A 115,343-nucleotide genomic window follows, 5' to 3' on the forward strand; every position below is an offset into this window, starting at 1 on the left:
TGCCATTAGTGATGATGAAGAGAAAGCCTGTACGTCTATATTTTCAAATGCTGATGAGGTGATAAATAACAAGATAGCAGCCACGAAGCTGGGTAATGCGTTGTAGGTAATGACTTGAATATCTTTACAGTGCTTCTGCACCATCACATACATTACAGCGTGAATAGCAACTGCGAGTCCCAATGCCCCAGAGCCAATCAGTAAATTATCACCTCCGATCCCTAACTCGTTCGATAGAATAATGAAGAGGCTGATCACCGCAATAAAAAGTCCAATAAATTGATGAATGGCAAGACGCAAACCCAAAAATAGGGTTGATGTGATCATCACTGCAATGGGCATGTTAGCGAAAATAATCGAGGCTAATCCTGATGAAATGTACATTTCACCCGCAATCATTAAGGTGAAAGGAATCGCGAAATAGAACACAGCCACAATGGCGATCCATTTATTTTTACCTTTCGGAAAAAGCAGTGGTTGATTAAAGATCTTCGACAGCAAAACTAAAATGGGTGACGCAATCAGAAAGCGTAAACCCGTTGCAAAAATGGGTGGAATAGTATCGACAGCGATCTCCATAGCTAACCACGTGGTTCCCCAAATAAAGCATACAGAGCAAAATAATAGCAGTGGAAGGTGTTTCTTATTCATAGTTAATATCCGTTTTAATTCTCAGCTACGCTGACGTATAGCCTTGTTTTTATAGTGGTTTAATATTGTGGCTTGCAGTAAACATGTGGGTAATATACGTGCTTCACTGGGGAATAACTTACTAAGATGCAGGCTTATAAGAATGTATTTAGAAAAATATTCCACCTTTAAGTAAAATATAGAAATATTTTCTATATTTATGATAAATAGATAATATTATGCGTACGTGGCGTATTTTTAAAGTGAGTTTATTTCCTTCTGGTCATACAGATAGTTCTTTATTTGGCGCTGTTTTCTTGCAATCTCGTTATGGTTCGGCATGAGGTATATAGTTATTACTGATAGCAAAAAGGCTTCTGCATAACAGTGAGGTTAAATATGGCTGACAACAACAACATTAATAGCAGATTCGTTAAGAACCAGTTCAATCATAATAAGTTCATTATTCGAACCATGACAGCAGATGACGTCGAGCTTGCGGTTAATTGGGCAGGAAAAGAAGGGTGGAATCCAGGGATAAATGATGCTTCGACCTTTTATCATGCTGATCCCAATGGTTTTTTTGTTGGTGAGCTTGATGATCAAATCATCGCGGTAGGCAGTGCGGTTATTTATGATGATCAATTTGCTTTCTGTGGGTTATATATTGTCTCCCCAGAGTATCGCGGCAAGGGTTATGGATTAGCGTTAACAAAACATCGCCTAGCATATTGTGGTGACCGCAATATCGGTATAGATGGTGTATTAGAAAACGTGAAGATTTATCAGCGCATAGGTTATGTTCCCTTTTATGAAAATCGCCGTTATCAATTTACGGCATCGGCAAAATTATTTAATCCTATCTATACCAAACCTATTACGAATGATGATTTACAGCAGGTTTTCGTTTATGACCGTCAGTGCTTTCCTGCACCAAGAAACAACTTTTTAACGCATTGGATTACACAACCTCAGGCAAAATCATTGTTCTACACTGCAGATGGTAAAATTAAGGGATATGTTGTCAGGCGTTGTTGCCTTGAAGGGTACAAAATTGGTCCTTTATTTGCTGATAATGCCGAGATAGCCCAACAGTTATTAAACGCGGTTCAGGTCGATATCGAAGGGGAAACAGTATTACTCGATGTACCTGAAATTAATCAAGAAGCGGTCAAAATAGCTGAGCAAGAAAAGATGAGTGTTGTATTCGCCACCATGAGAATGTATCAAAAAGGGTTACCCAATATTGATAATAATAAAATCTTTGGTATTACGACGTTTGAGTTGGGGTAGCAATCTATACCGTTTTGTTTAGACATTGAGATATGTGTTGTTATATGAATTTAATACACGCGATAGTCATGTAGCGGATGTGCTTATCCGCTCGTTTTTTGTGTTTTATTTATTGTTATTTGCCCACTGGAAAACCAAAGCAATAGGAAAAGGGGAAATTAGTACTAAGCCTAAACCAATCAAACTACTGATCACGACCATACCTGTTACATTCTGCCCAATATCTGTCATGAAAAGACTTATCGTGCCAGCAATAAATAGAACTAATCCAATGATGTGCAGTATTTTGAAAACTTTGATTATTGGGTGTTGTGCTTGAGTCATGGGTTTTAGCCTTTTAAAATATCAGCGTGAAATATGCAATCAGTAAAAAATAAAGTGCAAGCTATTATGACTTCATTCTACAATGGAAGGAGTGAAAATGCCTCAAATAGACAAATTATCCATCATACATTCCCGCGTAATTTCTTCACATTTCCCACTGTTTTTATTCAATATTCATGATTGTCTCTTTAAACATTATTGAATTTTTCTTGTTGGTTTACTCGCGTAATCTACTTCTATAGATAGTAACAATAGTAAGGCTCAGCATGTCGTTTAAAGTGACGTATATTATTTGGTTTTCAATGGCAACGGTATTATGGATTGGTTTTCCATTTCTGATTTTAGCGTAAGCTTTAGTATTGATGACATAGTTTATGTTTGCGCGTTGATAGCAACTAGCTATCAACTGTGCTTACTGAAGTAAATGTTAATTATGTAAAGCTAGATATTACTGGCACTATCAATACAAATCATCACGGCATCGTGCCGCCAATGCTCGCATTCACAATCAATAATCTTCCAATCTATATCTGTACCTAAGCTACCCATAATGTATCTGTGAATATGAGTCCCCGTCATCTAAACGTCATATTTTCTTTTCATAACTGTCATCAGTGTGAATCAGCACTGTCATAAATGCCCTCTAATATCCACCTCAACAAAACTGACCTAGTCCAGAGGATGGAAACCAATGAAACAACTTATTGCTGGCCTTACTTTTGCTGCTCTTACAGTAAGCACGGCTGCACAAGCTCAACCCAATGTTGAACAATTAATTAAAGCGGCTCAAAAAGAAGGGCAAGTTTATAGTGTCGGTATGCCTGATGGCTGGGCAAACTGGAAAGATACTTGGGCTGATATGGCATCAACCTATGGTTTGAAACACCAAGATACAGACATGAGCTCGGCACAAGAAATTGCGAAGTTCGCTGCTGAGAGAAAAAATGCGACCGCAGATATTGGCGATGTGGGCTTTGCCTTCGGTCGAGTAGCTGTGAAGAAAGGGGTAACTCAACCTTATAAACCGACTACTTGGGCAGACATTCCAGATTGGGCGAAAGATAAAGATGGCCATTGGATGCTTGCATATACAGGCACAATCGCTTTCATTATCAATAATAACCTCGTTAAAGATGCCCCTAAAAGCTGGGATGATTTAGTGAAAGGGCAATATCGCGTCACCGTGGGTGACGTAGGTGTTGCAGCGCAAGCAAACAATGCAGTATTAGCGGCAGCCTTTGCGAAAGGTGGTAATGAGCAAGACATTAAACCCGCACTACAGCTATTTGGTGAGCTGGCAAAGCAAGGCCGTTTATCACTGAATGACCCAAGTATCGCTAACCTTGAAAAAGGTGAAGTTGAAGTGGGTATAATGTGGGATTTCAATGCCTTGAACTACCGTGACCAAATCGACCGTTCTCGCTTTACGGTTGTTATTCCTTCTGATGGCTCCGTTATCTCGGGCTACACCACGATCATCAATAAGTTTGCGAAAAACCCTAATGCTGCCAAGTTGGCACGTGAATATATTCTGAGTGATGAAGGACAGATTAACTTAGCACGTGGCTATGCGCGTCCTATCCGTTCATCAATCACTTTGCCTGATGATGTGAAAGCCAAGTTATTGCCTAACGAACAATATGCTAATGCAAAGCCAATTTCAGACTTTGAGCGTTGGGAAAAAACAGCCCGCAAATTGCCGCGCCAATGGCAAGAAAACGTTCTAATTCACATGCAGTAAGAGGTTGATATGCGCAATAAGGTGATTCTTGTTGTGCTTGATGGACTGAACTATCAGGTAGCTCATGATTGCATGGGCTACCTAAACGGTTTAATCGAAACCCATCAAGCCACGTTGTATAAAGTACAGGCACAGCTACCATCTATGTCACGCCCGTTATATGAGTGTATTTTAACGGGTAAGCGTCCTGTTGAAAGCGGTATTGTGAATAACGAAGTCGTGCGTTTATCTCATCATAGTAGTGTATTTAGCTTAGCGAAAGACGCTGGATTAATTACAGCGGCAGCGGCTTATCACTGGATGAGTGAACTGTATAACCGAGCACCGTATGATGCTATTCGTGACCGCGTAACAAATGATGAAACGTTTAATATTCAGCATGGCTGTTTTTACCATTCAGATCATTACCCCGACGAGCATTTGTTTTTGGACGCCGAGTATTTGCGCCGTCAGTACAATCCTAATTTTCTCTTGATTCATCCGATGAACATTGATGATACCGGGCATAAGTTTGGTTTGGATTCATCGCAATATCGTAATTCAGCGCGTTATGCAGACATTTATTTGTCGCGTTTTGTTCCGCAATGGATAGATCAAGGTTATCAAATTATTGTAACCAGCGATCATGGTATGAATAACGACCGTAGCCATGGTGGTGTATTAGCAGAAGAGCGTGAAGTACCGATGTTTGTAATAGGAAGCCAGTTTGCACACCGTAATGTTGTCGAAAATATTGAGCCTCCGAAACAGACTGAAATTTGTGGTTTAGTGTGTGATTTATTGGGTATAGAACATCACGATAAAGCCAGCTGTAAGATGTTATTAGCAGGGTCAAAATGAGTGAATTAATCTCAACGGCTTCTTCTGCCAAGAAGCCAAGCAATGGTGCAACCGTTAGTACTGTTCAGGTGGCATCACGCTTTAAGCCACTGTTTAAACCGCGGTATAAATCGCACTATAAGCACTGGCGTCCGGCGTTATTATTGCTGCCATTCAGTGTGGTATTTTTCTTCTTCCAACTTGCGCCAATGATATGGGTATTCGTTAACAGTTTTATTTACGATGAATCGTGGTCGGTTGAACACTACCATGAAATTTTTGAGTCTGATTTTTTATTGCAGTCTTTTGGTAACAGCATGTCGATTGCGATGTGGTCGAGCGTGGTGGGCCTAGCCATTGCGACGATTGGTGTTGCATCGTTACGACGGGTGGATTGTAAAATACGAGATTGGGTAGTGGCCTTTACGAATATGGCGAGCAACTTCAGCGGGGTGCCGCTGGCATTTGCTTTCGTGATTATTCTTGGTTTTAACGGCGCCATTACCTTGCTGTTAAAGCAATGGGGTTGGATTGACGATTTCAATTTGTACTCTAAAACGGGCTTAACGTTTATTTATATTTATTTCCAAATTCCTCTAGCCATGCTGTTGCTGTACCCCGCCTTTGATGCCCTGCGTAATGATTGGGAAGAAGCGGCGGCGTTATTGGGCGCGAATAAATGGCGCTATTGGTTACACATCGCTTTACCTGTGTTATCGCCAGCATTACTGGGTACGTTGATTATTCTAATTGCTAACGCGATGGGGGCGTATGCCAGCGCTTATGCGTTAACAACGGGTAATTACAACTTAGTGACAATTCGTATCGCGAGTTTAGTATCGGGTGATTTGTTCCTTGAACCTAACTTAGCCGCGGCATTATCGGTGTTACTGATGATCATTCTGGGCTTCGTAACAGCGATAAATCAATGGTTGCTGAAAAGGAGCTACCATGCAAAACGTTAATTTAAAAATGAGTGCGACGACCTATCATAAAACAGTGGTATATGGCTTAGTTTCGCTACTTGCCATTCCTGTTATTGCGACGTTAGTGTATTCACTAGCCCAACGATGGGGTGCAACCATTACTCCTGATGGCTTTACGTTTGATTGGTATCTACAACTGTGGCAAGACCCTCGATTTCTAGCAGCGTTTGGTCGCTCATTATTGCTCTGCTTTATTTCGTTAGCGGTGAGTTGCGCATTAATTATTCCGACTATTTTTGTGGTGTTTTATTATTTCCCACGATTAGATAGTTGGATGAATTTACTGATATTACTGCCATTTGCCGTACCACCGGTTGTATCTTCGGTGGGGTTATTACAGCTCTATGCTGATGGTCCAATTCCGATCGTGGGTACACCATGGGTGTTAATTGGTACGTATTTCACCATTGCATTACCGTTTATGTATCGCGCCCTAGCAAACAGCCTGCAAGGGATCAATTTGCGTGATTTGATGGATGCAGCTCATTTACTGGGGGCAAGCACACCCCGTGCCTTTGTCTCGATTGTATTGCCCAATATTCGTAAAGGGTTGTTAGCGTCGTTGTTTTTATCGTTCTCTTTTCTACTTGGGGAATTTGTTTTCGCCAATATATTGGTCGGAACGCGCTTTGAAACCTTACAGGTTTATCTCTACAACATGCGCCAAACCAGTGGTCACTTTACCTCTGCGTTGGTGATGTCTTATTTCTTTTTCACGTTATTTCTAACGTGGTTAGCAACGCGCTTTAGCCGTTAGAACACAGGGAAAATTGAACCATGAATTACGTTGAAGTTTCAAATTTAAGTAAACGCTTTGGTCAAAATACTGTGTTTGAAGGTATTAACTTGACGATTAAACAGGGTGAGTTTGTTACTTTGCTTGGCCCGAGTGGTTGCGGTAAATCGACACTATTACGTTGTATTGCTGGCCTGAATGATGTTGATAACGGTAATATCATTGTTAAAGGTGAAGATATTACCCATGCAGCGCCGCAAACGCGTGGCATTGGTATGGTGTTTCAGAGCTATGCGTTATTTCCCAATATGACCGTATGGGACAATATTGCATTTGGCTTGAAAATGCAGAAAGTGTCAGCGGCTGATTTAAAACAGCAAGTAGACAAAGTGATTGAGTTGGTTGAGCTAAATGGGCGTGAGCAATATTATCCTCATCAATTGTCTGGTGGGCAACGCCAGCGTGTTGCTTTAGCGCGCGCATTGGTGGTTAAACCCAGAATTCTACTATTGGATGAGCCTTTATCAGCATTGGATGCACGTATTCGTAAGCACTTACGTGAGCAAATCCGAACCATTCAAAAAGAGATGAACCTAACCACTATTTTTGTTACCCACGATCAAGAAGAAGCCTTAACGATGTCAGATCGTATCTTCTTGATGAATAAAGGTGAGATTGTACAAAGCGGCACAGCGGAAGAAATATATACCCAGCCCGCGAGTGAATTTGTAGCCAGTTTTATGGGAAATTACAATTTACTGGGTGCAAAACAAGTGCACGATATTTTCGGTATGTCGATTAATGGAAAACTCGCAATTAGACCAGAATCTATCTATGTACGTGAAGCGGGTCGTCAGTATGGTGAGCATATTTCAGCCCCGGTATTAGCGAATGTGGTTAGCCATCAATTATTAGGCAATGTGATTCGTTATCAGGTTGTGCTTTCTCAAGATGAAACACAACAACCAAACGTTGCACCAACGCCAAGCATTATTGTTGATATGCTGAACCGTTCATCAGAGCGTTTATTCGAACAAGGCACCAAACTTGAGTTGATGTTTAATAAAAACGAGATGCAAGAAGTGGCGTAATTAGCGTGGGTGCCTCTGCTTTAATCATGCTGTCTTAATGTGAGATTTTACAGTTCTGTTTAGTATTGAAAACGCCAACGTAATTGTTGGCGTTTTCACATCATCTGTTTGAAAAATAGAGATAATTAGTGGGGTTGGCATTCTTCTTTACTGATCAAGCTGGTTTTTGTCTCCCAGCTTCGAGAAACAAAATAAAGAGGATCGTTATAATCGGCATGTGACCGACAAGCTCTTCTAATCCCGAAAGTAAAAAGGTTGTCATAAATATAGCCAGCAACAGACCGTATATGATCCGGTTGGCAAGGTTGACTATAAGTATTAGTCCAAGAATGACTTCGCTGATACCGACAAAAACAACAAAATGCAGATTACTAATTTGTGGGAGGCTAAGCAGCGGGAAGAAATTGTAATAGTCGTTTTGGTTGATGAAAGCCAATGCCATACCTGGAAGCATTAACTTATTGTGGATACCTAATTCTAGTAATTGGAGCCCTAGCCCTATACGGACTAGATGGACTGCGATTCTGCGCCATTGTTCTTTGTCTTGATTCCAATACTTGCATAGGCGGTAGTCATTATTGTTTAAGCTGGGGCCAATGAAGATAAGCGACAGACCAACAAATAAGAATTCAAAGAGGTAATCAAACGCGATAAAAAAAGGAAAGAAAATGAATAGAGCGAGTGATGTTAGTGCAATCGCGACGCCTGTTAGGCTGACCGATACAGCCATTAGCACGATTGCCGACGCCTGAATGATAACGCCATACAACGCAAGTTGAGGTGATAAGTAGAGGTTTGGAGCAAGAAACTCCCCCAGTAACAGGTTAACTGCAAGATAACAATTAATGACGAGTACCAAGAAGTACCATATCCAAGGGTGTGGTGTGACAATAGGTTGAGTTAGCCCTGCTTTTAGTTTGTTAGGCAGTATGGGAGCGTATGTGATCATCGTTGCAAACAAAAAAAGGCTGAGTGTTGTGATAACAATAGCAAAAGAGATGGTATCGAAAGGGAGGCTTGTCTCTGGATTGGTGCCATCTGCAATAAACCACCTTACGTGAGCATGGCTAAATTGACTAAAACAAAGCGCAGGAAAAGAAGCTACGATGCAGAGCCATTGTTTAGCGCGTATTCGTTGTATTCTGTTCATTATCTGTTCTTCCAAAGGGCTAACCTGTGATTATCTTGTTGGCTCGTCGATGTTTTCTTCTGACAACGTTAAAAGAAATACTTCGAGCTGGTTGAGTTGGTAAGGTAATAATTTCAACGGTGCTAAATCTGAATGTGTCCCGAATGGCGTGGCTGCCCGATTGTAATAGTGGAGTACTTCTGTGAGTGTGCTGAATTGTCCTGCATGCATATAAGGGGCGGTATCGGCAATGTTCCTCAAACTCGGTACTTTTATAGCGCCCTTTAGTTCGTCACTGGCTCTTTTGATAAAAATCAGCTCTTTACATTGTGCTGATTCGCTATCGCTATAGTAACCAAGGCAATTAAATGGGTCTTTGAGAGCATGCTCGACTCCCGTAAATCGTCCTTTCTGGGCGGAAAGGTGAGGCGTCGGAACCGTTGTCGCGTGAAAGTCACCATTCGAGAAGAGTGCGCCGTTATGGCAACGAATACATTGCCCTTGTTCGCTGATAAACAGTTTAAGCCCTGCAATTTCGTTTTCGCTTAATAACGGCTTTCCGCCGATATCGGGCGATCTGGATGGTTCGGTGACTTGATCGATATAGCGATCGAACCGAGTATCTCTTGGCCATAGGGTTGCTTGATAAGCGGCTAATGATTTCCCTATATTTGCGTAAACACGGTTGATTTCCGTTTGTATTTGAATGCCTAGCCACTGCCAGTTCTTTTGTTCTTCTACGTATTGGCTGGTCGGAGAGGCCTGCTCTGGTAAAATGGTATTCATAAGCAGGGCAGGGAGGCTACCGAAAACAGTCTGGTAAAGTTGTGGATATCGATTTAACACGTATTGCACATATTGCGTACGAGTGCCGCCATGTTCAATATGATTTTCTAGTGGTTTTAATGCTTGTGCCCATAGGCTATCAGCACTGCCATCCAGCATAAACCAGTTGAAGCTAGCAATACCCAGCAATGTTGGTACTTGTTTATCTAACGAGATATCGCTATTGGCCGCTAGGGTGAAATAGTGCTCTGGCTGGTGGCAGCTCGCACAGGCGATTTGTTGATAGCGGCTCAGTTGAGTATCAGAAAAGAGTAACTTACCAAGTAATGCAGCCTGCGGATTGAGTAAATAGTTATTAGACGGATCATTTATTTCCCATTTACTTGGAAGGCGCAAGCTGCGAAGTATGGCTAATTCCTCATCAGTCCAAATTGTTATTACAGGCGCTGGGTTATAGGTTATTAAATAAATTAATAACACTGTTATAGCTGAGCCTACAATCACCATTGCTTTATTTAGCATTAGTATGATCCAGATCAAATTCTATTTTTTGATGGAATTTTGAATTGGGGTTTAAATCAATTAATTCGATTATCCACGCCCCATACATATTAAACTTTATGCCATCAACAATGTATTCTCCGGGCTTCGGTTCATTAATTAGCAGAGGTTGCGTCGGTAAGCCATGCTGATGGGCGGGCATCCCTCCCTTTATTTGAAACTCTAACCCTTGAACAGGTTGCCCTGTTGTGTCATCGATATGAATAATCCAAGAGTGAATTTTATTTAAAACAATAGGAAATTCAGTGGGTTCTGCGGTGATGCTGTATTTAGGTGTTTGTACAATAACGGGCAGCGTTGATGAGGCCATCGATGGGCTGTTCATCAATACGAGTAATGTAATAATTATATATTTATACAACACAGCAACCTAGCTTATTAATTATTATATTTATTGTTTGAAGTATTGTATTGATAGCGTTATTGATCAAGCTCAGCATTAAGATTAATTATAACAATCTAGCCTTATATAAATATCAAGGTTGAAGTTTGGTATTAATAACTAGTTATATTCCTATTTACAAAGTGGTATTTTTTTTACCTCTTTATTGGTAATTATTTGCGGGTGTTTGTCGGTGTTTAAATTATAGTTAATCGTGTTGTGGTATATGTACTTTATAGGTCATGACGCCAACGTAGAAGCTCTGGTTTTATCGCGTGAACTACACTAAAACGACTTGTCGCCCATAAGTGAAAGGATAATGAGATGAAGAAGCTGCTAGTAACATTATTGTTTTTATCAACATTGTTTGTATCAACGTCTGTGCTTGCTTCACAAGGAGAATCCGTAAGCTATCAAGTCAATGGCGAAGAATATGAAGGCTTTTATATGGCCCCAAGAAAAGGTGCGCCTTTAATCTTAATGGTTCATGACTGGGATGGACTTACCGCCTATGAAAAAAAGCGCGTAGGTATGCTAACTGATGAAGGCTATGCGGTGTTTGCAGCTGATCTCTTTGGTAAAGATGTACGCCCCACAGAAACAGAAGAAAAGAAAAAGCTAACAGGCGCTTTATATCAAGATAAAGAAAAAATGTTGGGCTTGCTTGATGGTGCATTAGAGAAAGCCGCATCATTGGGTGCAAAAGCCGATAATACCGTTGCAATGGGCTATTGTTTTGGCGGGGCAGCAGTACTTGAAATGGCTCGCAGTGGTGCAGGTATGAAAGCATATGTCACCTTCCATGGCGGATTAAAAACACCAGAAGGGGCTGACTACGCGAAAACAAAAGGAAAGGTACTTGTGTTTCATGGTGGTGGTGATACCTCTGTAACCATGGCTGATTTTGCAGATCTTTCTACAGCCCTTGAAGCCAGTAATGTCGACAGCGAAATGATTGTATACAGTGGTGCACCACACGGCTTTACTGTTGAAGGTTCCGATCGTTATCAAGCAGCAGCCGATCAAAAATCTTGGGCACGTTTTGTTGAATTTTTAGCAGAAATTAAATAACTGTCTCTGCTAGTCAAATTTAATAGCCATTTTCTGATGTCGAGCCAAAAGGGTTGCGTTAAACGTAATCCTTTTAATATAAGGGAAAATCATAGTGTAATTATTGATTCGATTGTGAGTAAACAATTTTGCGAGCATACTGGTTTATGCTATGGCAATGCCCCTAAGAATGATGAAAGAGTGAGGAGCCCATTTGAATATCATAGAAACAGAACGATTAACGATTCGCTGGTTAACAGAAGATGATGCTGAGTTTATTTATAGGCTTTATAACACCGATTCATTCTTACAGTTTGTGGGTGATAAGAATTTACAAACAATAGACGATGCTCGTAAATACTTACTGACGGGTGCATTAAATATGTATGAGCGCATTGGTATGGGCTTGTATATGGTTGAACTAAAATCGGACAAGACGGCATTAGGTATTAGTGGCTTAATAAAGCGTGACTCTCTTAATGACATCGATATTGGCTACGGTTTTTTACCTGAATTTGAAGGTAAAGGGTATGCGTATGAAGCGGGTGTCGCGCTAAAATCCTATGCTAAAAATATCCTGAAGATTGAACGGTTAGTTGCGATTACTACCGCTGATAATAAGCGCTCTATAGCGCTGTTAGAAAAGTTGGGGCTCGACTTTGAAAGTACAGTTGAAGAACCAGATAATCAGCCAGCTTTATGCTTGTATGCAATGCCCCTGTAAACATTCGAATAACAAAAAAGGAAATCATTATGTTATGTGTTACAACGTCAGACATTATTGGACGAGAAATTACAGAAACATTGGGTGTTGTTACGGGTAATGTTGTGCAATCTAAGCACGTAGGTCGAGACATTATGGCAGGTTTTAAAACTATCTTTGGTGGTGAAATTCGCGGCTATACTGAAATGCTCACAGAAGCTCGTGAAGAAGCCTTAAACCGTGCAATTGCCGATGCACAATCGCAAGGCGCTGATGCAATCGTAAATCTTAGGTTTACAACAAGTGCAATCATGCAAGGTGCTTCAGAAATTCTTGCCTACGGTACAGCGGTTAAACTACGTTAATTCATTAGGCTTATTTTGATGTTTGCTAAATAACTTAGCATAAATTGCAAAGAATTTAGCAAATTTGCAGTACGTAAATACCGTTGGAATAATTTTATATATATACGAACGCCGGCACATGATTTTTGTGCAGGCGTTTTTCTTATGACTAAATGTTTAATCAGCGTTTATATATGGACGTAACTCTTTTGGGCTGTATTACATCTTATCTGTAAAAGTGCGAGTTATAACGTCTTGCTGCTGTTCTTTGGTTAACGAGTTAAAACGAACTGCATAACCAGATACTCGAATAGTCAGTTGAGGATATTTCTCTGGATGCTCAACCGCATCAAGCAACATCTCACGATTCATCACGTTTACGTTCAGGTGTTGACCACCTTCCACATCAACTCCATTTTTACCGCCTTCGTGGTGGAAATAACCATCCATTAAGGCTGCCAGATTTTGTTTTTGGGTATCCATATCTTTACCCAGTGCATTTGGCACGATGGAGAAAGTGTACGAGATCCCGTCTTTCGCGAAAGCAAACGGTAGTTTCGAAACCGATGTTAATGACGCGACAGCCCCGTTTTGGTCACGACCATGAACTGGATTTGCTCCTGGGCCGAAAGGCATACCGGCACGACGACCATCTGGCGTATTACCCGTTTTCTTACCATAAACAACGTTAGAAGTGATAGTCAGGATCGATTGGGTTGGAACCGCTTCGCGATACATGCTCATCTTCTGAATCTTCTTCATGAAGCGTTCAACAAGATCGCAGGCAATGTCATCCACACGTTCGTCGTTGTTACCGAATTTCGGATAGTCACCTTCAATGTTGAAATCGATAGCAATACCATCTTCGTCACGAATTGGAGTGACTTTAGCAAACTTGATAGCTGCCAATGAATCGGCCACAACAGAAAGCCCCGCGATTCCACACGCCATGGTACGACGGACGTCACGATCCATCAGCGCCATTAGCGACGCTTCATAGCTATAACGGTCGTGAGAGTAGTGAATGATGTTCAGAGCGGTCACATATTGTGTTGCTAACCAATCAAGCATTTCATCAAATCGTGGTATTAGACTATCGAAATTAAGTACGTCATCTGAAATTGCAGGTATTTGAGGGCCAACCTGTACTTTTGATTTTTCATCAATACCACCGTTGATGGTATAAAGCAGCGCTTTTGCCAAGTTTGCACGCGCCCCGAAGAACTGCATGTCTTTGCCGACGATCTGTGGGCTGACACAACACGCAATCGCATAGTCATCGTTATTGAAATCAGCACGCATCAAATCATCATTTTCGTACTGGACTGACGATGTCTCAATAGAGATTTTTGCTGCATATTTCTTAAAGGTGATAGGCAGTTGCTCAGACCAAAGAATGGTCATGTTAGGCTCTGGTGCTGGGCCCATGGTATGTAACGTATGCAAGTAACGGTACGTGGTTTTACTTACCAATGTGCGGCCGTCAACCCCCATTCCTGCCATCGCTTCTGTTGCCCAGATTGGGTCGCCAGAGAACAGCGAGTCGTAATCAGGCGTGCGAAGGAAGCGCACCATACGTAGCTTCATGATGAAGTGGTCGATCATCTCTTGCGCTTGCTGCTCGGTGATCAAACCGTTATTTAGGTCACGCTCAATGTATACATCAAGGAACGTTGAGGTACGCCCCAGAGACATTGCTGCACCGTTTTGTGACTTCACCGCCGCAAGGTAACCAAAGTACGTATATTGAATTGCTTCTTGAGCTGATCGAGCAGGGGCTGACATATCAATGTCGTATTTAAGGCCCATCGTACGAATGTCTTCTAATGCTAGCATTTGGTCGGCCAGCTCTTCACGCAGGCGCAATATTTTTTCTAGATCTTGACCGTGCTCTAGGAACGTCTGAGTTGATTTGTACTGTTCTTGTTTGTCTACTTTTAGAAAGTCGATACCGTAAAGTGCAATACGACGATAGTCGCCGATAATACGTCCACGGCCATAAGCGTCGGGTAAACCAGTAATAATGCCTGAACTACGGCAGGCTATGATGTCTTTGGTATATAAATCAAAACACGCTTTGTTATGCGTTTTGCGATAATCCGTAAACGTTTTTTCAACGGCTGGATCCAACTCACGACCATATACTTCACATGAGTTTTTAACCATTCGAATACCGCCGTTGGCGATGATAGCGCGTTTTAATGGTTTGTCAGTTTGTAGGCCTACGATGGTCTCAAGCTCTTTGCTGATATAGCCAGCATCATGGGAAGTAATGGTTGAAGGCAAATCAGTATCAAAGTCAACTGGAGCATGTGTACGGCTCTCTTCTTTGATACCGTTTAATATGCTATTCCAAAGGGTGTTGGTTGCTTCAGTAGCATCGGCAAGAAAAGTTTCATCACCTTCATAAGGTGTATAGTTGCTCTGAATGAAGTCACGAGTATTTACCTCGGTTTGCCAATCACCGACAGTGAAGCCTCTCCATGCTTGAAGCATTTCAGAAGTTGGAATTGTCATATTTATACCTCGTAATAAGAGTTATATAGATTTTGTGTATTGAATAAGTAGAAATCAGATAACATAAAATTTTCCACCACTGTGATGTGATGATTTCTAGCCGTATTCTGAGCGAGAAAATTGATACGGTGTGTTATGTTATTGATTGATTAATATCGCTACTTTTCGTTGACGGCATACTATGCCCAGCACGGCTATGAGTAAAATGAATGCTTATCATATTTTGAATGCGCTGTGTGCATAGATTGATTTGATGTGAGGTTCTATTTCTATATAACTGCTTTATACTCAATGGATAAGTATGACGTTTGTGGTGGTAGCAAGTTACCTTCGGTATACGTATTTTGCTAGCCATAATTGTTTAGAACACAAGAGGTATTGTCTATGATCTATGGTATCTGTTTATCACATTTTCTATGGTCATTATTCCAAACATAATTTTCCTGACAAATGACTCGGAAGTGCCAACGAAGTAGAAGTGAGGATGCCTAGACCAAATCTTCTGCAGTTTTTCATCTAATTGAACTGCTTGTTCAGAAGACTCGTTTCTTACCGGATTGTTACTGCTGATATCATGTCCGGTGGCTGCTGCAGATTCAAAAAAAATTACGGCATCATAGCGAGCGATTTCATGGTCAAAGGTTGAATTTACATCTTTAAAAAAGTCGCTTTCCGTACCAGGCCAGTAAGCTAGGCCGTCAAGTGACCCGCGATCGCAAACCAGCAACCTATCCGGAAATTGTTTTTTATGGATTTCCTCCAGATTTTTCTGCAGCTGAAAAATAGTTTTCTGAATCATTCTGAGTGTTTGATCATTATCTGAGCGCGTTATTCCTCCGGAAAAGAGCAAGGTTGCAGCCTCGGGTACAACGGCAATTTTATGACCTAGCTCTCTACGGAATAGATCCAGTGCTGTGGTTTTGCCTCCACCGGGACCACCCGTTACGACAACTTGCAACTGCTTTTTCATTACGGCCTCTAACTAGCGAGTTGTTATCTAAGAAGCTTAGTCAAAAGTTGAAAATAATTAGCTATTTCTAAAGTTGTTATTGACCTGTCTATAACTTCATAGTTTAAAGTGCTCTTATTCAAACAATGGAATCGAATTAAATGGTGTATCGAATTTCTGAACTCGCTGTTGAAGTGGGGCTGTCACGCGCCGCTCTACTTTACTATGAAAAACAAAGCCTTATAAAAGGTCGGAGATTAAGTAACGGCTATCGAGTATACAGCGAGAGTGATCTTCAGCGCATCCGTTTAATTCGGCAACTTCAGGCTGGAGGATTAACCCTCAAAGAGTGTAAAGCGTGCTTAGAGGCAAAAGTAGATCGTAAACTTTTACAAAGTCGATTACATAAATTGGATGATGAAATTGCCCAAAAACAACAGTCGCGACAGCTTCTCGCGGCGATGCTTGGTGAGGGAAACCTCAAAGAGTGGCATGAAAATACAAATAAATTAGCGCCTGATGCGCATTTAGATTGGTTAATGAAGCAGGGATTCAGTGAAAAAGAAGCTCTGCGATTAAAATGGTTATCAAAAGACATGAACGAACACGAACAGTATATGGCCGAATTTATGACGGTCTTTGAAGCACTTGACCGATGGGCGCCAGGAAGTGAAAGTGAAACACTCAAAGCGTTGTCGCTTTTACCTGAGCAACCGAAAGTCATTCTTGAAATTGGCTGCGGTAAAGGGCTGGCCACGACGGTACTGGCAAAGAATACGACCGCATCTATTACAGCAGTGGATAACGAGCAATCGGCATTAACAAGACTTAGTGACCGTTTTGAAGCGGATGGTTTAGCATCTCGACTCACAACAGTTTGTGCCAGTATGACGACGCTGCCTTTTAGTGAGGCGAGTTTCGATCTTTTATGGGCAGAAGGAAGCGCTTACATTATGGGTGTGACCAAGGCTTTATCTCAATGGAAGCCTCTGCTTGATGACGGCGGTATTTTAATGCTAAGCGACTTAGTCTGGTTGACTGATACGCCGAATGAGGAAGCTATCGAATTCTGGAAGCATGAATATCCTGATATTCAAACGGTTACTACACGTATCAAACAGATGGAAATTGCTGGTTATGACGTTATTAATAGCTTTACGCTCAGTCGCCAAGCATGGCAGAACTACTATGAACCATTGAAGTTGCGCATTGAAGAAGTACAATCAGAAATGCAAGGCTCTCAGGTACTGAAAGAAATTAGTAAAGAAGTCGACATTTACAGCAACTATCTTGGTCAGTTCGGCTATCAGATGTTTATCCTAAGAAAGTGCCGTTAAAGTAGCGGTTATCTCTTTTTTTTTAAGTATGTTTTAAAGAGGCACTATCGTGAAAACCACCTCCAATGGAGGTGGTTTTTGTTGAAACACTAGACGCAGTATTGTGGGCGGGTTATTTGCCCACAGTTTTGAGTCGTAAACAGATCTGAAGGTTCTTGGGTCGCATGGTAATGGCATACTCTTCCACTACTGGCGGGCTCTTCGGCTGAGATATGTCAAATTGCTGGCATAGCATGGCGATGACCATTTTTGTTTCCATAAAAGCCAGAGTTTCACCGGGGCAGTGACGTGCACCACCGCCAAAGGGAAAGTGGCTGGTTGCTTTGTGCGGACAAGCTTCTGCTGCCACGGCTTCTTCCTGCCAGCGCTCAGGCCTGAATTGCTCTGCGTCCTTAAAGTGCTCTGGGTTAAGTCCGCCTAGCCGCGTCATCAAAAAGAGACCGGTACCAGCTGGTAACTCTGTGCCATCCAGTAGTGTCACCTGATCAACGGTTTCAGCTGATATCATGGGAGCTGTGGACTTTAGGCGTAAGGTTTCACGGGCGACGGCCTCCAGATAAGTCAGCTCATCCAGCCCCTGCACGTTGATCTGACCCTTATGCTTCAATCGGATCTGTTCCGCCTCTTCATTTATTTTGCACTGAATATCCGGCCTCTGGCTGATAAAATACAGCATCCAGGCGATCAGGTTAGAGGTTGTGTCTTCACCTGCCAGCAGTAATGTCAGGATATTGGCAAACAGTTCTTCGTTGGTCAGGCGGTTATTATCATCAGAAGCCGCGACCATCGCCTGTAGTATGGTTTCGGGAGCATCTGCCAGCTGCGGGTTGAATTGCAGTTCATCCCGAGTTTGTTCTACTATCTTTAGCGCATATTTCTCAACTTCAATCAGTGCCTGATCTAATTTGCGATCCTTTTTAAATTTGATGTATTTCCAGTAGGGAAAAGGCATCCTGGTGCGGCTGTTTAACTGCGGGAAGATCACTTCTAGATGTTTCTGCAGACCATCTCCGTCATGTTCCAGTAATCTGGTGTCATGTCCGAACACCAGAGAGGTGGTGATATCAACGGTAAAACGGCGAAGATCATCATGGATAGAGAGAGTATCTTGCCCTTTTTTCTTAACGAGACGAAGGCGAAGTCGTTCAGTGGTTTGTTCCAGCAGAGGAAAAAATGAAGCTAGGCTCTTTTTACTGAATGCGGGCATGATTAGCCTGCGCTGTCGCTTCCAGCTTTCGCCATTGGATGAAAGTACACCGTGGATCCCGAGTTCTTTGAATACCCGCTCGAGACTAGCGGTACGATTGAAAGACTTTGGGCGCCGCCGCAGGATATCTTTGACCACCACAGGGTCTGCTATCACCACAAACAACAGGCCAGCAATATCGATTTTATATGTATTACCATATTCCAAACACCATTGCTCCAGCACCTGATGCAGTTTTTTAGACTGTAGCTGCAGGAAATTGCCCAACAATGGCCAGCCTTTAGGTTGGGGTAGGTCATCCAATGTTCGTTTTATCAGTTGATTTTCCCGTACCACTGACTCCGTCATGCTTGTATCCTCCTTTTATGATAACCAACTACTGTGGGGTGACAGAAATGGGTTATAAACACACCAACAGATCGTACCAGTTGATAAGTATAGTGGCTTTGTTGATATTTTCCGCTGATTAGTAAAGATGATTATTAGGAAGGGCCTGGGCTCTGTTCAGTAACTTCGTTGGGAGCCCTCATTTTTGGTCTCACTTCCCTAAGTCTAGATTGGCAAAAGAGGGAGTGGATTCTATATATCAAGTTATGGTTACAGAATATCTAGGCGCCCCCCGAATCAAAAAATTTCACCATCTAACGTTCTTGTTCATACCTGCAACTACTCAGAACACGGCAAGTTGGCGTAATTGGTATAAACATTGGCTGCAATTGCACTGTGTCTAATTCTGTTCTTCTTTAATCTAACCCTACAAACGACAGCGAGGAGATAGGCTGGACCTAATTTAATTGGTTTTGATACATGGATAGTGACTTACCTAGATTGAGGATAGAAGCTATGACGATCAATAAACTCAAAAGAAGAGACTTCTTCAAGGTTGTGGGGAAAGGGGCAGTATCAGCAGTTGCCATATCACAACCTGCTTTAGCTAATGCAACGACACCTTCGAACGTAAACCTTCCATCAGATTATAAAACGGTTGACTCTCCCCTTGATGCAACTGAAATGGCGAACCTTGTCAGGAATAAAAAAGTCACACCTAAAGAGCTTGTTCAAGAGGCCATATATAAAATCCGACAAACGAACGGCGAGGTTAATGCTGTCGTCTCCGAGTGCTTTGATATTGCTCTAGAGCGCGCAAATTCATTTAATCCTAATTCTCCATTTGCGGGTGTCCCATTTCTAGCCAAAGACTGTGTTGATGTCGTTGGTCTCGAGTGCTCGATGGGTTCTAAGTTAAATAAGGGACGAAGACCGAAATCAACATCTTGGTTTATTCGCGCGGCGCAAAACGCAGGGTTAAACACCATCGGTATAACAAATATCCCAGAGATGATGACGCTAGGTTGTACACAAAACCCCCTTCATGGTGCAACGCGAAACCCATGGGACCTGCGTAAAGGTGTACATTCATCCACTGGAGGTGGTGCTGCTGCAGTTGGTGCCGGATATGTGCCACTTGTCCACGCAACTGATGGTGGTGGCTCTTCACGTATGCCCGCATCAGCGACGGGGATCTTTGGTTACAAGCCAAGTCGAGAGTCCCTTATTACGGGGCTAGCCAATGGCTCAACCAATGAAGACTTTACTCATCAGTCATTTATGTCGAGAACAGTCCGTGACACAGCATTAGCCTTGTCTGTTACTGAAGATCATACAAAAAACCGTTTTGAGCATGCTTTTCCACGTACAGCAATCGGTATGGTAAATACCCCACTTAATCGTCAAATAAAAATCGGTGTAACCATGAAGGATATACATGGGAGACTACCTGATGAAGATACAACTGCTGCCATTCGTTCTACTGTTGAATTATTGGAAGGGTTAGGGCATATCGTTGTGGAGGTTGCTCAACCTGTAAAAGATGGTGAAGCGTTTATGTATAACTATATGGGAGTCTTTGGAAACAAGATGGCTAGCTTAGCCGAACAGTTCGATAGTAAAGGGATCCCCCTAGAGTCCATGTCGGATCAAGTGAGCAAAAATGTCACTTATTTAGCGCGCACAATGCAAGCTCGTTTGAAGTCTCATCCAAATCTTTACATCGATTCGAAAGCAAATTGTCACCATTTTGCTGTTGCACATAATTTGGATTTTTTTAACACAATCGATGTATGGCTGACTCCTTGCTCAAATCATATCCCACAGGAGATTGGTTATTTTGATCAACAAGCACATTCAGGTGAAGAAATTTGGACGCGTTCTGAAAAGTTAATGTCTTACACCCCTATAGAAAATGTGGCAGGGAATCCTGCAATGTCAGTGCCTCTGTATTGGAACAAGGACAGCCTACCAGTGGGCAGTCATTTCTCTGCAGCAAGAGGTAATGACCGTCTCTTGCTTGAGTTGGCTTATCAATTAGAAAACGCCAATCCGTGGGCTGGTAGAAAAGCCCCGATAGCCCTTTAAGTCCATCCGTTCAAATAAGAAGCAGTAGATGAAAACAATAATTTATTTGGTTATGTCGAGCATGATGTTCGCCCCTTTCGCATACGCAGCGTTAGCACCTAATGAGGGAATCAGTGGAAATGTCACATTCTTAATCGGTATGACGGCAAACTCGAGCAACTTGGATGTGGGGCAAAGCGCCGAGCAAACTCAAACAGACTTGTTTTCTTCAGGTACAACTGAAGCGAGTGGCATGGCTGCCGTGTTAGGTTCGCTACAGTACACATTTGGAGAGTTGAAAGACAAACAGTTTTTCTTGGGGACATCTAGAGACGATATCATTACAGGTACACTGGCATTTGAAATCGGCTACAGACAGCAACTTAAAAGTGGAATGATTGTTGATTTTTCCATCTTACCCACTTTAATCTCTGGAGAAGTATGGGATGACCCATATGCTCTAGATGCGAAAAGAAAAGAGACAGATCTAACTGGCAACGTTATTCGAATGCAGCTTTCCAGAATTATGGGGTCAAATTTTCATCTAGATATGGCAGTGGGTGAATCAGATGTAAAACATGAAAAAACGGGGCTTAAAGGACTTAATCTGACTGACGAAGAACGTGCTTTAATGACTCGTGAGCGAAATTATTTCTATCTTAAAACAGGTTATCAATATTTATTGAAGAATCGGGCTGGGCTCTTAACTCCATCGGCAAATGTCTTTTCATCGAACTCTGAGGGCGATGCATTGTCTTTTATCAGTTTTGGTGCCGAGATTAGTTTAGCCAACAAGATTGAGAATCACGGTTTTGCTTTAACCGTCAGCACAGCCAAAAGAGATTACGATGAGAAAAACCCAATATTCAACGAAGTGCGTGAGGACAAAGACTACGGAGTATTTGTAGCCTACGAGTATACGGATATTTTGGGCTATCAGAATTGGTCCTTGGTTTCCTTACTAGGGGCGAAAACGGTCAAGTCAAACATTGACTATTATGACTCTTCTCAATATCTCATTTCACTAGGTTTGAACTACAAATTCTAGAGATATGGTTGAGCTGAACGCTTCTTGTAACTTGTAATAAAATCCTTTAGTTTGGAGCTAAATATAGGGATGAGTTAACTACCAGGGAATAAGAACAACAGGGAGTTATGTTGGAAAATTATAGTACTCAGTTACCAATCTTCTGGTTTAAGACTTTAGATTCTGCTATTCAAGTACGAGTTGGAGACAGCAGTGATATTTGGGGGGGGCCTGATACTTATAAAGCCCTTTTATCAGCTGATTCCATCTCTGCTTATCAACTTCAAACAGGGATCTCCAATATTTATCAACAGTTTAACTATGAACTCATCGATATATTTAATGAATCTGCAAAATATTTTGATGAATTGGAGTTAGGGGCTCCCGCTCTAGCTATTCTGACTGCCCCAACCTTGACAAGCTTTTGTGAACTTCTTAGCCGATATTCCATTCATATCCATCCATTACTAAAGATATTTAGTCGTGAGACAGAGTGTGGTGAGTTAGAGCTTTGGACTGTTACACCTGAATATATTGATGAGTCAACTTTGATGACACATATCAGTTTAGGGCTCTATTTGAGTATTGTCCTTAAGTTAGTCAGGCGCTATCTCAATACTCCGAATCAACATTTAGCCATACATATCAACAAAAATACGATAGGCCATGAGTTCTCCCCTATTTTTGAGCGAGTCTTCAATGTTGAAATGAAGCATGGTTATCCAGCTCGTTATCTTCTTTTTACTCAAGATATTGTTAAGTCTAAGAGTCGTCAGTTCTTACCAGACTTTCACGCAGCCTTAATAAGGCTTGCTGACCAGCAGATGGAAAAAAAACTGGAGACAAGCCTGCTGCTTAAAGTCAATGAGGCGTTTAAGACGGTATCAGTAAAAGATATAAACCAAGACAGTATTGCTAGTACTCTTCATATGAGCTCAAGAACGTTGAATCGTAAACTACAGCAAGAGGGCATTAGTTTTCGTCGGTTGTTCGATAAGTATCGCCTTGAGTTGAGTCTGACAATGCTCAATAGAACGGATTTTAGTATCACCTATGTTGCCCATGAGCTAGGGTTTTCTGATTCTAGTGCTTTTAGCCGAGCGTTTAAAAAGTGGACAGGGCACCCACCAACGAAGCTTAAAATTTAATTGTAAATGTTTTATGTCTATAAGTGCGTTTGTGTATCGACAGACGTCATTGTGAACATCAACCGATTTTGTCAGTTTGCCAATTACCAAGGGAAATTGACGGTTCTATTTGAACAGCGATTTTCTGAATACTTCAATTGGGCTATTCAGAGGTTGCGAAGGATGACTGTGATGGATTCGAAAGATCAACTCACCGTTGATGTGGTCGCTAAGATCACTTAAGGGAAAATGAGTATTAGTAATGCCACCCCCCTGCAAGCTAATACACGATTAAATCGATTAGCTCTACAGAGAGGTGTTTATGATTACAAATCAATCTTCAAATGGTTTCCATTCAAAAATTAGATTTTTGTTAGGCTTGTCTTTTATTCTGGTTAAAAATTTCTCAACCAGACATCTTCATTCACTGATGCTTTATTTTTGCGTTTTTTCTTACCGCTGCCTTCAGGTTTTGCCATCGGCTTATTTGCAGTTAAAAACGCTTCATTAACCTCATCAGCTTCAAAGCCTGCTACTTGCTCACGTTCAAGTCGAACCTTGTTCTTCTTTTCGATGATTTTGAAATGATGATAATCGTCATGATCGATAAGCGATAACGCTAAGCCCACTTCACCAGCACGGCCACTTCGGCCAATACGGTGCATGTAGTCTGATGGGCTTCTTGGTAAGTCAAAATTGATCACAACCGGCAGTTTTTCAATGTCTAGACCACGGGCGGCAATATCAGTAGCAATTAATACCTCAATCTCACCGGCTTTAAACGCTTCAAGTACACGAGTACGAGCGCCTTGGCCTTTATCGCCATGAAACACTTCTGCGGTAATACCACGTTTAGAGAGTTTGTCAGCTAAGTGCTCACAGCTGTTTTTAGCATTAACGAAAATAAGCGCTTGTCGCCATTCATATTGCTTGATCAAATGTGCTAATAAGGCTGTTTTTTCGCCCTTATTAACGGTAAAAACGCGCTGTACTAAGGTGCTAGCATCTGCACTTTGCAATTGAATTTCAACAGGATCGTTAAGTAATTCTTGGGTTAACGTCTGTACTTGTTCAGGAAAGGTCGCTGAAAATAATAACGTTTGCTTATTTTTTGGCAATAAATCCAACAATGCAGATAGCTCGTCAGTAAAGCCTAGACTTAACATTCGATCGGCTTCATCAAGCACTAAGGTTTTAACCCTATCGAGCTTAATGGCATTACTTGAAATTAAATCGAGTAATCGACCAGGTGTTGCAACCAAAATATCAGTGCCGCCACGTAATGCGAGCATTTGAGTATTCGCAGATACACCACCAAAAACAGCAACCGTTTTAATCGCTCCGTTAAAATGCACCGCATGAGATTTAATGCTGTCAGCAACTTGCTTGGCCAGCTCACGGGTAGGAACCAAAATCAATCCAGTAACATAGTTACCTTTACTGTTTTTGCTACTCAAGTGCTGTTGCAGAAAAAGGTGCTGCAATATAGGCAGTGCAAAAGCGGCAGTTTTACCAGAACCAGTATTTGCCCCTGCAATTAAGTCACGTCCTGCTAATACACTTGGGATCACTTGCGCTTGAATAGGCGTTGGCTGTTGATATTCCAGCTCAGTTAATCTAGCTAATAGAGGTGAAATAAGGCCAAGTTCTGTAAAGTTGGCTGGCGTTGTGGCAGTAGTCATTAATATAAAGGGCTCAGAGCTAAGATAATAGCGCGCTATTTTAGCGTATTTATGCCCCGTTAAGTTAGTGATATCGATCAAACCCTGCCGTAATGTCATTCCCCCCTCCAATAGACCGAGTTTTATACGAAACTAAGTTCCAAGCGTTAAGTAGAGCAATGATAGGAATAATATAAGAAGCACAACCGTTCTTTTTGTTGTCCCAGATGTGGGTTAACTATAACTTGTATTATATATGCATGTTATATAGGATGTTGCGCAATAGGGAAGCGGCTAACATCTCAATACTTACTGATAATCAAGGACAAGCATACAAGCTTAGCAATAGATAAAAGTCAGTAGAGATGCCGAATTACCCAGCAAAAACATCAATTACAATGGGACAGTATATGCGTTCACTTTTTATTCGAATGAGGTTCATTCACTGGTTAGGTGCGATTGCACTTTTGGTTAATGCTACATTTTTTACTGATGTGTTATTTTCACAAATCATTCAATATGTTGTTGTTGTTTCTTTGATTATCCATGACATAGATGAAAAATTTTGGGGCGTCGATTCTCTGGAAAATGTCACAAATTATATGAAGAATTTTGAGAGAAAAGATCTTTCTGTACCTTGCGAAATAAACAGTAAGTACAACAAAGAAATGGGTAATGTGCTCAATGTCATTAATACCTTCAGAGAAAATGTGAAATGTGCGCTGGTAGATATACAACAACAGGCCAATACCTCTGATGAAATTTCCGATTTACTTAAGCTTAAAACTCAAAACATTTCAGTAAGGATTCAGGAACAAGACAATCGAGTCCACTTTATAACAAATCAAGTTGAGACTTTGGATCAGACATCGATAACTCTTCAATCCAAAGCAGAAGAAACGCGCTCAAAAGTCGAACAGACCCGAGATGATTTACTTACCTCAAACAGTACAATGGGAGTGATGGTAAAAGAGATAGGTACTTACATCCAAAACAATGACTCACTTCAGAACAAATTTCACCAACTATCTAAGCAAACACAATCTATTGAAAAAGTAGTATCGGTCATCAATAATCTGGCTGATCAAACGAACCTTTTGGCTTTAAACGCCGCGATAGAAGCTGCCAGAGCGGGAGAATATGGAAGAGGTTTTGCTGTAGTGGCGGATGAAGTGAGAAACTTAGCGAAATCTACTCAGGAAAGTTTAGATGATATCAACCAGATAATAACGGGGATATCTGAAGCGGTTCTTGACGCTGGTGAACAGATGAAAACTCAGTCTGTAGCGATAACATCATTATCTCACTACACGACAACCAGCCAATCAGGGCTCGAAGCGGCCTGCGAAAATATTAATGAAATCCTCCCCCTTATTGGTCAAGACAGTGAAAGTGGTAGTGTTGATATTCTTTATGTTCACAAGCTGGTTAGAGATATCAGTAAAGAGATTGAAGCATTGAAAACGCTTTCTAGCTCAAATGCTAATGATTGCGCTGAACTTGAACAACAAGGGTACTACCTTAGTGAAGTTACAGACAACATCGTAGGACAACTGGGGTTATTTAAAACAAGTTAAAATTCTTAGACGCGATAATCGTGTGTATTTCTAAGCAAAGAATTCATAGTACAATATAACACTCTCCCCAAATACTCAAAGAGGGGGGAGTGGAGTGAGTTTCAATAATCAAGTCAAAAAAAATCCTACTTTTGCGGGTAAATAATTATGTTCAGGGTAGATGGCATATAGTTTTTTACATGGCATTTTATAGCTCTGAAATAAAGCTATTAGCTTACCTTTTTGAATCGCCAGCATAAAATCAATGAAACCCAGAATTGAAGATATTATATTTCAGGCTTCAGATAAGTCTGGCACGACCTAGGTCAGCTGTTATGGCACTGTGGATTATGTACGGCTAGATGGCAGTGCTCACTCTGCCGTCTTCTCTACAAGTTAATTCACTAAAACATCGGACAGTATTATCCACGATTTATATTGGCCGAGACGTTGCAAAAGACGGTAGGTATACCATAACGATATATGTTTACGTTTACGTGTTAGCTCATTTATCAGAGCTAACAGTTAGCATCGAGGATCTACTATCTTAGATAGAGTGAAACTATTCATGCAGTTTAGACAAAATTTCTTCAAACAGAACCTGCATAAGTTTCTGGCCGTGTTCACTACTCCAGTCCTGAGCGAGTTCCGCTATCAACTGATTGGTAGTGGTGAGCGTGACACCATGGGATTCCATGCGGCGCAGTGCTGTTTCATCCGCTATTTGGCTTGGTGAACCAGAGCCGTCAACAACGACTTGTACATTATACCCTTCCAACACTGACGTGATGGCTGGATAAACAACACAGACGTCAGTTGTAATACCAGCAATGATCAGATTTTTACGTCCAGTCTCTTTAACTGCGGCCGCAAAATCAGGATCTTTCATCGCATCGACAACACCCGCACGCTGCACGCGTTTTTCAAATGCTTCTGGTACTGCTTGCTGAAGTTCCTCGAACAACGGACCTTGGGCTTGATCCTCCATACTCGAAGTGAGAATCAAGGGCATGCCCGTTTCATTCGCTGCACGTGCTAACGCAATCGTATGTCTCTTAATCTCTTCCAAGTCAGCAGACTTAACCCAACCCATGGTACCAACTTGATGATCAATCAATAACATCGCTGAATTTTCTGGCGTAAACATAGTGTGATTCATTTTATATCTCTCTTTTGGTTGAGCCATTACTGGCAGTTAATGAGTTAATTGCTTTTGTAGTTTGTTAATTTGACGCGAACCGAATATTGCATTGTCTCGACTCGAATGTACCGATGGTCCTGTACTGATAATCGGCTGTGCTAATGGTTTTCCCGTGACCAACAAGAACTCAGCGGCATTATTCGTGGTGCTAACCTGGATCTCGTCGTCACTGGCGTTAAATATTCCCATTTCACCTGCGGACAAATGAGTTGTACCAATTGCCAACTGGCCAGAACGCAGGTAAACAAATGCTGTTATCTGCCCTTTGGCAACCTGATGTTGCCACTTAGATCCCGATTTCAGGTTCACATGGAGATAGGTCATGGACACAGAATGTTGTACAGGGCTGCTCACCCCTTGATGCTCACCGACAAGTACTTTAGTTCGACTTTTGAGGTTTCTCACCTCAGGTAAAGCATCACTCTGAGCGGTAGAATAGGTGACGGGGCCCATTTCATTTTCAGCCGCTGGTAATAAGGTCCACAGTTGAAATGCCTCCGCTTTACCTGCATCGGGATAAACAGTTTCTTTATGTAAGACGCCACCACCTGCTGACATTACCTGTATGCCTCCTGCAAGTAGATGGCCGGTATGCCCTCCCGTGTCTTCATGTTTTATACTCGAAATCAGTGGGTAGCTGATGGTCGCCACGCCTGAATGACCATGAAAGCCAAAGCCTGCAGTGTTATCTGCGTCGGAAATAGCGAAGTGATCCCACAGTACAAAGGGATTCAACACAGTTAGATTGCTTCTAGAGACAAAACTGGTGACGGGTTCATGATTTGAACCAGTACGAATTTCTTGAATAAATCGGCTCATTATCTGCTCTCTGATTCGTTGGAATAAGTATATTCTAGATAACTATCCATTCATTGAGTAGGTAGTATAATTGGGTTTATCTATCCCATTGTTAGAGGTAATAAATGGTAGATTTCAATGAAATCAATATATTCATTAAGGTTGTTGAAGCCGGTAGTTTTGTTGGAGGCGGAAAGCTGCTCGGCGTACCGTCCACCACGGTCAGTCGCAAAGTTCAGCAGCTAGAAGATAGTTTAGGGGTGAGGTTATTGCATAGAAGCACAAGAAAGCTGTCCCTGACTGATCAAGGATTGCTCTATTTCCAACAATGCCAGCAGCATCTTATGGGAATTGAAGAGGCCAACCTTGTTGTAACCCAGTCACAAAAGCAACCGAAAGGGACCCTGCGGATTACTTCTCCATTAGATTTCGCCACTTTATACGCTCAACCTTGGATCAACGAATTTCTTGCTAAGTATCCAGAGGTGAAAATTGAGCTGAAAGTAACAGATCATCAGGTCGATCTGATAGAAGAGAGAATTGATATCGCTTTTCGATCTGGTGTGCTGAAGGATTCCAACTTGGTTGCTCGTCGGCTTGGACCCAAGCAAAGTGTTTGCTGTGCTAGTCCCGACTATCTTGCTCAGTATGGTGAACCAATACACCCCAGAGAATTGACTCAATATCTTTGTATTTTATGGGGGAATACTCTTCAAAATCAGAATTGGCAATTTAAAGATATCGACCAGGTATTAGATATTCCTGTAAATGGTCGGTATGCCACTGATGCTAATAATCTATTAATCAAGGCAGCGGTGGCCGGATTGGGCATTGCCAGAGTTCCTTTGCCTTTGGTTAAGCCTTATCTGGAAAGTAAATCGCTTAACTTGATACTGACAGACTACGAAATTCCTGCTGGTAATATGTACATTATCTATCAGTCTCATAAATATTTAACTCAGAATATTCGCTTATTTGTGGATCATGTGATCGACCAAATTACATGATCCACAATGTCAGCAAATTGGTAGTCTAAAGAGCAGGTAACATCATCTGTCAACTAGGCTGTATCATTTCTGTCAAGGCCTGTTGCAGGCCTTTAAGTTGGGGCAGTTCAGCCCTAATCGTTGGGATATCCGCCTGGAAGCCTTCTTTCTTGAACCAGAAAAACATGGTCGACATCTCCTTGCTCATTGGTGCAAATAGCCAGCTTGGCAGTGTTAGGTAGCGCGGCTTTTTTCCCATCACCTGGGTGTAAATAGCTTTGATTTCGGCAAAGCTTTTTTCATCACCAGCCAGTTCCACAGCTTGAGCCAGGTAGCGTTTCGGCTGGGAAAACACCAAGGCGGCAAATGCTCCAATATCATCAACGGCGGCCATTTGTAGCTTTCGATTTTTTTTCAATGCCCAAGACAACAGGCTCCAGTTAACAAAAGCAAAACTGCCAGTTGCTAAAAAATTTTCGATAAAATAAGCAGGGCGGATAAAAGTATAAGGCAATCCGATCTTAATAATATGGCGCTCAATTTCCCCTTTGCTGTCAAAGTGGGGAATCCCCGTTTGACGCTCGGCTCCGCCCACAGAAGAATAAACAAAGTGCTGCACCTTAGCCGCTTTGGCTGCATCCGCCAGGGCTTTACCCTGAGCAATTTCGACCTTTATGCTACTGGTCCAGTTATTTTGCACCGAATAGACGCCATAGGCACCCTTCAATATCGGTGTAAGCGTTTCCGGCTTGTCCAGATCGCCATAGATCACTTCAACACCTTGTTGGCGTAACCTATCCGCCGCTTTGCTTTGCAGGTTGCGGGTTACCGCTTTAATAGTAAAGCCACTGTTCATCAGGTGTTTTACTACCGCGCCACCTTGATTGCCTGTTGCTCCTGTCACGACTAAAACTTTATTCTCGACCATGATCTTATCCAACTTAATGTTTGCTTAACGACGGGGTAAATCCTAACAAGGGTTAGATTGGTCAACTAGATGGCAAAAATAAATTACACTATCCCAAATATGGGGTAATTGAGTTGGTCATGTTCGACTTAAGTGAGGACTGGTTAAGGATATTGGCAATTCCAGCAGCGCTATTATTGGTAGTGCATACTGTGCCATCAGGTCTGGGAGCATTTATTTCTTCATGGCAGAGTTGAAAATTAAACATTCATTCAATTTGTGCATAGCACAGGGATTAAATTTGCCGCCTCATCTAAGCACAATACAGGTTCGCCAAAGGGAAAACACACAATATCGAAATAAATGTTCTACCGCTCCTAAGCGACTCATTTTGCCCATAAGTGACTTAGGATGATCACTTAAATCAGATTTGTCCTATAGTTGATTAGAGCTAATACTCATAGCCAATTAGTACACTTTATTTTTGAAGTGTTTCTTATTCAAAAAGTATAATGTGACCTTATATAAGGTCGCATTATATGGGCTAGAGTTGCATTAAATTTAAGGGATATTTTACAGGAAGTAGCATCATCATGAATAACCTCACACTCTCAAGCGTTGCAGCAAGTCATCTACTGACTAATATCAAAGATAATGTGCTTACCATTACCATGAATCGCCCCAAGAAACTAAATGGGTGGACGATGGAAATGATGGACGCTCTAGCCGAAGTGTTTTCAATAGCAAATACCACCGATGCAGTTAAAGCGATCATTTTATCGGGTACCGGTAGATACTACTCTGCGGGTGTCAATTTAGGTGGCTCACTTAAAGTTATGCCTCCAAAAAAATTGCATAATTTGATCGTAAAAAATAACCTGAGACTATTCGATATTTTTCTTAACTGTAACAAGCCTTTACTTATTGCCGTTAATGGCCCTGCAATAGGTGCTAGTGTTACATCTGCCACTTTAGCAAATAGCATTATTGCATCTGATAATGCGACTTTTTCAACTCCCTTTTCGGCTCTAGGTATAACCCCTGAGGGGTGCTCTAGTTTTCATTTTCCTCGATTATTGGGTGAAAAGAATGCACAGCGTATGTTAGGCAGTGAAGGTTGGAAGCCCAACGCCAAAGAAGCATTAGGCGTTGGGTTAGTTCAAAAAGTTGTCCCTCAGCATCAGCTTATGGAAGAAGCAGAGCGCATTGCTCAAGATTGGGTTGCAAATAATGAACCGCGTCAATTTTTAGCAGGAAGCCCTTTAGAAGAGCTCAAAGTGACTAATTCACGTGAATCTGAACAGCTTGCAGATTCATTTTTAGGCGCTGATTTTTTAAAAGAACAGTCGCGTTTTTTTTGGCGCAAAAAGAAATATGCTCCGTCTGCTCTGTTCTTTACGTTATGGTCATTAAGACCACTATGGGCACGTTTACTTTAAATAGCCCCTCGATACAGGAGCGGCAGAGGTCGCTCGTTTATCGGGTTGGTTACTAATACCAAATATGAATAGTGGGCTCTGCCTTCTCACTATTTTCTATAATGGGTCTGAATGGGGATCGCTGTGTATGTTCTAGCCAGTAATAAAGAGATGATTAAAGCCACTGCAGATTGAAGGTAAATTGAAACAATTTTACGCGCTATTAGCCTAATTATATTTGAAAATCAGTACGTTTATACTTCTTCATAACTTTGCGATTAAACCTTTGCGAGAGATATCACGGTATTTTTCATGTCTCCAATGACCATTAAACCAGTCGAACATCACAAAACACAAAAATATAAGAAATTCATCAACACAAACAGCATGTAACTTTGTATGCAAGAAGATCGTTTATGTTTTCACAAGCTATCTGTTTTTAGCTTACTTCAGCAAATAATTATTGTGACTAATTTATTGTATAAATAGATAAAAATAGCCATGTGCCGTCATACTGTCAAAAATATCATTTTTTCACAATATTCTACTGCCATTTCAACCTGATAGAGTATGGGTAATCTCCGCTATCTACAGTGTATCGATTTAAGACTAAAATCGTCATCCGTCCAATAAATCATACATTTATTATGGTAGTAACTAAGAAGGCAGATATGGAATATCTCTCATTTCGACGTGTTGGTTTTAAGCAACGCATTATATTTACTGTTGCTCTACTGGTATCTGCGGCACTGTTGGTTACCAACTGGCTGTCTTATAATAATTTTAAAAACGACAAAATTGCATCGATTGAAAAACAATCGCAATTAATTGTAAAAAGTGCAAAACGTGAAGTCGAATTATCGATGCAGACAAAAGTTGACGCACTCAGCTCAAGCAAAGCTTTTTTCCGAACCAATCACTCAAACAGCGAATATGTTGAGGTTGCAAAGTTGGTTACCGAAGCGGGTGGATATTCCAGCTTTACCGTTGGCTACAGTGATGGCCGTGCTTTCGGTGATTCCGGTGGCAACAATGGCGTCTTTGATGTTCGTGATTATGATCCGCGTACCCGTGATTGGTACCAGCAAGCATTGGGAAAAAATAAAACCATACTGACAGATATCTATACCGATGATACGACCGGAGATTTGATGGTGAGCATCGCGACCCCAGTTAACAGCGAGGGGGTCGTGGTCGGTGATATATCATTGAAAAGTCTTAATGACGTTATTAACAATGTTGACTTCCCCGGTGCGGTGATTTTAATCCTAAGTGAACAATTTTCTCAGCTGGCATCTTCAGATCCTAGTGATGAACTGGGGAGCTATTTTGGTATTCCAAAATTGGAACAGCAGATGGCAGCCCAAGGCTCTGGTGCGGCTGATTATCAGTGGACTGGAGCTGATAAGCGTGCTTATTTTTCCGAAATTCCATTGGTTGATGGTAGTCGATGGTATCTCTACGTTGGCGTTGATAAATCGGTGGTTTATGCCGATGTTGAAGCCGCATTAATCAAAGCATTATCAACATCTGCTGTTATTCTGATCATTGCACTCCTAATTGTCATTGTTGTGTTAAATCAGCTATACCGTCCAATACTCACTCTTAAAGATGTGGTACTTGATCTATCAAAAGGAAACGGTGATCTCACTCGACGATTGCCGGTTACTAGTCGTGATGATCTGGGCCAAATTTCAGAAGGGGTTAATACATTTATCGAGAATCTGCAATCTTTGATGCTAGAAGTCTCGCAGTCTTCTGACCACATTTCTCGAAGCGTTGACCAGCTTAAAAACCAAGCAGATGCTAACAACAACGTATTGACTGCTCATGCAACCGAGACGGATCAAATCGTTACTGCTATTGAGGAGATGAGCGCCACTGCTAATGATGTCGCGAGTAATGCAGCTGAAGCCTCTCAATTCACTCATAGAACCAATTCGCAAGTTACAGAGTCTAAAAATGTTGTAATTAGTGCTACAACCACGGTGTCTCAACTTGTGCAGAACGTCGAAGATACATCTATCAGTATTGCCGAAATTGAAAAAGATACCTTGGAGATCACCAATGTGCTGAATGTGATAGGTGAAATAGCAGATCAAACAAACTTGCTTGCGTTAAATGCTGCCATAGAAGCAGCCCGAGCCGGAGAGCAAGGCAGAGGATTTGCCGTTGTCGCTGATGAAGTAAGGGCATTGGCAGCTAGAACGCAGACGAGTACAGCTGAAATTGAACAAAAGTTAAATAAATTACGTAACGGTTCAAGCTCTGCAATTTCTGCAATGAAAGCGACTAAATCAACATGCGAGAAAACAGCAGAAAGTACATCTTTGGTAGAAAATGACCTTGATACTATCGCTAACTCAGTTACCCACATCAATGATCTCAATACCCACATTGCTACCGCAGCCGAAGAGCAAAGCTCTGTTGCGGGTGAAATCACTCGTAACATGGCAGCTATTCGTGAAATCGTAGGGGAGTTATCTTCTAATGGAGAAATGACAACTAATGAGACCATCAATCTGGCTGCTGCAAACAGTCAGTTAAAATCTGTTGTTGATAAATTCAAATTACAGTAAACCGCTTTTCGACAAACAAGTGATCAGCGAGTTAATTGTTGATCATGCAGGGAGCTCGCTGTAGCTCCCATGTTTGATCTGAATTTTTTGCAACAATCCTATCTATAGAGTAAAAAAATATGTACAGCGACGCTGTGAGTTTACAGATATCCCAGTTTTAATGTGGATAAAACATTGACTACGAAACAATAAGATATCAAGATTCTCTTCTAATCATTGTCTGTTATTTAAACTATGCCCAAACCTTGTATACCCAAAGCGTTATTTGTTTACTCAAAATTTTGGGTATCTTCTCTGTTACTTGTCTTGTCATTGAATGTGCAGGCCGAAGAACTGCCACTTATTCCCCCTTTTATTGCCAATAAGTTAACGACGCAAGATAGTTCTTTATTTTCAATCTATCAATTAGCGGAGAGTGAGCCTGAAGTCGCGCGTAAGAAACTGTCTACATTTTCATTAGAGCATCTCGAAAAAACAGATGATCTTCGACAGGCTCTTTATTATTTGACTATCTTTCGTTTAGAAGGAGCGCTTGGCTCAACTGAAATATGGGCGAATCATAAATATGCAGAGGACTACATCGCAAAATTAACGTCTTTAGGTGAACGTTTAGATCAAAATTGGATGATGGGCGAAGCGGTATTAGAGCAAGCAATTGAATTTGTTGAGGTTGGTGATCATGAACTGGCTTTTCAGCATATTGCATTAGTTATTGAAATCGCCAAGCAAGAAAAGTATCAGCATCTATTGGCTCGGGCGATGAAATGGCGCGCCAATATTTATGTGGATGCATCTGATTATCCAAAAGCTATGGATGATTATCGCTTTGCATTAGAAACCTTTACCAAACAAAAAGATCAGATTCAACAAGCAAGAGTATTATCTAATATCTCAACAGTCTACTTTCGTTTAGAAGAATGGCAGAAGGCCGATAAATATAGCCGTCGTGCATTCAAGTTAATTGATAAAGTTAATTTTGATAATCCGGGCGTAAAAGCAATGCTGCACATTAATGCGGGAATCATTGCTAAAAATTTGAATAAACCTGAATTAGAATCAGAACACCTTCGCGCCGCAGTCAAATTATCGACTGAAAAAGGCTCTCGTTATGCTCAGATATATGCGCTTTCCAATCTTGTTACCTTATTGCTTCAAGAAGGTGAAATAGAGAGCGCGATAGCAAGCTCTCAACGCTGCTTGGCACTTGCAACTGAAATATCAGACAAGGCCGGCATGGTGTACTGCAATGAAGCTGTTGCTGAAACTTATTTGAAACAGCTGCGATACGATGAAGCATTAGCATTGGCTGAAAAGGTCTTAGCGCAATTTGAAGTCATGAATAATAGGAAAAAAGCCATTTTATTGAAAGAGCTTATTTCAACGATTCATGAAGAAAGTGGAGACTATAAACAGGCTCTCGCTTTTTATAAGCAATATGCAGATGAAGGGAAAGATTACTTATTTGATGAACGTCGTAAGCAGTTATTTGCCCTTCAAGAAAGCTATGAGGCTAAAAATAAAGAGACTGAAATTGAATTACTGAAATATGAAAATGATTTGAAGACAGCCCGTTTATCAGAGCAGCGAACCTTAGATCAATTATGGATGCTGGCTGCCCTTATATTTTGTTTAGTTATTTATCTTCTTTATCGTCGCTATACGTCTGTTGCTAAAACTAACTTTAGCCTTCGTCGCTCAAATGCCACGTTAGCGTCACAATCTTTAGAAGACCCTTTAACTGGGCTTCACAACCGACGGTATTTAGAACAGTGGTTAGAGACCGCAGAACACAACCGCCAATTAGATGCCTACGATTTGGTTGTACTTGTTGTCGATGTGGATCATTTTAAAAAAGTGAATGATAACTATGGTCATGATATTGGCGACAATGTGCTCACTGAGATTGCGCACCGTTTAAAAGATAACGCACGTAGCCATAATGATTTAGTTATTCGCTGGGGAGGGGAAGAGTTTGTACTCGTTTTAGCACTAGCCCCCGACTCGAATATAGAATTAGTACTAAATCGCTTACGTGAATCTATCTCGTCGACTCCGATAATGAGTGCCAACCATGAATTGACTGTTACTGTCTCGATTGGTGCCATTGGTGGAATTAAGAGCGATGTGATTTATGAACAATGGAATACGCTGTTAACGCAGGCAGATAAAGCGTTATATAAAGCCAAATCGTCAGGGCGAGATTGCGTTAAGTTAGTGGGTACATACTAGCGGGATACTGTGTATTGGTGCGGCTGTTTTACTTTTGTGGTGTATTCAATATGCGGTTTAAATCACGGTAAATGAAGGTTCATTTACCGTGTTGGTATTATGATTCGACCTTTTATTTGATAGAGCTATTCGTTAGGCTGATTTAAATCGTGACGTGCTAACCACCATTTCTCAGCCAATGCTAATGCTGCTTCTTGTGTCTCGCATAGGCCCATTAATTTTAGTGTAATGGCTAATGTAGAGATAACCGCATGGCTACCGTAGTTATTATCCTCTTCACCTAGCCACACTTTCTGCAGGTACTCACCGCTTATTTCTCCGTGTTTACCAGAGGCACCTTCAAGGAATGTTGGCCATTCTTCGTCAAAACGCTCACCGTTAATGACGCCCGCTAACCGGCATGCAATGCGTGGGCTACGTTCGCTTTCACCCCCTTCACCTTTAAAAGCCACCATATTGTCATCACCGACCAGTGCGGCAGCATCGGCATGCAGTTTTTCATAACCTTGGTGGAATATACCGTGAATAGAAAAAGGGGCGGCTGTTGGGTTTAGTGCCCGTGCGACAGTATTTAGTGGTGTACGTAACCCTACTTGACTGCGCAGTGCTAATAAATCCACTAATGGATCGCAATAGGATGAAAGCGGCACATAACAGATATTATCAAGCGCTAAAATGGCTTCAGCTTCTTCGACTGTGTTTGCTTGGCGAATATTTAAAGCCGGGCAGGCTGTCTCTATTTGGTATTTCACCATATCAATGGCGGCATGACCGTGAAGGAAAACGCGCTTGCCATTTTGGGCCAATATCTTTGCGGCTAATAATAGCCATGGCGGTTGGCGTCGTTTACCAGCGAAGCATGGCCAATCAAGATCGATATCAATGGATTGCCATTGCGGCGAAATACGAGAGCGTAACGCTTCTATATATCCAGCAGCCTCCTCATCCGTTTCACAACGAACACGTTGCAGCATAAGCAATACAGCAAGCTGAAGCAGCTCTGCTTTACCATCGAGGTACATATTTAACGCTTCGCGCGCTTCTTCTTGTGTCAGTGAGCGACGGCCTTTTTCACCGCGCCCCACATGTTTAATAAATTCTGAAAAGGCTGTCATGCTTTATTCCTGCAATGAACGTATACCCTATTTGTGCAGTTTTATGACTGAAAATCAATGTTTAATACCAAATCCATTAATTATATGCTCAGTTCAGCGAGAGTTAAAATGCTTTTAGGCAAGGAGATAAATTGAGGATCTAGTTGCTCTAAATTGAAATTTATTAACGCAGTATAAAAGTATTTTAAACTCGCCCAAAGGGAACATCACTGGAAGCCAACTTCTGTGTCTAGCGATTTCAAAAGAGAACCACTCTTCTATCAAACACTATCCTTGAACTCGACTCCCAGTGGTATTCTGAATGGTCAGATAATTAATGAAATTGGTATAACTAGAAGCCACCTATAAATTTGTACACTGAGCTCGACGCATTTTAGCAAAGTCGAGGATCATATATGTACAACATTAATATCAACAATTCCCATTTTGAAAAAAAATTTAAACGCGATATCAAAAAGCTACGTACAAGTTACCCTACAGAACAAGATAAACACCTATTCTTAGATCTAGTTAATACATACATGCTCACAAGTAACCATTTTAACTTGTTTGAAAAAATCATTTCATATCGCTTCGATGAAATCACCGCGATGCTCCCTATAACAACAAGGAAAGGAAATTTATACACGACATTTACATGTATAGCAGCACAGTCTATTAACGGTACAACGCCTCTTCCAACGCTTCCTTCATTGTTTTTTCTTATAGAAAAAACCGCAATTCTTCTCTTTGATGACATTCTCTGTTGCTGGGCGGAATTTAGAGTTTATCAACTTACTGATAAGGCAGAACGTGATTTTCTTGCCCACGATACTGGACACTCCGATACATATGAATATAGTGAAGAAAGCGATGACTACGGATATGAGGTAGTTGATAATATCAAAGATGATCACCGTTTATTCAGTACCTGCTATTCGAATATACCAATGAGACTTCCATTGGCAAATGTGCTGATAAATCTTGAAACGTTTGTAAAACAACAGCATTGGTACGAGATGCTTTATTATCTTGATGTGTCCGCTAACGGTGAGCACTTCATCATGTATCAAAAACAAGGCGACTATTCCCCCCTTTTACTTTCGTCTGCACTTATCCAGCGTTGGGGCCAACATAACAACTGGCTCACGTTTGAACACTTTTTTCAAACAGAAAATTGGACACTGACGTTATCAAATGAGAAAATCCAAACAATTGAAAAATCTGGTGTTTTCTCCAACGTTCTGACATCAAAAATAAATACGACATCAATTGAGAGATTTGATTACTCCCTGTTAAAAACAATAAAACAGAAAAATGCAGTTTGCGAAATTATTAGAATGGCAATCAGTGGGCCCCAGATAAAACTGAACTATATTCTTTACTTAACGCTTAAATATCTGACAGTTAAGCTTGCAGACATAGGTTTAGAGGTGGCATATACCATTGTTGAACAGCCTTCCATTTTGAATTTTTACTGCTCGGTTAATGATGACAGTATAAAAACACTACCATATGTATCTTTATGCGAACAAAAAGTTGAAGGGACAGATCTTACAACGTACCAAGGACTCGTTTTTACTAGGCCAATGAGTCAAATCTTCAAGCTATGCAGCTTTAGAGATTACAACAAGAGAATCATTAGGATGCGAAAACAAAAGAAAACATCTACCCGTGCATGATTTTATACAAGCAACATTAGCAAATATGGTCGCGATCTTTCTGGTCGCGATTGCTCTTGTTGTTGTAATTTGGGCAACGTACTTTGCTCGAATACTGGCAAAACACCTGCCGGGGAGTTCCCGGCAGGTGTATTTTCCTTACACGCTTTACAGTGTGTTTATTTCTGCATGGATATTATCTAACGCTTATTTCCAGTCTGATTTGTTAGTTTATTTTGGTGCTGATACCGCTATCATAATGGCTCTTCTGGCCAATATTTTTTCAGGGTTAGCTTTTGCGTATGCATTTCTATTTTCATGTCGATTGGTATCTGAACGTACATATTTTCAGTTAAAAACATGGCAATGGATACTGTTTAGTCTCACTTGCATCATTATCTTAGTCACAAACTGTGTACCCGGCCTGAATGTTAAGTCAGTTGATATCGAAGGTATCGGGAGCTTTGTCATCCATTTTGGTCCCACCGTGGGTGTTTTTTTTGGTAATCTCTTATTGCTTCTTATACTGACTCTTGGCAATTTTATTCTATCCAGCAGAAGTCAATTAAAGCTCAAACAGATCAAAGCTAATTACATGATCTTCGGCATGATGGCTTTTATCATCTCAACATTTTTTGCGCACTTTTTGATACCGATTTTTTTAAATGACTTCTCAAAAGCATGGTTACCGCCTGCGCTATCGATTATTGAAGTTATAATTGTCGGTTACGCCCTTTTACATCATAGGTTCTATAGCATCCGTTATATCGGACTTATTACCCTCAGCTTCGTTATTAATGCTGCAATTTATATCATTCCTATTGCTAGCGTTGGCTTTGTGGGTACACAAGATAGTACTTTATTGTTAGTTATATGGACGCTGATAACGGGTATTTGTTGGTATAAGTCACTTGCCATTATTCGTCGTTCAGTTAACAGACTCCTTTACAAGGAAAAAGGGGATCCGGTAGAGAATATCTGTAACTTGATTGGTGAATTTAGCTACTCAACCGATCAGGCTATTATAAAACTAAATCAGGTTCTGAATGCTAAATCAGGCCGAATTCAGAAAGTTAGCGGCAATACAGAAAACAATATTTTTGTCTCCTATTTTCATGGTAATCGTTCCGTGCTTATCAAAGAAGAGATCGAATATCAGCTCAAGCACGAAAAACTAGAAAGCACCAAGGAACTGAGCAACGTCACTCGGGAAATGGTCAATATGGGGGTGTCTTTAGTTTTACCAATAACCAATGAGAAAAACGAAGTTACCCAGTTATACATGGTGTCCAAAGAGAAGGAGAATGTGCTTTTTTCTAGCGAAGAGATAATGGGGCTGCAGCTGTTATTTGACAAAGCAAACTGCTTTATTGTCACTGAAGATAAAATACGCAAGTCACAAGTGCTTGTCGGGACCATTGCTCACGAAATTAGAAATCCGTTAACAAAAATAAAATACCATTTTGAACGTATTGATGCTGATATGTTCGGAATAGAAAATACGTCTTTAAGCCCATTTGCTTCAAAAGAAATGAAAAAAATCTATCAGGAACTTTCTGAGGGTCAAAAAGCAGTACAATTAGGATCGCGATTTATCGATGCTATTCTTGATGAACTCCGTGGCGAGAGTATTGGCACCACTCTGTTTGATAACTACTCCGTTGCAAAACTGACACATCAGGCCCTGAACGACTTCTGCTTCAATAGTGAAGAGCATAAGCTCCGCATTAATATCGACACTCAAAGCGATTTCTTCTTCCATGGCAGCGATACGCTTTATAGTTTCGTTCTGTTCAACCTTATTAAGAATGCCGTTTATTACTTCGATACCTACCCAAATAGTCAGATACGAATCTATTTTCAGAAAGAACTCAATTATAATAAGGTACATGTTGTCGATACTGGTCCCGGAATTTCCCCTGACCACCAGAAGCACATACTAGAAGAGTTCTATACCAATGGAAAAGTACAAGGAAATGGTTTAGGCCTCTCATACTGTAAAAGGGTGATTGAATCATTTGGTGGAACCATCACCTGCCAGTCCGAACTTGGAGAGTACACTGAGTTTATACTCTCATTTCCTTCAATTGATGAGAAGATTCACAGTGAAATGTCCAAAGAGAAAATAAAGAGCTACTTGACTGGAATGTCCGGCCTTGTACTTGGTAGCGTAGAAGCTGGCAACTGGCTTTCTTCTGAATTTAAATCACTTGGCGTCGAGCTCTGCACGGCACCAGATGTAAAAACAGGACTCCATCATTTAAGCCAACAAGCCGTTGATTTTATCATAATGGATCACATGTTGCTGAACCGTGAAATGGGATCAATTAAAATGCTACGTGCTGGCACTCATGGCCACCAAGCTCAAACCACTCCGATGTTTCTTTATGGATATACTGAGAATAGCGAACATTCGAACAGCATAGAGTTTTCCCCCTTTTTTCAAGGACAGATTGACGGTATCTATGATCACCAAGCATTCCAGCATTCTCTAGAATCTTTGATTGATAATGACCTTTTCGCAAAACGCGGAAGTTTAATTGGAAAAACCGTTTTGGTTGTTGATGATATGCAGGTCAATCGGATGTTAGTTCAAGCATATCTCGCCAGCGAAGGCATTACCGTTGTTCAAGCTTCATCAGGAGATGAAGCCATCGAGAAGGTAAAAAAAGAACCTTTCAATCTGGTCTTAATGGATATCCAAATGCCAGGGATGAGTGGTATTGAAGCGACCCATCAAATAAGACACTTGTTTGACGCCATTCCCATTGTGGCACTTTCCGGTGAATACAATGAAGAAATAACACACGCTATCAGTGAAACAATGAATGACCACCTTGTTAAACCTATCAATAAACAGCAATTACTCCAAACACTCACGAAATGGATGACATAAGATATTGCACACGATAGAGCATAACCGCCCGATCAACCCCGTATTAACTACATTTTATGATGCTTACGGAGAGGGGAGTAATTAGGGTATGTACTGCGATGTACTGTCACTTCCGAATCTGGCTAGCTTAATTTGGTATAGTCTTTAGACTTAGTTTTAAGGAATGAATAATTATATTGAGTTGGTTGTATGAACACGGAATTGGTAGCAGATAGCATCCCATTAATTAAGCTAGCCTTGTCTGATGAGCAATGCCGTGAAGCGCGGTTATCCCGTGATGTTCGTTATGATGGGCTGTTCTTTATTGCGGTAAAAACGACGGGTATTTACTGCCGTTCTATTTGCCCAGCACGCGCGCCATTAGAAAAGAATGTTGAATACTTTCAGTCGGCAGTGATTGCAGCGAATGCAGGATATCGCCCTTGTTTGCGTTGTCGACCTGATAGCGCGCCAGGTTCACCAGCGTGGCAAGGTAAGAATACGACGTTGCACCGCGCCATACATTTGATTGATGATGGCGCATTACAGCAACAATCATTAGCTGAGTTGGCTGAACGATTAGGTATTAGCGATCGTTATTTACGGATGTTGTTTCAACAAGAACTTGGTTTGTCACCGACTGCTTATTCCCATTATCAACAGTGTTTATTTGCTAAAAAATTATTGCATGATACGCAATTGAATATCACCAGTATTGCGCTTGCCAGTGGTTTTAATAGTGTTCGTCGATTTAACGATTGTTTTAAAAAACTGTTTTCACTTACGCCTACTCAAGTACGAAAGAATGCCATAGAAAATAAACACGCTCAGGCTGAAGACATCGTCATAACATTATCGTACCGACCGCCCTATAATTGGCGGTATCTCCAGCAGTTTTATGCAGCACGTATTATAGAAGGGCTAGAGTGGTGTGATGAAAATAGCTACGGGCGTACTTTTAGCTATGACTCTGTAGATGGCTTTCATTCGGCACAAGGTACAGGGGAAAGGATTAGCCATAGTGAAACTCCCTTCGATTGTATTGGTGAATTTACCGCGTTTCATATACCTGAAGAATCGGTATTCTCGGTACGAATCCAACTGTCTGATTTACGCTATCTTAATCGTGTTATTCGCAATATTCGACGATGTTTAGATTTAGATGCAGATATAGAACATATTGAATCGCGGCTAAAGCGGGCATTAAATACCGAGGTTCTGGCGATTTCTGGTTTGCGTTTACCGGGTGTGTGGAGCCCTTTTGAAGCAGGAATTAGAGCGATACTGGGTCAGCAAGTTTCTGTACAAGCAGCAAGAAATTTAGTTACTAAAGTGGTGGGCAATAACCCTATTAATACTAATGAACGGTGTTATTTTCCTTTGCCGCAACAGCTTATCGGCGATGAATTCTCTTATTTGAAAATGCCAGGAAAACGCAAAGAAACAATCCGATTATTTGCGGATTACGCATGTGATAAACCATTAGATGATAGCAAAGCGTTATTAGCCATTGCTGGTATTGGACCGTGGACGGTGCATTATTTACGAATGAGAGGGTTAAGCGATCCAAATATTTTTTTGATTGGTGATCTAGGCATTAAGAAAGCGTTGGTCAAGATGAATGAGGCGTTTTCACCCGATGCAGCAGCGCCATGGCGCAGTTATTTAACCCTTTATTTGTGGAGTGCTGATCTTGATTCAGCCACAGTGCCGATTGTGAATAACAGCGTTATAACGGAGAACGGTCATGTTTAATCAGTTAATACATACCCCAATAGGCTGGCTTAATATTAAAGCGAGCGACAAAGGTGTGGTTGCCATTGAATTTAATGCCGACCAAGCAGCATCGCAAAAAATGAATACTGTGACTCAACAATGTTTTGAGCAATTGAGTGAGTATTTTACCAGTGTTCGTAAAGTCTTTTCAGTATCACTCGATATGCAAGGAACGGATTTTCAGCAGCAAGTGTGGCGGGCGCTAGAACAGGTCGAGTTTGGGCAAACTTGTTCATATACCGACATTGCGGTTGGTGTGGGCAGCCCGAAAGCAGTGCGCGCGGTTGGTGCGGCAAATGGTCGCAACCCTGTGCCTATCATAGTGCCTTGCCACCGTGTGATTGGACGAAGTGGAAAGCTAACGGGTTACGCTGGTGGAATCGATACCAAAGCATGGTTACTTACACATGAAGGTGCTAATTTTCTCTCAAAATAAATCTTTCATCTGCCGCTAGAGGTCAGTGTTAGCCATCAGTTAGAGGTATTAGAACAAGCTGGAGTGGTAATTATATACAGCCTGTCTAGGCTTAATGGTACTGCAGAAGAGGTAATATCATCAAGTTTAGAAGGCTATTTAACTCTTCTTACCTACAAACATGTTGACCAAGAGGAATGCAAAATGAAGAAACTATTATTGTTACTGAGTTTGGTGGTAATTATTGGTCTTGGTGGGCTTTTATTTAATTCTGTTGAAACGCAGTCAAAGATCGACATCTGTTTGGATAATGGCGGTAGCTTTAATTATCAAGCGTGTGAGTGTGACTATGAAAATAGCCATCCGTATGAAAGTGACAATCAGTGTGATGGGTAGCGATAGTCATGATGGTCAAATTCACCGTACCGTTGTAAGTAGAGAGTTTAAATGTTTGCTAAAAAAGCCTATTTTCGACAGAGCCTAACCGTTTTTAGGAAAACTGAGTATGAACGTACAGCACTTCTTTCATCGTGCAACAGGGACACTGACGTATCTCGTATCGGACAGGGGAGAGGCCGTGATCATCGACCCAGTCCTTGATTATAATAAAGGCAAGGTAGCTACGACGTCACTGCAACAAGTAATTAACGCTGTCAAAGAGCAGGGGTTAGCCCTTAAATATATTCTTGAGACACACATTCATGCAGACCATTTATCAGCTGCACTGGCAGTCAAGAATGCACTTAGTGGTAAAACAGCCATTAGCCGAAAGATCACGGATGTGTATGATACTTGGTCGTCTAAATTAAATTGCCAGCCGTTAGCACAATTTGATCTGCTACTGGATGAAGGCGATGAGCTCAGTTTAGGTGGGGAAACGGTGTCAGTTTTGTCAACGCCGGGTCATACCCCAGCGGATCTGACTTATCATATCGGCGATAGTATCTTTGTTGGCGATACGTTATTTGCTCCCAAACGCGGGACTGCAAGGGCGGATTTTCCCGGTGGAAGCGCTGAAGACTTGTATCGGTCTATTTCACGCCTCTTTGAGCTGCCTGAAGACACGCATGTGTATTTGTGTCATGACTACCCCTCTGAAAATGAAGAGCCTGAACTTTGTTCATCGCTCTCGACACAGAAGAGTGACAACGTAATGATTAATACGTCGGTGACAGAAAAGCAGTATATCGAAATACGATCAAACAGGGATAGTAATCTGGCAACACCAAAACTGTTGGATGTGGCTATTCCGTTTAATCTCACGTATCAGTTGCCAAGTATTACCTAGCCTAATTGTGCTGATACGTGAATTCTCCTTGCGTCAGATATGATTGCTATAGGCAAGGTTCAACGTCGAGGCGATAAGATGATTCCGCCGATGTCGGACTACGGTATATTAGATAACAGTTGTTATTAATTAATATTGGTGGTTTTGTTGAATAATCAAGGTTCTTTACTGAGGTGATTGTGATATCGCCATTATTATCTTGGCGAGTAATACCCCAATCTTCAGTTGTCTCGTAATGCTTGTTGATGCCGTCTACCAAGGTGGTCATGGTGTAAAAATCTGATTCTGGGTAGCCAAAGCGAAAAGAACATGAATCGTGATTATTCGCTTCACAGCCTGAAATGGGAATAGCGCCGATCTTATCGGCATAATCACTGTCTGTTGTATGGCTAATTATGTGCGGTACGCTTTCCACCCCAGCAATCGCCATTTTCCCGTAACCAATCCCCAAACCTGATTCTATCGAGCCTTTTAAGCCTTCTAGTGCAGCATTTCGTGCATCGCTTTGCAGGTTTAAAAAACGGGGAGCGGCAGTCACGGCCAAGATACCCAGAAGCACAATAACGACAACTAACTCTATAAGGGTAAAGCCATTTCTTCTCATTATTGTTCTCATTTTTGAGTTGTTACTCTATTTGCGTGTCAATTTAATGGCGTTTATGCCTATAGTCAATAACTTATACCCTGTATTGTACTGAACTGTGATTAATATTTATTGTTAGAGTGAATAGTTGTGGTTCATTTGCTTTGATTTTTGTATGTAATTTGTAAGCAGCTAATGTATTTTTACAGGCGTATCTTTCTATATACAGTTTGAAGAGTTTTTTATCGTCATTATTCGCCGCGATAAACTGGGCGTTTATGTGCTTACCTGCGACATGAATAAAAAAGGCTTTTCACTTCACTTATCGTACTGATTTTACATGTTAATAATGAGCATGGTGATTGGGGCTGAGGTGTGAGAGCAGAGCCGCTTTCATGTTAAGATATTGTGCTTGTCATGTTCTAGAGATAGTTAGCTAGCAGTAAAAGCATCACATAGATTGTTTAGGTTGGCATAAACTGGTAGTGTCGCTGCCCTTGTACCATTCCATCGCATTAAATAAACTTTGCTGCCTGTCGGTTACGATAGTCATTCAGCATTATAAATAGGATTATCACCTTGAGCCAAACAGCTTTTTCTACCCTAAACTTGCACGCGGATTTGCTAAAAAATCTGACTTCTCTTGGTTACGAGTCAATGACTCCTATTCAAGCGCAGAGCTTACCGCATATCTTGGCGGGCGAAGATGTTATCGCTCAAGGTAAAACGGGCTCAGGCAAAACAGCAGCCTTTGGTCTTGGTCTATTAGAGAAACTGAACGTGAAGCGTTTTCGTGTTCAGTCTTTAGTACTTTGTCCTACGCGTGAACTTGCTGATCAAGTCGCAAAAGAAATCCGTAAACTTGCACGTACTATTCATAACATCAAAGTATTGACGTTATGTGGTGGTATGCCGTTTGGTCCACAAATTGGTTCGCTAGAGCATGGCGCACACATTATTGTGGGTACACCGGGTCGTATTGAAGAGCACGTACGTAAAGGCACGTTGAACCTTGATGATCTAGAAATACTTATTCTAGATGAAGCTGACCGTATGTTAGAGATGGGTTTCCAAGATTCATTAGATGAAATCATTGATGCAGCCCCTCAGCGTCGTCAAACATTACTATTCAGTGCGACATACCCGCCTCAGATTAAATCTATTGCTGACCGCATTATGTTTAAGCCTGTGATGGCGAAAGTTGAATCAACGCACGACGATAGCAGCATTCAGCAGCACTTCTACAAAGTCGATGGTAACGAGCAGCGTCTAACGGCATTACGCTTATTGCTGTTAAAGCACCGTCCAGAATCGACTGTTGTATTCTGTAACACTAAACGTGAAGCGCAAGAAGTATCAGACGATTTAGTGGATTATGGTTTCAGCTCAATTGCCCTACACGGCGATTTGGAGCAACGTGAACGTGACCAAGCATTGGTTCGTTTTGCTAACAAAAGTACATCAGTATTAGTTGCAACAGATGTTGCGGCTCGTGGTCTAGACATTGATTCACTTGATGCCGTGATTAACTACCACCTTGCACGTGATACAGAAGTACACGTTCACCGTATTGGTCGTACAGGCCGTGCGGGTAGTAAAGGTATTGCATGTTCTTTAATTAGTGATAAAGAACACTACAAAGTAGCCATGCTTGAAGATTACCTTGATAAGCCAATCAGTGGCGAGCCATTACCTTCAATGGACCTGCTTGATCAGCCAACATTCCGCCCTGCAATGACAACACTGCAAATTGATGGCGGTAAGCGTCAGAAGATTCGCCCTGGTGATATTCTTGGTGCTCTAACAGGTGAAAGCGGTATTGCTGGTGCCCAAGTTGGTAAAATTCAAATTTTTGATAACTTTGCATATGTTGCTGTGAAAAGTGAATCAGTACGTGCGGCAATGAAGAAATTAGAAGACGGTAAGCTGAAAGGTCGTTCTTTCCGCGTTCGTCAAATTCGCGGTTAATCACGGCATAATGAATAGATAGAATGGAGATTATTGTAAACCTCTGACTATTTGTTTATGTGCGGTGATGAATACAAAATTATAAAAGCCGATTCAGCTTTAGGCTGAATCGGCTTTTTTATTCGTTGTTGAATCATAAAAGCCCCTTAGTTCTGTAATCAGTATGTTTATTCGAGATACATATCGTTAGATGAGAACATTTGGCTTATACCATTTCCGTATGGCGATAAGCCGCCCTAGGTTCATTAGCTCTTTTTGTTCAGTGCCTCGATACGTAATTGCGTGGCATAACGGGTAGACACTTTTTCATCGTGATCAATGACGGTATAAGACACTACATCACGCGTTACGGGTGTGAGTGCCTTTTTACGTAACGATTCAGCGTATAAGGTGCCAGTGTTTTCATCACGGTCGGCATAAGCAATAGAAGGCGCAGATCTTGGCGAAGCATCTAATGCGCTGATTCGTAGCTGTTCAGCATGCATGCTTGATAGGCTTTCATCGTGATCATTCTGAGCCGCAGTGGCAGATAATGCTGGAAGTAGTAGGGCTAAGCTGAGTAGGGCAGTTGAAGTTTTCATGTTGATTTCCTTTAGAAATAAATTGTTAGGTTTTAATGCGTATTTTTAATACATCTAGTTCGATTAGCTTTTCTTATTCAGCGCATCGATACGTAATTGCGTGGCGTAACGAGTAGACACTTTTTCATCGTGATCAATCACGGTATAAGAGACTACATTGCGCGTTACGGGTGTGAGTGCTTTTTGACGTAACGATTCAGCGTATAAGGTGCCAGTGTTTTCATCACGGTCGGCATAAGCAATAGAAGGTGCAGAACTTGGCGAAGCATCTAATGCGCTAATTCGCAGTTGTTCAGCATGTATGCTTGATAGGCTTTCATCGTGATCATTCTGAGCTGCAGTGGCAGATAATGCTGGGAGCAGTAGGGCTAAGCTAAGTAGGGCCGTTGATGTTTTCATAATGTTCTTCCTTTTGTTCTGATATTTAGTTACCTGAGTTTTTTAAACTGAACTGTTTAGTTCATTTTTAGAATAGACCTGAGTTCACAGGTCTGTCAATCTTTTTTGAACTAAACAGTTTAGTTTGTTAAGATCATTGTATTGAACCGTGGTGAGGAATAGCGAATGAGTCGATGTGAAGAGAAAAAACAAAACGCTATAAATAAGACTGTCGAGTTGTGCTCTCAGTATGGCTTCCATGGTACGAGTATGGATAAAATCACTGCTGCAACTGGCTTGTCAAAAGCAACGATTTATAAATATTTTCAGTCTAAAGAAAACCTTATTGCTCAGGCTCTTGATGCTTACAGGAAGAGTGCGATTGAGCACTTAACCAAGGTGATGAATGATGATTCATTGTCTTTAGAAGAAAAGCTAAGTGAACGCTTTGAAACCTTGCGTCAATCTCTAGCTATTAACGCTTTTAATGGTTGTTATTTCCAGCTTGCCCATAGTGAATTTTGTAATGCAGAAGAAAACATTACTGATATATGTACAATCTATAAACAACAACGTGTCAGTATGGTTTGTAATCTTCTTGAAACGCATAACGTAGAAAATGCACATGAAAAAGCGGTGAGAGCAGAGCTTATTTTTAATGGTTTAATTGCAACATTGCAGATTTCAAAAGATCCTACTCTTATCGATATTGCACGTGATATGTATATGGATGTGATAAACAGCTAACGTTGTTAAGAGTGATCTATCAGCTTTGCTCGTTAATAAAATACCGAGAGTCATTGATGATTCATTCACTCATTACGCTCTCGGTGTTTAATTATGTCGTTATCTTTATACAGTAAACGACATAATTGACGTTTACTGCTTGGTTTATGTGCATGGGTGATAAACGAATGCAGCTTAGTTACGGCCCACCATCACTCCGCCATCAGTATCCCAAATAGCTCCCGTTACCCAGCTTGTTTCGTCCGATAATAAGAAGGTGATGGTATTGGCGATATCTTGGGCTGTACCAACTCGTCCAATAGGGTGGAAAGCATTGAATCCATCTAATGCTTCATCAACCTCTTTGGGGTCAATAAATGATTCATAAATGGGCGTTTTCACTACTGCTGGTGACACGGCGTTTACTCTAATTCCGCTGTCTGCAAGTTCCATTGCCATATGTTGGGTTAATGCATGTAATCCCGCTTTTGCCATTGAATAAGCGGATGATGGCGTAGCTTTAATCGCTTGTTTTCCCCACATTGAACCGATGTTCACAATGTTCCCGCCACCGTTTTTAATCATATTGGTAGCAACCGCTTGCGAGAGAGTAAAGGTCGCTTTGTTTAAATCCATATAGATGTCGTAATCACTGGCAGTATGCTCCACAAAGGCTTTCGGGTTAAAATAACCAGCAGCATTGACCAAATAGCTGATTTGGTTTGAAGGTTGATGAATAAAATCGACGATTTTCTGAATATCATCAGGCTTGTAAAGGTTAGCTTGCAAGCCAGATACTTGAGCAGAACCAGATGCTACCGCTTGTACCTCACTAACTGCACGGTTTAACTTTTCTGCATTGTTTCCGACGATAACTACATCAAGGTTATTCATTGCTAATTGCTTTGCTGTCGCTAAGCCCATGCCGCTAGAGCCACCTACGATCAATGCTATACCAGTGTGTTTGAAGTTCATTTTTATACTCTCTTGTGTATTGGCGATGTGCTAATGTTAGTGCCATTACTAACCATCTGAATAGTAAGTACAAATCGGTAAGGTAAGTACTTATTGGTACATCTTTATGAAAAATCAGGAAAAAATGTTTTCGAGAAAATCAGCGCCAGAACGGTCTGCACGTATGGTCGAAACCATTTATGGCTGTAAATGGTCACTTACTGTTTATCAATTGCTTGCGCATGATATAAATCGACCGGGTGAAATGGTGCGAAATGTAGAAGGGCTTTCAACGAAAGTGTTGAACGAATGTTTACGTAAAAATGTGCAGTTTGGTATTTTAAATCGAGTCACATTTAATGAAATACCACCAAGAGTTGAATATGAAGTGACGCCTTTTGGCGATAAATTTATTCGTATTCTTGATCAGCTCGAAGTACTGCAAAATGAAATTTCAGAGGCAGATGAATAAGTAATTGTATAAATGCCTAAAAGCTTATCTTTAAATTGTAAGGTATAACATCTGTACTGACGCTTATTTTATTCACTTCTACCTTGAATAAATTAGATAAAACATGATAACTAGCTGTCGCAAAAGGGGTTATAGTGGCATTCATTGACGGTAGGCATTCCATAGCGGCTTGTTGAATTCCGCTATGGAACATTACGTTTAATGCATCAGAAAAATGTTTGATGTATTAAAATTGTTTCAGTCTTATTAATTGTTAACGGCTTTAACCAGAGCCGCGAGTCCTTTCCAATCAGCGTTATTGATCAAGTTATTTGGTACCATCCAAGTACCGCCACATGCTACAACCGATTCTAGTGCAAGGTAGTCGGCCACGTTGGCTGGGCTTACACCGCCTGTTGGCATGAATGAAACGGGGTATACCGCTGATAATGCTTTAAGCATCGGAATACCGCCTGATGGCTCCGCAGGAAAGAACTTTAATGTTTTAAGTCCCATCGCCATTGCTTGCTCGACCAAGCTTGGGTTGTTTACACCAGGAATGATCGCAATGTTTTTTTCTTGGCAGTATTGCACAGTGGTCGGGTTTAAACCTGGGCTCACAATAAAATCAACACCTGCTGCAATCGCTTCATCTACCTGTTGATTATTCAGTATTGTACCTGCGCCGATAAGCATATCTGGGTACGCTTCGCGCATTAGCCGAATAGATTCTGCAGCTGCTGGTGTCCTGAATGTTACCTCTGCGCAAGGTAGTCCATTCTCAACCAAAACTTTTGCTAATGAAGCCGCTTTATTTTCGTCATTGATAGCAATCACAGGGACGACTTTGATTTCTTTTAAACGCTGTTCGATGCTAAGCATAATTTTTAAAACCTTAAATAATAAAACTACCAATCGCGACAATAATGAAAGCGATGGTGCCAAGAAGTGTTTCCATAACAGTCCATGTTTTGAGCGTTGTTTTTTCGTCCATTTCCATTAAACGCCCGACAAGCCAGAAGCCTGAATCGTTAAAGTGAGAAAGCACTGTTGCACCACTGGCAATTGCAATAACAATGAAGCATAAGTCGAGTTCTGTTAAACCCGCTGTAGCTGCCACTGTTGGGGCAATCAACGCAGCAGTTGTTGTTAAGGCAACGGTGGCTGAACCTTGTGCAACACGCAGGCAGGTTGCAATTACAAAGGCTGCAACAATTACTGGCATCCCCGTATCAGATAAGACACCTGCTAGTGCTTCACCAATGCCACTTGCTCGTAATACGCCACCAAACATACCACCTGCGCCTGTAACCAGAATAACAGCACAGATAGGAGCCAGTGAATCACCACAAAGCTTTTCAAGGTGTTTCAAACCGTAATCTTTGGCAAAGACAGATAAACATACGAGTAAAGTAATAAGTAGGGCTATCGGTGTTTTACCTAGCATTCGTAGGAATTCAACTGTTGGGGAAGACCCTTCGATTACACCTGCCACAGACAAGGTATTGAGACCTGTGTCCATAAAAATAAGGAAAACGGGCAATAACAAAATAGCCATAACGGTTGAGAACTTTGGTGACTTAGTGTCGTCTATGATGTTATCGGCATTAAAAAATGCTTTTGATAGTGGAATATCAAATTTCTTACCAGCATATTGACCGAATAAATATGCGCCCAAATACCATGTTGGAAGCGCAACAATCATACCGACAAAAAGCAACAGCCCAATATTGGCTCCGAGTAATTCTGCGGCAGCAACAGGACCTGGGTGTGGTGGAACAAATGCATGCATTACGGCAAACGCACCTGCAGATGGTAATGCGTATTTCAGTGGTGAGCCACCAAAGCGTTTGGCTACACTAAAGATGATAGGCATCATTACGATCAGACCTGCATCAAAGAAAATCGGGAAGCCGAAAAGTAAAGAGGCGATGCCTAACGCGAGCGGGGCTTTTTCTTCACCAAAACGGCCCACCAGTGTATCTGCCAGTACTTTTGCACCGCCAGTGACTTCTAAAATTTTACCAATCATTGCCCCTAAACCAACAAGTAGTGCAACAGAAGCCAATGTGCCTCCGAATCCACCCATCATGGTTGGGACAACTTGCTCACTGCTAATACCTGTCGCAATAGCAGTACCTAAGCTCACTAACGTCAAAGACGCAAAGGCATGAACTTTCAGTTTAATAATTAAAATGAGTAGAGCCGTAATTGCTAATGCGGCAATCATTAGCAGATATGCAGGGCCTGCAGCTTGGGTAATCTGTTCCATAGTACCTATCCTAGTATCACGATTAATAGTGTTTGTGTTTTAGTTCACAAATCTCTAAGTTACGGGTAACATGTTACCCGTAATATCTCTAAGATAAACCCATATTTTCAAGTGATATTAAAAAATGAGATCTAGCTCAGAATAATAAGTAGGGAGCTTATATGACAGGTAAAAGCATTGTTGTCATGGGTGTCTGTGCGTGCGGTAAGAGTACCGTAGGTCAGCAATTGGCAAGTGCAATTGGTGCAAAGTTCATTGATGGCGATGACTTGCACCCAAAAGCAAATATTCTGAAAATGTCTCGTGGTGAACCGTTGAACGATAAAGATCGTGAACCGTGGTTAGAACGTATTCGTGATGCAGCATTCAGTCTTGAAAGTAAAAATGAAACGGGTGTCTTGGTGTGTTCTGCGTTGAAGAAAAGCTACCGAGATCAGATCCGAGATGGTAACAGTAATGTGACATTCTTGTTTTTAGATGGGAGTTTCGAACTGATTCTAAAACGTATGCGTTCACGCACAGGCCACTTTATGAAAGAGAATATGGTGAAAAGCCAGTTTGATACGTTGGAACGGCCAACGGATGAATCACAAGTGGTGACTGTAGATATTGATGCGCCGATGGATGAAGTGTTAGTCAGATCTATCGAAGGTTTAGAATTTTTAGCGCAACAACAAGCATCGCCAGTTAATAATACTCAAGAGGTTTAATCATGACGCATTCTGTTCTTCTCGACGTTACCCAACGCATTATTGAACGAAGCCAAGTAACACGCACGGCTTTTCTTGCCAAAATTGATGAGCAAGCCGCTGAAGGTAAAGGGCGAGCGCAGTTATCATGCGGTAACTTAGCCCACGCAGTGGCGGCTTCATGTAACAGTGAAAAAACAGCAATTCTGAATTTTACTCATGCCAATGTCGGTATTGTAACTGCGTACAACGATATGTTGAGTGCGCATCAAACCTATAAAGATTACCCAGATCAAATCAAAGCGGTCTTAAATGTTCAAGGCCATACTGCGCAAGTTGCGGGTGGTGTACCTGCGATGTGCGATGGTGTTACGCAAGGGCAAGCTGGCATGGATATGTCACTGTTCTCTCGTGATCTTATTGCCCAATCGACAGCTTTTTCTCTTAGTCATAATGTGTTTGATGCCACGTTGTTACTCGGTATTTGTGACAAAATTGCACCGGGGCAGTTAATGGGTGCGCTTACTTATGCACATTTACCAACAGCCTTTATTCCTGCAGGGCCGATGTCTACGGGTATTACGAATGAAGAGAAAGTGGATGTTCGCCAAAAATTTGTAGCAGGCAAAGTCGGTAAAGATGCACTGCAAAAAATGGAGTGTAATGCCTATCACTCATCTGGTACGTGTACCTTCTATGGCACCGCAAATACGAATCAGTTGGTGTTTGAAGCTATGGGGCTAATGCTCCCTGGTTCTGCTTTTGTACATCCATTATCACCATTGCGTACTGCATTAACGGATTATGCCGCAACACGTATTGCAGCGATGACGGCAGATACACCCTCTTACCGTCCACTACGCGATGTGTTCACTGAGAAAAGTTTAGTCAACGGGCTGGTGGCATTATTAGCATCAGGTGGCAGTACTAATCACAGTATTCATATGATCGCCATTGCACGTGCTGCAGGTATTATTCTGACGTGGGAAGATCTCAGTGACTTGTCTGATGTGGTGCCATTATTGGTGAAGGTATACCCGAACGGGCCTGCCGACATTAATGCATTTGAAGCTGCTGGTGGTGTGCCTGCATTGATGAAGCGTTTGCATGAGAGTGGTTTGTTACATACTGATGTCACCCCAGCCTTTGGATCGTTTGAGCTGCAATTGATGTCTCCAAGCCTCGAGGGTGAAGACGTTATCTGGCAAGCGCGCGGTGAAACGACAAACCCTGAAGTTGTTGCTGTTAGTGGCGAAGTCTTCCAAAATACGGGCGGCACGAAAGTTTTAAACGGTAATTTAGGGCGTGCAGTGATCAAGGTGTCAGCGGTTGCAGAAGAATACCGTGTGGTTGAAGCGCCAGCAAAAGTGTTTACTTCGCAACATGATGTAGAAACGGCGTATAAATCTGGTGAGCTGAATCAAGATGGTATTATTGTTGTGACGCATAATGGCCCTGCGGCGAACGGAATGCCGGAATTGCACAAATTGATGCCAATCCTTGGCAATATTCAAAAAGCTGGCTTCAAAGTGGCATTAGTGACTGATGGTCGACTATCCGGTGCTTCGGGCAAAATTCCAGCAGCGATCCATGTCTCACCAGAAGCACTGCGTGGTGGTGTCATTGGATTGATTCAAGACGGCGATATAGTGCGACTAGATTGCGTAACGGGTCAATTGGATGTTTTAGCTGATATGCAGCATCGAACTGTAGATAACATCGATACTGAATCTCGCCAAATGACGTGGGGACGTGACATCTTCAAAATAATGCGTGAAAACGTATCGAGCGCTGAACAAGGTGCATCATTTCTTTATTAAGTGGTTGTTTAACAATCGTAGTTAATTCCAGGCGATCTACTTCTCGATAATGGTCGTGTTGTTATGAAGAGGCTTTTTAATAAAAGCCTTTTCTAAAATTCAATTTTCCAATCTGGGTATTATTTTTTTTTGATCTAACACGCTAAGATAACCGCTGAATTGAATAAGTAATTATGTTTCTTATGCCACCTCGCCAAGCATTGACCAAAGAGATTTGGAACGCTTTTGTATCCCAGTCGTCTGCAGAAGCCGAACTTCCTAATATTGACCCGCATTTACAGCAAGTCTGGGCCAGATGTCGTCGACAGCAGCGTCACGATCATTGGTCGATGCCTCATCGGGCTAAAGGGGTAACCTATGCCTCGATACAGAAAAGTAAAGCTCCGTTTTTAAATATTGCCATACCAGCTATTGAAGATACTTATGAATATCTAGAAAGCGAAAGCTGTGCTTTTGTTATTAGCGATGAAGTTGGTTGTACTCTGTATTTATGCGCAGACAGTGAGATGAAAGTAAAACTTGATACGCTTGGGATTCAAGAGGGGGTTTACTGGCGAGAAGGCATTATGGGTAATAATGCAATTTCAAGTGCTATGCATTTAGCGAAAGCGACCCAAACTGCTGGTTTTGAGCATTTCAAGGAAGCACTACATGGTTTCGCGGTATATGCCGCACCAGTATTTGGTGATACAGGAACCGCGCTAGGCTGCGTTGCGTTGGTTCTGCCTGTCGAAAAAGCCAGTGTTTCTGCATTGGGCTTAATTCATTCTGCTTCCCGTGATATAGCTAGCCAGATGCAGGCTGAGAGTATGCTTACCGAATCCAATCAGCATCTATCTGAGGTACATGTTTTACTTGAAGGTGTTGAGGAAGGTGTACTTGCATGGTATCCCAATGGAAAGATTCATTACTTGAATCAAAAAGGTTGCGATCTTTTGGGCCTTACGGTCAGTGAATTAGGAAGAGAAATCAGTTCGATACTTACTATGCCTCAGCGTGTTCACCAAGCAATCAAACAGGGTGTTGGGCTAGATATGGTCGATACGACCATTGAAAGCAAAGGCCGGCTTATTTCTTTAGTTATGTCGCTAAAAATTGTGAAAAATGCTCAAAATAGTACCCATTGCTATATTGCTCTGCTTTACCCTATTAAGCATATTCGCGACTTAGTGCATCAGCATGTTGGCAATCGGGCGAGATTGACCTTTGACGATATTGTCGGGGGATCGGATGCTATGCTGCGCGTGGTTCGGCAAGCGCGCCACGCAGCAAAAGGACGAGGCCCTGTTTTGCTTCATGGTGAAGATGGGATTGGGAAAAGTCATCTTGCCCAAGCTATTCATAATGGCAGTGATCGACAGGGGCAGCCGTTCATTGCCATAAACTGTCAAGCTATTCCCAAAGAGCTTATGGCAAGTGAATTTTTAGGTTCAGCGCTAGAGAGTGAGCACTCTTCTGTGTCAAAGTTTGAACTGGCTAATGGCGGTACTTTATTTCTCGATCAAGTGGAATGTTTGTCTTCTGAGGTACAGGCTGCCTTGCTTCACTTACTCAAAACAGGGCTAATCAATCGTATGAACGGTAATATTGTCTCTGTGGATGTGCGTATTGTAGCCACATCGAACGTCGATTTAGATCAGTATGTCGTGGAAAAACATTTTCGTAGGCAGCTTCTTTTGGAGTTACAGACGTTTGATATTCACGTATCCCCGCTTCGCGACCGAATTGAGGATGTGCCTATTCTCGCTGAACGAAAGTTGACTCATTTGGAAGCTGAAAAGAAAACATCGTTGGCCCTTAGTCAAGAAGCGTTGTCATTTTTAATGCGATACCGCTGGCCTGGAAACCATCGAGAATTGCGTAATGTGATCGAGCGTTCAGCCAATTTTTCGGATGGCAGTGTAATTAGAGTTAAAGACTTACCTGACAATATTATTACCGCGACAGATCATGGCCAGACAGGTAATAAGCCTTTTCATTCAAACAATTTAGCAGATTCAGAAAAGGTGACGATTATTCGTTCAGCCTTGGATTGCCGAGGGAAAATCGGCTCTATGTGTGAAGATTTAAAGGTGGGTCGTACGACTTTGTGGCGCAAGCTCAAAAATTACAATATTGACGTGAATGATTATAAATAGTCAGAAATAAAACCGCACATTATGTGCGGTGTGTTAGTTGATAGTGGCCACTTAGATCATGGACACTTAGAGTATGGCCAGTATTTGCTGTGAGGTATCGGCATTCAGGATCTCTTTCGCTTTTCGTTCTGCTTGTTGGTGATGAGTTGCACGTACCGCCTGTTTAACCGCAGCAATACGGATTGGGCTCATACTCAGCTTATCAATCCCCATCCCTATCAGCGTCTCGGTGAGTTTTGGATCACCAGCCATTTCACCGCATATCCCAATAGGGATGCCTGCATCATGGGCGGCTTTAACTGCTAGCTCAATCATACGCAGCACAGCAGGCTGAGTGGAAGAGACTAAATACGAAACCGCATTATTGCCTCTGTCTGCAGCCATCACATACTGAGTGAGATCGTTTGTTCCTACACTGAAAAAACTGACTTCTTTAGCTAACTGCTTGGCATTGACTACCGCAGCTGGTACTTCAATCATAATACCGAACTCGGGAATGGCACTTGATATACCGTCACGCTGTAATGCGTTATGGCAGTCACTGAGTAGAGATTTCGCTTGGTATAATTCCTCTGGCGTGGCAACCATTGGAAACATCACATGCAAATTCGGATGTTTAGCTCTTGCTCGAAGCAAGGCATTGAGCTGTACTTTGAAGAGTTCTTCATTTTGCAAACATAATCGCAGACCTCGGCAACCAAGGAATGGGTTATCTTCATGCCCTTGTTGCAAATAGGCTAAAGGCTTATCGCCACCAATATCGAGTGTACGTATGATCACCTGCTTTTTACCAAATGCATTAGCTATTTGGGAATAGAATTCATATTGATATTGTTCAGACGGTGCTTGTTCGCGTTCCATAAAAAGAAATTCGCTACGGACTAACCCAACACCTTCGGCACCGCCGTTCAGTGCTTGTTCCACATCTTCTAAAGTGGCTAGATTAGCAAAAATATCTACTGAAATTCCATCTTGTGTATATGCCTTTTCTATCATCGTTGCTTGGGCTTGCTCTTTCTGGAACTGCTGTTTTTCAAGCTCTTTTTGTGCACTTTCAAGTTGCAGCGACGTAGGTGATAACCACACATCTCCGCTACACCCATTAATGACTGCGAGGTTGCCTTCTTGGCTACGAGACATCAATTTATTGAGCCCTGTAATCGCCGGAATACCTAATGCCCTAGCAAGAATCGCTGAGTGTGATGTACTTCCTCCTTGCTCAAGGATAATCCCTTTGATCATCGCGGGATCAAGTTGTGCGGTATCTGATGGTGATAAGTCAACGGCAGCTAAAATTACTGGCTCAGTCAGTACGATTTTTTGTTCGGCTTCCCCGATGAGTAATCTCATTACGCGACGACCAATATCGTAAATATCCTTGGCACGTGCTTGCATATATTCGCTAGAAGCGTCTTTGTAAGCTTGTGCTGTCTGTTCAATAATTGATGACCAAGCTTTTTCTACATTGATTTGATTGCTGAGCTGTCGTGCAATTTGATTGCTGAGATCAGGATCTGCCAACATAGCGCAATGAGCTGTAAAAATATCACTTTCTGATTTTGAGCCCGCCAGGGCAGTTCGGTCTGCCAATTGGGAGAGTTCTTGTTGAGCGGTATCACTGGCTTGAGTGTATAACGTCCATTCCTGCTCATAACCTAGATACCTACGCTCTCGTGCTTTAGGCATTGTTGCGCGGTAGTGCCAGATTGGAGCGATAGCGATTCCTTCAGATATACCTATGGCTCTTAAGCATCCATGTTCATCTTCAATGATATCGGTGACTTGATGAATTGTATTAACGCTATTTTGCTTATTCATGACATCGATTTGTTTATCGATCGATTCATTGAAATGGTTATGAGCGAGCAATTTAAATGCTTGTAATGCCTGTTGTGCTTCTTTACCACTGGCAATACACACTAAGGTGTCACCTTGTTTTACATCTAATAGCGCAATACTGTTAATGCTCTTGGCGCTGACTCGTCTGTCATGGCACTGTAGCCATATTTGCGCATCAAATGCGCTGATAGCACCGACAATCGCAGAAGCTGGTCTGGCGTGAATGCCATGGGGATTTTGCACCAGCCATTCAACCTCTGTTTCGTATTCACTATCAGCGGGAGTAGATAGAACATCTGTTGGTATACCATTCGGCAGCTTCGCACTTTGGTTCAACAGCTGATATTTTGCGAGTAATGCATTGTGTGCTTCGTTAGTGACTTCTTCGAGAGACATGCCAGCAGCGGCGGCAACACTTGCCGACATCGCTCCTTCAATAAGCGGTGCAGCGCAGATGTGCACATTCGTAGTCTGTTCACTGCCCATAAGCTCTAAGGCCATGTCAGTACTTAATATTGCGCTACCCATATCCACGAGAACCAACACACCTTCGGGTGAATATACCTCTTCAATCGCCATCATGATGGCTATCGCATCGGTACCAATTGGATTTTCAGGATCATCGACGCCAGCTGCGACAGCAATTTTGACTTTCCCTTGTGTCATCTGTTCAGCCAGCGCATGAACGCCTTTGGCTAAATCTGGGCTGTGGGAAACAATTACAATACTGACCATAATTAAACCTTAAAGTGAGGTGGTGTAATACCACCTCGAACAGAAAAAAGGGGGAGAATATTATTGCGCTAAAGCGTTACGTAGCGCCGTAAAAAGTAGGTACGTGGATGTCGCCCCTGGGTCTTGATGACCAATAGAACGCTCCCCTAAATAGCTTGCCCGTCCTTTTCTTGCTTGCATTGGAATTGTGCTTTTCATTGCGACTTCAGCATTGGCAACAGCTGTATTTAGTGCATCATAAACACTGATGTTTTGGTCTTGCTTTAGGCTTGTCATAATACCGTTCCAGGTATCAATCATGGTTTTATCACCCACCTCTGCTTTTCCGCGTTGAACAATCCCATCCATACCGTCTTGAAGCATTTTGGTGAGTTCAACAAGGTTGAGCTCTTCTTTAGACATTACACTGGTTGCTGCGCGTATAAAGAAAGTGCCATATAGTGGACCACTGGCTCCACCTATGCTTGATAGCAGTGTCATTCCTGTGGTTTTCAAAATAGTGCCAATGTCTTTATCGGCAACACTCGGTAATTTCTCTTTTACTTTTTGAAAACCACGGTTCATGTTGAGCCCATGATCGGCATCACCAATTTCTCGGTCTAACTCAGTTAAGAAATCTTGCTCGTTTTGGAATACGTCAGCTGAATCTTCAAGCCACTGAACGATTTGTTGTTTGGTAATTGTCATCAGTTGTTCCTTAACGTTTAGCAGCCCCAGCGCATTGCTGGTGTGTTAACGGGCATATCGTACAGAGATAACATTTCATCATCGACTTTTAGCACTGAGATAGAAATCCCTTGCATATCTAATGACGTGCAATAGCTACCAATAAGGTTTCGCTCAATTTGTATCTCATGGTTTTCCAGTATTTCAGCAACTTTCCGATATACCATATAGAGCTCAGATTGTGGTGTTGCCCCTAGGTTGTTCACGAGCACAATAACCTTATCGCCAGAATTGAGAGGTTCTGTGATCCAAGATTCGTCTTGCCATTCACCTAGATTATTATCCCAGCGGCGAACAATACGTTCATAGGGAGTGTTATCTAATATTTCACTCATCATATCGGTAGTGATAGTGTCGCCATCAGTAAAGGCGCGACGTTCGATACCGGGTTCTCCATGGATACCGATACCAAATTCAATTTCATTATCAGCTAAATCAAAACTTGGTTTACCAGCGGCAGGAACAGTACAAGCAGAAAGTGCAACACCAAATGAGCGTCCACGGTTAGCAATATGTTTAGCTAGAGCACTTATTTTATCGAGGTTGTAGCCCTCTTCGGCAGCTGCCCCTAGGATTTTCTCTGCCAGCACTGTAGTCGCAACACCCCGTCGCCCTGCGGTATACAGGCTATCTTTCACTGCTACATCATCATCAATCAGTGTCGCTTGTACTTTTAATCCCTCACCGTGAAGAAGCTCTACTGCTGTTTCAAAGTTCAGTACATCCCCGGTATAGTTTTTAATAAGAAAGAGAATACCTTCACCGGTATCTACCTTCTGTGCACATTCGTACATTTGATCGGGGGTAGGCGATGTAAACATTTCACCAGGACAAGCCCCATCAAGCATGCCTTTTCCTACATAACCACCGTGCATCGGTTCATGACCGCTTCCCCCCCCAGAAATAAGTGCAACCTTGGTTTTTTCCCGCTCTTTTCGCACGATATACATAGGGTCTAAGTGTACGTCGAGTTCAGAATGAGCCTTCGCAATACCTTGAAGTTGCTCTTTAACCACTTGATCAATCTGATTAATCATCTTTTTCATCGTTCTATCCTTATTATTCTGCGTTGGAGCAGTTTATTTATGGGGTAAAAGGAAGTCGTAGCAAATCGCTGTTGAGCTGCGCAGTAGGCACAATCCAGCGGTTGTGTTTCGCCGATGTTTATAAATTTACCTGTAATGTCAAAGCTGATGGTATGCCAATAAGAGAATAGGCGTTACTCCGGTTATTGTGTTTCAAAATGGAACTGTTTGGAGGTGCTTATGTTCCGTAATGAAACGCAGATTGAGTTCAGGGGGCAGATTCTTGAGCTAAAGCATATTTTAGGCTTGTTATCTGGAATAGAGAGTGATGATAGTTAGTCGGCACTAAGCTTGTTGGGGGGAATAGATGTGTAACTTTGCTGCTCGGATCACAAATAACGAGGTGACAGGAAGCAGTAAAGAGTCAGATTTAGCCAAAAATATAAGCACTCTTAAGCATATGAGCTACATTTGATATATATAAAATAAATCTAATGTGAAGATAGTGATTATTTGTGATGACATGTTGCAGCTGAAAATGGAAGGCTGCTTAAATCGTCAGCTTAAGGAAGAGGTAAACAATGAAAAGCAATCAGTATACTGTCGATAGAGAACTCCCTTTAGAGCATAATGCCCAACTCGTGACAACCACAGATTTACAAGGCGTGATCTCTTACGCGAATGATGACTTTATTAAAATAAGTGGTTACACCAGCGAAGAATTGGTGGGTCAGCATCATAATATTATTCGTCATCCGGACATGCCTGCTCAAGCTTTTGGCGATTTATGGAAACATTTGAAAGAAAATAAGCCTTGGCGAGGAATAGTGAAAAATCGTTGTAAAGATGGCAGCTTCTATTGGGTCGACGCATATGTTACACCGATATATAAAAATGACCGGGTCTGTGGTTACCAATCAGTTCGACGCAAGCCGACACCCGCAATGATCACTTCAGCGACTCATATTTATGAGCAACTTAATCTAAAGAAAAACCCATATTCATTTCAGCTTTCAATACTTCAAAAATTTTTATTAGTCACAGCCATCACACTGATTACCATTAGTAGCGCTCATTTCTCATTACATGAGTTTGCTGAATTCAGTGCTTTAATCCCACTAGTGCTGTTTATTCTTTTTTACCGCAATGAGTTGTTTAAACAACCACAGTATTTTAAAAAGCTCAAAGATGATTATGATAGCTTAACTCGCATTATTTACAGTGGTGATTCAGTTGAATCCATTGCTGATTTTCATTTACAGCTTTGTGATGCACGGATTAAAACGGTTCTCGGGCGTGTTGATGATGCCTCTTCGACATTAAAAACGGTAAGTGGAGATTTACAGCAAGCGGTTGTGACAACCAAGCAGTCAATTACAGTACAAGATCAAGATACTCAGCACATTGCTACTTCGATCACTCAGATGTCTGCAGTTGCCAGTGAAATTGCACAAAACACACAACTAACATCCGATAAAGCCTTACTCGCACAAGATCAGTGTGCCAAAACAACAATGATCCTCAACACCACCCAAGATAATATCAATGAACTTGCGATTGAAACGGAAAATACGGCTGAAACAGCACAGTCTTTAGCCAGAGTGTCTGATCAAATAGAAGCCATGATGGTCGAAATTCAGGGTATTGCGCAGCAAACAAATTTACTTGCACTTAATGCGGCAATCGAAGCGGCGAGGGCGGGTGAACAGGGTCGAGGATTTGCCGTTGTTGCTGATGAAGTTCGCGCATTGTCTCAACGAACACATGGGGCAACCGAGAAAATTCAATCCAGTATTGATGAGATCAATAAATCTCTGGGCGACTGGCAGTCACGAACCACTCATAGCATCCGAAAAACTCAGCAATGTGTTGAGAATACAAGCCTGACAGCACAGAACATTAAAGATGTCGTTGCGATGGTGGACGAAATTGCAGAAATTTCAACACAGATTGCAACAGCGGCTGAAGAGCAAGGCACGGTCGCTGCTGAAATTAGCCATAATGTCCATCAAATATCCGATTCTTCCGCAAAAAATATAGAACAAATTGAAGCGATGAAAATCTCATCAGATCGAGTACGAGACAACGTAGCCTCACTGGATGCTTTAGGCAAATCGTTTGGTTAGCCGCTGATTTATGAGGAGTAGCCTACTCCTCATAAATATATTGGATTAAAGACTCTCACCTTCCGTTACCGTAAAACCCATATCAAAAACCTTTTGTTCGATCACATCACCAGCTAGCGCTGAAAGTAAGAGCTGTGCACTTTTTTCTCCAATTTCAAAGCGCGGTGTATCGATACTTGTCAGTTTAGGTGACATCGCTTGACCAATATCTAATGCGTTATAGCCGACAACACTGATTTGATTCGGCACTGAAATACCACGTGCTTGGCAAGCCATGATCGTACCGATAGCGATATCATCGTTGGTACAAAAGACCCCGTTAAGGTTTGGTTGTTCGGTTAAGGCACGCTCAAGTAAATGTCGACCTAAAGTAAAACTAGAGTGTTCTTCAGTTAAAATATGCACAGGCTCAAGGTTGGCTTCTTGCATTGCACGATCGTAGCCGTTCATTCGCAATTGTGTTCGTGTATCAAGACGAGCACCAAAGTACACCGTGTTGTATTTATCTGCTTCAATCATTTCTTTTACAACGGTATACGCTGCAAGCTCGTGATTTAACCCTACCGCCATATCTATCGGGTTGTCAGGTAATTCCATTGCTTCAATAATCGGAATACCCGCTGTTTTAATCATTTGAAGAGTGCGAGTAGTGTGATTTGTGCTCGTTAAAATTAATCCATCAACTTGGTATGACAACAGGGCAGCAATTTTGCTCTCTTCTTCCTCTTCGCTATAGCTGAAGTGGGCGATCAAGGTTTCATAACCATTGGCTTTGGTTACGGTTTCAATGCCTTGTGCAAAATTAGCAAATACTTGGTTAGATAAAGAGGGCAACAGAACACCAATCGCTTTGCTGGATGATTTTGAAAGCATTGCAGGTGCACGATTTTGGATATACCCCAATTCTTCTACGATTTTCGCGATTTTTTCGCGAGTGGCAACGGCTACCGATTCAGGGTTTCTCATATAACGGCTAACCGTCATTTTGGTGATACCAATACGATCGGCAATATCTTGTAGAGTAGGGCGAGATTTACGGTTTTCTGTGCTCATGCTAATGTTCTCATCAAATGTTACTGTAACATTATCATCTAAGCGACTGTGGTTACAATAAAAAAACAGTACTTACTCATTCGGTTATTGTCCGAAATAGTAAGCACTGCTTAAAATCAATGATGGTTAATCGTCAGAGGTAATGCTTAAGATTAACGACAACTATTTTTATTTGTTATTAATCGTGCGTAAGTACAACTTTACCTACGGCTTTCCCTGCTTCTAGATGGGCATGCGCTTCAGCAACTTGCCAGATAGTGAATGCTGACTCATCAATTAATGGGGTGATTTTCCCTTGATCTACTAACTCTGCTACTGCGGCTAAAATCTTGCCATGGCGAGCACGATTGATGTTTTCAATCATAGGAATCAGCATTAATACACTGTGGAAGCTGAGGCCTTTCAATGCGATCTGAAGTGGTTCAGCAATAGGTAATGTTGTTGCTACACGACCATTGAACTTAACAGCTTCAAAACTGCGTTGGATATTCTCGCCTGCAATCGTATCGAAGATGGCGTCGAATCCATGGCCATCAGTGTATTGGGCTACATACTCAGCAACAGTGTGCTCTTCTACATTAACTACGTTGTCGGCGTTAAGTGTTTTGGCTACGGCTTCATTTTTAGATCGTGTTGTTGTCGTAACCGTCGCACCAAGATGCTTACCAAGTTGTACCGCGATATGACCAACACCGCCTGTTGCACCATGAACAAGTAGGTTGTCACCCGCTTTAACATCCATTTTTTCGCACAGTGCTTCCCATGCAGTGATAGAGACAAGCGGTAGTGCTGCTGCTTGCTTCATAGTCAGCGAGGTAGGTTTGTGTGCCATTAGGTTGGCATCAACCAACATGTAATCTGCTAGCGCACCATCAATACCTGCAATACCGCCAGCACAGCCATATACCTCATCACCGACTTTGAAATTACTGATGGAGTCACAAACCTCAGTGACTATACCTGCTACGTCACCATGCAGAATACTAGGTAGGTTTTCAGACCATGGCGTTTCTGCAGAGCGAAGCATGGTATCTAACGGATTAACACTCGTGGCTTTCACTTCAACAATCATATGACCTAATTGCAGTTCAGGCATTGGTTGCTCTGTAAGGTTAAATGCGTCGTAGCCGCCGATGTTGCTAATTGTCATTGCTTTCATTTTTTACGCTCCGGTTTGGATTATGCGGCCATTTTAGTTATTGCTAGATAAACAACAATACATTGAAAAACAAGATAGCTTTGCTTTTAAGACAAAAGCGACTGCGTTATAGTGAGAAAAGAGAGAGGCATGTACGAGGTGACAAAAGATATGGCCACATTTAATAAATTGCATTACTTCAATTGCGTTGTAGAAACGGGCAGCATTTCAAAAGCCAGTAAAATTTTTGATGTCCAGCCATCATCGATATCACGTCAACTAGCGTCATTAGAGAGTGAACTCGGTATTCGCCTGTTAGAGCGAACGACGCGAAATATAGGTTTAACGGAAGCAGGAAAAACGTATTATGATTATTCAAAACGTATTATCTCTGAACTCGAAGAAGCCAAACGTGCGGTGGGAGATCTGCAGCTTAGTCCAATAGGTAACCTCAAAATCAGCACTACAGTGGGATTTGGTGAAAGTCGCATTCTGCCTCTATTACCTAAATTTCGGCAGGCTTATCCTGATATTCGCATCGAAGTTGAGCTGACCGAACGAATTGTGGATCTAATCGAAGAGAATGTTGATATCGCGATTCGCAGTGGTCGTTTACCCGACTCTAGTTTGATCGCGAGAAAGCTGGTCGATAATCATTTTATTCTATGCTCAAGCCCTGAATACATGAACGAAAGCGGGCTTCCTGAGTCACCTGAGCAGTTGATCAATCATGATTGTGTGGTATATGGCTATCATGGTTGGAAAGATTGGTACTTGGTCAAAGGCAATTATCAAAAATTAGCCATTAAACACTATATGACCGTAGATTCTGTTAATGGACAAAAACAACTTATTCTTCATGGTGGTGGTATTGCACTTATCCCTTATTGGGCAGTTAAAGATGAGCTGGACTCTGGCCGGTTAATTCAGGTGTTACCAGAACATCAATTTAGCCCGTGTCTCCACTTAAGTTCAACCTATGCGATTTATCAAAATAGAAACCTAGTGTCATCTAAGATGAGGGTGTTTTTGGATTTTTTGCGAGAAAATATGTAACCATGTAATACCGTACCAATAAAAGCCATTACAGCTGTTAATGGCAAAAAAATACTTCCTCGGTACTCGTACCGTTGAATGTGATTCACTCTATTTATCAATAAATATAGTTGGAATATTAAGATTCAATTATGAGTAATAGTTGTGATTGGTAGGTTTATACAATAGCGGTATTATATGCCGAAAATACAAAAGCAAAGGTAATACATCATTAATAGTCCGCCTTAGAAATAAATCTCTTATCAATTTATGGCTCATTAATTAATAAAGAGGTTTTTCATGTTAGGTTTTTATAAAGAAAGTTGGTTTAATAATATTAAGGGTGATTTATTATCAGGAATAGTTTTAGCATTAGCGTTAATACCGGAAGCTATTGCATTTTCAATAATTGCCGGACTTGATCCAAAGGTCGGTTTATATGCTTCATTTTCAATCTGTGTTGTTATAGCTTTCACCGGTTCACGTTCTGCAATGATTTCAGCATCAACCGGCGCAATGGCTTTGTTAATGACGACGTTAGTTAAAGACCATGGTTTACAATATCTTTTAGCTGCTTCATTTCTTACCGGTGTTATTCAATACGTAATAGGGCTTTTAAAACTTGGTAACTTAATGAGGTTTGTTTCGCGCTCAATTGTTACCGGGTTTGTTAACGCGCTAGCGATATTGATTTTCATGGCTCAATTACCAGAATTAACCAATGTAACGTGGCAGGTTTATGCGTTAACTGCTGCCGGTTTAGGGATTATCTATCTATTTCCTTATATTCCTAAAGTTGGAAAAGTATTACCATCACCATTAGTTTGTATTATTGCTATCACTGTATTCAGCGTGATGTATAACATCGATATTCGTACTGTTGGCGATATGGGATCATTACCTGATTCGTTACCTGTATTTATGTTCCCTGATATTCCATTCTCCTTAGAAACATTAAATATAATCTTCCCTTACTCGTTAGCACTTGCCGTTGTTGGTGTTCTTGAGTCGCTTATGACTGCAAAAATCATTGATGATATTACTGATACAGATAGTGACACTAACAGTGAATGTAAAGGTCAGGGTTTAGCAAATATGGTTTCATCATTGTTCGGTGGCATGGCTGGCTGTGCCATGATTGGACAATCAATGATTAATATTAAATCGGGTGGTAGAACTAGATTATCCACACTATCATCAGGCGTTTTTCTTTTGATAATGGTTGTTTTCCTTGGTGACTATTTAAAGATAATCCCAATGGCTGCACTTGTTGCCGTGATGATTATGGTTTCTATAAGCACGTTTTCATGGAAATCGATACCAGCGATGAGGCACATGCCGTTAAACTCTAACGTGATCATGATTGCAACGGTTGTTTCTGTTGTCTTAACCGATAACTTAGCAATTGGTGTTGTTGTTGGTGTTGTTATTGCTTCTGTGTTCTACACGAATCAGAGCAGGTTAATCATGAAAGTCACTGATGATATTGTCATTAGTTATGACCACACAATCCATAAGGTACATGGCCAGATATTCTTTGCATCTGCTTATACTTTCATTGATATGTTTAATTTTAACAGTCCTTCAAAGTACGTGACCATTGATTTAACCAGTTGTCATTTTTGGGATATAACCGCTGTGGGTGCGCTTGATAAAGTGATTATGAAATTCATGAATGCGGGATGTGATGTTAAAGTCACTGGAATGAATGACAACACAATGAAAATAATAGAAAAACATGCAATTTATAATAAGCCTGAGAAACTCGCATTAATGACGCACGGTCACTAGATATACCACTGAAAAAGCATCCTTTATTGGATGCTTTTAATGTTTTATTTAATAATGTTAAACATATAACTAGGGGTTCTATGCGACCACTGATAACACATGAACCATCAATTGTTGCTACAGCACATTTTTACTACCCTTCTAAAATAGCAAGAAATAAAGAACCACATTCTTGGGTGATCGATAGAAGAACGTTAATTGCAAAGAAATATAACGTTCATGGTATTAATAAAGAGTATTCGTTAAAGGTAAGTCCAAATCGTTATGTTTATGAAGCAGATTTGATTAGATACTTCGAGATAAGTAAAAAATCTAATCAGTTCTTTTCAAATAAGAACAAGATATATTTTAGTTAACCGTATTTATCATCAGTAGTATAAAAGATAAATGTAATGTTATTTGTTCGAGTTTTGATGTTTGCACGTTACTTTACTATGTGATTGCACAAGTCATTGTCGACGGTGGGATGCAGCAAATAGGAAAGGGCATTAAGAGATTAGAAAATATGTGGCCAGATTAGATATCTGGCTGAATTTAAAGGTGAGAGCTTTCATTATGTAGAACGATCTAAAAAGCGATTTCGATAATCCTTCGGAGGGAATCCGGTTAATTTTTTAAAAGCTCGCGAGAAATGAGCGATATCAGCATAACCTAACCTGGCTGAAATATCGGTAAGGGAGTAACGAGCATCTTCCATTAATCGACAAGATGTCGCGAGCATGATGTTCTCTCGTATTATCTTGAACGTGGTATTTTCTTTAGCCAAGCGGCGTTGCAATGTACGCGCTGAGGTATTCAATACCTTAGCTGCTTCACTGACATTCATTGATGGCTGGCCAAGATAGGGTGTTAATGCGAGATAGACGGTTTCTATATATGTTCGTTTTTTTGGGGCGCTAGAGGCTTTTTTTTCTCTAAAGCTTGCAGGCAGTATAACGGGAGTATTAAGAATAGAATCTGATAGCTCAATGGCTGTTACGTTGCGATCTGAAACAAACTGAATAGATTGCCCTTTAAAGATTTTAAGCATAGGTTCGATGTTTGAAGACTGAACGGCAACCGAGGTGGGTAACCAGTGAGTCTTTGTCATAACGTTGATAAATTCGATGGTAAATAATATAGCAAACACTTCAGCCCAAAAAAATCCCTTGGTATCTTCTTTCGTTTTATAGCGGCAAAACCAAGGTGTTCCTTTAAAATGCTCGATAGAGATTTTTGCTGACGGTGAATCGTGAATAATGGCCGTCGCAAGAGAATTAAAAGCCTCTTCAAGATTTTTTGGAGCATGGATATGGTGCAATAATTTTGGGATGAAATACTCCCGAATGACTATGCGTAATAAATTGCCATAATGTTCTGGATCCGCTTTTTCTGCCATTAGCGCCAGTAAGTGTTTAATGGGCTCTTCTGGCATAAATTCACTTTTCGAACGCAATATATCCTCAGGTAATCCCGCAGTCTTGAGTAATGGGTAAATATCTTTTTCGAAATGCGTCAGCAATTCAACCAATGTGGCGGCATGCACGGTTTTGATTAGAGGTGTGAGCTGGTTGGCTGCCATAATAGAGAAGTATCCTTATTACCGTCATTGGTATGAGTTCCATTATACAGGTTTTGTTAATAATAAAATGATGGGATTATCTTCAGAAAAAAGGGAAAGGTAACGGCTGCTTCCATGCAGCAGGAATAATGTTGCTTGGTTATGATTGTACATGCTCTATGTCAGCTTTCTTTATAAGAGGTGTTGCCTCTGATTTTTGGGATGGTTTAAAAATATTAATAATCGCTTTTATGGTGAAGTAAGCGCATATCACTGTAAATATTGCAGCACTAAAATATTCACCAGATTGAATCGATGCCCCTACGATGTTGAATGCTTCTCCACCAAATTCTTTCACATAGGTTAGCGCCCATTTATAGACAAGGTAGAGCTTGGTGAGCGTAATTAGCACGAGATATGCCTTACCGTAAGGTGTTAGAAGAAACTGCTTTACTTTATTCCACATACTTTTCATTAATATTTCTCGCTCTGACTATTATGGTTTGTGCTTGTTGAACGAGATTAAGTTTACGAATTGAGGGGGGTATTTTTGATCATTTAGCGCCAAGGCTTGCTGTTGTTCCTAAATGTCTTCGGTGGCGTTAAATGGTAACAAATGAAGAGAGATGACGATTAGTATTAGAATGATTTCAATCATTAGTTCGATTTATTACGTTGCATACGCAGATCAAAATTCTGTTTTGTTTACTACGAGAATAATCGAAGAGGATAGACATGAACCAAAATAAACAATCGTCTCATTCTGAAAAGCCACAAGCCCCACAGTTAACTGAGCAGCCTTTAGCATCTAGTTCTCTGCCCTCTAAAAAACAACTTAGTATTCAAACTATTACGCAGAGTGTTTTATGCCTGTGTATTGGGCTATTTGTTTTCTATTTAGTCGCCGATCGCTTTATTCCTAATACTGATATGGCGCGAGTACGCAGCCATGTGATTCCTGTTACGCCATTAGTCTCTGGTTCAATTATTGATGTATTAGTTAAGCCCAATGATGTTGTAGAAGCTGGCGATGCACTTATTCGTATTGATCCGAGTAATTATGAAATTGCGCTAAAAGAAGCAGAACAAGGCTTAAAGCGAGCTGGAAAACAGATTGGTGTGCAAACGGCTTCAGTTGCGGTTGCTCAAGCTAAATTATCAGATGCACTTGCCCATCAAGAAAATGTGAGGAGCCAAGCATCGCGGGTTTTGGCTATGGTTGATAAAGGCATTGTTACTAAAGCGGATGCGGATAAAACCCGAGCTAGTCTGGCGAGTGCTAAAGCGCAAGTTGCATCGGCTTCAGCGAATTTAGAGCAAGCCAAAGAGCAGTTAGGACAAACTGGTAGCGATAATATCGATATACAGTCGGCATTATTAGCATTACAAAAAGCGCAGTTAAATGTAGAGCGTACAGTCGTTCGTGCACCTGCATTTGGTGGTGTGTCTAATTTTCGCTTAGATGAAGGGTATTATGCGCGAGAAGGGCAACCATTATTAACATTTGTGTCTGGTGAAGATATTTGGTTAGAAGCGTATTTTCGTGAAAACAGTTTAGGTAATGTGCAAGCCGGTAATAACGTTGAGGTTGCCTTAGACTATGCACCTGGTGATGTGTTTAAAGGACAAGTTATTAGCATCGATTATGGAGTTAATTGGGGAGAAAGCAGTCAGGCCGGTCAGCTTGCCTCTGTTGGGGCTCAAACGGGTTGGTTGCGTCAAACTCAGCGTTTTCCAGTGATGATCCGTTTTGATAATGAGTCTGCTAAGGGGTTATTACGTGTAGGCGGACAAGCTGATGTGATGGTGTATACCAAAGAACAATCCATTATGAACATATTTGGCCGTGTGTGGATTCGACTATTAAGTTGGATGTCGTATGTCCGATAATTCGATGTCTTTAGTGAGTGTTAATGCAATACAACCTTCGGTTGATCGCCGTATTACCCGTTTTGTGTTGGGAGTCACCGTTGCCGCAGCACTTGCTTATGGCATAAATTGGGGATTGTCTTTTGTCATGCCCGTATTCTTGGCAAAATTTTTAGTTGATAAGCCTGTATTAACTCGCCAGATCTTTGATGAATTGTTTTTGGCTATGGTCGCAACAGTATTAATTGGTTTAAGCATTAGTAATGGCGTGACCCATTACCCATTAGTGCTGTTGTTACTCGTTGGGCTATTAATGTTTAGCGCATATTATTTATTCATGGATCCTGAATGGAATTTATTTGCCACTATTCTTATTATTTCAGCCTTACTCATTCCTTATATGGGCATAATTAACCCTGCTGCGTCTTTATTTCTAGGGAAAGCGTTGATGATTTCGGGTGTTGGGGCCGTCATCATGTTTGTTTTGATGCACTGTTTATTTCCCGATAAAGCGCCACAATCAGTAAAAGCTAAACTTAAGCCCGTATTACCCTTATCTTCCCAACGTACGAAAGAGGCATTGCGTGCGTTGATGATCAGTTTTCCTGTTATTGCTTTCTTTTATTATTTTCAGATAAACGGTGCACTGCTCACACTCGCCTTTATTGGTATATTGTCTTTGCAAATAACAGGACAAAAAAGTGTGAAACTCAGTGCTTTCTTGTTACTGACTAACAGTATTGGTGGCATATTAGCGGTTATTGCCTATGAGCTTTTAGTAACAGTACCTTGGTTCCCATTTTTGGTGGCACTAATTGCGTTATTTACGTGTATATTTGCGAACAAAATCTATAGTAACCCATTAAAAGCGCCTATCTGGAGTGGTGCTTTAACAGCATTGTTAGTGGTGTTGGGAACGGCACTGTCGAGTGAATCCAAAGAAATTGATGTTGGTTTTTATACTCGAATTACTCAGATATTTTTAGCGGGAATATACATGATATTCATTTCTTTTTTATTGGAAAGTCGTAATAAATCCAAACACGATAGCTAATGTTTGATTGTTTATTAATTCAATGTTTGCACAATCCCTGAACTAACATCACAATATTTGGCACATCTCTCTGATTAATAATTCTGAGTTAATTAATAGGTTTATTAAACAATAATTGAGGTGAAGGTCATTCCTTCATAAATAAGAAAAGTTATTCATTTAAAAGCGAATGCTTCCAGTTGTAACGATGGATTTCGTTTACTAGTATCGTTATTAATGGATTTTATAATAACGTTTTTTACAGGGATGAAAGTAAATGAGTAACACGGACAAACAGCTCAAAAACGTGGATCGTCGTCAATTTATAAAAGGAACTGCAAGTGTTGCTGTTGCAGGGCTCAGCACTTCAATGTTTGCAAATACGGCAAATGCATCCACTTTGCAGACAGATTGGCAGGCGGTTAGTCGGAGTAAAAACGACAAGAAGTTTTGGCAGAAAGTACAAAAACAGTTTGTTTTAGATAAAAGAACAATATACATGAACGTTGGCACAACAGGTTCTATGCCAAAGCATGTGCTCGCTGAATTTAATGATAATAATAAAACGGTTGCGAAATACCCATGGGATATGGACGGAAAGTTTGGTTCTTGGCCATATGTATCAGACATGGTGAATGATATTGCTTTGGGCTTTGGGGCCGATTCCCATGAGATAATACTTAGCCGTAATACCACTGATGGTATGTGCTCTATAATTAACGGTCTTCATTTTGAAGAAGGCGACGTTATTCTTACTACTCATCATGAGCATGTTGCAGCAACATCCCCAATGAATGTTGTTAAACAACGTTTTGGCGTCAACATTGTTGAAGTGCAACTTCCTGTCTATACCGGCTCAGAAACAGTGTCTGAAGATGATTATGTTGAGGCGTTTGCAGCTGCTCTTAACGAAAACAGCAATGTTCGCCTGATCGTCTTTTCTCATATCACATACAAAACCGGTACAACATTACCTGCAAAGCGTATTTGTGCATTAGCAAATCAATATGCTGTACCCACTCTTGTGGATGGTGCACATACTGTGGGTATGTTTGATTTGGATTTTCACGATATTGATTGTGATTTCTATGCTGGTTCAGGTCATAAATGGCAATGTGGACCTGGTGCGACGGGCATTTTATATGTTCGTGATAATGCAACACGCTTAGATGAATATTGGCGTGACTGTATTAACCCACTTTGGCTTATTAACTCCTCGTTGTCTCATGCTGGCTATCTTGGTACTCAATTGCAAATGCAGTATATCGGTAATGATAATTACCCTGCTAAACAAGCATTGGCAGATAGCTGCAAGATGTGGGATGAGATAGGTAGGCATCGAATTGAAGAGCGCGTATTACATTTAGGCGCGTTGTGTAAATTATTATTAGCAGAAGCTTTACCAAACGCGAAATTCTTCTCACCGAATGTGAAAGGGTTAACGAGTGGCCTTACTACATTTAATCCTTTTGGATTTGAAAGTGGTGACTTGCTTACAGAGTTTAGAGATCGGCTACGTAATGACTATGGTTATATTATTCGTACGACTGATTTTAGATTATACAAAGATGATACCGTCGAAACACATGCACTAAGAATTTCTACACACCTTTTTCATGATGAAGAGGATGTGAAAGGGTTAGTCAATGCAATCCAGGAATTGTATGAATATATGAGTTGATGTTTGAGCGCTCTATAACAGCGCTTTCTTGATGACAGAGAATATGTATCGAGTGTGTTGATGACTGTAAATAAACTAAGAAAAACGATAAGCCATATTGTGTTTGTTGGTGCTGCGATCATTTTCAGCCCAAATACCTTGGCAACTGATCTAGCCGAAATTAAAGAGAAAGGTGTCTTACGCCATATTGGTGTACCTTACGCAAACTTTATCTCTTATATTAATAGAGATAATTTTCAATTACTAAGCGGCTTGGATGTCGATATTGTAAAAGGTTTTTCTGAGTCAATAGGGGTTGAGTATCAATATGTTCCGGCAGAGTGGAATAACGTTATAGGTAAATTAATCGGTCAAAATGCTCAATTTAAAAATGACCAAATTGTATTAGGCAAAAAAAGCCTAATTGAAGGCGATATTATCGCCAATGGTGTAACAATTTTGGATTGGCGAGCTGAACTTGCTGATTTTTCTGACGATTATTTTCCTTCCGCGGTATGGCTGGTCGCGCGTGCCGACTCTGATCTGGAACCTATTCAACCAACTGACTCGATTGACAAAGATATAGAGAAAGTAAAAAAACTTATTAAGGGAAGAGATGTGCTGACGATGGAGCAATCTTGTTTAGACCCTAACTTATACAACCTCTATGAAACAGGGGCAAATATCATAGAGCCAGAGCGTAGCCGCAAATTAAATGAGATGGTACCTGCAATCCTCAACAAGGATGCTGAAAGTACGTTGCTTGATGTTGCTGACACCTTAATTGCACTTGAAAAATGGCCTGGAGAAATAAAAGTGATAGGTCCTATTTCACAAGATCAAAGAATGGCAGTGGCATTTAGAAAGAGTTCTCCAGAACTTCGTAAGGCATTTAATCAATATTTGGCTACGATTAAAGAAGATGGGACTTACCAAAAGTTGGTTGAAAAATATTATCCGTCGGTATTTTATTTCTATGGTGATTACTTTAAGGAAAGTAATCAGTAGAATTGATAAAGATAGTAATAAAAGGATTTATGAAAAAACGGAAGCAGAAACTATCAAGTAGTCGTTTAATCATTATTGCAGCGGTATTGCTTGCAGCATACTTGGTGTTGATTTTGGCTGTCACTAATCTTGGTCAGACACGGCTAAAAGAGTCTCAGCACCGAGAGCTTAATCTCAAGGTTCAAAGCTACGCCAGCATGCTGGAGTATTTTTTCTATGTCACTAATGATGAGATAGAAAACCTCGCCAGTGATAAAGAAATGCAGACATTTTTCGCTAATTTGTCATCAGGTATGTCAATGAAATACGGTCTCGGTGCGAGCTTGATCAATCTTGATAGAGATCTTATAGCACTAAAACAGTCGACTACAATAAATCAAAAAACAGTTTATCGACGCTTCATGCTTGTAGGTTATGATGGAGCAATCATTTCAAACACCAGCCCATATCAAGATATTTCTTTTGATATAACTCAATACAAAAATATGGAAAGTCCAGACATGATGATCCGTACGGTTAAAAAGTCTGGTGATATCAGTATTCAATTGATCAAACCCGTTAAATATGGGGGGAAGGCGGTTGCTTTATTGGTTGCTGATATTAATAAGCAAGTTATCATCGACCAGCTTACCGTGCAGGAGTATGCCGAAAGTCGAAGTAGGATGGATTTAGTCGCAGATAGTGGAAATATTTTTATTTGGGATTCGTTAACAGCGAGCCAAGAAGCAGAAGGGACAAGCACGTTAGTCAATAGCCTTTATTTTGAAATGCAGATTAAAAATACACCGTTTAAGTTAAGGAGTTGGTTTGAACCGGTAAATGAAAAAGATATTTTTACTTCAGGGTGGTTTATCGCAGGTCTTTCATTTCTTTCCTTTCCTGTTATTTTTGGACTGTTATATATCTTTAAAATTAATAGCGCTAATATTATTTTGAGGACTAAATTTGAAGAAAGTAATAAACAACATAGGGCTTTATCAGAGAAAAATGTACGTTTAACGGAAGAGATTGATAAACGAAAAATATCTGAAGAAAAATTGGCTTACCAAGCATCGCATGATGCATTAACAGGTTTACCTAATCGGAAGTATGGTAATGAGCGATTAGAACAAGAGTTATTCAGAGCGAAACGAAATAATACTAATGTATTAGTCATGTATATTGATCTTGATAATTTCAAACAAATTAATGACACCTTGGGGCATTTAGCGGGCGATCAATTCTTGAAATTAAGCACTTCAAGGTTGCTAGGCTCTGTGCGTCACTCAGATACTCTGGCGCGCTTAGGTGGCGATGAGTTCTTGTTAGTTATTCCTGATCTGAAAGATTTGAAGTCAGCCAAACTATTAGCGACAACGATTGTCTCGTTATTTAATAAACCGTTTTTTTGGCAAAAACAGGAGTTTTTTGTATCTACTAGTATTGGCTTATCGGTATTTCCGCAAGATGGCGATAATGCTCAGCAGTTACTCGCGAGTGCCGATACTGCGATGTATCGAGTAAAGCAAGATGGCCGAAATGCATTTAGCTTCTATAACACAGACATGAATAGGGATGTGCAACGTACATTAGAATTAGATGGACGATTGCGACAGGCGATTACTAATGACAGTCTGGAGCTCTACTATCAGCCTATTATTGAATTAGAATCCAACCAGATTGTTGGGGCTGAGGCGCTTATGCGTTGGAATGACGCAAAGTTTGGTTTTGTTTCGCCTGAAGAGTTTATTCCTCTTGCCGAGAAAAATGGATTAATACACCAGCTTGGTGAATTAGCCATTAATAAAGCCTGTATGCAGGCCGCAGAGTGGCAAAAAATCTCACCACTACAAATATCAATTAACTTTTCGAGCGTTCAGTTTAGGTACTGCGATAAGCTCTTTAAGCAAATATGTAAAGGATTAAGCCAGTCAGGTTTACCTGCTGATAAATTAGATATTGAAATAACAGAAAGTTTGTTGATTGATCACAGTGACGAGGTCGTCACATTATTGAATAAACTGCAATCCATGGGGGCACAACTCACCATTGATGATTTTGGTACCGGCTATTCATCGCTGAGCTACCTACATAAATTCCCGTTTAATAAATTGAAAATAGATCGAGCATTTTTGCGAAACATGCATGCTAATGATGCTGACCGTGAACTTGTAAATGCGATTATTGCGATGGCGAAAGCGCTTAATTTAAAAGTGGTGGCTGAAGGAATAGAAGAACAATGGAATGCGGATTATCTTAGATTCATTAACTGTGAGTATGGACAAGGTTATCTATATAGCAAACCTGTACCTGCGAAAGAGTTTGAACATTTGCTGTCGCATAAATTGAAACCGATACTGTGTAGCCAATAGCATGGTTGACTGTTTTTCGAGCTTGTTGCGACTTTCAGCGAAAAATAAATGTCCATTTATGATTACTTTAACATCAAGTGATTACTGCTCTCTGTTACATAACTTACACTAAAGTTAATTATGTTTTAGTTAAAATTTTAATCATTAAGGTAAACACTTTTCTTTGCTGGTAAATTAGACTTCTATTCAAATAGCGAAAAAACAATAGAGACATTAATGCCATTTTTGATTCTTATCCGTTACAAAAAAAGCGGTTGTAAATAGTGGTTTAACGTTGATGTGTCTTGAGGTGTATATTATTCATACTGTTAAGTTGTGACATTCTGTCATGTATTATTACTGTGGATAGTTGGCTATTCCTTTTAGGGATATTACTGTTACATAAGATAAAAGATGCTTGAAAAGGTAAAAAATGATTTGTGATTTAGATCTATTTTACTTAAATATTTACTAACTATGATCCTCCCGATTTTTACTTTTAGTGCCAAACACTTATAGAGCTATAAAAAATACAGCATGTAGGTATAGATAAATAATCGGGGGAATAATGATGGTTTTTCGTAAGACACTTTTAGCAGTCCTTATTGGTTCAGTCGCCGCACTGGCGGGTTGTAATAGCAGCAGTAACGATGTCGATGATAAAACGACGACACTACCAACGAGCGATTACACCAATATTATTGATCGGGCAGGTAACCCCGATGCATTGCGTGATTATGACGAATACGACAATCTAAAATACAATGCTTTTGTTGATAATGGCGCGTGGCATGGCCACCTTCTACCTGCTGATGCGAATGGTTATGGTGCTTTTGGTGGCATCATGCAAGTTACTCAAGAGTATGCGAATTTCATGTCTGGGCAAACGTTCGATAAATTGCATCTGCTTGATAAAACATCGGGTAATGTGATTGACCTTGCCAACGCTACTGCCAATATTTACAGCACTCCCGGTGCGTTGGTTCAAATTCTAAAGACAGAGCAAGTTGAAGTGCAGATGTTCTTGCGCTTTGTGACTGACCGTACATCTTTGGTTGAAACCAAAATCACTAACCTGACTTCGAATGATTTAGATTTGGAACTAAGTTGGGATGGTGAATTACTGCAAAATGCTTACGAAAAGCCTAATGATAATGGTGGAGTAACGACGAAAACCGTCGATGAAATGTACCCAGAGTATAAGCGCACGATCAGTGCGACAGATAATGGAATCAAAATTAACTTCAGTGACATGAAAGACAACTGGGCTATCCGAAATGATAGCGACGCTGAATTCCGTATTGCTCGTTCTATACCGACAATAACAGCAGCAAGCGGTTTAACATTTAAATCGGTAACTGCTGCTGAAATTGACGAACATGAAAGCATGACTTTCTACAGCGCGTATTCCAACCTGCATAATGCAAAAGAAGTGCAATCTGAAACGCAAAAAGTCCAAGCTATTTTAGCCAACCCTGCAAGCTACATGAATAAATCTCAGGCTCGGTGGGATGAGTATTTAGCTAAAGGTTTAACAAACGCACAAGCCACGCCAGAGCAAGCTCGTGTAGGTGTAAAAGCCATGATGACCTTGAACGGTAACTGGCGCTCTGCTGCTGGTGATATTGCGCAGTCTACAGTGACCCCTTCTGTTACAGCACGCTGGTTTTCGGGCAACCTGACTTGGCCGTGGGATACGTGGAAGCAAGCGTATGCAATGGCACACTTTAATCCAGATGTGGCGATGGATAACATTCGCACAGTGTTCCAATTCCAAGTACAGGCTGATGATGAGATTCGCCCGCAAGATGAAGGCTACTTGCTTGATGTCGTGACTTACACCAAGCCGGAAAGCCGTGGCGGTGCAGGTTCAGAGAACTGGAACGAGCGTAATACCAAACCGTCATTGGCTTCTTGGGCTGTGATGGAAGTGTATAACGCACTGATTACAGAGTTTGACCGCAAAGACGATGCGCAAGCGTTTATCGATGAAATGTACCCTAAGTTGGTGGCTTACCATAACTGGTGGTTAACCAACCGTGACCATAATGGCAATTCAATTCCAGAGTACGGTGCGGCTGTTGATCCAGCACACAACACCAGCAAAGCCGAAGGTAATGAAATCTTTGTCAAAGTATGGTCAGCTGATGACTTAAGAGAGTCAAAGTGGGACTTTGATACCGCAAAAGTCGAACAGCTTGAAGATAAGCCAAATACTGCAGGTCAAAAGCGCTATAAAATTATCTCGATGGATAATTATAATAAGCTTTTAGATAATGCTACTGGCTTTGATGTTGGGGCTGTGAGCAACGGAGCGAAGACTGCGACATCGTGGGAATCTGGTATGGATCATGCCGCTCGCTTTGGTGAAATTTACGACCTTTCTCGTGTTAATAGCTCGGGTGATCCCGAAATGGATCAGCTGGGTCGCTACGCCAATGAGCACTATGGTTTCGATAATAGATTGACGAAAAATGGTGAGGTATACGCTTACACTAACAGCAACAGCGATAATTTAGCGAAATTGCTTGATGCTCGTCTTGATTGGGAAGTTCGTTTTGCTGAAAATCGTACTAACGATAATGCATCGTCAGGTACTTTGTTAGGCTTCTCTATGCTGCAAGAATCGGTTGATCAGGCATCGTACATGTATTCGGATAATACTTATCTTGTACAAATGGCGAAGTTGGTATCACCAGGTATTGCTGTGGAAGGTGATGTAAAACGCTTCACAGATCATGCGACGTTCATTAAGGACTACATCAATACCTGTATGTTCGATGAAAATACGAATTTCTACTACGACATCCGTATGGTGGACAAACACGGTCAAGATTCTGCTTATGAAAAGAACGGCATTATGTGTGCGGGTCTGCCATTGGTTGAGCGTGGCCAAGCGCCAGACGGTTGGAGCCCATTATTCAACGGTGCTGCAACGCAAGAGTACGCCGACCGCGTTATGGACGTGATGTTAGATGCTGATAAGTTTGATGCTTCTACCAAATACCAGGCCAAAGGAATTAGCTTCCCAACGGCATCAATGGATAACCCTGCCTATGAAGCCAATATTTACTGGCGTGGTCGTGTATGGCTAGACCAATTCTATTTTGGTGTTTCGTCGCTAGATAAATATGGCCGTGCAGATGACGCAGTTCGTATTGCCAATGACTTGTTCAATAACGCAGAAGGCATGACCGGTGACGAAGCGATTCGTGAGAATTACAATCCAGAAACTGGAGCGGTACAGGGTGCAAGTAACTTCTCGTGGAGTTCGGCACACACGTACATGCTTTACCGCGGCTTCTTCAAATAAGCCAGAGGTAACGTCCCCCTTCATTACGCTGCTGTTGTTATGAAGACATTCCGATAAGCGTAGTGATTACCCAAGCCGACCCTTGAATTTATTCTACAAGGATCGGCTTTTTTATTATCAATATTAAGTGCTTTCAACAGAAACAAAAGTAACGGCTATCATGATTGAGCTTATCGTTAGCGGTGAATAGCAAGCTGTAGCAAAATTGATGAGCCAGAATTGGCCTGCAGTTGCAGTGTTAGTTGTGGACCATTACGTGAAGCGAGTCTGCTTGGTGTGGTTTTTGAAATACTTCACAAAATTACTGGCATCTTCAAATCCAAAATCATAAGCCATTTGTTGTGATATCACTATTAGAGGGCCAGAATGAGACAGGCTGATTTCAGTGATCATTTCTTCGATGAGCGTATGAGTACGTTGCTGGCTCTGGGTATCCAGCTGTAACAATGGCTTATGCAGTTGATTAAGGTGTGTAGTTGGATAAGCGCATATTAGCATGTAATTGATCGAGAAATGCTTGCGTAAACAGCAGTACTTTACCTACAGGCTTTGATGAGAAATCAAAGGCATGCACTTGTTCTCGTTGTAAGAAAATAATCGAACCAGCAGAAAAAGCATGATGAGCAAAGTCAACCATGTGTACACCTTGACCTTGCTCTATATAAATGAGCGTAAGAAGGGCACACGGTGAGGCGACTGTGGATGGTAGCCATTACTATCAAGTAATTAACTCATTGAGCCCACACCTTCTAGGCACATTAGTCCCTCAATTCGAAATATTAATAATTGCGCCTGATTGCTGGAGGATATTGAGGACTGGTCGAATAATGGTAGTTATCGAACTGAATGGGTTCTCACTAGCGTAAAAATGGCCTGTTCATACATGATCAGGCCAAAGTGAATACACACACTGTTAAGATTATTTATCAAAGATAAAATCAGCATCAGCCAACGCTTGCTGTGGTGTCATTGTGACTTGGTAATCGGGATATAGTTTGGTTGCTCGCAGGGTTTCATCCGTAAATGCGGCCAATTTACCTACGACATAATTAACATAATTAATACCCCAGCGTTCACGATCGGTTTCTGCTCCTTTTTTCGCGCTGACCACATCGCCAGCAGTATTACGGGCATCAGTAATGAACTCAGAAGAATAATGCTCATATTCGAATTCATGGTCAGGGAAGTTTGTCTTTATTTGGGCAACCATTTCATTTTGTGTTAATACATTGAAATCAAGCTGTACACAATGGTTTAAGGTCCGATCGTCTGTTATAGCTAAGGCAGCTAACGCCCCAATGTCATTGATATGATGAGTATGAATCGGCAGCTCACAGTTACCAAAGGTTACGATACTTCTGAAAAAGCGTAAGTTAGGCAAGAAGTAATCAAAAATCCCACCAGTATAGATCAGCGTCCACCCAATACCAGAATCGAAGATTTTTTGATGAAGTTCTTTTTTATGGTCAAAAACAACACCATCACCCCAATTAATCGCACGGGTATGTGATCCAAACTCAGTGGGAACAAACCGTTTAACCCCGGCCTTAACCGCTGCATCTAGCCATATTGGCTCAGCTTCAGTGACAATTTTTTTTGAGCCAGGAACTGCACAAAGTAGTACATCAACGCCTTCAAGTTTTTGGGCCATAAGATCAGCATTCATCATATTTTTGACTTCAACCACGTTGGCACCTTGTTCTTCAAAAGTAGCGATTTTTTCATTCTTTGAATCTCGCGTGAAGACACGTACTTCGTGACCTAAAGCTAATAAATTATTCGTTAGCGGTGTTCCTACTTGGCCTGTTGCACCAATTACTGCGACAACTTGCTTTCTGAAGGTATACATAAATGCTCTCTCAATTCATTCCTAATGACCAAATCAGTCTAGAGCGAAGAGACCATACACACACGGTGTAGGTAGGCCAAAAAATGGTGAATATCGAACTTATCGTATTGTCGTAATGTAAGAAGACAGATTAGCTTGATGATCATTCAAGCCAGCCTCTGAGCGTATTCTACAAAGGGGGCGTTTTTTTATTGTCTACAGTTTTGTTTAGCTATCCATTTTTCCTGTTATTCATCTCCGTTTTAGGCACATAAAAGATCAAACTGTCGACAATCTAGACTAAGGTCTAATACATATTGTTAACAATTGGCTTGTAATTATACAATTTTAACGCTAAATTTTGATTATTAACTGACCAATTGTTGACAATGTAAATGAAAAAGCAAGATGCAATGCTAGAAGCTGTCGACACTATCTCGGTGCTTTCAGCAGATATACAGCTAACGTCTATCACGGCAGAGTGTGAAGCTGGCGTAAAAGAGCTGACCAAATCTGAAAACCTTACCGAGCAGTTGATTGAGCTTATTGTCAGCGGTGAATACCAAGCTGGTAGCAAAATTTCGGAACCTGAATTAGCCCGCAGTTTCAGTGTCAGTCGCGGACCACTACGTGAAGCCATTATGCGTGTTGAAGCCCTGGGTTTAGTGGAGCGCGTACCGCATGTTGGTGCGCGGGTTGTTGAATTAAGCCAAGAAAAGCTCATCGAAATTTATGCGGTACGTGAAGCCTTAGAAGGTATGGCTGCAAGGCTTGCCTGTATTAATATTACCGATAAAGAAATTGATGCCCTGCAAGATCTATTAGAACAACACCAACGCCATATTGAACAAGTCGACGGTGCCTCTTATTTTCACCAGCAAGGGGACTTTGACTTTCATTACCGAATTATAAAAGCCAGCCGAAACACCAAGTTAATCAGTTTATTGTGTGACGAGCTTTATCATCTGTTACGCATGTACCGTTTTCAATCACCACGCAAGCATTCAAGGCCTACTACTGCATTGAGTGAACATATTCACATTCTGGCAGCCATTAGAGAGCGAGATGGTGAGCTCGCAGAACTATTAATGCGCCGCCATATTATGCGCAGCCGCCAACTGATTGAAAATCAGCTTACAGAAGATATAAAGAAGTGAGATTTTTTAGTGTGGGATGAAACACAATATAACGTATGAAGAAACGAATTCAGGAAGAAGAGATATCGAATAGGAATAAAATCACAAGGAGATAGCACCATGAGCCCAGGAAAACGCTTCCGCCAAGCGGTGGCCCAAAATAATCCATTGCAAATTGTTGGCACCATTAACCCTTATTGCGCAATGATGGCTGAACAAGTCGGCCATCAAGCTATTTATTTATCGGGTGGGGGGATTGCCAATGCATCGTATGGCTTACCTGATTTAGGGATCACAACATTAAATGATGTACTGGAAGATGTTCGGCGAATAACGGCTGCCACTCAATTACCCTTACTGGTCGATATTGATACTGGCTTTGGGGGCGCATTCAATATTGCGCGTACAGTAAAAGAGATGGAGCGCGCAGGTGCTGCAGCTATTCACATGGAAGATCAAGTGGCACAAAAGCGCTGCGGGCATCGTCCCAATAAAGCGATTGTTAGCCAAAACGAAATGGTTGATCGAATTAAAGCTGCCGCAGATGCACGTATAGACAGTGATTTCGTTATCATGGCGAGGACAGATGCATTAGCTGTCGAAGGGATGGATTCAGCCATTGAACGCGCAATTGCCTGTGTCAAAGCGGGGGCTGATATGATTTTCCCTGAAGCGATTAATTCCCTCGAGCAATACCAGCAATTTTCAGATGCTGTGAATGTCCCAATTTTAGCCAACATTACAGAGTTCGGACAAACGCCCTTATTTTCAGGCGAAGAGTTAGCGGAATGCGGTGTCGATATGGTGCTTTATCCACTGTCTGCTTTTCGCGCCATGAACCAAGCGGCTTTGAATGTTTATCAGCATCTTAAATCAGATGGTCATCAGCGTAATGTGGTTGATCAAATGCAAACGCGTGAGCAGCTATACCATTATTTGGGATATCACGATTACGAACAAAAATTAGATCACCTGTTTAAAAAAGAATAAACAGTAATAACTGAACAAATAAAATAATAATTAAATAAAACCAATAACGAATTAAGTAGTGATTTATTACGACACTCTTTTTGTGCTTTGGCATCTCTATATTGCCATCGAATAAAAAGTAACCAATAAACATTACAACCTAATCCAATAATGTGAAATATAAAGGAGTCCGTTATGTCTGCAATAGCCGTAACTGATAGTCAAAAGGATAAGAAAGCCCTGAACGGTGCTGGGTTACGTGGCCAGAGTGCAGGTACAACCTCGTTGTGTACTGTCGGCCAATCGGGCACAGGTTTAACTTATCGGGGTTATGACATCACCGATCTTGCTCATCATGCTGAATTTGAAGAAGTGGCTTATCTGCTGTTAAAAGGTCAGCTACCCACTCAAAGTGAACTGGATAATTATAAACAAGCATTACAAAGTGCTCGCGGTTTACCCCCAGCATTATGCTTAGTATTAGAAGCGATTCCTGCCAGTGCACACCCTATGGATGTGATGCGAACAGGCTGTTCAATGCTCGGTAATCTTGATCAAGAACTCGACTTTTCAGAGCAAGGTGAAAAAACGGACACCTTATTAGCATTATTGCCCGCCATTATTTGTTATTGGTATCGCTACAGTCACCATGGCGTACGAATTAATACTGCAAATAGCACGCAAGACAGCATTGGCGGCTACTTCTTAGAAATGCTGACCGGTGAAGCGCCATCGGAATTACATAAAAAGGTGATGCATTGCTCGTTGGTTTTATATGCCGAGCACGAATTTAATGCTTCGACGTTTACAGCGCGTGTGTGTGCGTCCACTTTGTCTGATTTGCATTCTTGTATTACGGCGGCAATCGGTAGTTTGCGAGGGCCGTTGCATGGCGGAGCCAACGAAGCGGCGATGGCAATGATCGAACAATGGCAAAGCGCAGAACAAGCGGAAGCTGGCACAATGGAAATGCTCGCGAATAAAGACAAAATTATGGGTTTTGGCCATGCCATTTACCGTGAATCCGATCCCCGAAATGCCTTGATTAAAGAGTGGTCGCGCAAGTTATCTAAAGACGTTAATGATACTCACTTATTTGAGGTGTCAGAAAAGGTCGAGCAAATTATGAAACGTGAAAAAGGGCTATTCCCTAACGCTGATTTCTTCCATGCGTCTGCTTATCACTTCATGGGCATTCCTACCAAACTGTTTACACCGATTTTCGTAATGAGCCGTGTAACAGGATGGGCGGCACATGTTTTCGAGCAGCGTGAAAATAACCGGATTATTCGCCCAAGTGCCGATTATCAAGGCCCTGAACATCAAGATTGGTTACCGATAGAACAACGTATTTAGATTGGATATACCAACGGATTAATAAATATTAAAGGACAAAACCCATGAGTACGAATGTAGAATTGAATGAACGCCCAGCACCAGACGAGCTATTGGTACAGATTGCCGATTATGTTGCCAATACACAGATTGAATCAGCAGAAGCTTATAACACTGCTCGTAACTGCTTAATCGATACCTTAGGGTGTGGGTTATTAGCACTGCGCTTTCCAGAGTGTACCAAGCACCTTGGCCCTATTGTGCCGGGTACTACAGTACAGCATGGTGCGCGTGTACCGGGCACTTCACACGAGTTAGATCCGGTTATGGCCGCATTTAATATTGGTTGTATTATTCGTTGGCTCGATTTTAATGATACCTGGCTAGCTGCTGAGTGGGGGCATCCTTCCGATAACCTTGGCGGTATTTTAGCAACCGCTGATTACTTAAGCCGTGTTGCAGTATCTCAAGGTAAGCCAGCACTCACCATGCGTGATGTGTTGACGGCAATGATCAAAGCACACGAGATCCAAGGAGTGTTAGCGCTTGAGAATAGTTATAACCGCGTTGGGCTCGATCATGTGTTATTGGTGCGGGTCGCATCGACGGCTGTTGTCACTAAAATGCTGGGTGGCAATCGCGATCAAATCATAGATGCGATATCACAAGCGTGGGTAGACGGTTGTTCATTACGCACATACCGTCATGCACCTAATGCCGGATCGCGTAAATCATGGGCTGCGGGCGATGCAACATCGCGTGCTGTACGCCTAGCTATGATCACCATGAAAGGTGAGATGGGTTTACCATCGGTTCTGACTGCTCCGCAGTGGGGATATTACGATGTACTGTTTAATGGGGAGCAATTTAAAGTCAATCAGCCATTTGATAGCTATGTAATGGAAAACGTACTGTTTAAAATCTCTTTCCCTGCTGAATTCCATGCACAAACCGCGGTTGAATGCGCAGTAACGTTGCATGATCAGGTGAAAGATCGAATTGATGATATTGAACGCATTGTTGTTACTACGCATGAATCTGCCATTCGTATTATTTCAAAGTCGGGGAATCTTGCTAACCCTGCCGATCGTGATCATTGCTTACAATATATGATTGCCGTGCCGCTTTTACATGGTGATTTAGTTGCCGAGCATTATGAAGATGATTTCCATAAAGGTGATGCACGTATAGATGTGTTACGCGACAAAATGGTGATCAAAGAAGATCCTCGATATAGCGCCGAATACTTAGAAGCCGACAAGCGTTCTATTGCGAATGCGATTCAAGTGTTCTTTAGTGATGGGTCGTCAACGGACAGTATTGTTGTGGAATACCCTATTGGTCACCGTCGTCGCCGTGAAGAAGGTATTCCCGTATTAGAAAATAAATTTCTGCGTAATCTGCAAACCCGTTTCCCTGTCGGAACTAGCCAAAAGATATTTGATCTATGTAGCGATCAAAATAAATTGGAATCAACCCCAGTCAATGAATTCATGGAATTGTTCGTGATTAATTAACGCGTTTTAATTCTGCTGGTAGGTATGTAGATATTATTTACCAGCTCACTTGAATAGGCGAAAGGAGACCACTATGTCAGCCTATCAGGATGCATTTGATTTTGCCGCCAGCGAGCCAGAACTCTTTTGGAAACAACAAGCACAGTCTATTTCTTGGTTTCGATTTCCTGAAACAATATTAAGTAATGATGAACACGGTATAGAGCGATGGTTTGCCGACGGTGAGCTCAATACCGCGTACTTAGCACTCGATTATCATGTCGATAATGGTCGAGGTGATCAAACTGCCCTTATTTATGACTCTCCCGTTACGGGAAAAAAGGCGCGCTATAGTTATCGTGTATTACGTGATCAAGTCGCGAAAACCGCCGGTATGCTGGCAAGTTTAGGGGTTGAAAAAGGCGATCGAGTTGTGATCTATATGCCGATGATCCCTGAAGCGGCCATGGCAATGTTAGCGTGTGCTCGATTAGGGGCGATTCACTCTGTTGTATTTGGTGGGTTTGCACCCAGTGAACTCGCCGTTCGTATAGAAGATGCTGAGCCGAAAATTGTGTTAACAGCATCATGCGGAGTTGAAGTCAGTAAAGTTATTCCTTATAAACCGCTGGTGGATCAGGCTGTAATGGATAGCCGTTGGAAACCAGATAGTGTCGTGGTTTTCCAACGAAAAGAATGCCTTGCAGATTTAAATCAAGCCAGAGATATCGATTGGGTAACATTATTCAACCGTTCTACACCTCATGATTGTGTGCCAGTAAAAGCGACAGATCCTCTGTATATTTTATATACATCAGGCACAACCGGAAAACCCAAGGGGGTGGTGCGTGATAACGGCGGACATGCTGTTGCAATGAAATACAGCATGGAATCAATTTACAATGTAAAACCGGGTGAAGTGTATTGGGCGGCATCTGATATAGGGTGGGTTGTTGGGCACTCTTACATTGTTTATGCGCCGCTTATTCATGGTTGTACCACGATCATGTATGAAGGGAAGCCAGTAAAAACACCGGATCCTGCTGCATTCTGGCGAGTATGTGAAGAATATGGTGTGAGTATCTTATTTTCTGCCCCAACGGCATTTCGTGCGATCAAGAAAGAAGATCCAGACGGTGCATTGCTGGCTGCATTTCCGATGAAAAAACTGCGCACTATTTTTATGGCTGGCGAGCGGTTAGATCCGCCAACCCTTGAATGGGTAGAAACCAAAACCCAACGCCCTGTTGTTGATCATTGGTGGCAAACTGAAACGGGGTGGGCTATTGCTGGCAATCCTTTGGGGCTAGAAATATTTGACTTAAAACCGGGCTCAGCGACCAAACCGATACCGGGCTATCAAGTTGAAGTGCTTAATGAATTGGGCGAACGACAATCCATGAATGAGCAAGGTTATATCGCGATAAAACGACCACTACCACCAAGCTGCTTGCCGACCGTATGGCGTAATCATGATCGCTTTGAATCTGGGTATTTAAGCCAGTTTCCTGGTTATTATGTATCGGGTGACGGTGGCTATATTGATGAAGACGGCTATCTGTTTGTGATGGGGCGTATTGACGATGTGATTAATGTCGCTGGTCACCGCTTATCGACTGGAGAAATGGAAGAAGTAGTAGGTGCCCATGAAGCTGTTGCCGAGTGTGCCGTTATTGGTATACACGATGATCTAAAAGGGCAGCTACCATTAGGCTTGGTGGTATTAAAAGACGGTTATGTCTCTGAAAATGGGGTTATTGAGGCGGAATTATTACAACAAGTTCGTGCAAAAATAGGTGCGGTGGCGTGCTTTAAACGTGCGTTAATTGTCGATCGCTTACCGAAAACCCGTTCGGGTAAAATACTGCGCCGTGTTATTCGCCAAATAGCAGATGGAGAACAATATGTTGTGCCATCGACTATCGATGATCCATCAAGCTTGAATGAAATAGAAAGGGCACTTTACTAATTTAACCTCAGTTCGGGATAATTTAAATACACACTATCTACAATGATGACAGTATATAGTGTGTATTTTTAGCTGGTTATGGTGCTTTATCGCAGTATTAAGTGGAATGGTTATCTTTGTATAATGTTTTGAGCTAATGAAATTTAGACCACGCCTATCTGTTGTAGCATGCCCATTTGATCCCATTGCTCCCAACGTTCAACAACTTGATCTTCCACCAAACGATCTAAGATTAACCCTTCGAATTTTGCTTTATTTCCTGATGGCGGTGAATCCCCTAAAGAGCCTGTATGAGTGCCTATCGCCGTCCACCGTGTTGCGACTTTGTCGCCAGATACAATCTGATCATTCACTGCTATGTGTAAATCTGGAAAAGCCGTTAATAAGCCACTGACCAACTCTTTGAATTCTGAGACTGAAAGGTTTGGATCTGGTGCGCCTGCCATGTGGATAATACAGTTTGCTGCGAACGCTTCATCTGCCCCAGATACATCACCCCGATTCAGACCATCGACCCATATTTGTTCATATTTAGTTATTGTTAAACTCATCGCTCTTTTCTCTACAGAGGAATTCATATGAAAATATAGACTATCTAGAAAATAGGGCGCAGGTGTTTGGGTTTATTTTCCAATTTATAAGTGTGATCTAACCGCAAAAATCCTACTTAACGTCTTTTTTGGAGAAATATATTCTCTATTTTCTTTATTTAGTAGTAATTAAAGCGAAACTTTTCCCTGAAAGAAGGCTTATTCTAATCCCATATTAAGCGAGTGGTTAACTGCTGGTTAGTTATCTTGGTATCGTGCGCATTAAGGTGAATAGAATGAAAACGAATTTATGGAATGGTTTTATTGATGTCGTTAAACGTGAAGTCGTACCGGCTTTAGGTTGTACCGAGCCAGTATCTGTCGCTTTAGCTGCTGCAATTGCTGTTGAAAAACTTAATGGTACGGTAGAAAAGATTACTGCATTGGTTTCACCTAATTTGATGAAAAATGGCATGGGCGTAGGCGTTCCGGGTACTGGAATGGTTGGCCTGCCAATTGCTGCCGCTGTCGGTGCCATAGCTGGAGAGGCTAAAGCCCAACTTGAAGTGCTAAAGAATATTACTCCAGAAGATGTTGCTCATGCCAAAACATTGATCGATGCAGGCAATGTTCATGTTGGTGTGGCGGATGTAAATAACATTTTATACGCTAAAGTGACTGTTACCAGTGGGGATGAGTTTATAGCCGTGACTATTGCAGATAGCCATACCCATGTAATGGCTATTGAAGAAAATGGCATCACAACCTATATTGCTGAACCCGCGAATACGGCTACTTCCGTGAAGAAAGCCAATCCGTTTGAAGGTGCGTTACTAGAAGATATTTATGATTTTGCCTTGAATGCGCCTCTTGAAGACATTCGCTTTATTGAACATGCTTCAGAACTTAATGATGCATTATCTGAAGAAGGATTAACGGGAAAATACGGCTTGCAGATTGGCGCAACCTTTCAACGCAATGTTGACCGTGGTTTGCTTTCTGGTGGTTTGCTAACAGACGTATTACGTCGAACTGCAGCTGCATCTGATGCTCGTATGGATGGTGCAATGAAACCCGCTATGAGTAATTCTGGATCAGGTAACCAAGGAATTGCCGCTACGATGCCTGTGGTTGTTGTGGCTGATTTCTTAAAAGTAGATAAAGAAAAAACCATTCGTGCGCTAATGCTGTCCCATTTAACGGCTATTTATATCAAGAGCCATCAAAATAAGTTATCGGCTTTATGTGGTGCGACAACCGCATCGATGGGTGCCGTTGCAGGAATGACTTGGTTACTGGGTGGCGATCTTAACAAAATCAATAATGCTATTTGCAGCATGATTGGCGATATCGCAGGCATCATATGTGATGGTGCTAAAACCAGTTGTGCAATGAAAGTATCGTCTTCAGCGGGTTCAGCTGTTAAATCTGCATTAATGGCACTTGATGGCATTCATGTTACGGGAAATGAAGGTATTGTTGCTGATAATGCCGATGCATCTATTCGTAACCTTTCTGCGTTAGCAAATGGCTCAATGACTCAGACTGACGTACAGATTTTAGATATCATGGTAAACAAATAAAATAGCAACGCATATGTAAGATAGCGATTCTAACGTTATGTATTCTCGTTTAAATGGTATAGAAGGTAAGTAGGACATCATGGTAGAAACAATTAATACAAATAACGCACCAGCAGCTGTTGGTCCTTATGTTCAAGCAAAGAAATTCGGTAATATGCTATACACATCAGGTCAATTACCGTTAAACCCTGAAACGGGTAGAATGCCTGAAGATGTAGCAGAACAAACAAAGCAATCATTGGCAAATGTTGAAGCAATTGTGAATGAAGCGGGTTTAACAAAAGCAGATATCGTGAAAGCAACGGTATTTGTAAAAGACTTAAATGATTTTGGTACAGTGAATGAAGTGTATGCCGCATTCTTTGGCGAAAATTGCCCTGCGCGTAGTTGTGTAGAAGTTGCACGATTACCGCTTGATGCAAAAGTAGAAATTGAAGTGATTGCTGTCTCTCAATAGAGTGTTATTTAAGCAACAGTCAGGTAACTGCCGAATAAGCCCGCATTTTGCGGGTTTTTTTATATCTTAGATAAAAAAGTCATTTAATAACTAGAATTCTCCCACCTTATAATCTTGCGAAATAATATTGTTCCTTAAGTTATAGCTAAATATTAAATTTTATTTTCAGGTTTACAAATGGTTTTTGTTGGTTATATGCAATTTTAATCCACACTCTTATTTAAATGATAAATATGTGAGCCTTATCTTGATGTTAATATTATGTGTGTAGGTTTAATGACGAATATAAAGTTGATAAATTAGAGTTGGGTCATGTATTTAGTAGTTACTCAGTAATACTGGTTTGATTCGAATCAAAAGGAGAAACTCTTTTTGTGTATCACCGTAAATGTAAGTAATAATTTCTATTTTTGGTTGGTAGATTGAAATAAATGAAATGTTTTTCTCTAAAGCGAAGCGTATGCTTTATTCAGAAAGAAGATAAATAGTAAAATTATCAATAATAAAAATAACCTCATCAACTCTACAAATAGACTGGGAATATATAATGGCTGATATAAGCAGTGCTGAGCATTCAGCAACAATAACAAAACAATCTGCTTTACACGAAAAAGCAAACATGACAGAAAGTGAATGGAAGAAAGCAATTAAATTCGACAGTGTTGATGTCGGTTGGATTGTGATGAGTATAGGAATGGCAATAGGTGCTGGTATTGTTTTTTTACCCGTACAAGTTGGCGTTATGGGGTTGTGGGTATTCTTATTGTCTTCTGTGATTGGCTACCCAGCAATGTACTTATTTCAGAAGCTCTTTATTAATACACTGGCAGAGTCTAAAGAATGTACTGACTATCCTGGTGTTATTACGGGTTACTTGGGTAAAAACTGGGGGATAGCACTAGGTGCTCTTTATTTCATCATGTTGGTCATTTGGGTACTGGTTTATTCTTTAGCAGTAACTAATGATAGTGCTTCATATCTTCACTCTTTTGGCGTTACACATGGTCATTTAAACGATAATATTTTTTACGGACTAGCATTAATTTGTATCTTGGCATTTATCGGTTCGAAAGGTGAAAAGTTACTGTTTAAGTTATCCGGTTTTATGGCGGTAACAGTACTTTCGTTAGTTGCGGTAATGGGCGTGCTTTTGATTGCTCGCTGGGATATGGCGAATATTCCACAAATGGGCACTTGGGGCACCATGCTTAAAGATGCGATTATTACCTTACCATTTACGTTAACCTCTATCCTTTTTATCCAATCTTTAAGCCCAATGGTTATTTCGTACCGTTCTCATGAAAAATCCATTGAGGTGGCACGTTATAAAGCGTCACGAGCAATGAAAATTGCCTTTAGTATTTTGTTTGTCATTGTGTTTTTCTTTGCCGTGTCATTTACCTTGGCAATTAGCCAAGAACAAGCAGCAGAAGCAATGAACAAAAATATTTCAGCTTTAGCCATTATTGCGCATTACTTTCCTGGTAGTTGGGCAACTATTGCGGGTATTGTCATTAATATCTTTGCGGTTGTTACGTCATTTTTTGGTGTGTTTTTAGCTTTTCAAGAAGCATGTCGTGGTTTGGCGATGAATGTATTATTGCGTAAATATAAAGAGTCTCAGGTAAATAAAGAATTAGTGAATAAGCTGGTAACAGTATTCATTATCTTATTGGCATGGGGAGCTATCGCGATAAATGCACCTATTTTGTCTTTTACTTCGATCTGTAGCCCCGTGTTTGGTTTGGTTGGCTGTTTAATTCCAGCTTATTTAGTCTATAAAGTACCGCATTTGGAAAAGTATAAAGGTGCGGCAACAAATATGATTATCATTACGGGTATCTTACTATGCATTTCGCCATTGCTTGCTTTTATCTAACGTATTAGATTGAGATTTGAATAATAAAAAAGCCTGTTATACAGGCTTTTTTTGTATCTTTTGTTTAATTTGTTATTCGATGGTTCGCTTATACCAATCTAGAAAAGTATCTGGTTATTTCCTTATCTAGATTGGCGTATAACGTTATTGGAAAGAAAATATATCGAGTGTGCCTTTCAATATTTGTTCTGCGATGACTTTATGGGTTTGCGTAGTCGGGTGGGTGACTCCCCAGAACACATAGCTGTCAGAGCCATAGCTCGCACAATCGTTAGTGAGCACATGGTTCATTAAATAGTCTTTAGATGAACTTCGGTTGATGTTTAAACACGCATCAGATGCATTACGGAATCCGTATTGCTCTGGATTACTGGTCATCGCATCAAACAAGGCAAACGTGTCATATAGTGCAATATTGACACCTTGTTGCTTGTACATAGCGACTTGTGCAGCCACAAATTGATTAAACGCTTCAATCTTCTGTTTAATGATCACGGCTTCTTGTGGATCGCTGTACTTAAACTGTGGTGCTTTGGTGGCATCAGGTAAATTCAATACCAAGATATTCTCAGCGCCGTTACTGGTGAGTGTTTCCATCGCGCGACGAAAATCTTCGCTGACGTCTGCAACAGAACGATCGTAATTAACAAAATCATTTAGACCGAACTCAATAGTAAATAAGCTGCTTTTTGGCTGATAGTTTTGGGTGTATTTCATATACGTGAGATAAGAGTTTACTTGGTCATGAATACCGGATAACACCACATATTGGGTGTCACCAGCAGCACCACCTACAGCCCAGGTATATAAGGGGAGTTGTTTGGCTTTGGCGAGGTACTCAGTCCATACAAAACCGTTGCTGAAGTGCCCAAGAAACCACGAATTACTGTTAGGGAAGATCCATTGTGAGCCATTAAATAAGTTACCAGTATCGGAAATACTGTCTCCAAAACTGATGATCTTATTGATAGCTGTTGATGGTGAGATTGTATCTTGCGTCCAGATTGAGTGGTTATACGAGAATCGGGTGTCTGACGCGAAATAGGTAATATCTGCCGTATCATGCGTTACCCCTAGGGTATCCTGACAGCGTTCTGCAATATCTGTTTGTGGGGTGGTCGTGAAGAACATGTTTTTCAGAGAAATAGAAGAATACCAATACCCTTGAACAGTAAAGTAATCCCCATTCGGCTGCTTTGCCCATTCCCAATCCGTAGACGGATCGTCATGGGTATAATCGGGACGATACCAGCAACGCACGTAAGTATAAGTTGGTGAGCCTTGCTTTGCCGTCATGGCGGCAGGAGTGAGCATATTGGGTGATAGATTCTCTATTACAGGAGCGTCGAGCGGTTGATTATCGGCGCTCATGGCTAACGTAGAGAAAAAGAAGGTGAATAACAAGAGTGTTTTTTTCATAGAGTTGTCCGCTTCTGTTGAACGTAATGATAAAAGACGACCATTCCCGCTGAATTCAAGAATGGTCGAGGTGGTTTATGGTGGAAATAAATCGAATCGTTATGGGTTTACTTGGCTGAAATCTGAAAATTGACTGGTATAAATCGTACTGTTTGGCATGTTGCTGTTGTCATTGACTGTCAGGATACTCGGAGGAGTCGTCGAGGCGTCGATAGCATTGATAGTGCGATCATTGTTGATGGTAAATAGCACATCATTGGCAAAATTATTAGGTTCTTGCCACGACCATATCTGAGTGTTTTTCGCATAGTACGCTGAACAGTCGTTGCTAAGTGTAAGCACACCGTTTGTTGTATCTAAACATTGCTCAGTGTTGGCGACGCTGCGATAACGGTGTGCAGCATCAAATACAAAAGATTGAGATTTTGCCCCCTTTATACAGTCAGAAAATGCGAGATTATCGGTTTGTTCTTCAACGTTATTCACTACGGTAAGGCATTTCGGAGACTCTTGGCTTAAATACGTCGATTGAATCGTGACAGAATCGGCACCGAGGAACCATGGGCTGTTCCAATCAACGGTGATTGGGAAGCTATCTCGGTACGTTAGCTGCTCGTAATCACGGTCTTCTTTCCAATTAGAGTTTGCAGAAGTATTGGATGTATAGAGCTGACTGCCGGATTTGTAACGACGACCAATAAAAAAGCGGTTATGACCAAATAAAGCCAAGCTTTTTACTGTGGTGGTTAGATCGATGGTTGAGATACCTGATGTTGATGGTTTAGCCGCTATTTTGGCAACAAAGTCAGGGCGAAGACCACTCAAGGCTAAGGAGTTATTGTTTTTTAGCTTATCGAAATTCCACGGATTGCCGCGGCGTTCGTCATAATCCCAACACCATCCGTCTGCTGTACCAAGATTACAAAAGCCATTTTCCGGATCGAGTTGTGACCCATATTTATTGTTTTCGTAGCGGATGTTGTAACCGTCTGGGCGGGTTTGAGTCACTAAACCAAATTGCTTTTTATTGGTGATACTGTATTTGTCGGTGAAACTGTATTCAATATCTTTAATCGGAAACTTTGGCGATATTGCACCCAGACCAATTTTGATGCTAGTGCTGGTCTCTTTATCAATTTTGGATTCTACTTGATCCTGCATTCTAGGGTACAAGTCGTTTAAATAAATTTGTCCCGATTGTAACTTAGCTTTGTCGTTGATCTGAATATCGACATCGATGGTATCCAAGTACTCGTTATATACATAGCTGGTGTTGCTATTGGTGTTCCAACGACGGTAGATATCAGACCAACTGTCAGCCATTCCCATATCAACGCCCGATCCTTCAGCCAATACGATCTCGACATATTTGTCTTTATCACCGGATGTTGCATAAAAAGGAGAGTGACTGTAATAACGGACTTTGTATTTTAGCGTCACGTTACCTTTACCTTGGCGTTCCACATTGAAACGACGGTGGATCACAAATTCCATGATTTTTGGTGCATTGCCTGCTGTAGCGGAACGACGTACACGCGTATTTTTGCTGAGGTCATTCATCACTCGGGATTCAATATAATCCAGCTCACTGTCGGCCAATTCATTATTATTCAGTGGAGCATCAAGTAAATAAATTTCACGTTTATTAAGAACGTGTGGTCGAGTAATTAAGAGATAGGGGCTTTCTACTCCCATACCCAACAATGTCAACGTGTACGTACTTCTTGCCGCAGGATCAAGATGAGTCAGATTTAAAAGGGTGTATTGGCAATCGGTTGGAATGACACTGTTAGTGTCAGTTAAGTGGCACTGAGCTTGGAAGTACGGGGTAGATGATTGCAGGCGATCCGCAATACTGTCGGTTTGTGATGAGGAAAGAGGCATGGCATTGCTGGCTGCGCAACAAGTCATGATCCCCAAACTGATCAATGAGCGTGGGAAGCATTTCATGGGTATTCCTAATTGTAGGAGTGGAAAGGTAAGTAACAGCAGGAGTGTAAAAGTGAAATGTATGCATATCCATACTGAATGTATAGATATGTGTTATTGAGCCGAGAAATAGTGCCAATTTCAACAGCATGGTATTAGATTACTGGTTCTTCATTGAGCTTAGAAAAAATAAACTTATAAATCAACATACTATATCCGTAGGTTTACTCGCTTTGATGCATATTTTTTTTGTGTTTATGCATACTGCTATTACATTAGTAAACTAAGATTGTTTTTATGTATTGTGATTTCTGATATTTATCGATTCCCATTCCACTGCACACTGTTCATAATCCGGACTGTAAAGTATTCATAAAGGTTATGAGTTGTGTTTCGTATGTGATGATTAACTGATTTAGGTAGCTTGGGTATAGAACCGTCAAATTGGAATAAATATGAAATTACGCGTTAACAGTATTATCTATACATTGATTATTGCGGTGTTTTTTACGCTATTACAGAACCTAGCGTTATGGGTACATCTTAAAGATTTATTTGCCATTACACCTGCAGCGAGAACTGGATTTGTTATTTCAATTCCTATCGTTGTTTTAGCAATAATGAATGCTATTTTTACCCTGCTAGTTTGGCCTTATGTGCATCGTGTGATTATTGCTTTAGTCATTATATTATCGACCTTTGCGACTTACGCAATGTATAACTACGGGGCATATTTTAACTATGGAATGATAGTGAATGTGTTTGAAACTAATTCTGGCGAGGCAGGCAGTTACTTCTCTGTCACATTGCTGCTTTGGATAATCACACTAGCCGTCATACCTATATTTTTGCTGAGTCGTTTTAGAGTTGCGTTTCAATCATCAGTTTTTAAAGAAGTGGCTGTAAAGGTTGTGAGTATTTTAGTGTCTTTGATTGTCATCGTTTTTATTGCGATGATTTACTACAAAGACTATGCCTCTTTAGTCAGGAATCACAATGAAATAAAAGCCCTAATCAATCCAACTAATTATCTAACATCTGGCTTTCGGTATGGTAAATATCAACTCGTAGAAGCTGATATGCCCTTTACTGAAATTGGCAATGATGCTACTGATGAGCACAACAAGAACGATAAAAAGAATGTCTTAGTATTAGTTGTTGGCGAAGCATCGCGTTCAATGAACTATTCGCTGAATGGTTATAGCCGCCAAACGAACCCTCAATTAGCGCAACAAGATGTGATTAGTTTTAAAAATGTCAGTTCTTGCGGTACTGCGACGGCAGTTTCACTGCCATGCATGTTTTCTGATATGACTAAGGCCACTTACAATGCCACCACTGCCCGTCATCAAGAAGGGTTATTGGACGTATTACAGCATTCAGGCATCAATGTATTGTGGAAAGATAATGATGGTGGGTGTAAAGGCGCTTGTGATCGTGTAAAGCATATCGAGATGTCAGCCGAAATTGACTCTAGTTTATGTCATTCAGGTTCGTGTTATGACGGCATTTTACTTGAGCAACTCAAAGAATATATCGGATCTTTAGAACAAGATTCAGTCGTTGTATTGCATTTAATTGGTAGTCATGGACCGACCTATAATGATCGTTATCCTGATGAATTTAAAGTCTTCAAACCTACATGTAATACGAGCGAAATACAAGGTTGCTCAAAAGAAGAATTATTAAATACTTATGATAATTCGATCCTCTACACCGACCATATTTTAAATAGCGTTATTACTATTTTAAAAAATGACGAAAGTAGCCATAATACCGCCATGTTCTATCTCGCTGATCATGGTGAATCTCTTGGTGAAGAGGGGGTGTATTTGCATGGTCTTCCCTATAATATCGCCCCTAAAGAACAAACCACAGTGCCTATGATTATGTGGTTATCGCCACAGTTCCAACAAGACCGACATATCGACAGCGAATGTCTTAGTAAAGAAGCTGAAGTGGGAGGATATTCACAAGATAATTTATTCCATTCTGTTCTTGGTATGATGGATGTGAAGACTGCAGAATATAAATCTGAACTCGATATATTTTCAACATGCGAACAGTCGGCGAAGTAACTTGGGTATATATTTACGCGGTTCGATGATTATATATCGAACCGTATTTGATAGTTAACAAAAAATGCTCGTTGGTTTTAATGAGCATTTATACCATTATAGATTGGTATTATTCATAATAGAGAGTGTAATAATGAAACCTGGCGCTACAGGGATAAAACGCGTTATTGATGCTGCTGGTTATTCTGTTCAAGGATTGAAAGCAGCATGGATAAATGAAGCAGCATTTCGTCAAGAGTTAGTGCTGTTAGTTGTGTTAACAGTAGTCACTTTCTTTCTTCCAGTGACAAAATTTGAGCAGCTGGCAATGGTTGCAAGTATGTTTCTTGTGGTAATCGTAGAGCTAATTAACTCTGCTATAGAAGCTGCTGTCGATCGTATTGGTTCTGAGCATCATGAATTGAGCGGGCGAGCAAAAGATATCGGATCTGCTGCGGTATTTGTATCAATGTGTTTCGTCGCGATTACATGGTTGGTTATTTTACTCTAGCGAATGTTTAACTGTGTTTTAATGCAGTTAAATAGTAGCCTTATTGTTCCTTACACATAATCGAATGGTTTTAATCATCATAGGTCAAATATGACTTGATTACGGCCATTTCTTTTTGCTTGGTACAATGCCCGATCTGCTTTGAAGTAACTTGACTTAAAGGTGATATTTTCCATTACTTTAGTTAACCCAATGGAGACGGTACATGAAATTTCAGAAGGGATATTATGTGTTGATAAAACGGATACTTTTTGATTTTGAATCGTATCTCTTAGTGTTTCAAGACGAGAAACTAATTTAACATGAGAGCTTTCTTTTAGTAATAGTACGAACTCTTCTCCTCCTAATCGTGCAATATGCTCATCTTCATTCATAGACTCTGAAACAGTATTTGCGATGTGGATAAGCATTTTATCACCCGCTAAATGACCGTAACTGTCGTTAACATTTTTGAATAAATCAATATCAACAATAGCCATTAAATACTCATGAATACTCCCAGACTTGATAAGAGTATTGTATGTTTCTATGAAGTAGCGACGGTTAAATAATCCGGTTAATTCATCACGAGCGGCGAGGTTAATGAGCTGTTTTTCTCGCTGGATACGATCTGTGACGACACTAATAAATGTGCAGAGTGCCTTTTGACCTTCCCAGTCAATCACGTTATCTGTAATTTCTGCGATCATTGGGTTGCCGTTCATATCGGTGTGATTAATGGTTTGACGCGGACTAGGGAGACCCAATTTAATAACGTTGTGGTAACGCTGATCAGCTTCAGCCCAATGGGATTTTTCAAATAAGACTTTAATCGTTTCTAAATTCAATACGTCTTCGGCCGTTTCAAGACCACTAAAAACAGCGAATGCATCATTGGCATATTTTGGGACAAAATTGATATGAACGACACAAGGGTTTGGATGTGCATCCAATATTTGACGAAACGTTCCCATGTGTTTTTTACCTGAATGGATATATTTTTAGTAATGATACCATTTGCTTATTGTATAAAAACACAAATGCAACAAAACTTTGGAATGGTGATCATACTCGGTATGCAAATCTTATCTTACGTTATTCCATAAGGGTATATATCCGAGCTGTTGCACTTGCTGTAGTTATATTCCACATGATTGATTTGTACATTTTGTTGTTAACGCAAGTGTAAAATGTCACATTAGTATCCAAAGTAAAAATGTCAAAGCTCATTTCCGTGAATCACTGGCTGATTCAACAAGTCGACCTTCATCTCATTATTTAAGGACAAAACCACTATGCTTTTAGGAATTAGCCTTGGTACCAACGACCTCTCCCGTGCGGGGGCGTTTTACGATCGTTTGCTGAGCACTGTGGGAATGGTGCGCACTATGGAAGATGACGACGAGATCGGTTACGGGTCTCCTGGTGGCCCGAGCTGCTTTTGGATATTGAAACCCTTTGATCAACAGCCAGCGACTCGCGGCAATGGTACTCAGGTTACCTTCAAGGCCGCGAACAACGATGGCGTAGAGGAGTTTTACCGGACAGCTTTGGTGCTGGGCGGAGTGGACGAAGGTACCCCTGGCTACCGATATCGCCCACGATACTTCGGTGCTTATTGCCGCGACTTGGATGGCAACAAGCTGCATATTATGTACGAACCTGATTGAAAGAAGAACGATTTCGAGCGGATGTCAAACAGTGGCAAGTGAAATATCTCAATAATGGTATCGAATCTGACTGTCACTACTAGTGGATTCAAAATACGAAAATGCGTCTGGTCAACGCTTCAGGGATTAGAGTCATTACGGATGATAAATAAAGGTTAGCTTGATTTATGGTTGCGCAATGATGAACAAAAAAGCTTTACGTATTGCAACAAAATGGATCCGATACATAATAAATGTAACATAGCTCAAGTGAATAAAATGTATTTATTTCAATACTAAAGCGTATGTATAACCATGCATTATATTGCTTTTTGTTACTATGGGTTACAAAAAGTTACATAGGGAGGGTGGGAGATCAGACCAGAAAACAATGAAAACGTGATAGATTTCACAAATAAATTCATTGACTTAACAAAAGGTTTCACTGTGATTGTATTCAATATTGATTCTGCACATTACATTTGCGATATACTAAAAAATAAATCAGAACAACTAAATATCTCCCTCTTCTTTAACGATGGATTACAGTTACAACAAGTTACAGGGTTTAAAAAAATTGAAGATTACTTTGATGTTAGTGGTATGACTCAGACTATTGTAACTGGATATAAAATTCAGCTTAAAGATGGTAATGAGTTAACGTTAAAATCAGCGGGAAGTGAAAATATAACAATGCCATTTAGTAGTAAATTAGACCATGGTATTAGCAATAAAGTCTCTAATTATTTATTTTAAGTTAAAAGTTCCTTCTTTTGTATGATTATGAAATTAATTCTTCTTGCAAATGATCGCGTTAATTATAAATTTATTTAATAAATTAAAGTTAGCTGCTCAGTTTGTTATGTTATTTAACAAGATGTTTTATGAGTATAAGACGCAGTAACTATTTATTGTGATTTTGTGTATGGACATAAAATGGAATTTTTAAAAAGGCAATATCGATTAAGAAAACTTATCAGAATATGTGGTGATCTGGCGTTTGATATATATGATGATAATGTAAAAGCATGCATTATTGCCGTGTTAATGTGTGAAGATGTTGACGATAACAATCTTGAAGTTAGATTAATGGCAACATACAAGCATCAACAAACTATTTTCATTCTCGCACTTGAAAATACGAGGGAGTTTCAATATATATTGAACCTCCTTAACTTTGAGGTTAATAATCCACATTATAATAATCAAATATAATTTTTTGGTGATATGTAATGAAGAATAAAGCACCATTGTTTTTGCTTTTTATAACAACAGGTTATGTTGCATGCTCCTTTTTTAGAGGTTATACAGATTACAATCTATCAAGTGTATTAACGCCATTAATATTATTACCGTTTGCCCTCATTCATGGTGGTATTTACTGTGGAACAAAGAAAATAATTTATTTCTTTATCCTTGTTTTTGTTGTCAGTGTATTTTATGAAGGTGTCAGTGTTTCAACTGGATTTCCTTTTGGTAATTATTACTATTCTGAAAGGTTAGGAGTTAAACTATTTGATGTTCCATTAGCTATTATGCCTACCTATTTTTCTTTAGGGTATGTTTCATGGTTTATATCTAATGTGCTGTCACAGCAGGTGTTTAAAGAAATAGAAAGTAAGTTCAAGGTTTTTATTATTTCAATTGTTGCGTCATTTATCATGACTTCATGGGTTCTAATTATGGATCCTGTTAATTCTTTGGTGAAATCACTGTGGTTTTGGACAGATGATGGAGTGTATTTCGGGGTGCCATTGACTAACTTTTTGGGCTGGATTTTATGTGTGTTTACCTTTTATCTCCCATTCACATTCTGGTGCTATAAAGATAAAGTGCATTTGAAAACAAAGCCAGCTTATGGGTATTTATACTTACCTTCAATAATCTACATTACCATTATGGCTAAGTATATTCTGTGTTTCTTTTTCAAAGAAGACGTCATTGTCACATTACAAAGTGGAAGAATGTTTAGTACTAATGAGATTTATGGAACTGTTGTTTTAATTGGTTTTTTTACTATGCTCCCGATTGGTGTTCACTCCTTATACAAAATCTACACTTATTCATGCCCTAACGAATTGATGACAAAGAAGACGTGAATATGCATGTGAAATTATACCAAATATTACTTTAGTATCTAAGGGAGCAGTAGTGTTTCTGGTTAACTTAAATCCAACATTGTTAATGGTAAGTGCTAACATGAAAGTATAAAACACTGCCTTATGTTTGTTTATGAGAAATATATAATGACCCATGAGACTTTATTGCAGCTTGGTGATGATGCTCTCATAACCTTGTACATAAAATAAAGTCGAAGTCATTATCGTCTTTTTCGTTCCTCCTCCGTCTTATATAGGAAACGCATTCACTATATCTACAGCAAGGTTCAATAGTGCTAGTTGCATGATATTGCTCTTAATTTCTAACCGTGTACGTATACGCCAAATCTCTTCGAGTCGAAATGGCTTTTTGATACCACTTGGCTGATTAGGACTTTGCAATACCATAGAACCTCCTAGGAAATGGTTAATGCAAAGTCATTTTAGGTAAGAACGTTAAACAGATGTGAGTGGCCAAGGGAAAGGATGTTTTGGACATTAGCAAGTTACAGCGAAGGACTTGTCTTTACCCTTCAGATAACCTTTAGTAGTTCAAAACGAAACCTCAGTGCGAGATGTCAACTATGAAAGCTTTTGGATAATATCGTTCATCTTACACAGGTATTCACGACATCTTGATGCGTATCCTCTTTAGTCAATAAGAACAGCATAGACATAGCTATAACGTTTTAGCGGCGTCATAGAAATTGTTTTAAATCAAAGAAGAAAGAACTTATGAAGTTTAATCATTCCACTGGTTTGACGAGTAGAGCTCTAAAGTCTAAATCTTAACTGCATGTATCACAACTAGATGGATATGGTTATGAAAAAAATGATGTTTTTGAGCTTGCTATTGGTTAGTGCCTCTTTCCAAGCTCATTCTAGTAACGATGGAACGAGTTACGCTGCACTGTCGATGGATAAGTTGAATGGCTTTTACTATGGCTGGTCACATGACTATCCGACTCGATCTGACGCCGCTGATAAGGCAAAGTCTGAGTGTAAAAAAGCAGGCGGTAAAAATTGCAGTGTGGTGCTCGAATTCTCGGGCAATGGATACGGTTATTACTATACGGTATCAGGGAAAGATGGCTCGGCATATGGATGGGCTGCATATCAGAAAAAAGAAGATGCTCAGCAAAGAGCATTAAATGAGTGCACTCAGAGGGCGAATGGTAAGCCGTGCGATAATTTTGTATGGGCTAGTAACTCCGGTACTAAAGAGCAATTCGAGTTGATATCAAACTCTTCAAAGGGCCTTTGCTATGGCATTGTTGTGCAAAACTGCGGAACCGAGAAATCGAAATCTTTCCGTACAAGTAACAACCTGCCATATGGAGTAAGGGCATGGACAAGACCCTTCACGTTTAAAGTGCCTATTTGCTACAACACTAAGATGTACGTGAAAAATGGCAAGCTTGAAGAAGATGGTTCTCGCTCACTTAAGAAAGAGCCTGAGATTGTTTCCGCTGTAATTGCATTAGAAAAAGAGCTAACCAAAATCATTAAGAGAGATGCGCCTAGAATATGCAATAAAAGAGAACTTACGATGATGAAAACATGGGTCTCTGAAGAAGGAATGCGTGAGTCTATGGGGTATGAAAATAGCAAACCAGCGCCAGGTAACCGTGGGGGAAGATTGTATAAAGAAGTTTCTGTACCTATTGCGGTTGATTATATTGATTTGAAGCTGAACGATGGCCTCCAGTGGGATTAGTTTTATAAGCTACTTTTACTATCCTAACTTTAAAGTTAGAAAAGCACTAATGTTGAAGAAACAGTGCAGGAATAGTTGAAATGATTCCGACATCGAGAAGATAAAAACAACTTGCTCAGTATGAATCGTTTTTTGACAGTTGAAATTAGTACAAGTTACTTAGGATGTTGTACACAATACAACGACAACGCCAGTGAGAATTTTTCCTTTCACTGGCGTTTGTTATTGAACGCTCGAATCGAACAATCAGATTACTTTTTGTAGAGTCAACTTGCATAAACAGATGTGTATGAATGAATGTACTAACAAGAAAGGGGCAGAACCGAGTTAGAGATGGCTCCGTCAGGGATTCAGATGTAAGTGTTAGGTCTAAGGCCGCGTTTTCCGTAGAAGTACCGAATACACTGATGTTATTGTGCAAAAATAGTGGCAAATGAATAATGTCTGTAAATTCCAACGGTCAAGAAATAGCCAAGTAAGGATGAAGCAACCAAAGAACTTCACCAAGACGTAATAGCGCTTAGCCTTCAAAACTAGTTGCCATGAACTAGTTCATTCTGAGGGCTAGCTTATACCATCCTACATAAGTATTTGATCATTCTTGCTGGTTAAAACTACTTCTAACGTCGTTATGAATTTTGTAATTAGAGCCACTAGTTATCTGCAATTCATGCCTAGTTATAAGCGATTTTTCCTGCGCAATATTATGATCAACTACTTACCTAGAATGGTATTACAGATAATACATTTCATCTGTCGCCATTTTATCGCCATTGTCTTGGTGAAGTATTTCTATGCTGTTGTTTTTAAGTTTGGAGTCTCATCACCAATAAAACCACCAGTTTGATGTGCCCATAATTGTGCATAAATACCTTTTTGAGCAATCAGTTCTTGGTGTGACCCTTGCTCTGCAATTTCACCTTTATCGAGCACAATTAGGCGATCCATTGCTGCAATGGTTGATAAACGGTGGGCAATGGCAATCACGGTTTTACCTTGCATCAGTTCATACAGACTTTCTTGAATGGCAGCTTCAACTTCTGAATCTAATGCTGAGGTTGCTTCATCTAGCAGTAGGATAGGGGCGTTCTTCAATAGTACTCGAGAGATAGCAATACGCTGGCGTTGACCGCCTGAAAGCTTCACACCACGTTCACCGACTTGAGCATCATACCCAGTATTACCGTATGGGTCTGATAGCAAGCCAATAAACTCATGCGCATGGGCTTGTTTGGTTGCCGCAAGTAACTGTTCTTCTGTTGCATTAGGGTTACCATACATAATGTTTTCACGAATAGAGCGGTGCAACAATGAGGTATCTTGCGTGACCATGCCAATTTGTGCGCGGAGTGAATCTTGCGTCACGTGTGCAATGTTTTGACCATCAATACTGATAGAGCCAGATTCGACATCGTGAAAGCGCATTAATAGGTTAACCATTGTGGATTTACCTGCGCCAGAGCGCCCGACCAATCCTACTTTCTCACCCGGCTTAATATTGAGGTTCAGCTTTTCAATCACCCCTGATTTTTCACCGTAATGGAAATTAACATCGTCAAAGTGAATCGCCCCATTGTTTACAGCAAGTATTGGCGCGTCTTTTTTATCGGTAATATCAACAGGTTTAGATAGTGTACGCATACCGTCAATGACGGTGCCAATATTTTCAAATAGCCCACCAATCTCCCACATAATCCATTTAGACATGCCATTGATACGTAATGCCAAACTTACTGCAACAGCGATTGCCCCAATAGTGACGGCAGAGATGGTCCACAGCCAAATAGCAAGACCAGCAATAGAGAACACAAGCAGGTAGTTAATGATCTCTACACTGATATTTAACCCTGTAACGAGGCGCATTTGGCGGTGTACAGTGTCAAGAAAGCCTTTCATTCCTTGCTCTGCGTATTCGGTTTCACGATCAGTGTGGGAAAATAATTTAACGGTTTGAATATTGGTATAGCTGTCGACTATACGTCCTGTCATGGTAGAACGTGCATCAGCTTGTTCGGTTGATACTGTCTTTAGCTTAGGTACGAAATACAGCTGAATACCCACATAAGCAGCAAGCCACAACAGCATTGGTATCATTAAACGATAATCAGATTGGGCAATCAGCACCACCATCGCGGTGAAATACACCGAAATATAGACCAGTACATCTAGTAATTTCATTACCGTTTCTCGTACCGATAATGACGTTTGCATGACTTTAGTGGCAATTCGACCAGCAAAATCATTTTGATAAAATGACACGCTTTGTTTTAACAGGTAACGGTGTGCCAGCCAACGAATAGCCATTGGGTAGTTACCCAATAAGGTTTGATGCAGTAACAATGAATGTAGAAAAACCAGTGAAGGCACAACAACCAGCACAATCAGACTCATTACAATGAGCTTTCCGCCTTCTTCGGCAATAAATGTGTCGGGATTATGCTGCGTTAGCCAGTCGACCAGTTGTCCCATAAAACCAAATAGAGACACCTCTACCACTGCGATAACAGCACTGAGTAATGACATCGCAATGAGTGGGAGTTCAAACCCTTTGGTGTAGTGGCGGCAAAAAGCAAACAGACTTGCTGGTGGCTGATCAGGATCCTGTTTAGGAAAAGCTGAGGTCAGTTTTTCAAAGCGTTTGTACATAAAATGGAGTGTCCAATAAAAGCGTGTGATTGTCTGACCATTTGCTTATTCAGAATGGCATGAAAAGCGAGATAGCATCGCCTTTTGTTACTTAGCCTTAGTGACGGCTACTGGTCTTTTTCCATCACATGCGCCTTTTTCTAACTGGTGAATGGGGCTGCTGCCTTGCAGTGCCCATCGGTGATCGTCACGACTCAGCTTTCTATATTGCGTGGGTGTTATACCTAGATAGCTTTGGAATGTCTGGTAAAAGCGGCTGCTAGAGTTAAACCCAACTGTCAATGAAATATCAAGAATGGTGCGTTCTGTATCGCTTAGCAAGGCGCGCGCATGGTTCATTCGCATGGCTGTTATGTACTGTTTGATCGTGAGCTGCATCATGCGCTGAAAAATCCCCATTGCATAATTGGTATGCAGCCCGACGTGATCAGCAATCTGTTTTACCGTCAGTGGAGTGTCGTGGTGGGTGGCAATGTATTCCAGCATCTGGCTAACATAAAACTGTGAATGTTTAGAAAGCCCATTCTGAATTGTTTTATCTGTGCGGCTGGTTAGCATTTGAGACCAACCATCGAGGCAAACTCGTTTCAGCATCAGACCTATTTCATCGGAAGCCAGTTGTTGGCGGCTTTCTGCAACGTGTGTCAATTCCGCTTCCCAGCGAGCAATTTCAAATTCACACACCAAAGATGGTGCTGTCGATTGTAATACTGCCCCGTGAGTGATCTGATTAACCAGCTCTCTGTTTAATGGCCATGATAAAAAATGATGGATAGGGATATTGATAATACCCATATTGTGGCTATCACCAGGATGTGTGAGTCGGTGCGGAACAGAAGCCCAAAATAGCCCAATGTGGCCATCTTTTAATACAACTGGGCTGCCATTAATGATGTATTCCACATCACCACCAAACGGGATATTGACTTCAATCTGCCCGTGCCAGTGGTAGCCGGGCATGTCGTGGGGTGGTCTTAATTCGACATCAATTTTTTCGTGTGAAGAATAGAGCGACAAAGGGCTGACAGACACACTGTCTTGTGAATAGTTTTCTTGGGGGGTCACCAACAACGCATCTTTGTCATGTTGTTTCATGTCAGCTCCTTAGGAAATACACCATTGTCCCAAAACCTTCGAAATGAAACCCAGATCCTTGTCATACCTCAGTTATTACTCATTGATAAATAACTAAATACGGAACAGAGGTTACAAAATAAAAGGATTATGCTGGCGAAGTATTTAAGAATCTCACTTAATTACCTATTTTTGTCCTGTTTTCTCATATTGTACCAATACGGAGTAAAAATATTAGGAAACAGGACAGTGATAGCACTTACCGAGACGATTAAGGTGATAGAAGGCGTGTAATGTTTCACCATCACATTACGTTAGTTTTATTGAGATTAAGGATATAAATCGCATGAAGACTCCACAAATCACCTTCATCGGTGCGGGTTCGACTATTTTCGTTAAGAACATTCTTGGCGACGTTTTCCATAAACCAGCACTGAAACATGCTCATATCGCATTGATGGATATCGACCAAACTCGTTTAGAAGAATCTCAGATTGTCGTTAGAAAGCTCATGGAATCTGCAGGTGCAACAGGCAACATAACCTGTCACTTGAACCAAAAAGATGCTCTGCAAGATGCCGATTTTGTCGTTGTTGCATTTCAGATTGGTGGTTATGAGCCGTGTACTGTTACTGATTTTGAGGTCTGTAAGCGTCACGGCCTAGAGCAAACTATTGCTGATACCTTAGGCCCTGGTGGCATTATGCGTTCATTACGTACTATTCCTCATTTATGGCAGATCTGTGAAGATATGACCGAGGTTTGTCCAGATGCAACCATGCTTAATTATGTGAACCCTATGGCGATGAATACTTGGGCGATGTATGCAAAATACCCAAACATTAAACAGGTTGGTTTGTGTCATTCCGTGCAAGGTACCGCTGAAGAATTGGCGCACGACTTAGAGCTGGATTATAACGATTTACGTTATACCTGTGCTGGTATTAACCATATGGCTTATTACCTCACATTAGAGAAGAAAAACGCGCAAGGTGAGTATGTAGATATTTACCCAGATTTACTTACGGCCTTTGAAAATGGTCAAGCACCTAAACCTGGCCAACATCATAACGGTCGTTGCGTAAACCTCATTCGCTATGAAATGTTCAAAAAGTTGGGCTACTTTGTGACTGAATCGTCAGAGCATTTTTCTGAATATACACCGTACTTCATTAAACCAAATCGTCCAGATTTGATTGAACGTTATAAAGTGCCACTAGATGAGTATCCGAAACGTTGTGTTGAGCAAATAGCTGATTGGAAACAAGATTTGGAAGCGTTTAAAAACGCAGATAGTATCGATGTAAAAGAATCGCATGAGTACGCAAGTATCATCATGAATGCAATCTGGACGGGTACGCCGAGTGTGATTTACGGCAACGTAAGAAATGACGGTCTGATTGAAAACCTGCCGCAGGAATGCTGTGTAGAAGTTGCCTGTCTGGTTGATGCTAACGGTATTCAACCGACGAAAGTAGGTCGCTTACCAAGCCATTTGGCGGCATTAATGCAAACCAATATTAATGTTCAAACCCTACTGACTGAAGCTATTTTAACTGAAAATCGAGATCGCATTTATCACGCTGCCATGCTGGACCCGCATACAGCGGCAGTATTAGGGCTAGAAGAGATTTATGCGCTAGTTGATGATCTTATTGAGGCACATGAAGGTTGGTTGCCTGCATGGGTTCACAAACATTAATAGCGAATAAAACAACAAAGAATAATCAATATAAAGAAAGAATATAACTAACCAATAACGTGAAACTAAATGGAATGATGCCCTCTCGAATGAGGGGGCTAAAGGAGCCACAATGAGTGTTTCAATGAACACCAAGCTGAGTTATGGATTTGGCGCGTTTGGTAAAGATTTTGCGATTACCATCGTTTATATGTATCTAATGTTTTACTACACCGATGTTGTGGGTATTTCTGCTGGCGTCGTCGGAACGCTTTTCTTAGTGGCTCGAATATGGGATGCAGTGAATGATCCGATTATGGGGTGGTTGGTTAATAACACTCGTACTCGCTGGGGAAAATTTAAACCCTGGATTCTTATCGGCACCATCACCAACTCTGTCGTGTTGTTTATGCTGTTTAGTGCCCACTACATTGAAGGTCCGTGGCTTATTGCTTATGTCACAGTAACTTACATTTTATGGGGTATGACCTACACCTTAATGGATATTCCTTTTTGGTCTTTGGTTCCGACTTTGACGCTAGATAAGCGCGAACGTGAAGAGTTAGTACCTTACCCGCGTTTCTTCGCCAGCCTAGCGTGGATTGTGACAGCAGCGATAGCGATGCCATTTATCAACTATGTGGGTGGCGATGACAAAGGCTTCGGCTTCCAAGTCTTTACCTTATTGTTGATTGTTTGTTTTGCGGTATCGACGTTCATAACCCTTCGTAATGTAAAAGAACGTTACTCGACCGATCAACTAGACAGCACAGCAGTCGAAGAGAAAGTATCGCTGAAAAAAATGCTCGCGCTTATTTATAAAAATAGCCAGCTTACAAGTTTGTTGTGTATGGCGTTATCGTACAACCTCGCGACCAATATTATTATGGCGTTCGCGGTGTACTATTTCACCTACGTGGTTGGTAATGAAGATCTGTTCCCGTACTACATGGCCTATGCGGGTATCGCGAACCTTATTACTCTAGTGCTGTTCCCTAAACTGGCGAAGCTTTTTTCTCGCCGTGTGCTTTGGGCGTGTGCATCAAGCTTTCCGATTTTTGGCAGTATCGTGTTGATTTACATCGGTATGTACGATCAACAAAGTATACTCTTAATCTCTACTGCGGGTGTACTACTTCAAATTGGTACGGCGTTATTCTGGGTACTGAACGTGATCATGGTCGCTGACACCGTTGATTATGGTGAATATAAACTTGGGATCCGTTGTGAAAGTATTGCTTACTCTGTTCAGACGCTAGTGGTAAAAGCTGGCTCTGCGTTTGCGGCATTCTTTATCGGTATTGCCCTTACCGTTGTAAATTATGTACCAAATGTTGAGCAAAGTGCCGATACCATCTTTGGTATGCAGTGCGTCATGATCGGGCTACCAAGTTTCTTCTTTGCTATTGCACTGTTCATCTATTTCCGCTTCTACAAACTGAATGGTGCATACCATCAGAAAATTCAAAATCATCTGACAGAAAAATACGATCACATCAGTACTGAATCAGATGAAAATGGTAAGCAACCTGAGACAGGAAAACCCATTCAAGCTGTTTAATCTTACCCTAAGGCCATTATTTAATGGCCTATTTAAAAAATAATAATAGCCACTATAAAACAGCTTATTTAATTATAAATTTATCTGATAACGACATATTCAAATGGAAGAGAAGTAATGAACCTAAAACTACTCGTGCCAGTTATTGCCGGTACACTTGTATTATCGAGTAGCGCTTTTGCGTTACAGGCTAGCGACAGCATGAACGCGGCTGAAATGGCATATAAAAAGCCGACGATTGAAAACTTATTGACGAACCCTGCATTTGAAAACAAAGGGTTGGGTTGGAGCTACTGGTTTGCAAATTTTAAAGATGATAACGCATATGTAGGCCGTTATCGGGGAAGAATCGCCACTGGTTCTAGCCATAGTATTAGCCAAATGGTGGTTATTCCAGAAACGGGTTATTACGATTTATCTGCTTATATCATTAGCCCAAGCAACGATGCGATTCTATCTTTGACTAATATGGCGAATGAGGTTTTGGTTCGCACCGAAATTAAAAAAAGCAAAAAGTACAAACGTACAGAACTTAAACATATTCCACTTGAACAAGGTGAGCAGTTAAACGTTTTCTTTACTGGTTCAGATAAAGGCAGTGTGAGTGTCGATAATGTCACGTTGAGTAAAAGTCCTAAGAATAAAGCCCCAGCGTTTAACCAAGTGATTGGTTTCAATGTGACTAAACAATCTGGTTTAACTGCTATCAATAAAAACAGCAAAACCATTGAGTTTCATTTGCCATTTGGCAGTGATTTAGAAAATGTGCAGATAGGGGATATTACGGTTTCATCTGGTACTTCAGCATCGCTTCGCACTGGTGATGTCGTCGATTTTAGCCACCCCGTCACCATTACGTTGACTGATGAAAAAGGCGGTATAGAGCAGTGGGTAGCAACTGCTGTTGAGAAAGAAAAAGAAGTGGTTGTAACATCTTCAAACCAAAAGCTTGAAACATCATTCGAGTGGGCGATTGATAAAACTCGCCAGTTCGTGATGACAGGTAAGCACGATTTGGTCAATCGAGATGAAAACAATAATGATGGCAGCGGAACCGCCGATTATATCCCTTCTTACTGGGCTGGTTATTTTGATCGTACTGCATTTTACTCGCGCGATTTTCTTCATCAGGCTGCGGGCGCTAAGCTTGCAGGGCTGGATAATGAAAACTTTTCAATGTTCAAAACCTTTGCTCGCCATTCAACGGAATCAAGAAAATGGTACACCTTGTGGGCCGTTAACTTTGATGGTTCACCGCATACCATTGACTATAAAGACGACGACTGGTTTGTGCGTGAAGTACCCGCTCAGTTCGAGTTTTTAGAAAAAGCCTACGAGCAGTATCAGTGGACGGGCGATAAACGTTATATCGAAGATGAAGATCTTTGGCGTTTTTATACCAAGGTGTTAACTGATTATATTACCTTGCATGATTTGCAGGATCCTAACGGTATTGCCGAGGGTTACGGTGGTATTTTCGA

The 115,343-nt window shown here is 41.0% G+C and carries 90 protein-coding genes and 4 pseudogenes (2 of these 94 running past the window's edge); 59 read left to right on the forward strand and 35 right to left on the reverse strand.

Annotation, left to right across the window (positions count from 1 at the left end; all coding sequences use genetic code 11):
- A protein-coding gene (locus C9J47_RS02010) for a DMT family transporter (protein ID WP_107252004.1) crosses the window boundary here: on the reverse strand, positions 1-651 show its 5' portion. The gene continues 261 nt to the left of window position 1, outside the view; 651 of the gene's 912 nt are visible here — the first part of the coding sequence; it begins with the start codon at positions 649-651; the stop codon falls past the left edge of the window.
- A 378-nt stretch (positions 652-1,029) separates the two neighbouring features.
- Between C9J47_RS02010 and C9J47_RS02015 the strand changes: the two genes are divergently transcribed.
- Positions 1,030-1,923, forward strand: coding sequence for a GNAT family N-acetyltransferase (locus C9J47_RS02015; RefSeq protein WP_107252005.1), 894 nt, complete (start codon positions 1,030-1,032; stop codon positions 1,921-1,923).
- Between the two features lie 105 nt (positions 1,924-2,028).
- On the opposite strand, the gene C9J47_RS02020 is transcribed toward C9J47_RS02015, so the two are convergent.
- The gene (locus tag C9J47_RS02020) at positions 2,029-2,247 is read right to left on the reverse strand and encodes a hypothetical protein (RefSeq protein ID WP_107252006.1); all 219 of its coding nucleotides are present in this window, start codon (positions 2,245-2,247) and stop codon (positions 2,029-2,031) included.
- Positions 2,248-2,938: 691 nt separating this feature from the next.
- Between C9J47_RS02020 and C9J47_RS02025 the strand changes: the two genes are divergently transcribed.
- The 5 genes from C9J47_RS02025 to C9J47_RS02045 are packed head-to-tail and all read left to right on the forward strand — an operon-like array spanning position 2,939 to position 7,620.
- On the forward strand, positions 2,939-3,988 hold the full coding sequence (locus C9J47_RS02025; RefSeq protein WP_107252007.1) for an ABC transporter substrate-binding protein: 1,050 nt from the start codon (positions 2,939-2,941) through the stop codon (positions 3,986-3,988).
- 9 nt (positions 3,989-3,997) lie between these two features.
- Positions 3,998-4,828, forward strand: a complete 831-nt coding sequence (locus tag C9J47_RS02030) for an alkaline phosphatase family protein (RefSeq protein ID WP_107252008.1) — start codon at positions 3,998-4,000, stop codon at positions 4,826-4,828.
- Positions 4,825-5,772: an ABC transporter permease gene (locus tag C9J47_RS02035; RefSeq protein WP_107252009.1), complete on the forward strand. Its 948-nt coding sequence runs from the start codon at positions 4,825-4,827 to the stop codon at positions 5,770-5,772. Before C9J47_RS02030 ends, C9J47_RS02035 begins: the two co-directional genes overlap by 4 nt.
- Complete coding sequence (locus C9J47_RS02040; RefSeq protein WP_107252010.1) at positions 5,759-6,550, forward strand: ABC transporter permease; 792 nt, start codon at positions 5,759-5,761, stop codon at positions 6,548-6,550. Before C9J47_RS02035 ends, C9J47_RS02040 begins: the two co-directional genes overlap by 14 nt.
- Before the next feature lie 20 nt (positions 6,551-6,570).
- Positions 6,571-7,620, forward strand: a complete 1,050-nt coding sequence (locus C9J47_RS02045; RefSeq protein ID WP_107252011.1) for an ABC transporter ATP-binding protein — start codon at positions 6,571-6,573, stop codon at positions 7,618-7,620.
- A gap of 154 nt (positions 7,621-7,774) precedes the next feature.
- On the opposite strand, the gene C9J47_RS02050 is transcribed toward C9J47_RS02045, so the two are convergent.
- The 3 genes from C9J47_RS02050 to C9J47_RS02060 are packed head-to-tail and all read right to left on the reverse strand — an operon-like array spanning position 7,775 to position 10,460.
- Positions 7,775-8,770 (reverse strand): hypothetical protein, encoded by a 996-nt coding sequence (locus C9J47_RS02050; RefSeq protein WP_107252012.1) that lies wholly within the window; start codon positions 8,768-8,770, stop codon positions 7,775-7,777.
- 30 nt (positions 8,771-8,800) lie between these two features.
- Entirely contained in the window at positions 8,801-10,057 is a 1,257-nt protein-coding gene (locus tag C9J47_RS02055; RefSeq protein ID WP_107252013.1) for a cytochrome-c peroxidase, read from the reverse strand.
- Positions 10,047-10,460, reverse strand: coding sequence for a FixH family protein (locus C9J47_RS02060; RefSeq protein WP_245903254.1), 414 nt, complete (start codon positions 10,458-10,460; stop codon positions 10,047-10,049). The genes C9J47_RS02055 and C9J47_RS02060 overlap by 11 nt, the downstream gene beginning before the upstream one ends.
- 342 nt (positions 10,461-10,802) lie before the next feature.
- On the opposite strand from C9J47_RS02060, the gene C9J47_RS02065 reads away from it, so the two are divergent.
- The 3 genes from C9J47_RS02065 to C9J47_RS02075 all read left to right on the forward strand — a co-directional run bounded on the left by C9J47_RS02065 (position 10,803) and on the right by C9J47_RS02075 (position 12,596).
- On the forward strand, positions 10,803-11,549 hold the full coding sequence (locus C9J47_RS02065) for a dienelactone hydrolase family protein (RefSeq protein ID WP_107252015.1): 747 nt from the start codon (positions 10,803-10,805) through the stop codon (positions 11,547-11,549).
- 193 nt (positions 11,550-11,742) lie between these two features.
- Entirely contained in the window at positions 11,743-12,252 is a 510-nt protein-coding gene (locus C9J47_RS02070) for a GNAT family N-acetyltransferase (RefSeq protein WP_107252016.1), read from the forward strand.
- A 29-nt stretch (positions 12,253-12,281) separates the two neighbouring features.
- Positions 12,282-12,596 (forward strand): heavy metal-binding domain-containing protein, encoded by a 315-nt coding sequence (locus C9J47_RS02075; protein WP_006228833.1) that lies wholly within the window; start codon positions 12,282-12,284, stop codon positions 12,594-12,596.
- A 198-nt stretch (positions 12,597-12,794) separates the two neighbouring features.
- Here C9J47_RS02075 and pflB read toward each other — a convergent pair whose 3' ends face one another.
- Positions 12,795-15,092, reverse strand: coding sequence for a formate C-acetyltransferase (pflB, locus tag C9J47_RS02080; protein ID WP_107252017.1), 2,298 nt, complete (start codon positions 15,090-15,092; stop codon positions 12,795-12,797).
- Positions 15,093-15,474: 382 nt separating this feature from the next.
- The gene (locus C9J47_RS02085) at positions 15,475-16,062 is read right to left on the reverse strand and encodes an AAA family ATPase (protein ID WP_107252018.1); all 588 of its coding nucleotides are present in this window, start codon (positions 16,060-16,062) and stop codon (positions 15,475-15,477) included.
- Positions 16,063-16,205: 143 nt separating this feature from the next.
- Between C9J47_RS02085 and C9J47_RS02090 the strand changes: the two genes are divergently transcribed.
- On the forward strand, positions 16,206-17,378 hold the full coding sequence (locus tag C9J47_RS02090) for a MerR family transcriptional regulator (protein ID WP_211321692.1): 1,173 nt from the start codon (positions 16,206-16,208) through the stop codon (positions 17,376-17,378).
- A 112-nt stretch (positions 17,379-17,490) separates the two neighbouring features.
- Here the strand turns inward: C9J47_RS02090 and C9J47_RS02095 are convergent, their stop codons facing one another.
- Positions 17,491-18,933, reverse strand: a complete 1,443-nt coding sequence (locus C9J47_RS02095; protein ID WP_107252020.1) for a cytochrome P450 — start codon at positions 18,931-18,933, stop codon at positions 17,491-17,493.
- Between the two features lie 495 nt (positions 18,934-19,428).
- Here C9J47_RS02095 and C9J47_RS02100 point away from each other — a divergent pair, with 495 nt between their 5' ends.
- The 3 genes from C9J47_RS02100 to C9J47_RS02110 all read left to right on the forward strand — a co-directional run bounded on the left by C9J47_RS02100 (position 19,429) and on the right by C9J47_RS02110 (position 23,154).
- Complete coding sequence (locus tag C9J47_RS02100) at positions 19,429-21,000, forward strand: amidase (RefSeq protein WP_107252021.1); 1,572 nt, start codon at positions 19,429-19,431, stop codon at positions 20,998-21,000.
- A 28-nt stretch (positions 21,001-21,028) separates the two neighbouring features.
- Positions 21,029-22,027: a DUF2860 family protein gene (locus C9J47_RS02105; protein ID WP_107252022.1), complete on the forward strand. Its 999-nt coding sequence runs from the start codon at positions 21,029-21,031 to the stop codon at positions 22,025-22,027.
- 107 nt (positions 22,028-22,134) lie between these two features.
- Positions 22,135-23,154: a helix-turn-helix domain-containing protein gene (locus tag C9J47_RS02110; protein WP_107252023.1), complete on the forward strand. Its 1,020-nt coding sequence runs from the start codon at positions 22,135-22,137 to the stop codon at positions 23,152-23,154.
- Between the two features lie 374 nt (positions 23,155-23,528).
- On the opposite strand, the gene C9J47_RS02115 is transcribed toward C9J47_RS02110, so the two are convergent.
- A complete protein-coding gene (locus C9J47_RS02115) occupies positions 23,529-24,815 on the reverse strand; it encodes a DEAD/DEAH box helicase (protein ID WP_107252690.1) in 1,287 nt (428 codons plus the stop codon).
- Positions 24,816-25,204: 389 nt separating this feature from the next.
- On the opposite strand from C9J47_RS02115, the gene C9J47_RS27420 reads away from it, so the two are divergent.
- Both C9J47_RS27420 and C9J47_RS02125 read left to right on the forward strand, forming a co-directional pair.
- Positions 25,205-26,371, forward strand: a complete 1,167-nt coding sequence (locus C9J47_RS27420; protein ID WP_107252024.1) for a methyl-accepting chemotaxis protein — start codon at positions 25,205-25,207, stop codon at positions 26,369-26,371.
- Between the two features lie 365 nt (positions 26,372-26,736).
- Positions 26,737-26,901: pseudogene (locus tag C9J47_RS02125) on the forward strand (IS4-like element ISPpr2 family transposase); the annotation flags it as partial.
- Positions 26,902-26,912: 11 nt separating this feature from the next.
- On the opposite strand, the gene C9J47_RS02130 reads toward C9J47_RS02125, so the two are convergent.
- Positions 26,913-27,509 carry an isochorismatase family protein gene (locus C9J47_RS02130; RefSeq protein WP_107252025.1) on the reverse strand — a complete coding sequence of 199 codons (597 nt, stop codon included), beginning with the start codon at positions 27,507-27,509 and terminating at the stop codon, positions 26,913-26,915.
- A gap of 36 nt (positions 27,510-27,545) precedes the next feature.
- Positions 27,546-28,370, reverse strand: a complete 825-nt coding sequence (locus C9J47_RS02135) for a pirin family protein (RefSeq protein ID WP_107252026.1) — start codon at positions 28,368-28,370, stop codon at positions 27,546-27,548.
- Between the two features lie 104 nt (positions 28,371-28,474).
- On the opposite strand from C9J47_RS02135, the gene C9J47_RS02140 reads away from it, so the two are divergent.
- On the forward strand, positions 28,475-29,356 hold the full coding sequence (locus C9J47_RS02140) for a LysR family transcriptional regulator (RefSeq protein WP_107252027.1): 882 nt from the start codon (positions 28,475-28,477) through the stop codon (positions 29,354-29,356).
- A 49-nt stretch (positions 29,357-29,405) separates the two neighbouring features.
- Here C9J47_RS02140 and C9J47_RS02145 read toward each other — a convergent pair whose 3' ends face one another.
- Positions 29,406-30,263 carry an NmrA/HSCARG family protein gene (locus tag C9J47_RS02145; RefSeq protein WP_107252028.1) on the reverse strand — a complete coding sequence of 286 codons (858 nt, stop codon included), beginning with the start codon at positions 30,261-30,263 and terminating at the stop codon, positions 29,406-29,408.
- 572 nt (positions 30,264-30,835) lie between these two features.
- Between C9J47_RS02145 and C9J47_RS02150 the strand changes: the two genes are divergently transcribed.
- From C9J47_RS02150 to C9J47_RS02160, 3 genes are all read left to right on the forward strand, one after another.
- Positions 30,836-31,681, forward strand: coding sequence for an enoyl-CoA hydratase/isomerase family protein (locus C9J47_RS02150; RefSeq protein ID WP_107252029.1), 846 nt, complete (start codon positions 30,836-30,838; stop codon positions 31,679-31,681).
- Positions 31,682-32,331: 650 nt separating this feature from the next.
- Positions 32,332-34,239: a methyl-accepting chemotaxis protein gene (locus tag C9J47_RS02155; protein WP_107252030.1), complete on the forward strand. Its 1,908-nt coding sequence runs from the start codon at positions 32,332-32,334 to the stop codon at positions 34,237-34,239.
- Between the two features lie 234 nt (positions 34,240-34,473).
- Positions 34,474-36,468 (forward strand): tetratricopeptide repeat-containing diguanylate cyclase, encoded by a 1,995-nt coding sequence (locus C9J47_RS02160; protein ID WP_107252031.1) that lies wholly within the window; start codon positions 34,474-34,476, stop codon positions 36,466-36,468.
- A gap of 125 nt (positions 36,469-36,593) precedes the next feature.
- Here C9J47_RS02160 and C9J47_RS02165 read toward each other — a convergent pair whose 3' ends face one another.
- Positions 36,594-37,583, reverse strand: coding sequence for a glycosyl transferase family protein (locus C9J47_RS02165; protein ID WP_107252032.1), 990 nt, complete (start codon positions 37,581-37,583; stop codon positions 36,594-36,596).
- Positions 37,584-37,978: 395 nt separating this feature from the next.
- Here C9J47_RS02165 and C9J47_RS02170 point away from each other — a divergent pair, with 395 nt between their 5' ends.
- The 6 genes from C9J47_RS02170 (at position 37,979) to C9J47_RS02195 (ending at position 45,577) form a co-directional block, all read left to right on the forward strand.
- Positions 37,979-39,244 (forward strand): acyl-homoserine-lactone synthase, encoded by a 1,266-nt coding sequence (locus C9J47_RS02170; protein WP_107252033.1) that lies wholly within the window; start codon positions 37,979-37,981, stop codon positions 39,242-39,244.
- Positions 39,237-42,119 carry an ATP-binding response regulator gene (locus C9J47_RS02175; RefSeq protein ID WP_211321677.1) on the forward strand — a complete coding sequence of 961 codons (2,883 nt, stop codon included), beginning with the start codon at positions 39,237-39,239 and terminating at the stop codon, positions 42,117-42,119. The genes C9J47_RS02170 and C9J47_RS02175 overlap by 8 nt, the downstream gene beginning before the upstream one ends.
- 189 nt (positions 42,120-42,308) lie before the next feature.
- The gene (locus C9J47_RS02180) at positions 42,309-43,853 is read left to right on the forward strand and encodes a DNA-3-methyladenine glycosylase 2 family protein (RefSeq protein WP_107252034.1); all 1,545 of its coding nucleotides are present in this window, start codon (positions 42,309-42,311) and stop codon (positions 43,851-43,853) included.
- Positions 43,846-44,310, forward strand: coding sequence for a methylated-DNA--[protein]-cysteine S-methyltransferase (locus tag C9J47_RS02185; protein ID WP_107252035.1), 465 nt, complete (start codon positions 43,846-43,848; stop codon positions 44,308-44,310). The genes C9J47_RS02180 and C9J47_RS02185 overlap by 8 nt, the downstream gene beginning before the upstream one ends.
- Before the next feature lie 183 nt (positions 44,311-44,493).
- On the forward strand, positions 44,494-44,685 hold the full coding sequence (locus C9J47_RS02190) for a hypothetical protein (RefSeq protein ID WP_041394884.1): 192 nt from the start codon (positions 44,494-44,496) through the stop codon (positions 44,683-44,685).
- Between the two features lie 109 nt (positions 44,686-44,794).
- Positions 44,795-45,577: an MBL fold metallo-hydrolase gene (locus C9J47_RS02195; protein WP_107252036.1), complete on the forward strand. Its 783-nt coding sequence runs from the start codon at positions 44,795-44,797 to the stop codon at positions 45,575-45,577.
- Positions 45,578-45,623: 46 nt separating this feature from the next.
- Here the strand turns inward: C9J47_RS02195 and C9J47_RS02200 are convergent, their stop codons facing one another.
- Positions 45,624-46,181 (reverse strand): type II secretion system protein, encoded by a 558-nt coding sequence (locus C9J47_RS02200; protein WP_107252037.1) that lies wholly within the window; start codon positions 46,179-46,181, stop codon positions 45,624-45,626.
- 558 nt (positions 46,182-46,739) lie between these two features.
- On the opposite strand from C9J47_RS02200, the gene dbpA reads away from it, so the two are divergent.
- Positions 46,740-48,128: an ATP-dependent RNA helicase DbpA gene (gene dbpA / locus C9J47_RS02205; protein WP_107252038.1), complete on the forward strand. Its 1,389-nt coding sequence runs from the start codon at positions 46,740-46,742 to the stop codon at positions 48,126-48,128.
- 245 nt (positions 48,129-48,373) lie between these two features.
- Here dbpA and C9J47_RS02210 read toward each other — a convergent pair whose 3' ends face one another.
- On the reverse strand, positions 48,374-48,709 hold the full coding sequence (locus C9J47_RS02210) for a hypothetical protein (RefSeq protein WP_011220306.1): 336 nt from the start codon (positions 48,707-48,709) through the stop codon (positions 48,374-48,376).
- A gap of 63 nt (positions 48,710-48,772) precedes the next feature.
- On the reverse strand, positions 48,773-49,108 hold the full coding sequence (locus tag C9J47_RS02215; RefSeq protein WP_107252039.1) for a hypothetical protein: 336 nt from the start codon (positions 49,106-49,108) through the stop codon (positions 48,773-48,775).
- A gap of 165 nt (positions 49,109-49,273) precedes the next feature.
- Between C9J47_RS02215 and C9J47_RS02220 the strand changes: the two genes are divergently transcribed.
- A complete protein-coding gene (locus C9J47_RS02220) occupies positions 49,274-49,834 on the forward strand; it encodes a TetR/AcrR family transcriptional regulator (protein WP_107252040.1) in 561 nt (186 codons plus the stop codon).
- 174 nt (positions 49,835-50,008) lie between these two features.
- Here C9J47_RS02220 and C9J47_RS02225 read toward each other — a convergent pair whose 3' ends face one another.
- A complete protein-coding gene (locus tag C9J47_RS02225; RefSeq protein ID WP_107252041.1) occupies positions 50,009-50,788 on the reverse strand; it encodes an SDR family NAD(P)-dependent oxidoreductase in 780 nt (259 codons plus the stop codon).
- 106 nt (positions 50,789-50,894) lie between these two features.
- On the opposite strand from C9J47_RS02225, the gene C9J47_RS02230 reads away from it, so the two are divergent.
- Complete coding sequence (locus C9J47_RS02230) at positions 50,895-51,239, forward strand: winged helix-turn-helix transcriptional regulator (RefSeq protein WP_107252042.1); 345 nt, start codon at positions 50,895-50,897, stop codon at positions 51,237-51,239.
- A gap of 246 nt (positions 51,240-51,485) precedes the next feature.
- On the opposite strand, the gene C9J47_RS02235 is transcribed toward C9J47_RS02230, so the two are convergent.
- Both C9J47_RS02235 and C9J47_RS02240 read right to left on the reverse strand, forming a co-directional pair.
- Positions 51,486-52,100, reverse strand: coding sequence for a bifunctional 4-hydroxy-2-oxoglutarate aldolase/2-dehydro-3-deoxy-phosphogluconate aldolase (locus C9J47_RS02235; RefSeq protein ID WP_107252043.1), 615 nt, complete (start codon positions 52,098-52,100; stop codon positions 51,486-51,488).
- A 13-nt stretch (positions 52,101-52,113) separates the two neighbouring features.
- Positions 52,114-53,490 (reverse strand): GntP family permease, encoded by a 1,377-nt coding sequence (locus tag C9J47_RS02240; protein WP_107252044.1) that lies wholly within the window; start codon positions 53,488-53,490, stop codon positions 52,114-52,116.
- Between the two features lie 161 nt (positions 53,491-53,651).
- Here C9J47_RS02240 and C9J47_RS02245 point away from each other — a divergent pair, with 161 nt between their 5' ends.
- From C9J47_RS02245 to dhaR, 3 genes are all read left to right on the forward strand, one after another.
- Positions 53,652-54,200 (forward strand): gluconokinase, encoded by a 549-nt coding sequence (locus C9J47_RS02245; protein ID WP_107252045.1) that lies wholly within the window; start codon positions 53,652-53,654, stop codon positions 54,198-54,200.
- A 2-nt stretch (positions 54,201-54,202) separates the two neighbouring features.
- Positions 54,203-55,999 carry a phosphogluconate dehydratase gene (gene edd, locus C9J47_RS02250; RefSeq protein ID WP_107252046.1) on the forward strand — a complete coding sequence of 599 codons (1,797 nt, stop codon included), beginning with the start codon at positions 54,203-54,205 and terminating at the stop codon, positions 55,997-55,999.
- 173 nt (positions 56,000-56,172) lie between these two features.
- Positions 56,173-58,137, forward strand: coding sequence for a dihydroxyacetone kinase operon transcriptional regulator DhaR (gene dhaR, locus C9J47_RS02255; protein ID WP_245903260.1), 1,965 nt, complete (start codon positions 56,173-56,175; stop codon positions 58,135-58,137).
- Between the two features lie 66 nt (positions 58,138-58,203).
- Here dhaR and ptsP read toward each other — a convergent pair whose 3' ends face one another.
- Genes ptsP through dhaK form a run of 3 tightly spaced genes read right to left on the reverse strand, consistent with a single transcriptional unit; the run spans position 58,204 to position 62,483 of the window.
- Positions 58,204-60,711: a phosphoenolpyruvate--protein phosphotransferase gene (gene ptsP, locus C9J47_RS02260; protein ID WP_107252047.1), complete on the reverse strand. Its 2,508-nt coding sequence runs from the start codon at positions 60,709-60,711 to the stop codon at positions 58,204-58,206.
- 60 nt (positions 60,712-60,771) lie between these two features.
- Positions 60,772-61,398, reverse strand: a complete 627-nt coding sequence (dhaL, locus tag C9J47_RS02265) for a dihydroxyacetone kinase subunit DhaL (RefSeq protein ID WP_107252048.1) — start codon at positions 61,396-61,398, stop codon at positions 60,772-60,774.
- 17 nt (positions 61,399-61,415) lie between these two features.
- Complete coding sequence (gene dhaK, locus C9J47_RS02270) at positions 61,416-62,483, reverse strand: dihydroxyacetone kinase subunit DhaK (RefSeq protein WP_107252049.1); 1,068 nt, start codon at positions 62,481-62,483, stop codon at positions 61,416-61,418.
- A 560-nt stretch (positions 62,484-63,043) separates the two neighbouring features.
- Between dhaK and C9J47_RS02275 the strand changes: the two genes are divergently transcribed.
- Positions 63,044-64,588 carry a methyl-accepting chemotaxis protein gene (locus C9J47_RS02275; RefSeq protein ID WP_107252050.1) on the forward strand — a complete coding sequence of 515 codons (1,545 nt, stop codon included), beginning with the start codon at positions 63,044-63,046 and terminating at the stop codon, positions 64,586-64,588.
- A 45-nt stretch (positions 64,589-64,633) separates the two neighbouring features.
- On the opposite strand, the gene C9J47_RS02280 is transcribed toward C9J47_RS02275, so the two are convergent.
- Both C9J47_RS02280 and C9J47_RS02285 read right to left on the reverse strand, forming a co-directional pair.
- Positions 64,634-65,641, reverse strand: coding sequence for a substrate-binding domain-containing protein (locus C9J47_RS02280; RefSeq protein WP_107252051.1), 1,008 nt, complete (start codon positions 65,639-65,641; stop codon positions 64,634-64,636).
- 178 nt (positions 65,642-65,819) lie between these two features.
- Positions 65,820-66,800, reverse strand: coding sequence for a zinc-dependent alcohol dehydrogenase family protein (locus C9J47_RS02285; RefSeq protein WP_107252052.1), 981 nt, complete (start codon positions 66,798-66,800; stop codon positions 65,820-65,822).
- Between the two features lie 129 nt (positions 66,801-66,929).
- Here C9J47_RS02285 and C9J47_RS02290 point away from each other — a divergent pair, with 129 nt between their 5' ends.
- Positions 66,930-67,835 (forward strand): LysR family transcriptional regulator, encoded by a 906-nt coding sequence (locus C9J47_RS02290; RefSeq protein WP_342749859.1) that lies wholly within the window; start codon positions 66,930-66,932, stop codon positions 67,833-67,835.
- A 279-nt stretch (positions 67,836-68,114) separates the two neighbouring features.
- Entirely contained in the window at positions 68,115-69,605 is a 1,491-nt protein-coding gene (locus C9J47_RS02295; protein ID WP_107252053.1) for a SulP family inorganic anion transporter, read from the forward strand.
- 553 nt (positions 69,606-70,158) lie between these two features.
- On the opposite strand, the gene C9J47_RS02305 is transcribed toward C9J47_RS02295, so the two are convergent.
- Positions 70,159-71,166, reverse strand: coding sequence for a helix-turn-helix domain-containing protein (locus C9J47_RS02305; RefSeq protein ID WP_107252055.1), 1,008 nt, complete (start codon positions 71,164-71,166; stop codon positions 70,159-70,161).
- Positions 71,167-71,305: 139 nt separating this feature from the next.
- Positions 71,306-71,620, reverse strand: coding sequence for a hypothetical protein (locus C9J47_RS02310; RefSeq protein ID WP_107252056.1), 315 nt, complete (start codon positions 71,618-71,620; stop codon positions 71,306-71,308).
- Positions 71,621-71,880: 260 nt separating this feature from the next.
- On the opposite strand from C9J47_RS02310, the gene C9J47_RS02315 reads away from it, so the two are divergent.
- The 6 genes from C9J47_RS02315 to ygjK all read left to right on the forward strand — a co-directional run bounded on the left by C9J47_RS02315 (position 71,881) and on the right by ygjK (position 82,358).
- The gene (locus tag C9J47_RS02315) at positions 71,881-73,035 is read left to right on the forward strand and encodes an HlyD family secretion protein (RefSeq protein WP_107252057.1); all 1,155 of its coding nucleotides are present in this window, start codon (positions 71,881-71,883) and stop codon (positions 73,033-73,035) included.
- Positions 73,025-74,068: a DUF2955 domain-containing protein gene (locus C9J47_RS02320; RefSeq protein ID WP_107252058.1), complete on the forward strand. Its 1,044-nt coding sequence runs from the start codon at positions 73,025-73,027 to the stop codon at positions 74,066-74,068. The genes C9J47_RS02315 and C9J47_RS02320 overlap by 11 nt, the downstream gene beginning before the upstream one ends.
- Before the next feature lie 256 nt (positions 74,069-74,324).
- Complete coding sequence (locus C9J47_RS02325) at positions 74,325-75,728, forward strand: aminotransferase class V-fold PLP-dependent enzyme (protein ID WP_107252059.1); 1,404 nt, start codon at positions 74,325-74,327, stop codon at positions 75,726-75,728.
- Positions 75,729-75,788: 60 nt separating this feature from the next.
- A complete protein-coding gene (locus C9J47_RS02330) occupies positions 75,789-76,715 on the forward strand; it encodes a transporter substrate-binding domain-containing protein (protein WP_107252060.1) in 927 nt (308 codons plus the stop codon).
- A 29-nt stretch (positions 76,716-76,744) separates the two neighbouring features.
- Positions 76,745-79,066 (forward strand): putative bifunctional diguanylate cyclase/phosphodiesterase, encoded by a 2,322-nt coding sequence (locus C9J47_RS02335; RefSeq protein ID WP_107252061.1) that lies wholly within the window; start codon positions 76,745-76,747, stop codon positions 79,064-79,066.
- Positions 79,067-79,616: 550 nt separating this feature from the next.
- A complete protein-coding gene (gene ygjK / locus C9J47_RS02340) occupies positions 79,617-82,358 on the forward strand; it encodes an alpha-glucosidase (RefSeq protein WP_107252062.1) in 2,742 nt (913 codons plus the stop codon).
- Between the two features lie 463 nt (positions 82,359-82,821).
- Here ygjK and C9J47_RS27560 read toward each other — a convergent pair whose 3' ends face one another.
- The gene (locus tag C9J47_RS27560) at positions 82,822-82,995 is read right to left on the reverse strand and encodes a hypothetical protein (RefSeq protein ID WP_425440587.1); all 174 of its coding nucleotides are present in this window, start codon (positions 82,993-82,995) and stop codon (positions 82,822-82,824) included.
- 282 nt (positions 82,996-83,277) lie between these two features.
- Positions 83,278-84,207, reverse strand: coding sequence for an aromatic alcohol reductase (locus C9J47_RS02350; protein ID WP_107252064.1), 930 nt, complete (start codon positions 84,205-84,207; stop codon positions 83,278-83,280).
- Positions 84,208-84,581: 374 nt separating this feature from the next.
- Between C9J47_RS02350 and C9J47_RS02355 the strand changes: the two genes are divergently transcribed.
- The 5 genes and pseudogenes from C9J47_RS02355 to C9J47_RS02375 form a co-directional block, all read left to right on the forward strand.
- Complete coding sequence (locus tag C9J47_RS02355; protein ID WP_107252065.1) at positions 84,582-85,343, forward strand: GntR family transcriptional regulator; 762 nt, start codon at positions 84,582-84,584, stop codon at positions 85,341-85,343.
- Positions 85,344-85,442: 99 nt separating this feature from the next.
- Complete coding sequence (gene prpB / locus C9J47_RS02360) at positions 85,443-86,312, forward strand: methylisocitrate lyase (RefSeq protein ID WP_107252066.1); 870 nt, start codon at positions 85,443-85,445, stop codon at positions 86,310-86,312.
- A 174-nt stretch (positions 86,313-86,486) separates the two neighbouring features.
- Positions 86,487-87,647: a bifunctional 2-methylcitrate synthase/citrate synthase gene (prpC, locus tag C9J47_RS02365; RefSeq protein WP_107252067.1), complete on the forward strand. Its 1,161-nt coding sequence runs from the start codon at positions 86,487-86,489 to the stop codon at positions 87,645-87,647.
- Positions 87,648-87,691: 44 nt separating this feature from the next.
- Positions 87,692-89,143, forward strand: coding sequence for a bifunctional 2-methylcitrate dehydratase/aconitate hydratase (locus C9J47_RS02370; protein ID WP_107252068.1), 1,452 nt, complete (start codon positions 87,692-87,694; stop codon positions 89,141-89,143).
- 46 nt (positions 89,144-89,189) lie between these two features.
- Positions 89,190-91,091: pseudogene (locus C9J47_RS02375) on the forward strand (propionyl-CoA synthetase); the annotation flags it as partial.
- Between the two features lie 143 nt (positions 91,092-91,234).
- Here C9J47_RS02375 and C9J47_RS02380 read toward each other — a convergent pair.
- Complete coding sequence (locus C9J47_RS02380; protein WP_107252070.1) at positions 91,235-91,642, reverse strand: ester cyclase; 408 nt, start codon at positions 91,640-91,642, stop codon at positions 91,235-91,237.
- Between the two features lie 275 nt (positions 91,643-91,917).
- Between C9J47_RS02380 and C9J47_RS02385 the strand changes: the two genes are divergently transcribed.
- The 3 genes from C9J47_RS02385 (at position 91,918) to C9J47_RS02395 (ending at position 95,540) form a co-directional block, all read left to right on the forward strand.
- Positions 91,918-93,204 (forward strand): L-cysteine desulfidase family protein, encoded by a 1,287-nt coding sequence (locus C9J47_RS02385; protein ID WP_107252071.1) that lies wholly within the window; start codon positions 91,918-91,920, stop codon positions 93,202-93,204.
- Positions 93,205-93,283: 79 nt separating this feature from the next.
- Positions 93,284-93,661: a RidA family protein gene (locus C9J47_RS02390; protein WP_107252072.1), complete on the forward strand. Its 378-nt coding sequence runs from the start codon at positions 93,284-93,286 to the stop codon at positions 93,659-93,661.
- Positions 93,662-94,208: 547 nt separating this feature from the next.
- Positions 94,209-95,540, forward strand: coding sequence for an SLC5/6 family protein (locus C9J47_RS02395; protein ID WP_107252073.1), 1,332 nt, complete (start codon positions 94,209-94,211; stop codon positions 95,538-95,540).
- 144 nt (positions 95,541-95,684) lie between these two features.
- On the opposite strand, the gene C9J47_RS02400 is transcribed toward C9J47_RS02395, so the two are convergent.
- On the reverse strand, positions 95,685-96,959 hold the full coding sequence (locus C9J47_RS02400; protein WP_107252074.1) for an SGNH/GDSL hydrolase family protein: 1,275 nt from the start codon (positions 96,957-96,959) through the stop codon (positions 95,685-95,687).
- 99 nt (positions 96,960-97,058) lie between these two features.
- Positions 97,059-98,909 (reverse strand): hypothetical protein, encoded by a 1,851-nt coding sequence (locus C9J47_RS02405; RefSeq protein ID WP_107252075.1) that lies wholly within the window; start codon positions 98,907-98,909, stop codon positions 97,059-97,061.
- Between the two features lie 434 nt (positions 98,910-99,343).
- On the opposite strand from C9J47_RS02405, the gene eptA reads away from it, so the two are divergent.
- Together eptA and C9J47_RS02415 are read left to right on the forward strand one after the other, a co-directional pair.
- Positions 99,344-100,966, forward strand: a complete 1,623-nt coding sequence (eptA, locus tag C9J47_RS02410) for a phosphoethanolamine transferase EptA (protein WP_107252076.1) — start codon at positions 99,344-99,346, stop codon at positions 100,964-100,966.
- Positions 100,967-101,099: 133 nt separating this feature from the next.
- Positions 101,100-101,456, forward strand: a complete 357-nt coding sequence (locus tag C9J47_RS02415) for a diacylglycerol kinase (protein WP_107252077.1) — start codon at positions 101,100-101,102, stop codon at positions 101,454-101,456.
- Between the two features lie 77 nt (positions 101,457-101,533).
- On the opposite strand, the gene C9J47_RS02420 is transcribed toward C9J47_RS02415, so the two are convergent.
- Complete coding sequence (locus C9J47_RS02420) at positions 101,534-102,409, reverse strand: GGDEF domain-containing protein (RefSeq protein WP_107252078.1); 876 nt, start codon at positions 102,407-102,409, stop codon at positions 101,534-101,536.
- Positions 102,410-102,730: 321 nt separating this feature from the next.
- Here C9J47_RS02420 and C9J47_RS02425 point away from each other — a divergent pair, with 321 nt between their 5' ends.
- The 5 genes and pseudogenes from C9J47_RS02425 (at position 102,731) to C9J47_RS02445 (ending at position 105,183) form a co-directional block, all read left to right on the forward strand.
- Positions 102,731-103,105: a VOC family protein gene (locus tag C9J47_RS02425; RefSeq protein ID WP_107252079.1), complete on the forward strand. Its 375-nt coding sequence runs from the start codon at positions 102,731-102,733 to the stop codon at positions 103,103-103,105.
- Positions 103,105-103,261, forward strand: a pseudogene (locus C9J47_RS02430) (DDE-type integrase/transposase/recombinase); the annotation flags it as partial. The gene C9J47_RS02425 and the pseudogene C9J47_RS02430, both read left to right, overlap by 1 nt.
- A gap of 270 nt (positions 103,262-103,531) precedes the next feature.
- Positions 103,532-103,840, forward strand: coding sequence for a hypothetical protein (locus tag C9J47_RS02435; RefSeq protein WP_146150832.1), 309 nt, complete (start codon positions 103,532-103,534; stop codon positions 103,838-103,840).
- 180 nt (positions 103,841-104,020) lie between these two features.
- A complete protein-coding gene (locus C9J47_RS02440) occupies positions 104,021-104,299 on the forward strand; it encodes a hypothetical protein (RefSeq protein ID WP_107252081.1) in 279 nt (92 codons plus the stop codon).
- 17 nt (positions 104,300-104,316) lie between these two features.
- Positions 104,317-105,183, forward strand: coding sequence for a carotenoid biosynthesis protein (locus tag C9J47_RS02445; RefSeq protein WP_107252082.1), 867 nt, complete (start codon positions 104,317-104,319; stop codon positions 105,181-105,183).
- 273 nt (positions 105,184-105,456) lie between these two features.
- Here the strand turns inward: C9J47_RS02445 and C9J47_RS02450 are convergent.
- Positions 105,457-105,591, reverse strand: a pseudogene (locus tag C9J47_RS02450) (integrase); the annotation flags it as partial.
- Between the two features lie 415 nt (positions 105,592-106,006).
- Here C9J47_RS02450 and C9J47_RS02455 point away from each other — a divergent pair.
- Positions 106,007-106,900, forward strand: coding sequence for a DUF4189 domain-containing protein (locus C9J47_RS02455; protein WP_170107414.1), 894 nt, complete (start codon positions 106,007-106,009; stop codon positions 106,898-106,900).
- A 792-nt stretch (positions 106,901-107,692) separates the two neighbouring features.
- Here the strand turns inward: C9J47_RS02455 and C9J47_RS02460 are convergent.
- Both C9J47_RS02460 and melR read right to left on the reverse strand, forming a co-directional pair.
- Complete coding sequence (locus tag C9J47_RS02460; RefSeq protein WP_107252084.1) at positions 107,693-109,546, reverse strand: ABC transporter ATP-binding protein; 1,854 nt, start codon at positions 109,544-109,546, stop codon at positions 107,693-107,695.
- An 87-nt stretch (positions 109,547-109,633) separates the two neighbouring features.
- Positions 109,634-110,641, reverse strand: coding sequence for a transcriptional regulator MelR (gene melR, locus C9J47_RS02465; RefSeq protein WP_107252085.1), 1,008 nt, complete (start codon positions 110,639-110,641; stop codon positions 109,634-109,636).
- Positions 110,642-110,966: 325 nt separating this feature from the next.
- On the opposite strand from melR, the gene melA reads away from it, so the two are divergent.
- From melA to C9J47_RS02480, 3 genes are all read left to right on the forward strand, one after another.
- Entirely contained in the window at positions 110,967-112,322 is a 1,356-nt protein-coding gene (gene melA / locus C9J47_RS02470) for an alpha-glucosidase/alpha-galactosidase (RefSeq protein ID WP_107252086.1), read from the forward strand.
- Positions 112,323-112,434: 112 nt separating this feature from the next.
- On the forward strand, positions 112,435-113,862 hold the full coding sequence (gene melB / locus C9J47_RS02475) for a melibiose:sodium transporter MelB (RefSeq protein ID WP_107252087.1): 1,428 nt from the start codon (positions 112,435-112,437) through the stop codon (positions 113,860-113,862).
- 117 nt (positions 113,863-113,979) lie between these two features.
- Positions 113,980-115,343: the 5' portion of a glucosidase family protein gene (locus C9J47_RS02480; RefSeq protein WP_107252088.1), read on the forward strand. It continues 895 nt past the right edge of the window; 1,364 of the gene's 2,259 nt are visible here — the first part of the coding sequence; its start codon is at positions 113,980-113,982; its stop codon lies beyond the right edge, outside the window.

It is taken from the genome of Photobacterium indicum (genome assembly GCF_003026215.1).
In the GTDB taxonomy this organism is placed as follows: Bacteria; Pseudomonadota; Gammaproteobacteria; order Enterobacterales; family Vibrionaceae; genus Photobacterium; species Photobacterium indicum.

Coding starts and splice junctions, on each gene's coding strand:
- C9J47_RS02155 (WP_107252030.1), top strand. CDS start 32,332: ATGGAATATCTCTCATTTCGACGTGTTGGTTTTAAGCAACGCATTATA.
- C9J47_RS02290 (WP_342749859.1), top strand. CDS start 66,930: ATGTACGAGGTGACAAAAGATATGGCCACATTTAATAAATTGCATTAC.
- C9J47_RS02115 (WP_107252690.1), bottom strand. CDS start 24,815: ATGACTACTGCCACAACGCCAGCCAACTTTACAGAACTTGGCCTTATT.
- C9J47_RS02310 (WP_107252056.1), bottom strand. CDS start 71,620: ATGAAAAGTATGTGGAATAAAGTAAAGCAGTTTCTTCTAACACCTTAC.
- C9J47_RS02145 (WP_107252028.1), bottom strand. CDS start 30,263: ATGGTCGAGAATAAAGTTTTAGTCGTGACAGGAGCAACAGGCAATCAA.
- dhaR (WP_245903260.1), top strand. CDS start 56,173: ATGTTTCTTATGCCACCTCGCCAAGCATTGACCAAAGAGATTTGGAAC.
- C9J47_RS02030 (WP_107252008.1), top strand. CDS start 3,998: ATGCGCAATAAGGTGATTCTTGTTGTGCTTGATGGACTGAACTATCAG.
- C9J47_RS02405 (WP_107252075.1), bottom strand. CDS start 98,909: ATGAAATGCTTCCCACGCTCATTGATCAGTTTGGGGATCATGACTTGT.
- C9J47_RS02200 (WP_107252037.1), bottom strand. CDS start 46,181: ATGAGAAGAAATGGCTTTACCCTTATAGAGTTAGTTGTCGTTATTGTG.
- C9J47_RS02390 (WP_107252072.1), top strand. CDS start 93,284: ATGGTAGAAACAATTAATACAAATAACGCACCAGCAGCTGTTGGTCCT.
- C9J47_RS02195 (WP_107252036.1), top strand. CDS start 44,795: ATGAACGTACAGCACTTCTTTCATCGTGCAACAGGGACACTGACGTAT.
- C9J47_RS02040 (WP_107252010.1), top strand. CDS start 5,759: ATGCAAAACGTTAATTTAAAAATGAGTGCGACGACCTATCATAAAACA.
- C9J47_RS02445 (WP_107252082.1), top strand. CDS start 104,317: ATGAAGAATAAAGCACCATTGTTTTTGCTTTTTATAACAACAGGTTAT.
- C9J47_RS02100 (WP_107252021.1), top strand. CDS start 19,429: ATGACGATCAATAAACTCAAAAGAAGAGACTTCTTCAAGGTTGTGGGG.
- C9J47_RS02025 (WP_107252007.1), top strand. CDS start 2,939: ATGAAACAACTTATTGCTGGCCTTACTTTTGCTGCTCTTACAGTAAGC.
- C9J47_RS02285 (WP_107252052.1), bottom strand. CDS start 66,800: ATGAAAGCAATGACAATTAGCAACATCGGCGGCTACGACGCATTTAAC.
- C9J47_RS02075 (WP_006228833.1), top strand. CDS start 12,282: ATGTTATGTGTTACAACGTCAGACATTATTGGACGAGAAATTACAGAA.
- C9J47_RS02350 (WP_107252064.1), bottom strand. CDS start 84,207: ATGTATACCTTCAGAAAGCAAGTTGTCGCAGTAATTGGTGCAACAGGC.
- C9J47_RS02330 (WP_107252060.1), top strand. CDS start 75,789: ATGACTGTAAATAAACTAAGAAAAACGATAAGCCATATTGTGTTTGTT.
- C9J47_RS02315 (WP_107252057.1), top strand. CDS start 71,881: ATGAACCAAAATAAACAATCGTCTCATTCTGAAAAGCCACAAGCCCCA.
- C9J47_RS02415 (WP_107252077.1), top strand. CDS start 101,100: ATGAAACCTGGCGCTACAGGGATAAAACGCGTTATTGATGCTGCTGGT.
- C9J47_RS02460 (WP_107252084.1), bottom strand. CDS start 109,546: ATGTACAAACGCTTTGAAAAACTGACCTCAGCTTTTCCTAAACAGGAT.
- C9J47_RS02105 (WP_107252022.1), top strand. CDS start 21,029: ATGAAAACAATAATTTATTTGGTTATGTCGAGCATGATGTTCGCCCCT.
- C9J47_RS02130 (WP_107252025.1), bottom strand. CDS start 27,509: ATGAATCACACTATGTTTACGCCAGAAAATTCAGCGATGTTATTGATT.
- C9J47_RS02045 (WP_107252011.1), top strand. CDS start 6,571: ATGAATTACGTTGAAGTTTCAAATTTAAGTAAACGCTTTGGTCAAAAT.
- C9J47_RS02370 (WP_107252068.1), top strand. CDS start 87,692: ATGAGTACGAATGTAGAATTGAATGAACGCCCAGCACCAGACGAGCTA.
- ptsP (WP_107252047.1), bottom strand. CDS start 60,711: ATGGTCAGTATTGTAATTGTTTCCCACAGCCCAGATTTAGCCAAAGGC.
- C9J47_RS02395 (WP_107252073.1), top strand. CDS start 94,209: ATGGCTGATATAAGCAGTGCTGAGCATTCAGCAACAATAACAAAACAA.
- prpB (WP_107252066.1), top strand. CDS start 85,443: ATGAGCCCAGGAAAACGCTTCCGCCAAGCGGTGGCCCAAAATAATCCA.
- C9J47_RS02335 (WP_107252061.1), top strand. CDS start 76,745: ATGAAAAAACGGAAGCAGAAACTATCAAGTAGTCGTTTAATCATTATT.
- C9J47_RS02240 (WP_107252044.1), bottom strand. CDS start 53,490: ATGGAACAGATTACCCAAGCTGCAGGCCCTGCATATCTGCTAATGATT.
- prpC (WP_107252067.1), top strand. CDS start 86,487: ATGTCTGCAATAGCCGTAACTGATAGTCAAAAGGATAAGAAAGCCCTG.
- C9J47_RS02305 (WP_107252055.1), bottom strand. CDS start 71,166: ATGGCAGCCAACCAGCTCACACCTCTAATCAAAACCGTGCATGCCGCC.
- C9J47_RS02400 (WP_107252074.1), bottom strand. CDS start 96,959: ATGAAAAAAACACTCTTGTTATTCACCTTCTTTTTCTCTACGTTAGCC.
- pflB (WP_107252017.1), bottom strand. CDS start 15,092: ATGACAATTCCAACTTCTGAAATGCTTCAAGCATGGAGAGGCTTCACT.
- C9J47_RS02020 (WP_107252006.1), bottom strand. CDS start 2,247: ATGACTCAAGCACAACACCCAATAATCAAAGTTTTCAAAATACTGCAC.
- C9J47_RS02420 (WP_107252078.1), bottom strand. CDS start 102,409: ATGGGAACGTTTCGTCAAATATTGGATGCACATCCAAACCCTTGTGTC.
- dhaK (WP_107252049.1), bottom strand. CDS start 62,483: ATGAAAAAGATGATTAATCAGATTGATCAAGTGGTTAAAGAGCAACTT.
- C9J47_RS02320 (WP_107252058.1), top strand. CDS start 73,025: ATGTCCGATAATTCGATGTCTTTAGTGAGTGTTAATGCAATACAACCT.
- C9J47_RS02185 (WP_107252035.1), top strand. CDS start 43,846: ATGTTTAATCAGTTAATACATACCCCAATAGGCTGGCTTAATATTAAA.
- C9J47_RS02425 (WP_107252079.1), top strand. CDS start 102,731: ATGCTTTTAGGAATTAGCCTTGGTACCAACGACCTCTCCCGTGCGGGG.
- C9J47_RS02170 (WP_107252033.1), top strand. CDS start 37,979: ATGTACAACATTAATATCAACAATTCCCATTTTGAAAAAAAATTTAAA.
- dhaL (WP_107252048.1), bottom strand. CDS start 61,398: ATGACAATTACCAAACAACAAATCGTTCAGTGGCTTGAAGATTCAGCT.
- C9J47_RS02015 (WP_107252005.1), top strand. CDS start 1,030: ATGGCTGACAACAACAACATTAATAGCAGATTCGTTAAGAACCAGTTC.
- C9J47_RS02135 (WP_107252026.1), bottom strand. CDS start 28,370: ATGAGCCGATTTATTCAAGAAATTCGTACTGGTTCAAATCATGAACCC.
- C9J47_RS02235 (WP_107252043.1), bottom strand. CDS start 52,100: ATGCTTAGCATCGAACAGCGTTTAAAAGAAATCAAAGTCGTCCCTGTG.
- C9J47_RS02150 (WP_107252029.1), top strand. CDS start 30,836: ATGAATAACCTCACACTCTCAAGCGTTGCAGCAAGTCATCTACTGACT.
- C9J47_RS02085 (WP_107252018.1), bottom strand. CDS start 16,062: ATGAAAAAGCAGTTGCAAGTTGTCGTAACGGGTGGTCCCGGTGGAGGC.
- C9J47_RS02035 (WP_107252009.1), top strand. CDS start 4,825: ATGAGTGAATTAATCTCAACGGCTTCTTCTGCCAAGAAGCCAAGCAAT.
- C9J47_RS02355 (WP_107252065.1), top strand. CDS start 84,582: ATGAAAAAGCAAGATGCAATGCTAGAAGCTGTCGACACTATCTCGGTG.
- C9J47_RS02225 (WP_107252041.1), bottom strand. CDS start 50,788: ATGAACTTCAAACACACTGGTATAGCATTGATCGTAGGTGGCTCTAGC.
- C9J47_RS27420 (WP_107252024.1), top strand. CDS start 25,205: ATGCGTTCACTTTTTATTCGAATGAGGTTCATTCACTGGTTAGGTGCG.
- melA (WP_107252086.1), top strand. CDS start 110,967: ATGAAGACTCCACAAATCACCTTCATCGGTGCGGGTTCGACTATTTTC.
- C9J47_RS02275 (WP_107252050.1), top strand. CDS start 63,044: ATGAAAAGCAATCAGTATACTGTCGATAGAGAACTCCCTTTAGAGCAT.
- C9J47_RS02050 (WP_107252012.1), bottom strand. CDS start 8,770: ATGAACAGAATACAACGAATACGCGCTAAACAATGGCTCTGCATCGTA.
- C9J47_RS02280 (WP_107252051.1), bottom strand. CDS start 65,641: ATGAGCACAGAAAACCGTAAATCTCGCCCTACTCTACAAGATATTGCC.
- melR (WP_107252085.1), bottom strand. CDS start 110,641: ATGAAACAACATGACAAAGATGCGTTGTTGGTGACCCCCCAAGAAAAC.
- C9J47_RS02065 (WP_107252015.1), top strand. CDS start 10,803: ATGAAGAAGCTGCTAGTAACATTATTGTTTTTATCAACATTGTTTGTA.
- C9J47_RS02220 (WP_107252040.1), top strand. CDS start 49,274: ATGAGTCGATGTGAAGAGAAAAAACAAAACGCTATAAATAAGACTGTC.
- C9J47_RS02295 (WP_107252053.1), top strand. CDS start 68,115: ATGTTAGGTTTTTATAAAGAAAGTTGGTTTAATAATATTAAGGGTGAT.
- eptA (WP_107252076.1), top strand. CDS start 99,344: ATGAAATTACGCGTTAACAGTATTATCTATACATTGATTATTGCGGTG.
- C9J47_RS02210 (WP_011220306.1), bottom strand. CDS start 48,709: ATGAAAACTTCAACTGCCCTACTCAGCTTAGCCCTACTACTTCCAGCA.
- C9J47_RS02140 (WP_107252027.1), top strand. CDS start 28,475: ATGGTAGATTTCAATGAAATCAATATATTCATTAAGGTTGTTGAAGCC.
- ygjK (WP_107252062.1), top strand. CDS start 79,617: ATGGTTTTTCGTAAGACACTTTTAGCAGTCCTTATTGGTTCAGTCGCC.
- C9J47_RS02325 (WP_107252059.1), top strand. CDS start 74,325: ATGAGTAACACGGACAAACAGCTCAAAAACGTGGATCGTCGTCAATTT.
- C9J47_RS02160 (WP_107252031.1), top strand. CDS start 34,474: ATGCCCAAACCTTGTATACCCAAAGCGTTATTTGTTTACTCAAAATTT.
- C9J47_RS02095 (WP_107252020.1), bottom strand. CDS start 18,933: ATGACGGAGTCAGTGGTACGGGAAAATCAACTGATAAAACGAACATTG.
- C9J47_RS02230 (WP_107252042.1), top strand. CDS start 50,895: ATGAAAAATCAGGAAAAAATGTTTTCGAGAAAATCAGCGCCAGAACGG.
- C9J47_RS02110 (WP_107252023.1), top strand. CDS start 22,135: ATGTTGGAAAATTATAGTACTCAGTTACCAATCTTCTGGTTTAAGACT.
- C9J47_RS02055 (WP_107252013.1), bottom strand. CDS start 10,057: ATGCTAAATAAAGCAATGGTGATTGTAGGCTCAGCTATAACAGTGTTA.
- C9J47_RS02165 (WP_107252032.1), bottom strand. CDS start 37,583: ATGACAGCCTTTTCAGAATTTATTAAACATGTGGGGCGCGGTGAAAAA.
- C9J47_RS02455 (WP_170107414.1), top strand. CDS start 106,007: ATGAAAAAAATGATGTTTTTGAGCTTGCTATTGGTTAGTGCCTCTTTC.
- C9J47_RS02245 (WP_107252045.1), top strand. CDS start 53,652: ATGACAGGTAAAAGCATTGTTGTCATGGGTGTCTGTGCGTGCGGTAAG.
- C9J47_RS02385 (WP_107252071.1), top strand. CDS start 91,918: ATGAAAACGAATTTATGGAATGGTTTTATTGATGTCGTTAAACGTGAA.
- C9J47_RS27560 (WP_425440587.1), bottom strand. CDS start 82,995: ATGGTTGACTTTGCTCATCATGCTTTTTCTGCTGGTTCGATTATTTTC.
- melB (WP_107252087.1), top strand. CDS start 112,435: ATGAGTGTTTCAATGAACACCAAGCTGAGTTATGGATTTGGCGCGTTT.
- C9J47_RS02215 (WP_107252039.1), bottom strand. CDS start 49,108: ATGAAAACATCAACGGCCCTACTTAGCTTAGCCCTACTGCTCCCAGCA.
- edd (WP_107252046.1), top strand. CDS start 54,203: ATGACGCATTCTGTTCTTCTCGACGTTACCCAACGCATTATTGAACGA.
- C9J47_RS02440 (WP_107252081.1), top strand. CDS start 104,021: ATGGAATTTTTAAAAAGGCAATATCGATTAAGAAAACTTATCAGAATA.
- C9J47_RS02190 (WP_041394884.1), top strand. CDS start 44,494: ATGAAGAAACTATTATTGTTACTGAGTTTGGTGGTAATTATTGGTCTT.
- C9J47_RS02380 (WP_107252070.1), bottom strand. CDS start 91,642: ATGAGTTTAACAATAACTAAATATGAACAAATATGGGTCGATGGTCTG.
- C9J47_RS02180 (WP_107252034.1), top strand. CDS start 42,309: ATGAACACGGAATTGGTAGCAGATAGCATCCCATTAATTAAGCTAGCC.